Annotated in this window: 117 protein-coding genes (2 of these 117 only partly in view); 67 read left to right on the plus strand and 50 right to left on the minus strand. The window is 65.9% G+C overall.

Annotated elements, in window-relative coordinates; genetic code table 11:
* Positions 1-472, plus strand: partial view of a dimethyl sulfoxide reductase anchor subunit family protein gene (locus F3H87_RS12470; protein WP_149788399.1) — the 3' portion only. 398 nt of this gene lie to the left of the window's left edge; the window shows 472 of its 870 coding nt (coding positions 399-870); its start codon lies off the left edge, out of view; it ends in the stop codon at positions 470-472.
* A gap of 142 nt (positions 473-614) precedes the next feature.
* On the opposite strand, the gene F3H87_RS12475 is transcribed toward F3H87_RS12470, so the two are convergent.
* A complete protein-coding gene (locus F3H87_RS12475; protein ID WP_149788398.1) occupies positions 615-2,096 on the minus strand; it encodes an NAD-dependent succinate-semialdehyde dehydrogenase in 1,482 nt (493 codons plus the stop codon).
* Positions 2,097-2,198: 102 nt separating this feature from the next.
* On the opposite strand from F3H87_RS12475, the gene F3H87_RS12480 reads away from it, so the two are divergent.
* Positions 2,199-2,993 carry an alpha/beta hydrolase gene (locus F3H87_RS12480; protein ID WP_149788397.1) on the plus strand — a complete coding sequence of 265 codons (795 nt, stop codon included), beginning with the start codon at positions 2,199-2,201 and terminating at the stop codon, positions 2,991-2,993.
* Positions 2,994-3,041: 48 nt separating this feature from the next.
* On the opposite strand, the gene F3H87_RS12485 is transcribed toward F3H87_RS12480, so the two are convergent.
* Positions 3,042-4,037: a P1 family peptidase gene (locus F3H87_RS12485; protein WP_149788396.1), complete on the minus strand. Its 996-nt coding sequence runs from the start codon at positions 4,035-4,037 to the stop codon at positions 3,042-3,044.
* A gap of 155 nt (positions 4,038-4,192) precedes the next feature.
* Between F3H87_RS12485 and F3H87_RS12490 the strand changes: the two genes are divergently transcribed.
* The 7 genes from F3H87_RS12490 to F3H87_RS12520 all read left to right on the plus strand — a co-directional run bounded on the left by F3H87_RS12490 (position 4,193) and on the right by F3H87_RS12520 (position 12,199).
* Positions 4,193-5,401, plus strand: a complete 1,209-nt coding sequence (locus F3H87_RS12490; RefSeq protein WP_149788395.1) for an aminopeptidase P family protein — start codon at positions 4,193-4,195, stop codon at positions 5,399-5,401.
* Between the two features lie 205 nt (positions 5,402-5,606).
* Positions 5,607-6,683, plus strand: coding sequence for a hypothetical protein (locus tag F3H87_RS12495; RefSeq protein ID WP_149788394.1), 1,077 nt, complete (start codon positions 5,607-5,609; stop codon positions 6,681-6,683).
* A gap of 21 nt (positions 6,684-6,704) precedes the next feature.
* The gene (locus F3H87_RS12500) at positions 6,705-7,856 is read left to right on the plus strand and encodes a hypothetical protein (RefSeq protein ID WP_149788393.1); all 1,152 of its coding nucleotides are present in this window, start codon (positions 6,705-6,707) and stop codon (positions 7,854-7,856) included.
* A gap of 85 nt (positions 7,857-7,941) precedes the next feature.
* A complete protein-coding gene (locus tag F3H87_RS12505) occupies positions 7,942-9,882 on the plus strand; it encodes an AAA family ATPase (protein ID WP_149788392.1) in 1,941 nt (646 codons plus the stop codon).
* A 57-nt stretch (positions 9,883-9,939) separates the two neighbouring features.
* The gene (locus F3H87_RS12510; protein WP_149788391.1) at positions 9,940-11,283 is read left to right on the plus strand and encodes a DUF6638 family protein; all 1,344 of its coding nucleotides are present in this window, start codon (positions 9,940-9,942) and stop codon (positions 11,281-11,283) included.
* A 2-nt stretch (positions 11,284-11,285) separates the two neighbouring features.
* Entirely contained in the window at positions 11,286-11,552 is a 267-nt protein-coding gene (locus F3H87_RS12515) for a hypothetical protein (protein WP_149788390.1), read from the plus strand.
* Between the two features lie 11 nt (positions 11,553-11,563).
* Positions 11,564-12,199: a DUF1523 family protein gene (locus tag F3H87_RS12520; RefSeq protein WP_149788389.1), complete on the plus strand. Its 636-nt coding sequence runs from the start codon at positions 11,564-11,566 to the stop codon at positions 12,197-12,199.
* A 75-nt stretch (positions 12,200-12,274) separates the two neighbouring features.
* Here the strand turns inward: F3H87_RS12520 and F3H87_RS12525 are convergent, their stop codons facing one another.
* The 6 genes from F3H87_RS12525 to F3H87_RS12550 form a co-directional block, all read right to left on the minus strand.
* The gene (locus tag F3H87_RS12525; RefSeq protein ID WP_149788388.1) at positions 12,275-12,748 is read right to left on the minus strand and encodes an Hsp20 family protein; all 474 of its coding nucleotides are present in this window, start codon (positions 12,746-12,748) and stop codon (positions 12,275-12,277) included.
* A gap of 151 nt (positions 12,749-12,899) precedes the next feature.
* A complete protein-coding gene (locus tag F3H87_RS12530; protein ID WP_149788387.1) occupies positions 12,900-13,754 on the minus strand; it encodes a trypsin-like serine peptidase in 855 nt (284 codons plus the stop codon).
* Entirely contained in the window at positions 13,751-14,566 is an 816-nt protein-coding gene (locus F3H87_RS12535; protein ID WP_394852163.1) for a trypsin-like serine peptidase, read from the minus strand. The genes F3H87_RS12530 and F3H87_RS12535 overlap by 4 nt, the downstream gene beginning before the upstream one ends.
* 63 nt (positions 14,567-14,629) lie before the next feature.
* Positions 14,630-15,952 carry a glycolate oxidase subunit GlcF gene (gene glcF, locus F3H87_RS12540; protein ID WP_149788386.1) on the minus strand — a complete coding sequence of 441 codons (1,323 nt, stop codon included), beginning with the start codon at positions 15,950-15,952 and terminating at the stop codon, positions 14,630-14,632.
* Positions 15,952-17,109 carry an FAD-binding protein gene (locus F3H87_RS12545; RefSeq protein ID WP_149788598.1) on the minus strand — a complete coding sequence of 386 codons (1,158 nt, stop codon included), beginning with the start codon at positions 17,107-17,109 and terminating at the stop codon, positions 15,952-15,954. The genes glcF and F3H87_RS12545 overlap by 1 nt, the downstream gene beginning before the upstream one ends.
* Positions 17,110-17,169: 60 nt before the next feature.
* Complete coding sequence (locus tag F3H87_RS12550; RefSeq protein WP_149788385.1) at positions 17,170-18,603, minus strand: FAD-linked oxidase C-terminal domain-containing protein; 1,434 nt, start codon at positions 18,601-18,603, stop codon at positions 17,170-17,172.
* A gap of 140 nt (positions 18,604-18,743) precedes the next feature.
* On the opposite strand from F3H87_RS12550, the gene F3H87_RS12555 reads away from it, so the two are divergent.
* Positions 18,744-19,118: a hypothetical protein gene (locus F3H87_RS12555; RefSeq protein WP_149788384.1), complete on the plus strand. Its 375-nt coding sequence runs from the start codon at positions 18,744-18,746 to the stop codon at positions 19,116-19,118.
* Here F3H87_RS12555 and F3H87_RS12560 read toward each other — a convergent pair whose 3' ends face one another.
* The 6 genes from F3H87_RS12560 to def (F3H87_RS12585) form a co-directional block, all read right to left on the minus strand.
* Positions 19,119-19,358 (minus strand): GlsB/YeaQ/YmgE family stress response membrane protein, encoded by a 240-nt coding sequence (locus F3H87_RS12560; protein WP_149788383.1) that lies wholly within the window; start codon positions 19,356-19,358, stop codon positions 19,119-19,121.
* Positions 19,359-19,367: 9 nt separating this feature from the next.
* Positions 19,368-19,604 carry a hypothetical protein gene (locus tag F3H87_RS12565; RefSeq protein WP_149788382.1) on the minus strand — a complete coding sequence of 79 codons (237 nt, stop codon included), beginning with the start codon at positions 19,602-19,604 and terminating at the stop codon, positions 19,368-19,370.
* A gap of 4 nt (positions 19,605-19,608) precedes the next feature.
* Positions 19,609-20,520: a methionyl-tRNA formyltransferase gene (gene fmt / locus F3H87_RS12570; protein ID WP_149788381.1), complete on the minus strand. Its 912-nt coding sequence runs from the start codon at positions 20,518-20,520 to the stop codon at positions 19,609-19,611.
* Positions 20,521-20,614: 94 nt separating this feature from the next.
* Positions 20,615-21,112, minus strand: a complete 498-nt coding sequence (gene def, locus F3H87_RS12575; RefSeq protein WP_149788380.1) for a peptide deformylase — start codon at positions 21,110-21,112, stop codon at positions 20,615-20,617.
* A complete protein-coding gene (gene def, locus F3H87_RS12580) occupies positions 21,109-21,606 on the minus strand; it encodes a peptide deformylase (protein ID WP_149788379.1) in 498 nt (165 codons plus the stop codon). Before def (F3H87_RS12580) ends, def (F3H87_RS12575) begins: the two co-directional genes overlap by 4 nt.
* Positions 21,603-22,121, minus strand: coding sequence for a peptide deformylase (def, locus tag F3H87_RS12585; protein ID WP_149788378.1), 519 nt, complete (start codon positions 22,119-22,121; stop codon positions 21,603-21,605). Before def (F3H87_RS12585) ends, def (F3H87_RS12580) begins: the two co-directional genes overlap by 4 nt.
* 259 nt (positions 22,122-22,380) lie before the next feature.
* On the opposite strand from def (F3H87_RS12585), the gene F3H87_RS12590 reads away from it, so the two are divergent.
* Positions 22,381-23,550, plus strand: a complete 1,170-nt coding sequence (locus tag F3H87_RS12590; RefSeq protein WP_149788377.1) for a MalY/PatB family protein — start codon at positions 22,381-22,383, stop codon at positions 23,548-23,550.
* 51 nt (positions 23,551-23,601) lie between these two features.
* Here the strand turns inward: F3H87_RS12590 and F3H87_RS12595 are convergent, their stop codons facing one another.
* Positions 23,602-23,961, minus strand: coding sequence for a hypothetical protein (locus F3H87_RS12595; RefSeq protein WP_149788376.1), 360 nt, complete (start codon positions 23,959-23,961; stop codon positions 23,602-23,604).
* A gap of 213 nt (positions 23,962-24,174) precedes the next feature.
* Between F3H87_RS12595 and F3H87_RS12600 the strand changes: the two genes are divergently transcribed.
* The 5 genes from F3H87_RS12600 (at position 24,175) to F3H87_RS12620 (ending at position 28,866) form a co-directional block, all read left to right on the plus strand.
* Complete coding sequence (locus F3H87_RS12600) at positions 24,175-25,149, plus strand: glutathione S-transferase family protein (protein WP_149788375.1); 975 nt, start codon at positions 24,175-24,177, stop codon at positions 25,147-25,149.
* 68 nt (positions 25,150-25,217) lie between these two features.
* Positions 25,218-26,183, plus strand: a complete 966-nt coding sequence (gene cobD, locus F3H87_RS12605) for a threonine-phosphate decarboxylase CobD (RefSeq protein ID WP_223228055.1) — start codon at positions 25,218-25,220, stop codon at positions 26,181-26,183.
* On the plus strand, positions 26,180-27,076 hold the full coding sequence (cbiB, locus tag F3H87_RS12610) for an adenosylcobinamide-phosphate synthase CbiB (RefSeq protein WP_149788373.1): 897 nt from the start codon (positions 26,180-26,182) through the stop codon (positions 27,074-27,076). The genes cobD and cbiB overlap by 4 nt, the downstream gene beginning before the upstream one ends.
* Before the next feature lie 63 nt (positions 27,077-27,139).
* A complete protein-coding gene (locus F3H87_RS12615; RefSeq protein ID WP_149788372.1) occupies positions 27,140-28,318 on the plus strand; it encodes a lytic murein transglycosylase in 1,179 nt (392 codons plus the stop codon).
* Positions 28,315-28,866 (plus strand): MOSC domain-containing protein, encoded by a 552-nt coding sequence (locus F3H87_RS12620; RefSeq protein ID WP_149788371.1) that lies wholly within the window; start codon positions 28,315-28,317, stop codon positions 28,864-28,866. The genes F3H87_RS12615 and F3H87_RS12620 overlap by 4 nt, the downstream gene beginning before the upstream one ends.
* A gap of 319 nt (positions 28,867-29,185) precedes the next feature.
* Here the strand turns inward: F3H87_RS12620 and smc are convergent, their stop codons facing one another.
* Positions 29,186-32,686 carry a chromosome segregation protein SMC gene (gene smc, locus F3H87_RS12625; protein ID WP_149788370.1) on the minus strand — a complete coding sequence of 1,167 codons (3,501 nt, stop codon included), beginning with the start codon at positions 32,684-32,686 and terminating at the stop codon, positions 29,186-29,188.
* Between the two features lie 157 nt (positions 32,687-32,843).
* Between smc and F3H87_RS12630 the strand changes: the two genes are divergently transcribed.
* On the plus strand, positions 32,844-33,299 hold the full coding sequence (locus F3H87_RS12630) for a GNAT family N-acetyltransferase (protein WP_149788369.1): 456 nt from the start codon (positions 32,844-32,846) through the stop codon (positions 33,297-33,299).
* Here the strand turns inward: F3H87_RS12630 and F3H87_RS12635 are convergent.
* Positions 33,296-33,691 (minus strand): hypothetical protein, encoded by a 396-nt coding sequence (locus F3H87_RS12635; protein ID WP_188129209.1) that lies wholly within the window; start codon positions 33,689-33,691, stop codon positions 33,296-33,298. The two genes, F3H87_RS12630 and F3H87_RS12635, sit on opposite strands and share 4 nt — an antisense overlap.
* A 132-nt stretch (positions 33,692-33,823) precedes the next feature.
* On the opposite strand from F3H87_RS12635, the gene F3H87_RS12640 reads away from it, so the two are divergent.
* The 4 genes from F3H87_RS12640 to F3H87_RS12655 all read left to right on the plus strand — a co-directional run bounded on the left by F3H87_RS12640 (position 33,824) and on the right by F3H87_RS12655 (position 37,061).
* Positions 33,824-35,038, plus strand: a complete 1,215-nt coding sequence (locus tag F3H87_RS12640; RefSeq protein WP_149788368.1) for a TsoY family (seleno)protein — start codon at positions 33,824-33,826, stop codon at positions 35,036-35,038.
* A 120-nt stretch (positions 35,039-35,158) separates the two neighbouring features.
* On the plus strand, positions 35,159-35,518 hold the full coding sequence (locus F3H87_RS12645) for a CidA/LrgA family protein (RefSeq protein ID WP_149788367.1): 360 nt from the start codon (positions 35,159-35,161) through the stop codon (positions 35,516-35,518).
* Entirely contained in the window at positions 35,511-36,233 is a 723-nt protein-coding gene (locus F3H87_RS12650; RefSeq protein ID WP_149788366.1) for an LrgB family protein, read from the plus strand. The genes F3H87_RS12645 and F3H87_RS12650 overlap by 8 nt, the downstream gene beginning before the upstream one ends.
* A 60-nt stretch (positions 36,234-36,293) precedes the next feature.
* Positions 36,294-37,061: a FadR/GntR family transcriptional regulator gene (locus F3H87_RS12655; protein ID WP_149788365.1), complete on the plus strand. Its 768-nt coding sequence runs from the start codon at positions 36,294-36,296 to the stop codon at positions 37,059-37,061.
* A gap of 73 nt (positions 37,062-37,134) precedes the next feature.
* Here F3H87_RS12655 and F3H87_RS12660 read toward each other — a convergent pair whose 3' ends face one another.
* The 5 genes from F3H87_RS12660 to F3H87_RS12680 all read right to left on the minus strand — a co-directional run bounded on the left by F3H87_RS12660 (position 37,135) and on the right by F3H87_RS12680 (position 39,715).
* Positions 37,135-37,692 carry a F0F1 ATP synthase subunit B gene (locus F3H87_RS12660; RefSeq protein WP_188129208.1) on the minus strand — a complete coding sequence of 186 codons (558 nt, stop codon included), beginning with the start codon at positions 37,690-37,692 and terminating at the stop codon, positions 37,135-37,137.
* A gap of 5 nt (positions 37,693-37,697) precedes the next feature.
* Positions 37,698-38,234, minus strand: a complete 537-nt coding sequence (locus tag F3H87_RS12665) for a F0F1 ATP synthase subunit B' (protein WP_149788363.1) — start codon at positions 38,232-38,234, stop codon at positions 37,698-37,700.
* A 92-nt stretch (positions 38,235-38,326) separates the two neighbouring features.
* On the minus strand, positions 38,327-38,551 hold the full coding sequence (locus F3H87_RS12670) for a F0F1 ATP synthase subunit C (protein WP_090027589.1): 225 nt from the start codon (positions 38,549-38,551) through the stop codon (positions 38,327-38,329).
* Between the two features lie 70 nt (positions 38,552-38,621).
* Positions 38,622-39,380 (minus strand): F0F1 ATP synthase subunit A, encoded by a 759-nt coding sequence (locus tag F3H87_RS12675; RefSeq protein ID WP_149788362.1) that lies wholly within the window; start codon positions 39,378-39,380, stop codon positions 38,622-38,624.
* A 2-nt stretch (positions 39,381-39,382) separates the two neighbouring features.
* A complete protein-coding gene (locus tag F3H87_RS12680) occupies positions 39,383-39,715 on the minus strand; it encodes an AtpZ/AtpI family protein (protein ID WP_149788361.1) in 333 nt (110 codons plus the stop codon).
* Positions 39,716-39,948: 233 nt separating this feature from the next.
* Between F3H87_RS12680 and F3H87_RS12685 the strand changes: the two genes are divergently transcribed.
* The gene (locus tag F3H87_RS12685) at positions 39,949-40,281 is read left to right on the plus strand and encodes an ArsR/SmtB family transcription factor (protein ID WP_149788360.1); all 333 of its coding nucleotides are present in this window, start codon (positions 39,949-39,951) and stop codon (positions 40,279-40,281) included.
* Here F3H87_RS12685 and F3H87_RS12690 read toward each other — a convergent pair.
* The 3 genes from F3H87_RS12690 to F3H87_RS12700 form a co-directional block, all read right to left on the minus strand.
* Positions 40,278-41,159: a DMT family transporter gene (locus F3H87_RS12690; RefSeq protein ID WP_149788359.1), complete on the minus strand. Its 882-nt coding sequence runs from the start codon at positions 41,157-41,159 to the stop codon at positions 40,278-40,280. The two genes, F3H87_RS12685 and F3H87_RS12690, sit on opposite strands and share 4 nt — an antisense overlap.
* Positions 41,156-42,049 (minus strand): LysR family transcriptional regulator, encoded by an 894-nt coding sequence (locus F3H87_RS12695; RefSeq protein WP_149788358.1) that lies wholly within the window; start codon positions 42,047-42,049, stop codon positions 41,156-41,158. Before F3H87_RS12695 ends, F3H87_RS12690 begins: the two co-directional genes overlap by 4 nt.
* Before the next feature lie 69 nt (positions 42,050-42,118).
* Complete coding sequence (locus F3H87_RS12700; protein WP_188129207.1) at positions 42,119-42,463, minus strand: Hpt domain-containing protein; 345 nt, start codon at positions 42,461-42,463, stop codon at positions 42,119-42,121.
* Positions 42,464-42,830: 367 nt separating this feature from the next.
* Here F3H87_RS12700 and ffh point away from each other — a divergent pair, with 367 nt between their 5' ends.
* The 12 genes from ffh to F3H87_RS12760 all read left to right on the plus strand — a co-directional run bounded on the left by ffh (position 42,831) and on the right by F3H87_RS12760 (position 50,989).
* On the plus strand, positions 42,831-44,330 hold the full coding sequence (ffh, locus tag F3H87_RS12705) for a signal recognition particle protein (protein ID WP_149788356.1): 1,500 nt from the start codon (positions 42,831-42,833) through the stop codon (positions 44,328-44,330).
* Positions 44,331-44,334: 4 nt separating this feature from the next.
* Positions 44,335-44,889: a GNAT family N-acetyltransferase gene (locus F3H87_RS12710; RefSeq protein WP_149788355.1), complete on the plus strand. Its 555-nt coding sequence runs from the start codon at positions 44,335-44,337 to the stop codon at positions 44,887-44,889.
* Entirely contained in the window at positions 44,886-45,413 is a 528-nt protein-coding gene (locus F3H87_RS12715) for a GNAT family N-acetyltransferase (RefSeq protein ID WP_149788354.1), read from the plus strand. Before F3H87_RS12710 ends, F3H87_RS12715 begins: the two co-directional genes overlap by 4 nt.
* Before the next feature lie 3 nt (positions 45,414-45,416).
* Entirely contained in the window at positions 45,417-46,022 is a 606-nt protein-coding gene (locus tag F3H87_RS12720) for a GNAT family N-acetyltransferase (protein WP_149788353.1), read from the plus strand.
* Positions 46,015-46,314 carry a chorismate mutase gene (locus F3H87_RS12725; protein ID WP_149788352.1) on the plus strand — a complete coding sequence of 100 codons (300 nt, stop codon included), beginning with the start codon at positions 46,015-46,017 and terminating at the stop codon, positions 46,312-46,314. The genes F3H87_RS12720 and F3H87_RS12725 overlap by 8 nt, the downstream gene beginning before the upstream one ends.
* Positions 46,315-46,360: 46 nt before the next feature.
* Positions 46,361-46,753: a 30S ribosomal protein S16 gene (gene rpsP / locus F3H87_RS12730; RefSeq protein ID WP_149788351.1), complete on the plus strand. Its 393-nt coding sequence runs from the start codon at positions 46,361-46,363 to the stop codon at positions 46,751-46,753.
* Positions 46,754-46,875: 122 nt separating this feature from the next.
* On the plus strand, positions 46,876-47,379 hold the full coding sequence (gene rimM / locus F3H87_RS12735) for a ribosome maturation factor RimM (RefSeq protein WP_149788350.1): 504 nt from the start codon (positions 46,876-46,878) through the stop codon (positions 47,377-47,379).
* 4 nt (positions 47,380-47,383) lie between these two features.
* Complete coding sequence (locus tag F3H87_RS12740) at positions 47,384-48,175, plus strand: hypothetical protein (RefSeq protein WP_149788349.1); 792 nt, start codon at positions 47,384-47,386, stop codon at positions 48,173-48,175.
* A 45-nt stretch (positions 48,176-48,220) separates the two neighbouring features.
* A complete protein-coding gene (trmD, locus tag F3H87_RS12745) occupies positions 48,221-49,015 on the plus strand; it encodes a tRNA (guanosine(37)-N1)-methyltransferase TrmD (protein ID WP_149788348.1) in 795 nt (264 codons plus the stop codon).
* A gap of 336 nt (positions 49,016-49,351) precedes the next feature.
* Entirely contained in the window at positions 49,352-49,735 is a 384-nt protein-coding gene (gene rplS, locus F3H87_RS12750) for a 50S ribosomal protein L19 (RefSeq protein ID WP_149788347.1), read from the plus strand.
* Positions 49,736-49,746: 11 nt separating this feature from the next.
* Positions 49,747-49,968, plus strand: coding sequence for a 50S ribosomal protein L31 (gene rpmE / locus F3H87_RS12755; protein WP_149788346.1), 222 nt, complete (start codon positions 49,747-49,749; stop codon positions 49,966-49,968).
* Positions 49,969-50,179: 211 nt separating this feature from the next.
* Positions 50,180-50,989 carry a division plane positioning ATPase MipZ gene (locus F3H87_RS12760; RefSeq protein ID WP_149788345.1) on the plus strand — a complete coding sequence of 270 codons (810 nt, stop codon included), beginning with the start codon at positions 50,180-50,182 and terminating at the stop codon, positions 50,987-50,989.
* Positions 50,990-51,112: 123 nt separating this feature from the next.
* Here the strand turns inward: F3H87_RS12760 and F3H87_RS12765 are convergent, their stop codons facing one another.
* A complete protein-coding gene (locus tag F3H87_RS12765; protein ID WP_149788344.1) occupies positions 51,113-51,973 on the minus strand; it encodes a DMT family transporter in 861 nt (286 codons plus the stop codon).
* Between the two features lie 43 nt (positions 51,974-52,016).
* Positions 52,017-52,451, minus strand: coding sequence for a MarR family winged helix-turn-helix transcriptional regulator (locus F3H87_RS12770; protein ID WP_149788343.1), 435 nt, complete (start codon positions 52,449-52,451; stop codon positions 52,017-52,019).
* A 198-nt stretch (positions 52,452-52,649) separates the two neighbouring features.
* On the opposite strand from F3H87_RS12770, the gene hmgA reads away from it, so the two are divergent.
* The 9 genes from hmgA (at position 52,650) to F3H87_RS12815 (ending at position 62,216) form a co-directional block, all read left to right on the plus strand.
* A complete protein-coding gene (gene hmgA, locus F3H87_RS12775) occupies positions 52,650-54,005 on the plus strand; it encodes a homogentisate 1,2-dioxygenase (RefSeq protein WP_149788342.1) in 1,356 nt (451 codons plus the stop codon).
* Positions 54,006-54,204: 199 nt separating this feature from the next.
* The gene (maiA, locus tag F3H87_RS12780; protein ID WP_149788341.1) at positions 54,205-54,843 is read left to right on the plus strand and encodes a maleylacetoacetate isomerase; all 639 of its coding nucleotides are present in this window, start codon (positions 54,205-54,207) and stop codon (positions 54,841-54,843) included.
* 33 nt (positions 54,844-54,876) lie between these two features.
* Complete coding sequence (fahA, locus tag F3H87_RS12785) at positions 54,877-56,133, plus strand: fumarylacetoacetase (protein ID WP_149788340.1); 1,257 nt, start codon at positions 54,877-54,879, stop codon at positions 56,131-56,133.
* A 92-nt stretch (positions 56,134-56,225) separates the two neighbouring features.
* Positions 56,226-57,176: an MBL fold metallo-hydrolase gene (locus F3H87_RS12790; protein ID WP_149788339.1), complete on the plus strand. Its 951-nt coding sequence runs from the start codon at positions 56,226-56,228 to the stop codon at positions 57,174-57,176.
* A gap of 47 nt (positions 57,177-57,223) precedes the next feature.
* Positions 57,224-58,837, plus strand: a complete 1,614-nt coding sequence (locus tag F3H87_RS12795) for an FAD-dependent oxidoreductase (protein WP_149788338.1) — start codon at positions 57,224-57,226, stop codon at positions 58,835-58,837.
* A 6-nt stretch (positions 58,838-58,843) separates the two neighbouring features.
* Positions 58,844-59,047, plus strand: a complete 204-nt coding sequence (locus tag F3H87_RS12800; RefSeq protein WP_149788337.1) for a DUF2783 domain-containing protein — start codon at positions 58,844-58,846, stop codon at positions 59,045-59,047.
* 208 nt (positions 59,048-59,255) lie between these two features.
* Complete coding sequence (locus F3H87_RS12805) at positions 59,256-60,674, plus strand: pyridoxal phosphate-dependent decarboxylase family protein (protein WP_149788336.1); 1,419 nt, start codon at positions 59,256-59,258, stop codon at positions 60,672-60,674.
* A gap of 3 nt (positions 60,675-60,677) precedes the next feature.
* Positions 60,678-61,451 carry an aldolase/citrate lyase family protein gene (locus F3H87_RS12810; RefSeq protein WP_149788335.1) on the plus strand — a complete coding sequence of 258 codons (774 nt, stop codon included), beginning with the start codon at positions 60,678-60,680 and terminating at the stop codon, positions 61,449-61,451.
* 114 nt (positions 61,452-61,565) lie between these two features.
* Positions 61,566-62,216, plus strand: a complete 651-nt coding sequence (locus tag F3H87_RS12815) for a GntR family transcriptional regulator (protein WP_149788334.1) — start codon at positions 61,566-61,568, stop codon at positions 62,214-62,216.
* Here the strand turns inward: F3H87_RS12815 and F3H87_RS12820 are convergent.
* Positions 62,213-62,923, minus strand: a complete 711-nt coding sequence (locus F3H87_RS12820) for a type 1 glutamine amidotransferase (protein ID WP_149788333.1) — start codon at positions 62,921-62,923, stop codon at positions 62,213-62,215. The genes F3H87_RS12815 and F3H87_RS12820 overlap by 4 nt on opposite strands.
* A 69-nt stretch (positions 62,924-62,992) precedes the next feature.
* Here F3H87_RS12820 and F3H87_RS12825 point away from each other — a divergent pair, with 69 nt between their 5' ends.
* The 7 genes from F3H87_RS12825 (at position 62,993) to F3H87_RS12855 (ending at position 69,728) form a co-directional block, all read left to right on the plus strand.
* A complete protein-coding gene (locus tag F3H87_RS12825) occupies positions 62,993-64,249 on the plus strand; it encodes a cytochrome P450 (RefSeq protein ID WP_149788332.1) in 1,257 nt (418 codons plus the stop codon).
* A 53-nt stretch (positions 64,250-64,302) separates the two neighbouring features.
* Positions 64,303-65,592 (plus strand): type I glutamate--ammonia ligase, encoded by a 1,290-nt coding sequence (locus F3H87_RS12830; RefSeq protein WP_149788331.1) that lies wholly within the window; start codon positions 64,303-64,305, stop codon positions 65,590-65,592.
* A gap of 24 nt (positions 65,593-65,616) precedes the next feature.
* Positions 65,617-65,928, plus strand: coding sequence for a 2Fe-2S iron-sulfur cluster-binding protein (locus tag F3H87_RS12835; RefSeq protein WP_149788330.1), 312 nt, complete (start codon positions 65,617-65,619; stop codon positions 65,926-65,928).
* A 326-nt stretch (positions 65,929-66,254) separates the two neighbouring features.
* On the plus strand, positions 66,255-67,271 hold the full coding sequence (locus F3H87_RS12840; protein WP_149788329.1) for a TRAP transporter substrate-binding protein: 1,017 nt from the start codon (positions 66,255-66,257) through the stop codon (positions 67,269-67,271).
* A 109-nt stretch (positions 67,272-67,380) separates the two neighbouring features.
* A complete protein-coding gene (locus tag F3H87_RS12845) occupies positions 67,381-67,983 on the plus strand; it encodes a TRAP transporter small permease (RefSeq protein ID WP_394852166.1) in 603 nt (200 codons plus the stop codon).
* Between the two features lie 3 nt (positions 67,984-67,986).
* On the plus strand, positions 67,987-69,273 hold the full coding sequence (locus F3H87_RS12850; RefSeq protein ID WP_149788328.1) for a TRAP transporter large permease: 1,287 nt from the start codon (positions 67,987-67,989) through the stop codon (positions 69,271-69,273).
* A gap of 17 nt (positions 69,274-69,290) precedes the next feature.
* Positions 69,291-69,728 (plus strand): universal stress protein, encoded by a 438-nt coding sequence (locus F3H87_RS12855; RefSeq protein WP_149788327.1) that lies wholly within the window; start codon positions 69,291-69,293, stop codon positions 69,726-69,728.
* A gap of 27 nt (positions 69,729-69,755) precedes the next feature.
* Here the strand turns inward: F3H87_RS12855 and F3H87_RS12860 are convergent, their stop codons facing one another.
* Positions 69,756-71,108, minus strand: coding sequence for an aspartate aminotransferase family protein (locus tag F3H87_RS12860; protein WP_149788326.1), 1,353 nt, complete (start codon positions 71,106-71,108; stop codon positions 69,756-69,758).
* A 10-nt stretch (positions 71,109-71,118) separates the two neighbouring features.
* A complete protein-coding gene (locus F3H87_RS12865) occupies positions 71,119-71,949 on the minus strand; it encodes an IclR family transcriptional regulator (protein ID WP_149788325.1) in 831 nt (276 codons plus the stop codon).
* A 155-nt stretch (positions 71,950-72,104) separates the two neighbouring features.
* On the opposite strand from F3H87_RS12865, the gene F3H87_RS12870 reads away from it, so the two are divergent.
* The 7 genes from F3H87_RS12870 (at position 72,105) to F3H87_RS12900 (ending at position 80,087) form a co-directional block, all read left to right on the plus strand.
* Positions 72,105-73,046, plus strand: a complete 942-nt coding sequence (locus F3H87_RS12870) for a tripartite tricarboxylate transporter substrate-binding protein (protein WP_149788324.1) — start codon at positions 72,105-72,107, stop codon at positions 73,044-73,046.
* Between the two features lie 63 nt (positions 73,047-73,109).
* The gene (locus F3H87_RS12875) at positions 73,110-73,640 is read left to right on the plus strand and encodes a tripartite tricarboxylate transporter TctB family protein (RefSeq protein WP_149788323.1); all 531 of its coding nucleotides are present in this window, start codon (positions 73,110-73,112) and stop codon (positions 73,638-73,640) included.
* Between the two features lie 10 nt (positions 73,641-73,650).
* Entirely contained in the window at positions 73,651-75,270 is a 1,620-nt protein-coding gene (locus tag F3H87_RS12880) for a tripartite tricarboxylate transporter permease (RefSeq protein ID WP_149788322.1), read from the plus strand.
* Complete coding sequence (locus F3H87_RS12885; protein WP_262974984.1) at positions 75,252-76,619, plus strand: aldehyde dehydrogenase family protein; 1,368 nt, start codon at positions 75,252-75,254, stop codon at positions 76,617-76,619. Before F3H87_RS12880 ends, F3H87_RS12885 begins: the two co-directional genes overlap by 19 nt.
* Positions 76,616-77,902 carry an aspartate aminotransferase family protein gene (locus F3H87_RS12890; RefSeq protein WP_394852162.1) on the plus strand — a complete coding sequence of 429 codons (1,287 nt, stop codon included), beginning with the start codon at positions 76,616-76,618 and terminating at the stop codon, positions 77,900-77,902. Before F3H87_RS12885 ends, F3H87_RS12890 begins: the two co-directional genes overlap by 4 nt.
* A complete protein-coding gene (locus F3H87_RS12895) occupies positions 77,899-78,846 on the plus strand; it encodes a phosphotransferase enzyme family protein (RefSeq protein WP_149788320.1) in 948 nt (315 codons plus the stop codon). The genes F3H87_RS12890 and F3H87_RS12895 overlap by 4 nt, the downstream gene beginning before the upstream one ends.
* Complete coding sequence (locus tag F3H87_RS12900) at positions 78,843-80,087, plus strand: Tm-1-like ATP-binding domain-containing protein (protein WP_149788319.1); 1,245 nt, start codon at positions 78,843-78,845, stop codon at positions 80,085-80,087. Before F3H87_RS12895 ends, F3H87_RS12900 begins: the two co-directional genes overlap by 4 nt.
* 31 nt (positions 80,088-80,118) lie before the next feature.
* Here F3H87_RS12900 and hpaR read toward each other — a convergent pair whose 3' ends face one another.
* Complete coding sequence (hpaR, locus tag F3H87_RS12905; RefSeq protein ID WP_149788318.1) at positions 80,119-80,568, minus strand: homoprotocatechuate degradation operon regulator HpaR; 450 nt, start codon at positions 80,566-80,568, stop codon at positions 80,119-80,121.
* 102 nt (positions 80,569-80,670) lie between these two features.
* Between hpaR and F3H87_RS12910 the strand changes: the two genes are divergently transcribed.
* From F3H87_RS12910 to hpaH, 5 genes are read left to right on the plus strand one after another with little or no spacing between them, the layout of a single operon-like run.
* Entirely contained in the window at positions 80,671-81,066 is a 396-nt protein-coding gene (locus F3H87_RS12910; RefSeq protein WP_149788317.1) for a 5-carboxymethyl-2-hydroxymuconate Delta-isomerase, read from the plus strand.
* 3 nt (positions 81,067-81,069) lie between these two features.
* Positions 81,070-82,581 carry a 5-carboxymethyl-2-hydroxymuconate semialdehyde dehydrogenase gene (hpaE, locus tag F3H87_RS12915; protein ID WP_149788316.1) on the plus strand — a complete coding sequence of 504 codons (1,512 nt, stop codon included), beginning with the start codon at positions 81,070-81,072 and terminating at the stop codon, positions 82,579-82,581.
* 44 nt (positions 82,582-82,625) lie between these two features.
* Positions 82,626-83,606 carry a 3,4-dihydroxyphenylacetate 2,3-dioxygenase gene (gene hpaD / locus F3H87_RS12920; protein WP_149788315.1) on the plus strand — a complete coding sequence of 327 codons (981 nt, stop codon included), beginning with the start codon at positions 82,626-82,628 and terminating at the stop codon, positions 83,604-83,606.
* Positions 83,607-83,628: 22 nt separating this feature from the next.
* On the plus strand, positions 83,629-84,489 hold the full coding sequence (locus F3H87_RS12925) for a fumarylacetoacetate hydrolase family protein (protein WP_149788314.1): 861 nt from the start codon (positions 83,629-83,631) through the stop codon (positions 84,487-84,489).
* The gene (gene hpaH / locus F3H87_RS12930; RefSeq protein ID WP_149788313.1) at positions 84,486-85,286 is read left to right on the plus strand and encodes a 2-oxo-hept-4-ene-1,7-dioate hydratase; all 801 of its coding nucleotides are present in this window, start codon (positions 84,486-84,488) and stop codon (positions 85,284-85,286) included. The genes F3H87_RS12925 and hpaH overlap by 4 nt, the downstream gene beginning before the upstream one ends.
* A 341-nt stretch (positions 85,287-85,627) precedes the next feature.
* On the opposite strand, the gene F3H87_RS12935 is transcribed toward hpaH, so the two are convergent.
* The 10 genes from F3H87_RS12935 to F3H87_RS12980 all read right to left on the minus strand — a co-directional run bounded on the left by F3H87_RS12935 (position 85,628) and on the right by F3H87_RS12980 (position 95,667).
* Positions 85,628-86,491: an alpha/beta hydrolase gene (locus F3H87_RS12935; RefSeq protein ID WP_149788312.1), complete on the minus strand. Its 864-nt coding sequence runs from the start codon at positions 86,489-86,491 to the stop codon at positions 85,628-85,630.
* Entirely contained in the window at positions 86,488-87,291 is an 804-nt protein-coding gene (locus tag F3H87_RS12940) for an aspartate dehydrogenase (protein WP_149788311.1), read from the minus strand. The genes F3H87_RS12935 and F3H87_RS12940 overlap by 4 nt, the downstream gene beginning before the upstream one ends.
* Positions 87,278-87,979, minus strand: a complete 702-nt coding sequence (locus tag F3H87_RS12945; RefSeq protein WP_149788310.1) for an ABC transporter ATP-binding protein — start codon at positions 87,977-87,979, stop codon at positions 87,278-87,280. Before F3H87_RS12945 ends, F3H87_RS12940 begins: the two co-directional genes overlap by 14 nt.
* Complete coding sequence (locus F3H87_RS12950) at positions 87,979-88,728, minus strand: ABC transporter ATP-binding protein (protein ID WP_149788309.1); 750 nt, start codon at positions 88,726-88,728, stop codon at positions 87,979-87,981. The genes F3H87_RS12945 and F3H87_RS12950 overlap by 1 nt, the downstream gene beginning before the upstream one ends.
* Positions 88,725-89,696 (minus strand): branched-chain amino acid ABC transporter permease, encoded by a 972-nt coding sequence (locus tag F3H87_RS12955; RefSeq protein ID WP_149788308.1) that lies wholly within the window; start codon positions 89,694-89,696, stop codon positions 88,725-88,727. The genes F3H87_RS12950 and F3H87_RS12955 overlap by 4 nt, the downstream gene beginning before the upstream one ends.
* Positions 89,697-89,700: 4 nt before the next feature.
* Positions 89,701-90,615, minus strand: a complete 915-nt coding sequence (locus tag F3H87_RS12960) for a branched-chain amino acid ABC transporter permease (RefSeq protein WP_149788307.1) — start codon at positions 90,613-90,615, stop codon at positions 89,701-89,703.
* Positions 90,616-90,682: 67 nt separating this feature from the next.
* Complete coding sequence (locus F3H87_RS12965) at positions 90,683-91,852, minus strand: ABC transporter substrate-binding protein (RefSeq protein WP_149788306.1); 1,170 nt, start codon at positions 91,850-91,852, stop codon at positions 90,683-90,685.
* 113 nt (positions 91,853-91,965) lie between these two features.
* Positions 91,966-92,514 carry a 3-hydroxyanthranilate 3,4-dioxygenase gene (locus F3H87_RS12970; RefSeq protein ID WP_149788305.1) on the minus strand — a complete coding sequence of 183 codons (549 nt, stop codon included), beginning with the start codon at positions 92,512-92,514 and terminating at the stop codon, positions 91,966-91,968.
* Positions 92,515-92,569: 55 nt separating this feature from the next.
* On the minus strand, positions 92,570-93,523 hold the full coding sequence (locus F3H87_RS12975; RefSeq protein ID WP_149788304.1) for a dihydrodipicolinate synthase family protein: 954 nt from the start codon (positions 93,521-93,523) through the stop codon (positions 92,570-92,572).
* A complete protein-coding gene (locus F3H87_RS12980) occupies positions 93,520-95,667 on the minus strand; it encodes a xanthine dehydrogenase family protein molybdopterin-binding subunit (protein ID WP_223228057.1) in 2,148 nt (715 codons plus the stop codon). The genes F3H87_RS12975 and F3H87_RS12980 overlap by 4 nt, the downstream gene beginning before the upstream one ends.
* Positions 95,668-95,800: 133 nt before the next feature.
* Between F3H87_RS12980 and F3H87_RS12985 the strand changes: the two genes are divergently transcribed.
* On the plus strand, positions 95,801-96,691 hold the full coding sequence (locus F3H87_RS12985; RefSeq protein ID WP_149788302.1) for a LysR family transcriptional regulator: 891 nt from the start codon (positions 95,801-95,803) through the stop codon (positions 96,689-96,691).
* Here the strand turns inward: F3H87_RS12985 and F3H87_RS12990 are convergent.
* The 8 genes from F3H87_RS12990 to F3H87_RS13025 are packed head-to-tail and all read right to left on the minus strand — an operon-like array spanning position 96,688 to position 104,969.
* Positions 96,688-97,410: an SDR family NAD(P)-dependent oxidoreductase gene (locus F3H87_RS12990; RefSeq protein WP_149788301.1), complete on the minus strand. Its 723-nt coding sequence runs from the start codon at positions 97,408-97,410 to the stop codon at positions 96,688-96,690. The two genes, F3H87_RS12985 and F3H87_RS12990, sit on opposite strands and share 4 nt — an antisense overlap.
* Positions 97,407-98,186, minus strand: coding sequence for a cyclase family protein (locus F3H87_RS12995; protein WP_149788300.1), 780 nt, complete (start codon positions 98,184-98,186; stop codon positions 97,407-97,409). The genes F3H87_RS12990 and F3H87_RS12995 overlap by 4 nt, the downstream gene beginning before the upstream one ends.
* A complete protein-coding gene (locus tag F3H87_RS13000; protein ID WP_149788299.1) occupies positions 98,183-99,421 on the minus strand; it encodes an SDR family NAD(P)-dependent oxidoreductase in 1,239 nt (412 codons plus the stop codon). The genes F3H87_RS12995 and F3H87_RS13000 overlap by 4 nt, the downstream gene beginning before the upstream one ends.
* On the minus strand, positions 99,418-100,584 hold the full coding sequence (locus tag F3H87_RS13005; protein WP_149788298.1) for a thiolase family protein: 1,167 nt from the start codon (positions 100,582-100,584) through the stop codon (positions 99,418-99,420). Before F3H87_RS13005 ends, F3H87_RS13000 begins: the two co-directional genes overlap by 4 nt.
* Positions 100,581-102,197, minus strand: a complete 1,617-nt coding sequence (locus F3H87_RS13010; RefSeq protein ID WP_149788297.1) for an AMP-binding protein — start codon at positions 102,195-102,197, stop codon at positions 100,581-100,583. The genes F3H87_RS13005 and F3H87_RS13010 overlap by 4 nt, the downstream gene beginning before the upstream one ends.
* Positions 102,194-102,673 (minus strand): aromatic-ring-hydroxylating dioxygenase subunit beta, encoded by a 480-nt coding sequence (locus F3H87_RS13015; protein WP_149788296.1) that lies wholly within the window; start codon positions 102,671-102,673, stop codon positions 102,194-102,196. Before F3H87_RS13015 ends, F3H87_RS13010 begins: the two co-directional genes overlap by 4 nt.
* Complete coding sequence (locus F3H87_RS13020; RefSeq protein ID WP_149788295.1) at positions 102,670-104,010, minus strand: aromatic ring-hydroxylating dioxygenase subunit alpha; 1,341 nt, start codon at positions 104,008-104,010, stop codon at positions 102,670-102,672. The genes F3H87_RS13015 and F3H87_RS13020 overlap by 4 nt, the downstream gene beginning before the upstream one ends.
* Positions 104,011-104,021: 11 nt before the next feature.
* Positions 104,022-104,969, minus strand: coding sequence for a PDR/VanB family oxidoreductase (locus F3H87_RS13025; RefSeq protein WP_149788294.1), 948 nt, complete (start codon positions 104,967-104,969; stop codon positions 104,022-104,024).
* Between the two features lie 140 nt (positions 104,970-105,109).
* On the opposite strand from F3H87_RS13025, the gene F3H87_RS13030 reads away from it, so the two are divergent.
* Positions 105,110-105,592: a MarR family winged helix-turn-helix transcriptional regulator gene (locus tag F3H87_RS13030; RefSeq protein ID WP_149788293.1), complete on the plus strand. Its 483-nt coding sequence runs from the start codon at positions 105,110-105,112 to the stop codon at positions 105,590-105,592.
* A 7-nt stretch (positions 105,593-105,599) separates the two neighbouring features.
* Here the strand turns inward: F3H87_RS13030 and F3H87_RS13035 are convergent, their stop codons facing one another.
* Entirely contained in the window at positions 105,600-106,829 is a 1,230-nt protein-coding gene (locus F3H87_RS13035) for a cytochrome P450 (RefSeq protein WP_149788292.1), read from the minus strand.
* A 167-nt stretch (positions 106,830-106,996) separates the two neighbouring features.
* On the opposite strand from F3H87_RS13035, the gene F3H87_RS13040 reads away from it, so the two are divergent.
* The 3 genes in view from F3H87_RS13040 to F3H87_RS13050 are tightly spaced (at most 56 nt apart) and all read left to right on the plus strand, a layout consistent with a single transcriptional unit that may run on beyond the window.
* Positions 106,997-108,013: a TRAP transporter substrate-binding protein gene (locus F3H87_RS13040; protein ID WP_149788291.1), complete on the plus strand. Its 1,017-nt coding sequence runs from the start codon at positions 106,997-106,999 to the stop codon at positions 108,011-108,013.
* 56 nt (positions 108,014-108,069) lie between these two features.
* Positions 108,070-108,579: a TRAP transporter small permease gene (locus tag F3H87_RS13045; RefSeq protein ID WP_149788290.1), complete on the plus strand. Its 510-nt coding sequence runs from the start codon at positions 108,070-108,072 to the stop codon at positions 108,577-108,579.
* Positions 108,572-109,809, plus strand: partial view of a TRAP transporter large permease gene (locus F3H87_RS13050; RefSeq protein WP_149788289.1) — the 5' portion only. Its footprint extends 76 nt past the window's final position; the window shows 1,238 of its 1,314 coding nt (coding positions 1-1,238); it begins with the start codon at positions 108,572-108,574; its stop codon lies off the right edge, out of view. The genes F3H87_RS13045 and F3H87_RS13050 overlap by 8 nt, the downstream gene beginning before the upstream one ends.

Consider the following 109,809-nt stretch of genomic DNA (forward strand, 5'->3'; position numbering starts at 1 on the left):
GCGCTGGCACATGTGGCTCACGCCGGTGCATTTCCTGACGCTGTCGGCGGCGGGCGGCGCGTTGCTGGCCGGTCAGGTCGGCCTCGCCACGCCGCTGCTGGCGCTGGCGGCGGCGGTGCAGCTTGGCCTGTGGATGCAGGGCGACAGGGCGTTCAAACGCTCGGGCACGTCGCTGGCCAGCGCCACGGGGCTGCGCGGCGGCATGGTACGCGCGTTCGAGCCGCCCCATACCGGCACCAATTACCTGCTGCGCGAAATGGTGCATGTGGTGGGGCGCAAACACGCCACCCGGCTGCGGGCCATCGCGCTGATCCTGGGCTACGGCCTGCCGATCCTGCTGCTTTTGCTGCCGTTCAACCACTGGCTCGGGCTGCTGGCCGTGCTGACGCATGTGCTGGGAATATTCGCTTCACGCTGGCTGTTCTTCGCGCAGGCCGAACACGTGGTGGGGCTATACTACGGCAAACGGTAAGGCGCGCGCGCCCTGTTTCATCGTTCCCCAAATACTCCCGCCGGAGGCGTCCGGCATCCCCGCACGCGCCGCCCCAACGGCAAGGGCGCCATACGAAAAAGGCGGCCGCAAGGGCCGCCTTTCCCGCATATGGCAGGCCGGGTCAGACCGCCATGCAGAGATATTTCATCTCGAGGAACTCCTCGATCCCGTGATGGCTGCCCTCGCGGCCAAGGCCCGATTGCTTGACCCCGCCGAAGGGCGCGACCTCGGTCGAGATGATGCCGGTGTTGATGCCCACGATCCCGTATTCCAGCGCCTCGGCCACCTTGTAGACGCGGCTCAGGTCCTTGGCGTAGAAATACGAGGCAAGGCCGAAGATCGTGTCGTTGGCCATGGCGATCACGTCGTCCTCGTCCTCGAAACGGAACAGCGGCGCCAGCGGGCCGAATGTTTCGTCGGTGGCGAACAGCATCTCCTGCGTGGCGCCGGTGACGATGGTGGGGGGCAGGAAGTTGCCCGGCCCCTGCATCGGCTCTCCGCCGCCAAGGATCACGGTCGCGCCTTTGGCCGTCGCATCGGCCACGTGTTCCTGCACCTTGGTGATCGCGTCGGTATTGATCAGCGGGCCCAGATCGGTGCCCTGTTCCAGGCCGTCGCCCACCGTCATCTTCGACACGCGGTCGGCCAGTTTCCTGGCAAAGGCGTCATAGACACCGGCCTGCACGTAGATGCGGTTGGCGCAGACGCAGGTCTGGCCGTTGTTGCGGAACTTGCACATGATCGCGCCGTCCACCGCCGCGTCCAGATCGGCATCGTCGAACACGATGAAGGGCGCGTTGCCGCCCAGCTCCATCGAGCATTTCATGACCTGGTCGGCGGCCTGTTTCAGCAGGATGCGCCCCACCTCGGTCGAGCCGGTGAAGGTCAGCTTGCGCACCTTGTGGTTCTCGCAGAACTCCTTGCCGATCTCGCTGCTGCGCGACGAGGTGACGATGTTGAACACCCCCGCCGGGATGCCCGCGCGTTCGGCCAGCACGCCCATCACGGTGGCCGACAGCGGCGTTTCCGCCGCCGGACGCCCGACGAAGGAACAGCCCGCCGCCAGCGCCGGGGCGGCCTTGCGGGTGATCATCGCGTTGGGAAAGTTCCACGGCGTGATGCTGGCCGCGACGCCGATCGGCTGCCTGATCACGGTGATCCGCTTGTCGCGCTGGTGACCGGGAATGGTTTCGCCGTAGATACGCTTGGCCTCTTCGCCGAAGAATTCGATGAAGGACGCGCCATAGGCGATCTCGCCCTTGGCCTCGGCCAGCGGTTTGCCCTGTTCGGCGGTCAGGATGGTCGCCAGGTCATCGGCATTTTCCATCATCAGGTCGAACCATTTGCGCAGCACGGCGGCGCGTTCCTTGCCGGTCCATGCGGCCCAGTCCTTTTGCGCCGCGTGGGCCTTGTCGATCACGGCGGCGACCTGTGCGCGGCTGAGGTCGGCCACACCGGCGATCACGTCGCCGCGGGCGGGGTTCGTCACGTCGAATGTCGCGCCGCCTTCGCCCTCCAGCCATTCGCCGCCGCCAAAGGCGCGCGGCTCCAGCAGGGTCGGGTCTTTCAAAAGCGATTTCAGGTCGGTGTCGGTGCCGGGCATCTCGTCCCCTCCTCGAAAATGGGTATGGGACAGGCAAAGCACTCTGCGCTAGGCTTGTCCAGTCACAGCCGGAAAAATTATTCACATGTTAAGGAAATAACGATGGAACTCGACGACGCCTATGCCAATGCCGCCCATATCCCGGACGCCGACAGCTATCCCGAGGACTGGACGCGCCGGGCCGCCGCGTTCCGCGAGGGGATGATCGAGCAGGGACTGGCCGATCTGGACGTGCCTTATGGCGACAGCGCGCGGCAGTGTTTCGACCTGTTCCTGCCGCGCGACACGCCGAAGGGGCTGTTCTGCTTCGTGCATGGCGGATACTGGCTGCGCTTCGACAAAAGCTACTGGTCGCACCTGGCCGGCGGGATGCTGCGGCATGGCTGGGCGGTGGCGGTGCCGTCCTATGACCTTGCGCCGCAGGTGCAGATCGCGCGGATTACGTGGCAAATCGCGCGGTTCCTGGAAACCGTGGCACCGATGGTGGCCGGGCCGGTCCGGCTGGCGGGGCATTCGGCGGGCGGGCATCTTGTGGCGCGGATGGCGGTGCCGGGCGTGCTGCCCGAAAAGCTGGCGGCGCGGCTGGCGCATGTGATGCCGATCTCGCCCGTGGCGGATTTGCGGCCGCTGCTGAAGACCTCGATGAACGCGCAGTTCGGACTGGACGAGGCCGCGGCGGCGGCGGAAAGCCCGGTGTTGCAGCGCCCCCTCGCCGGGCTGCCGGTAACCGTCTGGGCGGGTGGGGACGAGCGGCCCGCCTTCCTGGACCAGGCGCGCTGGCTGGCCGAGGCGTGGGAATGCGGGCATGTGGTCGATCCCGGCAGGCACCATTTCAACGTCATCGACGGGCTGGCCGATGGCGACAGCGCGATGGTGCGGGCGCTGCTGGGGCCATAGGCGCCGACGCCTCCGGCGGGAGTATTTGCGGAACAGTGAAAGGACGGGTCAGGCGCCGAAACGGCTGGCCCATGTCGGCTGCATGTCGTTCGGCGCCGCGCTGGCCGCGTGGACCGCGCGCGCGATGGCCCGCGCCATGCAGGTGGCCGCGGCGTGGCCGAGCGTGAGGATGTCGGCCACCGGGCTTTCAACCGGCTTTGCCCCCGTCGACAGCGCAAAGATCAGGTCGCCATCCATCGGCGTGTGGGCGGGCACCAGCGCGCGGGCATAGCCATCCTGCGCGGCGGTGGCAAGCCGCGTGCATTGCGCCTTGTCCAGCACCGCGTCGGTGGCGACGATCCCGATGGTGGTGTTGGCGTGGGCGGCCAGCTTGGTCTGCGGCACATGGGTATCGGGATAGGCATCCGCGACGCCCCGGCCACCGAATTCATCGCCCCGCTCGAACGGGGCGGCCCAGAAATGCGGGCCCTCGCCCACCGTGGCCGAGCCCAGCGCGTTGACCACAACCAGCGCGCCCACCGTATGCCCCGAGGGCAGCAGGGCCGAGGCCGAGCCCAGCCCGCCCTTGAGCGTCGCGGTGGTGGCCCCCGTGCCTGCGCCCGCGCTGCCCAGCGCGAAATCGCCGCCCGCCGCGGCCAGCGCCTTGGCGCCCAGCAGCGGATAGGGGTTTTCCGGCCAGTCCTTTTCGCCGCCATTGATCAGGTCGAAGACGATCGCCCCCGGCACGATCGGCACGTTCTGGTTGCCCACGGCATAGCCCCGCCCCTGCGCGCGCAGCGCGTTGGCCACGCCGGAACAGGCATCCAGCCCCAGCGCCGAGCCGCCCGAGAGCACCAGCGCATCCACCTGCGCCACGGTCTTGTCCGGGGCCAGCAGCTCGGTCTCGCGGCTGCCGGGGGCGCCGCCCATCACGTTGACGCCGCAGACAAAGGGCGTATCGGCCGTCAGCACGGTCACGCCGGTCTTGATCGTGTCGTCCTGCGCATTGCCCACGCGCAGCCCGGCCACGTCGGTAATCAGGTTGCGCTTGCCCGGTGTCGTCATGCCTGCCCCCATCTGCTGTCGATTGCACCTTGCCAGATCGCGCGGGATAGGCAAGCTGTGGAACAGGCACGGGCGATGGCGTCGCCCCGCCCCCTGCGGGTGCGCCCTTTCCAACAGTCCTGAACGCCGGGGCCTTCTGCACAAGGAGGGTCGTGATGACTGCACGTCCAGAATTCTACCGTTTCCACAATGGCGAAAAGGCCCCGCTGCCCTTTGCCGAGATCGAATACGAGGCCCGGCTGCGCGGGTTGCGCCGGATCATGGCGGATACCGGGGCCGGTGCCGCCGTTCTGACCTCGATGCACAATATCGCCTATTACAGCGGGTTTCTTTATTGCAGCTTCGGGCGGCCCTATGCGCTGGTGGTGACGGAGGCCGATTGCGTGACGATCAGCGCGGGGATCGACGCGGGCCAGCCCTGGCGGCGGTGCCACGGCGACAACATCACCTATACCGACTGGCAGCGCGACAATTTCTGGCGCGCGGTGGCGCATGTGGCCGGTGAAAACAAGATCATCGGATACGAGGGCGACCACCTGACCTTGCAGCAACGCGACAAGCTGGAGGATGTCCTGTCGCCGCTGACGATGGTCGATATCGCACCGGCCACGATGCGCCAGCGGTTGCAGAAAAGCCCGGCCGAGATCGCCCTGATCCGGCAGGGCGCGGCGGTGGCCGATGTGGGGGGTTATGCGATCCGCGATGCCGTGAAGGCGGGCCTGCGCGAGATCGACGTGGCGATGGCCGGGCGCGACGCGATGGAGTTGGAAATCGCGCGGCGTTTCCCCGACGCCGAATACCGCGATACATGGGTCTGGTTCCAGTCGGGGCAGAACACCGACGGGGCGCATAACCCGGTGACGGGCCGGGTGCTCAAGCGGGGCGATATCCTGTCGCTCAATACATTCCCGATGATCTCGGGCTATTACACGGCGCTGGAACGCACGATGTTCCTGGGCGAGGTGGACGATGCCAGCCTGGCGATCTGGCAGGCCAACGTGGCCGCGCATGAGCTGGGGATCGGGCTGCTGAAACCCGGCGTCAGTTGCGCCGAGGTGACCGGGCAGATCAACGCGTTCTTCGAGGAACGCGACCTGCTGCAATACCGCAGCTTCGGCTATGGCCATTCCTTCGGCGTGCTGTCGCATTACTATGGCCGCGAGGCCGGGCTGGAACTGCGCGAGGATATCGACACGGTGCTGCGCCCCGGCATGGTGATCAGCATGGAGCCGATGCTGACCATCCCGCAGGGTCAACCCGGCGCGGGTGGGTATCGGGAGCATGACATCCTGGTCATCACCGGAGATGGTAACGAGAACATCACCGGCTATCCCTATGGGCCGGCGTTCAACGTGGTGGGGTAAAGCCCGCGCGGGGGCGCAACGATTGCGCCCCTGCCGTCCCCAATTGCCATCGCGGCACGGCGCTCTCCTGCGCGTTCTTGCCTTTCTTTTGTCATGCGGTTTTGCAACACTTTACCGAAACGGACCGGATGCCCGATGTAAATCGGCATAACATTGCCCATATGTTCCCCTGACGGGGCATTTTTGACGAGGAAGGAGTTGCCGGATGGCCGATTTTGACGCCCAGGTGCAGGAATCCCAGAAACAGGTCGCCGAGGCGCAGGCCAAGATCGCCGAGCTGTCCAGCCGGATCGAAACGGCGCGCAGCAAGATGAAATCGGGCGACGATATCGCCATCGACATCGAGAACGCCACGCTGGACGATGTGCACGCCCATACCGAGGTGATGAACGCCAATATCGCCGAACTCATCATGGGGCTGGACGATGTGACGGCGGCCTTTTCCAAGGATTTCGACGAGATGCGTTCGAAAACCGGGTGGGAAAGTTTTGTCGGCATATTCTCGCGGTCGCGGGCCGAGGCGATGCGGCAGGACCGGATGCGCACCGCCTCGATCGACGACAAGCTGCAGGACCTGATCGCCAAGTCGGACGTTATCACCAGGCTGTTGCAGGGCCAGCTTGACGTGCTGAACACCCAGAAGGACCGGGTGGAAACCAACCTGACCGAAACCCTGGACGAGCGCGAATTCACCGTGCAGGAGCTGGAGAACACCCGCGCCGAGATTCTGGGCATGGACCCGAAGATCATCGAATTGGAAAACAGGATCAGCGTCGAACAGGACGCCGCCGCGCGCACGCGGCTGGAAACCGAACTGGCCGACCTGAACAAGACCTATAACGAACTGGTGCAGCAGGAACAGGTCAAGCTGGCGAAATCGCAGACGCTGGAACGCTATATCGAAAAGGGCAAATCCTGGGTGGACAGCCTGCAGAACCAGGCCGCCACGCAGATGGTGCTGATCAACAAGCTGCAGACGGATACGAAACAGCGGGTGGTGCTTTACGACGCGCTGACCAAATCGCTGAAAACCGCGCAGCAGCAGGACGTGGCCCACCGCATCAACGAGATCGGCGTCGAGACGGACAAGGAGGCGCAAAGCGCGATGGCCGCCATCGGCACCGCCACCAACCAGAAGATGGCCGACATGCTGGAGGCGCACGAGGGCCACATGGTCTTTGCCCGCGAGGTTTTGGAGGCCAAGGCCAAGGCCGACGAGCGGTTTGCCCGCCGGTTCCAGCAGATCGTCGAGAAACACGACAAGAACCTCTATGGGGCCTGACCGGGCCGGACAGGGCACGACATGACCGAGGAGACAGGCGCAGGGCACGCGACGGGCACCGACCCGTCCCGCGATCACGCGGCGCTGAGCGACACATTCGCCAGCCGGCGATACTTTGCCAAGTTCGGCGCGATCACACAGCACCTGACACGGGTCGCCGGCGTGATGGACGCCGAGGGCAGGCTGAGCGCGCGCGAGGTCGGGATACTGACGCGCCATGTCAGCGCCATAAGCTATACGTTTCGCGCACTCAGCATGAAATACCTGCTGGCCGGGCGCGATACCGGGCAGTTCTTCGGCTCGCTCCAGATCGATACTGTGGAATCGGGCTTTCCGGTGTTCAACGAATTGCTGGTCATGGCCAATGACGCGCAGCAGGCGCAGCGGCATCTGGCCGGCATGAAGGACGCGCAGGCCCTGAAAGAACGGATGGTGCGCCAGATCGTGGGCGAGCGCGAACTGCCGACAAGGCTGCAATTCGCGCTGTCGCAGCGGCTCTATTACGAGGAACTGGTCAAGGGCGATCTGTTCTGGGCGCGCAACGATCCGCAGGCGCTGTGGCTGTCGGGCGAGGGCGAGCGGCGGCGCTATCTGCTGCACTGGGCGGTCTATGACAGCCAGATCAACCTGCCCACGATCTACCTGATGGAGGTCGAGGATACCGGCCGCACCGCCCTGCCGAAAGACGAACGCCGGTGGCCCGAGGTGCAGGCGCAGCTTATGGGGCAGTCGATGGGCGCGCTGAAGCTGGTGACGATCGCCACCGCCTTCGACCGCTATTTCAACGACCTGCACCCCAAGCGCCTGCGCCGGTTCCACATCGGCCCGATGTATTCGCACGCCTATACCCGCCAGACCGGCCCGCTGCGCGAGGTGCTGGCCGAAGCGGGCGGCCCCGTCGGCCAGGACTGGGCGCTGGCCTGGACAATCGAAGAGCTGGAAAGCGAACGGGTCGAGGCGGAAAAGGTCGGCTGGTTCACCACCGCCGAGCGCGAGGTCTTTGCGCTCGACCCGTTTTCGGGGCGCGGTGTGGATACCGGGGCCACGCGCACCGAGCGCGCGATCATCCTGCCCGAACGCCCCTATCAGGTATTGGCCGAAAAGAACCCGGCGGGGTTTTCGAACGTGCGCAAATTCGTGGTCAGCCCCGCCGGGCGGGTGCTGAGCTATTGACCGGCCCGGCGCATCCGGCGGCGCGCGTGTCCGAGTATTTGGGGAACGATGAAACCGGCGGGATGCGAGAGGAGATGAGGGTGAGATGAGCCTGACGAGTGACCAGATGGAACTGCGCGAGGAAGAGATTCGCGCCCATTACGACGCCGCCACCGCGATGCTGGAGGGGTTCGACCACACGCCGCGCATCGGCCGGCCGCGGGATGTGGCGGCGGTGCCCGAACGCTCGCCCGGTATCGCGCACACGCGACGGTTCCGCGCGACCACGCCGGGGCTGGTGACGCGGTCGACCGCGCGGCCCGAGGGTGTGCAACTGATCGCGCGGATCGAGGCGGCGGATGGCAACGACCCGCTGATTTCGCCCTTGCAGGCGACGGTGATCCACGCGCTGCGCCGGGCGCTGGCGATCGCGCTTGCGGTGGGCGAGGCGTTTTCCGGCATGACCGGGCTGGGCGCGCTGAAACGGGCGAACCTCGAAGGATCGCTCGGGGCCGACAAGCGCGCGGAGTTCGGCGAATTGCTGGAGGCCGAGGCGCTGGTCACACTGCATGTCTTTGCCAATGCCACGGCCTTTCTGCTGGCCCCGCACCAGACCGAGGTGACGGTCGAGGTGGGCACGCCCGAGGAATTGCTGACCGACAACGCGCAACTGGCGCTGCATGGCTGCCTGTGGGAGCTGGACCAGGACATCGCCGCGCTGGGCACGGACGAGGCGCGGATGGTCGCCACCATCGCCGGTTTCGCCGAACAACTGATGGAAAAGGTGGCGCTGCGGGCGCAGACCGCGCCGCGCGTCGGGCCGTTCACGGCGGCCAGCTGGCGGGTCGAGGCGGACGATCTGCCAATCGACGGCTTCACCCCCGCCCGCAAGGCACGCGGCACACGGCTCACGATGCAGTTCAGGAAACCGCACGAGGTGGTGGGCAACCACATCGCCAAATACCAGGCGCTGCGGCTGGCCAAGATGCTGATGGCCTATGATTTCGACCGGCGGCTCAACCCCTTCGCGGAACTGGGCGGGTTCATCTTCACCTTCATGGGCGACGGCAAGCCGGGCACCGGCAAGACCACGCTGATCCAGATGATGGCGGGGCTTTTGCACGAGTATTGCCAGAACGCGGGCTACCCGTTCCGGTATCAGAATTTCGGCATCGACAATATCGACAGCTACCAGGGCAAATCGGGCCAGAATGCCAAGGCCTTCGTACAGAACGTGCTGGACCCGTCGGTGATCGGATTCGGCACCATCGACGATATCGACCAGATCGCCGGCAAGCGCGGCGACCGCCAGTCGAGCGCGGGCCAGCAGGAGGTGACGGCGGTGTTCATGGAGGCCTTTGCCGGCGCCAATACCGTGGTGCGCGGCAATTGCACCTTCGGCATGTTCTCGAACTACCCCGAGAATGTGGACGACGCCCTGCGCCAGCGGGCGGGCGCGCGGTTTCTTGTGGACGGGCCGCAAACGCGCGCGGATTACATCGACATCCTGGCGCTGCTGATGGGCAAGCGGCACGACATCCCGCTGGGCGATCACGAGCTTTACGCCGCGCAGGAAATCAAGCGCGCGGTGGCGGCCAGTTTCGAGTCGCACAACCGCCCGCACGAGGAGGGGCTGCTGCACGTCTGGGAGCGGGTCGAGGGGCAGATCGGTGAACTGGACACCATCGCCAAGCTGGGCACCTACCTGAAGGCGATACAGGAGGCGGATGAGCGGTTCACCGGCCGGGCGATCAAGAACATCACCGACGCGGTCAAGGTGCGGGCGATGGATTTCGAACTGCCCGACGAATGGATGGAAAACCCCGAGCTGTTCCTGTTCAGATCCTATGACGAGAAATCCGCGATGATTTCCGAGCTGCGCCGCCCGATCACGGTGGACATGGTGGTGCAGGAGATCAACCGCTACGCCGACAGCGAATTCCGCTATGCCGACAAGTCGGACGAGGTAGCGATAGACGGCATGGTGCGGGACATGCGGCGGACGGAAGAGGCGAAGAAGAGGTATCTGGAGGGGCGGGATGGATAGGGCGCGCATGGTCCCTGCCGGGCCGGGGGTGTTGCCGCGATGCGTGAGAGGTCTGTCATGAAACGCCTCATCCAACGCGGCCTGATGTTCGGCAACCTGATCCATGTGGACAGCCCCGCGCTGGTGGATCGCTATAACCGCGCGCTCAAACACCTGACGGGCCGGCAGACGCAGCTTGCCGATTTCCACGTCGATATCAGCGGCTATTCCCCCGAGGTGGGGGATGAGCTGGGCGATCCTCTCTACCTTAACCAGGGGGGCTGCAACCGGCAGTTCATCCTGTTGACGACGCAGCAGAAAACCGCGCCGCTGCTGGATGCCGCGTTCTCGATGTCGCGCGGTATCCTGCGGCAGTTCATCGAGGAAAACGAGGCGCAGCTTTTCGCGCTGACGGCCAAGGACGCGGTGGCGGGCGAGTTGCTCAACACCGTCTATGCCATCGACCGGCCCGCCAGGCTGTTCGATATCCGCCGTATCAGGATCGAGGCCGACACCACGACCGGCACCGTGCGCGATGCCGAAAAGCTGGGCCGGATGGTCGACCGGTTCATGGCCGAAGAGGACGCGTGGTTCGACGATGTGCTGATTGCCGACATGATCACCGTGGCCAAGCGCACCGGCGACGTGACCCGAAACCCCGTGCGGCTGAAGCAGATGGAATTCGTGCAGGACAATTACTGGACGGCGCATTTCGGCGGGCTCTACCTGTTTCGCGGAGTGGCGCATCCGGCGGCGATTGCCAGCGCGGACAAGACCGGGCTGGGCGAGATGCCGATTGCCCATGTGTTCGACATGGGTGACCGCAACCAGATCGCGCGATTCCTGGAGCTGAACGACCTGGTGGAACCCATCGTCAGGGCGCGCGGGATCGACGCCGGTGCGATCCTGCGGCAAAAGATGGATTTCATCGTGGTCGATGCGGCGCAGGATGCCGGGATCGACCTGTCGGGCGCCACCCGGCGCGAGATACGGGCGCTGGCCCGCGACTATGCCAGCCGCCTGCCGGATGAATTCCACGCGCTGCAGGATCTGGTGATCTGGGCCGAAGATGGCGGACGCTGGCCGCGCATCGCGTCCGATCACCCGGCCTATTTCTACACGCTGCGCGCCAGCGACCACCCCGACCGCGACCTGGTGAACCAGTTGCTGGCCGAGCTTGGCCCAAAGGATATCCGCCAGTTGTTCATCTGCCACAAGCCGCTGTTCTACCGGCTCTATGCGGGCTGGTCGGAGACCAAGAAATCCTATGTCGCCGATTTCCTCGACCGGGAATATCAGGTAGACAAGGCCGGCGCGCGCGCGGCCCTGTTCGGGCATGAGGCCCCGATGGATCGCGCGTCGTCCGCGCGGGACGAGATGGTTGCGCGCGTGGGCCCGTGGGGCGCGGTAAGGGGGCGCTGACGATGCTGGCACTGGCACGGTTGCTGATCATGGGTTTCGTCGTTCTGACGGTGATCTATGTCGCGCTTTCGTTTTACTCGCGCCGGGTGCGGCGCGGCAAGCTGGCCCGCGAATGGGACGAGGACATACGCACCGGCGACCGCGACGCGTTCATCGAGGACGGGTTGCAGGATTACGACCAATCGCTGCGCCGCAAGCTGATCCTGGGTGTCTATATCGTGCCCGTCACGCTGGTGGCGATCATCATCTACCTGACCAATTTCTACTGAAGGGGCCGATCATGGTTTATGTAAAATGGGCGTTCTGGATCGCCTTTTGGGGGCTGGTCGCGGCGTTCTTTCACTATACGCTGCCGCAGCACGACGTGGCGCGTATCGCCGATACCTATGAAAAGCGTATCGATTTCGGCGAGAACTCGATCTTCTGGTCGAACCAGGGCACGGGCGACGCCGAGAACACCGCCAACCGCGACGTGTTCTTCATCCAGGCGTTCCGCACCAACAACCGGCCGATGATCTATCGCAACGAGGATACCGGCTGGGGCTGGCCACCCTATTTCAAGTTCGACACCGCCAACCTGCAGGCCGAGGCGAACAACCTGCGGTCAACCCCGAACGATCCGCAATGGGTAGTGATCAAGCATTACGGCTGGCGCAACGAATTCCTGTCGATCTATCCCAACGCGATCAGCGTGCGCGCGGTCGAGGGGCCGGAGGTGACGATCATCCCGTGGCTGAATATCATCATCCTGCTGTTCGTGGCGGCGGTGTTCTGGGCGATCTGGGTGCGCTGGCGGCGGTTCCGCGCGGCGCGGATCGACCCGGTTCTCGAAGATATCGAGGACGGGTTCGACGCCGCTGGCGACAGCCTTGCCGACACGCGCGGGCGCATCCGGCGCTGGTTTTCGCGCAAATAGGCCATGTAACGCAAACGCCCCGATGCACATGGCACCGGGGCGTTTCGGATCATCCGTGTTTGGGACGCTGGACGATCAGTTCACGGTTTCGGCGTCCACCACATCCTTGGCGCGCGCGGTGCTTTCGGCGCTTGCGATGGCGATCCGGCGGGGTTTGAGCGCCTCGGGAATTTCCCGCTCCAGCTCGATATGCAGCATACCGTCGGCATGGCTGGCGCCGGTCACGCGCACGTGGTCGGCCAGGTGGAACCGGCGTTCAAAGGCGCGGGTGGCGATGCCACGATGCAGGTAGGTGCGGCTGGCGTCGTCCTCGGCCTTGCGGGCGGTGACGATCAGCGCGTTTTCCTTGACCTCGACGCCGAGATCGTCGGCGGTGAAACCGGCCACGGCGATCGAGATGCGATAGGCGTTCTCGTCGGTCTTTTCGATGTTATAGGGCGGATAGCTGGGCTGGCTCACGTCATTGGCGAAAACGCGGTCCATCATGTCGGCGATCTGGTCGAACCCGACCGTCGCGCGGTAAAGCGGTGCAAGATCAAAGCTTCGCATAGGGTTATCCTCCGTCTGAGCGATACCTTGGTGTCATGGCCTTCCCACGGGGACAGGCCGGTCGATACCGGACCCCGTTTCGGCGATCCGGCAGCATGGATGTGGGAAGCGGTTGGCCGGGTTTCAAGCCCCGCACCGGCCCGGGCACGGGTCAGCCGCCGGGGCGCACGAACTTGGCGCCACCGCCCGAGCCGTTGCCCAGCCGCCTGACACCGACGCCGACACGCCGCGCCCCTTCGCTGGCGCTGCCGGTCAGGCTGCGGCTGGGCAGGCTGCGCAACTGCCGCTTGAGGTCGGCAACGACCGGGCCAAGCTCCATCCCGTAGGACAGCTTTTCGGCCTCGTCCATGACAGCGGCGGATACCAGCGACAGGATGCGGGCGCGGTTGCCCTCTTTCATGAACACCGGCGCCCCGGAGGAGCCATAGGTGACATCGCAGTTGAACGCCATCAGCCCCTCGCCCCGGCCCAGCAGCGCGCAGGCGCGCTGCCACGATGGCGCCTCGGACCGGCCCTGCCCGTAGGACACGACGCTGACCTGCCCCTGTTGCGCGCCGCCGGAATAGATCGCGAACGGCGCGGCGGTCATCGCGGGAATGGTGCGCGACAACTGCAAAAGCGCGGCGTCGTGGCGGATATTCTCGGCCGAGGTGCCGGTGGCCGGGTCATACCCTTCATGCGCCACGGCCCGCAGCACACCGGATTCCGCGACCGAGCGGCCATCGCGATACCCCGCGCGAAAGGTGATGCTCTTCGCATCGCGCAAGCGGCCCGTTGCACGGTCGTAAACGCAATGCGCCGCGGTCAGCACCAGGTCGGGCGCGATCAGGACGCCGGTGCACATGCCGTTGCCCAGATCGACCCGGCCCACCGCCTCCCATCCCAGCAGGTCGCCGCGCCGCGTCAGCCGGTCAAGCCCGGTCGCATCGTCCTGCGACTGGGCCTGCGCCCATCCCGGCACCAGCGCCATGGCCAGCGCCAGAAGGATGCGCAGCCCACCCGTCATGGGCGCAGGAACTTGGCCCCGGTGGCCCGGCGGCCCTGGTCCCGCGTATCCGCCGCATCCCCCGAAGGCGCGCGCAGGAAGGTGCCGTCGTCATGGGCCAGCGCCGCGCGCAGATCGGCCAGCGGGCGCACCAGGTCGGTGCCCAGCGCCACCGGCTTGCCATCCATCCGCGCCTTGGCCGACACGACCGAAACGATGCGGGGCATATCGCCCTCGAAGCTGAAGATCGGCGAACCGGACGAACCGAAATCGACATCACAGGAGGTCACCAGCACCCCCTTCTGAGAGCCGATCACGCTGCACAGTTCTTGCAGCGAGGGCGCATCGGCGCGGTCATGTGCGTAAGAGACGATGCCGACCGGCTGGCCCGAGCCGCGCCCCGGCACGGTTTCGAACGGCGTGACCGCGGTGGTGCGGATCGGCCGGTCAAGCTGCAGCAGCGCGATATCGTTGCGCACGCGGTCTGACACGACGCTGCCGCCATAGACGTAATCGGGATGCACCACGGCACGCCGGACCTGGCGATAGGCCTCGGCCCGGCCGTTGCGCCAGCCGGCGCGAAACTCGATATCTCCCGGCGCCACCCGCGCGCCCGACCCCTTGTGAAACAGGCAATGCGCGGCGGTCAGAACCAGATCGTCCCCGATCAGGGAGCCTGTGCAAAACCCCTCTTGCCCGATTTCAAGCCGCCCGACAGCCTCCCAGCCGCGTCCGTCGTCCCCGGTATCCAGCCGCAAAAGCGGTGTGTCGCCCGCCCCTGCCTGCGTGGCCAGCCCGAAGATCATCAGGCAAAAAAGGTATTGTTTCAGCATGTTCCGCCTATCCGATGGGATAGACGGAGCGATACGAAAGAATTGGGGCGAAAATTGGGCACCCTAGCGCAGAACGGGAATTTCCGGGCTGCGCCTGTCCGGGGCCTGCATCGCCGGCGGAACCGGCCCGCCGGTGGCCCAGTCGAGCAATTCGACCGTATGCACGATGGGTAAATCGGTACCGCTGCCGATCTGCATCATGCAGCCGATATTGCCCGCCGCGATGACATCCGGGTTGCGCGCCTCGATCGTGCGGATCTTGCGGTCCTTCAGCGTGGCCGATATCTCGGGCTGCATCAGGTTGTAGGTGCCCGCGCTGCCACAGCACAGGTGGCTGTCGGCGGGCTCCACCACCGTGAACCCGGCCCGTTTCAGCAGGTCCTTGGGACAGGTCCTGATCTGCTGGCCATGCTGCAGCGAACAGGCAGCGTGATAGGCCACGGTCAGGCCACGGTCGGCGCCTTCGGGCAGGTCCAGCCCCATCAGCACTTCGCTGACATCCATCGCGATGGCGCTGACGCGCGCGGCATCGGCGGCCAGCGGTTCGTTGCGGAACATGTGGCCGTAATCCTTGACGGTCGTGCCGCAGCCCGAAGTGTTGATGACGATGGCATCCAGCCCCTGCCCGTCCATCTCGCGCGCCCAGGCGCGGATGTTCTTCGCCGCCGTCGCATGGCTTTCGCGCGTCTTGCCCATGTGATGCGTCAGCGCCCCGCAGCAGCCCGCGCCTTTGGCCACCACCACCTCGCATCCCAGCCGGGTCAGCAGGCGGATCGTGGCGTCGTTGATATCGGTGTTCAGCGCCTTTTGCGCGCATCCCGTCATCAGCGCGACGCGCATCCTGCGCGCGGCGGCGGGCGCAAAGCTTTGCGGGTCGTCGTTGCGGCTGACCGGCGGGATGTGTTTCGGTGCCATCGCCAGCATCGCCCGCAGCCGCGCGTCGGGGATGAGCGGCGCAAGGGGCCGCCCGACCTTGGCCAGCAGCAGCGCCACCCGGAACCGCATCGGATAGGGCAGGATACGCGCCAGCATCCAGCGCAGCGCCCGGTCGTGCCAGGGCCGGTCATAATGTTTCTCGATGTAATCACGCGCGTGATCGACAAGGTGCATGTAATGCACGCCGCTGGGGCAGGTCGTCATGCAGGCCAGGCAAGACAGGCAGCGGTCGATATGCCGGACGGTCTTTTCGTCGGGCACGCGGTTGTTTTCCAGCATGTCCTTGATCAGGTAGATGCGCCCGCGCGGGCTGTCCAGCTCGTCGCCCAGCACCTGGTAGGTCGGGCAGGTCGCGGTGCAGAACCCGCAATGCACGCAGGCGCGCAGGATCTCGTTGGCGCGGGCGGTTCCGGGATCTTTCAGTTGCTCTTCGGTGAAATTCGTCTGCATCAGCCCATCAGCCCCGGATTGAGAATGCCCCTTGGATCGAACCTGTCGCGCAGCCCCTCCGACAGCGCGGCAATCGGCGCGGGCTGGGGCTGGAACACCGGCACCGATGCGCGCAGCGCCTCGTCTCCCTTGATCAGCGTGGCGTGGCCCCCGCCGCCAGCGTTGACATCGCGGTCGGCCACCAGCGCCTGAAGCCGCCCATGCAGCTCCGCCGCGCCGGTATCGGCGCCCAGCCAGCACAGCCCCCCCGCCCAGTCGAGCTGGACATGCCGCGCATCATCGCCCAGCGCGGGCAGCAGTCCGGTCATCATCGCCCCCGGCGTCATCGAGATACGCCAGACGGCGGCACGGTCCTTCAGCGCCTCGACATCGCGTATCGCGCGCCACAGCGCGGCGTTTTCTTCAGGCGTGTCGATCACGGAAATCTCGCCAAGATCGGCCAGCAGCGCCTTCAGCCGGTCGACACGATAGGCGACCGAACCGGCGAACCCCTCGATCCGCAGCAGCACACGCGGATCGTCCCCCGGCAGATGCGCCGCGCCCGATACCTCGAACGGGCTGGTGATCGCCCGCGTCATCGCATCCAGCGCGTCCCGTCCGGTCACCCCGTGCAGCACCAGCGTGCGCACCGCTTCGGGCGTGGGCAGCACCTTGAAACTGACCTCGCTCAGCACGCCCAGCGTGCCATGGCTGCCCGCCAGCAGCTTGACCAGATCATAGCCGGTGACGTTCTTCATCACCCGGCCGCCATTCTTCAACACCCGGCCCCGGCCATCGACGAACCGCACCCCCAGCAGGAAATCGCGCGCCGCGCCCACGGCGACCCGACGCGGACCGCTGACATTCGCGGCCACCACGCCACCGATCGTCGGCGTGCCCGAAGTGCCCAGCAGCACCCGGTGGTCCATCGGTTCAAAGGCCAGCCTCTGTCCTTCGCCGGCCAGCGCCGCCTCGATCCCGGCCACCGGCGTTCCTGCCTTCGCCACAAGGGTCAGCGCGCCGGGCTCGTAGTCGACGATACCTGACATATCCGAAAGGCCCAGCGCCGCACCGGTCACGGGATGCCCGATGGGCCGCGTGCCACCGCCGAAAACGTGCAGGGGCCCGCTTGCCGCCCCCACCATATCCGCCAGTTCGGCCTCTGTTTTCGGTTTCATCATGATTTCATCTTGCCAAAAATACTCCGGGGGTCCGGGGGCAGCGCCCCCGGCGCGATGTCACGCGGCACGCCGCGTCTGGGATGCCTGCAACGGAAACACCTTGGCCGGGTTCAGCAGCCATTTGGGATCGAACACGTCCTTCACCGCCATCTGGATATCCAGGTCGTCGGGGCCGAACTGATCCACCATCAGGTCGCGCTTTTCGATGCCGACACCGTGTTCGCCGGTCAGGCAACCACCCACCTCGACACACAGCCGCAGGATATCGGCGCCGAACGCCTCGCACAGTTCCAGGTCGCCGGGCTTGTTGGCGTCGAACAGGATCAGCGGGTGCATGTTGCCGTCGCCGGCGTGAAACACGTTGCCCACGTCCAGCCCGTATTCCTTCGACATCTCGCCGATCCGGCGCAGCACATAGGGCAACTGGCTGACCGGGATCGTCCCGTCGAGGCACATGTAATCGTTGATCTGCCCCATCGCGCCGAAGGCCGATTTCCGACCCAGCCAGATCCGCGCGCTTTCCTCGGGGCCGGTGCTTTCGCGCAGCTCGACCGGGTTGTGCCTGCGCGCGATCTGCGTGATCAGGCCCAGTTGCTCGTCGATCTCCGCGTCCGAGCCTTCGACCTCGACGATCAGAAGCGCCTCGCAATCGGGGTATCCGGCCTTGGCGAAAGCCTCGGTCGCGCGGATGCAGGGGCGGTCCATGAACTCGATCGCCACCGGCAGGACGCCCGCCTTGATGATGTCGCTGACGACCTGGCCCGCCACCTCGTTGCTGTCGTATCCCATCAGCACCGGGCGCGCGCCTTCGGGTTTCGGCAGGATGCGCAGCGTGGCCTCGGTCACCACGCCAAGCTGCCCTTCGGACCCGCAGACAAGGCCCAGCAGGTCATAGCCGCCCGCATCCATACAGGCGCCGCCGATCTCCGCCACGGTGCCGTCCATCATCACCATCGTGACGCCCAGCAGGTTGTTCGTGGTCACCCCGTATTTCAGGCAATGCGCCCCGCCCGAGTTCATGGCGATATTGCCCGCGATGGCGCAGGCCAGCTGGCTGGACGGATCGGGCGCGTAAAAGAACCCGTCCGCCTCGACCGCGCCGGTCACCGACAGGTTGGTGCGCCCGGTCTGCACCCGGATAAAGCGATTGTCGTAATCGGTTTCCAGCACCGCGTTCATCCGCGCCACGCCAAGGATCACGCTGTCCGCCGTCGGCAGCGCGCCCCCCGCCAATGACGTGCCCGCACCGCGCGGCACCACCGGCACGCCCATCTCGTGACAGATGCGCAGCACGTCCGACACCTCTTGCGTCGTGGCAGGCAAAACGGCACAAAGCGGCGGGCAGGCATAGGCGGTCAGCGCGTCGCATTCATAGGCGCGTGTCTCGGCCTCGTCATGGATCACGGCACCGGCGGGCAGCACCGCCTGCAACCGCTCCACCAGCCGTGGTTTCAGGCTCAGAACCCGGGGATTCGGGGCAGGCATTTCCACGATACTGTCCTCCAGACGAATAATTGGTAAAGTTTTTATACCAATTTTAGATTTCGTACAAGTCAAGAGACCGCCTCGCGCCGCTGCCGACACGGCAAAGTGATGGCCCCACGGGCCTGCGGGTTGCTATGTAGAGGGCCATGAGACGACTCGCCCTGCCCCTCGCCCTGCTGGCCACCAGCCCCGGCATCGCCCCCGCCCGCGCCGACAGCCCGAGGATCGTTTCGGCCGAGGCCAGCCGCAACGGCATGGGCTGGCGCTTCGACGTGACGATCAGCCACCCCGATACCGGTTGGGACCACTACGCCGACGGGTGGGAGGTGACGACGCCCGAAGGCGAAAGGCTGGGGATGCGCAAGCTGCACCACCCGCATGTGGGCGAACAGCCCTTTACCCGGTCACTGTCGAACGTGATGGTCCCCGACGGCCTGCGCGAGGTGCGGATACGCGCCCGCTGTTCGGTCGATGGCTGGTCGGATACGGCGGTGACGGTCACGCTCAGCCCCGGCGGCTGATCACTTTTTCTGCACGTAGGTCTGCCACAACCAGATCAGCAGCATCGCGCCCAGGATCGCGCCGATCAACCCGGCAAAGGCGCCCATCACCGTCAGCAAGACCTGCAACACCAGCCCGCCGACCAGTGCGCCGGCGATGCCGATGGCGACGGTGGTGACGATATCCGCCTCGATCCTCATCATCCGCGTGGCGAGGAACCCCGCCGCAGCCCCGATGATGATCAGCATGACAACACTCATGGTCCCCTCCTACCTGCGCCAATGGGTCGGCACGATGATCAGCGCACCGATGGAGGACAGGATCGCATCGAAACCGGGGCTGCCGAATTTCAGCCCGAACATGATGCGCACGAAATAGAACAGGAACGCCCCACCCACGCAGATGATGATGGATTGCAGGTACCCGTTGCGGGTAAAGCCGGTCTTTTCCGCGGCGTAACCCACGATCCCCCCGATCACCACCGTGCCGATCATCGTCGGAAGCATGGCCCTATTCCCCCAGTTGCATGCCCTTGGCCACCGCCATCCCGCGCAGCGCGGTCGCGGTATCCTGCGCGGCGCGGCCCGCGCGTTGCAGCCGCGCGATCCGCAACGCACCGTCACCGCAGGCGACGGTCAGCGCATCGTCCAGCGTCACGCCGGGTTTACCCTGCCCCCCGGCCAGTGTGCTGGCAAGGCATTTCACCCGCTCGCCCCCGATCAGCGTCCAGGCCCCCGGAAAGGGCGACAGCCCGCGGATCTGCCTGTCGATTTCAGCCGCCGGGCGGGTCCAGTCGATCGCCGCCTCGGCCTTGTCGATCTTGGCGGCATAGGTCACACCCTCGTCGGACTGCGGCTCGGGGGTCAGCGTGCCCAGCCGCGCCAGCGCCTCGACGATCAGCCGCGCGCCCATCGCGCTCAGCCGGTCGTGCAGATCGCCGGTGGTCTCGTCCGCCCCGATCGCCGTCGCCTCGCGCAGCAGCACCGGGCCGGTATCCAGCCCCGCCTCCATCTGCATGATGCATATCCCGGTCTCGGTATCGCCCGCCATGATCGCGCGGTGAATCGGCGCCGCCCCCCGCCAGCGCGGCAACAGCGACGCATGGATGTTCAGGCAGCCGTGGCGCGGCGCATCCAGCACGGCCTGCGGCAGGATCAGCCCATAGGCCACCACCACCGCCACATCCGCATTAAGCGCGGCGAACTCCGCCTGCGCCCCGGCACCTTTCAGGCTGGCGGGGTGGCGCACCTCCAGCCCCAGCGCCTCGGCGCGGGCATGAACCGGCGTCGGCCGGTCCTTCTTGCCCCGCCCCGCGGGCCGGGGCGGCTGGCAATAGACGGCGGCCAGCTCGTGCCCGGCCGCGACCAGCGCATCGAGCACCGGAACCGAGAAATCCGGCGTTCCCATGAAGATCACGCGCATGACCGGCCCCCTTTCATCGTTCGGCAAATACTCCGGGGAGCGCGAGGGGCCGGCCCCTCGCTTCCGCCGCCCTCCGAATGCACGGCGGCACGGCTCATTGCGCCCCCTTTTTCGCCTTGCGCAGCAGCATGTCGCGTTTCGTCCGGCTCAGCCGGTCGAAATACATCTTCCCGTTCAGGTGGTCGATCTGGTGTTGCACCGACGTGGCCCACAGCCCGACGAAATCCTGCTGCTCCCACTCCCCCCGGTCGTTCAGGAACCGGACGGTCACCGCGCGCGGGCGGCTGATCTTCGCGGATACGCCCGGCAGGTTGGGGCTGGCCTCGTCATGCTCGCGCAGTTGCACGCTTTCGTGCAGGATCCCGGGGTTGGCCATGCGCACGGCCTTGCCGCGTTCGGTGCTGGCATCGACGACCGCAAGGCGCAGCATCACACCGATCTGCGGCGCGGCAAGGCCGACGCCCGGCATCGCCTCCATCGTGTCGATCATGTCGTCCCAGGTGGCGCGAATATCATCGGTGACCTGCTCCACCGGCCCGGCAGGCGTGCGCAGCCTCTTGTCGGGCCAGGGGATGCAGCGGCGCACCGTCACGGCCGCGCCTCATAGGCGGCTTCCAGCGCGGTGCGGGTTTCGGGGTCGAGCCGGTCGAAGGTCACCAGCCCGTCAAGGTGGTCAAACTCGTGCTGGGCGCAACGCGCCTCGAACCCGTCCAGCCGTTGCTCCTGCACCGTGCCGCCAAGATCGGTCCAGCGCAGCACGATCCAGTCGGGCCGCGTCACCGGGGCCAGGATGCCGGGGATCGACAGGCACCCCTCCTCGCCCGTGGCCTGCGCCCCGGATGCCTCGACGATCTCGGGGTTGATGCAGACGACCGGCGTCATGTCGCCCTCTTTCCAGCCGCAATCCATCACGAACAGCCGCTTCATCACGCCCACCTGCGGCGCGGCAAGGCCCCGGCCCGGTGCCTCGTACATGGTTTCGAACATGTCGGTGACAAGCCGCTCAAGGTCCTCGCCCGGGCCGACCGGATCGCAGACCCGCGAAAGCCGGGGATCGGGCCAGCGCAGGATCGGCAGGACGCTCACGCCCGTGCCTTTTCGCGTTTCAGCTTTTGCATCTTGCGGGTGATCATCTGGCGCCGCAGCGGTTTGAGGTAGTCGATGAACAGCCTGCCGTTCAGGTGGTCGATCTCGTGCTGGACGCAGGTCGCCCAAAGCCCGCCGAAATCCTCTTGCTGCTCGTTGCCGTTGCGGTCGATCCAGCGCACCGTCACCTCGGCGGGGCGGGTGACCTCGGCATATTGTTCCGGGATCGACAGGCAACCCTCTTCATAGGTGCTCTCATCATCCGAGGCGGCAATGACCTCGGGGTTGAACATGATCAGCGGTCGCGGCGCCTCGGCCTCGTCCTTGACGCAATCCAGCACGATCAGCCGGTCCAGCACGCCCACCTGCGGCGCCGCCAGCCCGATGCCCGGCGCGTCATACATGGTTTCCAGCATGTCGTCGGCCAGCACGCGCAATTCGTCCGAAAGGTCGGGCACGGGCGCGCAGACCTTTTTCAGGCGCGGATCGGGGTGGATGAGGATGGGCCGTTTCATGGCAGCGGATTTAGGTTATGACCGGCAAAGGCGCAATGGGCCATTGGTTCGCGCCGGGTCACGCCCTGATCCGGTCGAGAAGTAATTTGTCCTGATATAAACAATCTTTATGGATAATTTTTCCATTATTAAAAAAGAACTCGGAACATACTTCCATTTACTTGCATAATATTGGAATACTGACCCATCAAGGCAGGCGGGCTACACGTTCCCCCCGGCTGCCGCTAGTCTGCCCCCAACCGCGAGCAAGGAGACAGGGATGAGCTTTGACGACATCATCGACCGCCACGGCACCCATTCGGTGAAATGGGACATGATGGAACAGATCTATGGCGTGCCGGCCGATGACGGTATCCCGATGTGGGTGGCCGACATGGATTTCCGCGCCGCCGACTGCGTGCAGAACGCGGTGCAGAAGATGCGCGATCACGGGGTTTACGGCTATTACGGCGACGACACGGCCTATCGGGATGCGATCTGCTGGTGGATGAAGGAACGCCACGGCTGGACGGTCGATCCGGCGGCGATCTTCACCACGCACGGGCTGGTGAACGGCACCGCGATGTGCGTCGACACCTTCACGCAGCCGGGCGACGGGGTGGTGCTGACGACGCCGGTCTACCACGCCTTCGCCAAGGTCATCAAAGCCAACAACCGCCGCGTGATCGAATGCGACCTGGTGAACGACGATGGCCGCTACGAGATGGATTTCGATGCCTGGGATGCGCAGATGGACGGCTCGGCCAGAATGTTCGTCCTGTGCTCGCCGCACAATCCCGGCGGCCGGGTCTGGACCCGCGCCGAACTGGAGGGCGTGGCCGATTTCTGCCGCCGGCACGACCTGATCCTGGTGTCGGACGAAATCCACCACGATCTTGTCTATCCCGGCCACACCCATATCCCGATGGCGCTGATCGACGGGATCGCGGACCGGCTGGTGATGATGTCGGCCACCACCAAGACCTTCAACATCGCGGGCTGCCATTCCGGCAACGTCATCATCCCCGACACCGCCCTGCGCGAAAAATTCGCCGCCCGCATGATGGGGCTGGGCCTGTCGCCCAATTCCTTCGGCCTGTTCATGGCCGAGGCCGCCTATTCCCCCGAGGGCGCGGCCTGGGTGGACGACCTGATGGCCTATCTCGACGGCAACCGGCGGCTGTTCGATGCCGGCGTGAACGCCATTCCGGGGCTGAAGTCGACGGATCTGGAGGCGACCTATCTCGCCTGGGTCGATTTCGGCGGCACCGGCATGAGCCGCGAGGAATTTACCCGCCGTGTCGAAAAGGATGCGCGCATCGCCGTCAACCACGGGCCCACCTTCGGGTCGGGCGGCGACGATTTCCTGCGCTTCAACCTCGCCACCCCGCGCCCGCTGGTCGAACAGGCGGTGGAGCGGCTGCAAAAGGCGTTCGCCGACCTCCAGTAACCAACCGGGAACGGCCCGGAAACGGGCCGTTCCCTGCCTGCCGTCACAAGGTCAGATCCCGAGGTCGCGCGCCAGCAGGGCCACCGGCGCATCCTCGCGCCGCTCGAAATCGAGCGGCTGTTCGGCGCTCGCCTCGGTCATCTGCTTGAATTCATACTGCATCTCGAACGCCTCCTGCGAGGCGGCGACGATCAGGCAGCGTTTCAGATGATGCGCCCCGTCATAAAGATCCACCAGCCCGCGCAGCATGGGAACCGTGGCAATATCCACGGCAAAGCCTTTCTCCCACATGCGCAGGACCGGATAACGCTGGCCATCGACCTCAACCGCCAGGCGGTTGCGCCTGCGGCCCGTCGCACGGCGCGCGGCATCAAGGCCGGCCTGAACGTCCTTTGGCAAAAATGTCGTCATGAGAATCTCCACACTCTGCGCTCAAGGATGACCTGCCAAAGATTTGCGTCAAGGTAGTGACAGCGAAACATTGCGTTTTCGCTACAATCGGCCTGTCCGCCCGCGGCATCCCGCCCATTGTGCGTTCACGCAGCACCGGTGCGCGCCCGTCCCGGTTTCCGCGCGACCCTGCAGCAACTAGGTTTGTCGCCAACCCGGGTTAAGGAGGCCGCAATGGGACAACTGGTTCACGGCGAATGGCAGGACACATGGTACGACACCGCGAAAACCGGGGGTAAGTTCGTGCGCTCCACCGCCGGCTTCCGCAACTGGATCACCGCAGACGGCAGCGCCGGCCCGTCGGGCGAGGGCGGCTTCAGGGCCGAACCGGGGCGCTATCACCTCTATGTCTCCTACGCCTGTCCATGGGCGCACCGCGCGTTGATCTTTCGCAAGCTCAAGGGGCTTGAGGATCTGATCGGTGTCTCGGCGGTGCACCCCGACATGCTGTCGGATGGCTGGACCTTCGGCAGTGATTTCGACGGGGCCACCGGCGATACGCTCTATCACCTGCCGTTCCTGCGCGACATCTACCTGCGCGCCGATCCGGGCATCTCGGGCCGCGTCACCGTGCCGGTGCTGTGGGACAGGGAACGCGAAACCATCGTGTCGAACGAATCCTCGGAAATCATCCGCATGTTCAACACCGCCTTCGACGGGCTGACCGGCAATACCGACGACTACTGGCCCGGCGATCTGCGCAACGCGATCGCGCCGGTCAACGACCGCATCTACGACACCGTGAACAACGGCGTCTACAAATCCGGTTTCGCCACCACGCAGCGCGCCTATGACGAGGCGGTGACCGCGCTGTTCGACAGCCTCGACTGGCTTGAGGATCGTCTGGCGCAGAACCGCTACCTGATGGGCGACCGGCTGACCGAGGCCGACTGGCGGCTCTTTACCACGCTGATCCGGTTCGATCCGGTGTATCACGGGCATTTCAAATGCAACCGCCGCCGGATCGTCGATTACCCGAACCTCTGGGGCTATACCCGTGAGCTGTATCAATGGCCGGGCGTGCGCGACACGGTGCATTTCGACCACATCACGCGGCACTATTACTACAGCCACGACACGATCAATCCGCACCGGATCGTGCCCATCGGTCCCGACATCGACCATGACGCGCCGCATGGCCGGGGTTAGGCGCGGCGGGGCTTGAGTTTCCCGCGCCGCTGCGTTTGATGGGGCGGAATCAGCCAAGGCGGTGCCCCATGCCCGGACCGGACCAGACACAGCGCGACCACGGCGGCGGCCTCGATGCCGCCATCGCGACCTATGGCGGCACGCGCGCGGGCTGGCTGGACCTGTCCACCGGCATCAACCCGGTGCCCTATCCGCTGCCCGACCTGCCCGCCGACGCGTGGACGGCGCTGCCGGATGCCGCCGCTCAGGCCCGTCTGCTGGAGGCCGCAAGGCAGTTCTGGCATGTCCCAGAGGGTGCCGGGATCCTTGCCGCGCCCGGTGCCTCGGCGCTGATCGCGCAGATGCCCCGGCTGGCCGCGCCGGGGCGGGTGCATATCCCGCAACCGACCTATAACGAACATGCCGCCGCCTTTGCCGCACACGGCTGGACCGTCACGGACAGCCCCGATCAGGCCCGCGCGCAGGTGGTGGTGCACCCCAACAACCCAACCGGCGTGTGGCACGATGCCGAAACCCTGACCGCGCCGCTTGTCGTCATCGACGAAAGCTTTGCCGATGTCGCGCCGGACCGCTCCCTGATCTCGCTTGCGGACCAGCCGGGGCGGGTGGTGCTGAAAAGCTTTGGCAAATTCTGGGGGCTGGCCGGCCTGCGGCTGGGCTTTGCCATCGCGCATCCCGACACCATCGCGCGGCTGGCCGGCTGGCTGGGGCCGTGGCCGGTATCCGGCCCCGCCCTGTCCATCGCTGAGGCCGCGCTGTCGGATACGCAATGGGCCCGCGACACGCGCACGCGGCTGAACGAGGATGCCGCAAGGCTCGACGCGCTGATGCTGCGCGCGGGGGCGCGGCTGACCGGGGGCACATCGCTGTTCCGGCTATACGAGGTGAACGATGCCGCCGCGTGGCAGGATCATCTGGCCCGCGCCCATGTCTGGAGCCGCATCTTCCCCTATTCGCAAACCCTGCTGCGGCTCGGCCTGCCGCATCCCGGCCGGTGGGCGCAGCTCGACTCCGCCCTGCGCACGATCCCATGACGCTGCTGCTGGCCCTTGTCCTCGATGCGCTGATGGGCGAGCCGCGCTGGCTCTGGTCGCGGCTGCCGCACCCCGCCGTGCTGATGGGCCGCGCGGTTGCGTGGGCCGATGCGCGGTTCAATACCGGACCTGCCGGCCGGCTGAAAGGGGCGGGCGTGATGCTGGGGCTTGCGCTGGCGGCGGGGCTGCTGGGGGGTGTCCTGTCCGCCCTTGGCCCGGTGGTCGAGGTGATCGTCGCCGCGATCCTGCTGGCGCAGAAATCGCTGGTCGATCACGTGGCCGCCGTGGCCCGCGGCCTGCGCACCGGCCTGCCCGAGGGGCGGCAGGCGGTGGCGATGATCGTCAGCCGCGACACCGCCGCGATGGACGAAAGCGCAATCGCCCGCGCCGCCATCGAAAGCGCCGCGGAAAACCTGTCGGACGGGGTGATCGCGCCTGCCTTCTGGTTCGCGGTGGCGGGGCTGCCGGGGTTGCTGATCTACAAGATCGCCAACACCGCCGACAGCATGATCGGCTACCGCACGCCGCGCCATGAACGGTTCGGCTGGGCCGCCGCGCGGCTGGACGACCTGCTGAACCTGATCCCCGCCCGGCTGACCGCGCTGCTGATCGCGGCCCCTTACGGGCTGCTGCACGATCTGCGCGCGATCCGTGCCGATGCGCGGCGGCATCGCTCGCCCAACGCGGGCTGGCCCGAGGCCGCGATGGCCCGCGCCCTTGGCATCGCGCTGGCCGGACCGCGCGCTTATGATGGAAAACCGCGCGATTTTCCCTGGGTCAACGCCCCCGGCCGCCGCCCCCTGATGGCCCGCGATATCGACGCCGCGATCCGCATGCTGTGGCGGACATGGGCCGTCGCGCTGGGGCTGGCGGCGCTTCTTGCGGTGACGTGATTTGCCTGTGTGCGATCACCTGATACGGTCCGTTGCGAAAGATACCCGAAGGATTTGCACCAGATGAGATACCCCCTGATCGCCGCCGCGCTCTGCCTTGCCACCGCCCTGCCCGCCACGGCGCAACAGGCCGGTTGCGGCGGCAACTGGTCGGCTTTCGTCGACGGCGTCGCGCAAGAGGCGATCGCCCAGGGCCGGGATGCGCAGGCGGTGAAACGCTTTACCCGCAACCTGCGACAGGACCAGAAGGTGCTGGCCGCCGACCGCAGGCAGGGCGTGTTCCAGCTGGATTTCACCACGTTCGCGCGCCGGCTGATCTCGGCCAACCGGATGCAGCGGGGGCAAAGCCTGTCGCGGGAATGGGATGCCGTGTTCGACCGGGTCGAGGCGCAATACGGCGTGCCGCGCGGCGTTCTGCTGGCATTCTGGGCGTTCGAAACCGACTATGGCGCGGTGCAGGGCGATTTCAACACCGCCAACGCACTGGCGACGCTGGCCCATGATTGCAGGCGGCCCGAGCTGTTCCGCCCGCAATTGCTGGCCGCGATCCAGCTGCACGAGATGGGCGATTTCGACCCGGCCACCACCACCGGCGCCTGGGCGGGCGAGATCGGCATGGTCCAGATGCTGCCGCGCGACATCATCGACAACGGCGTGGACGGCGATGGCGACGGGCATGTGACACTCAAGACCTCGGTGCCCGACGCGCTGATGTCGGGCGGCAAGATGCTGCAGCACCTTGGCTGGCGCGCGGGCGAGCCGTGGCTGCAGGAGGTTCAGGTGCCCGCCGAAATGGACTGGTCGGCATCCGGCCTGCACACGCAACTGCGCCCGGACGAGTGGCAGGCGATGGGCGTGCGCCCGCGGTCGGGCGACTGGCAGGCCGACCTGCCCGCCAGCCTGATCCTGCCGCAGGGGCACAAGGGACCGGCCTTTGTCGCCTATCCGAATTTCAACACCTATTTCGAATGGAACCAGTCCTTCACCTATGTGCTGACCGCGGCCTATTTCGCCACGCGCCTGTCCGGCGCACCGGTGTTCGATGCGGGCAATCCCGATCCGGGGCTTTCCGGGGCGCAGATGAAAGAGCTGCAGCGCAAGCTGGCCGCGCGCGGGCATGACGTGGGCGCGGTCGACGGTATCCTTGGCGCAGGCACCCGCGCGGCGGTGCGCGCCGAACAAAAGCGGCTGGGCCTGCCCGCCGATGCCTGGCCCACCGCCGCCCTGTTGGGGCGGCTATGAGCCACGCCACGGCAGAGCAACTGAACGCGGCCCTGCCCCATATTCGGGCCGCCCCGCGTGACGACGCGCCGATTGAAATGCTGTGCTTTCGCCCGGCCCGGAATCAACGCCGGATGGTGCCGGACCTGACCCTGACCGCCGATCGGGGCATCCCCGGCGAACGCTGGCTGAAAGCGCCCTGGCTGACATTGCCGGACGGGCGCCCCGATCCGCGCATCCAGGTGTCGATCCTGCCGAAACGCGTGATGGACGCGGTGTGGCTGGATCGCGCGGGCACGGTGCATCCGGGCGATCCGATCGTGGCGGATATCGAAACCTCGTATGACAGCCTGCCGGTGGGCACGCGTCTGCGCGCGGGCAGCGCGGTGCTGGAGGTTTCGGACGCCTTCAACGACGGCTGCGTGAAATGGAAGGTGCGCTATGGCGCGGCGGCAAAGGACTGGCTGGTGACGCCGGAAAACCGCCCGCTCCGCCTGCGCGGATTGCTGTGCCGGATCGTGCAGGACGGCGTGGTGCGGCTGGGCGACCGGCTGCAACGTGTGGATTGACGTTTACAAATCGGTAAGACGTTCGGTATAATCAGAAGATCGATAGGAGTTCTGTCAGTGCTTCACTGTCAGAGTGGCCCGGCAGAGTTACAGCTCTGCCGGGCTTTTTTCTTTCCCGGTTTATCCGCCGGTCAAGAACCGGATGATCGTGACAATCAGCATTGCTGCCGCGATCAGGACCATCCATTTGCGATAGGTGGGTTCTGTCAGTTGCCTCACCTCCTTTCACCGCAAGGGATTGCGGTGTCAGTAGAAGTCACCTTCTGCATGAAGGAAAGGTAAACTTTTCCGAAAACGATAGAGGGAGCGTTGCGTCGACTCACGCCACCATCTGTTCGGCCTTCTTCAGGTCGACCGAGACCAGTTGGCTGACGCCCTGTTCCTGCATGGTGACGCCGAACAGGCGGTCCATGCGCGCCATCGTCACCGCATGGTGGGTGATGATCAGGAACCGGGTTTCGGTGCGGCGGCACATCTCGTCCAGCAGGTCGCAGAACCGGGTGACGTTGGCATCGTCCAGCGGTGCATCGACCTCGTCCAGCACGCAGATCGGCGCGGGGTTGGCCAGGAACACCGCGAAAATCAGCGCCAGCGCGGTCAGCGTCTGTTCGCCCCCCGACAGCAGGCTGAGCGTCGACAGCTTCTTGCCCGGCGGCTGGCACATGATTTCCAGCCCGGCCTCGAGCGGGTCGTCGGATTCGACCAGAACCAGGTTCGCCTCGCCACCGCCAAACAGGTGCCGGAACAGCAGCGAGAAGTTGCTGTTCACCTGTTCGAAGGCGGTCAGCAGCCGTTCGCGCCCTTCGCGGTTCAGGCTGGCGATGCCGGAGCGCAGGGTCTTGATCGCCTCTTCCAGGTCGCTTTTCTCGGACACGAGGGTGCCGTGTTCTTCCTCGACCTCGCGCTTGTCTTCCTCGGCGCGCAGGTTGACCGCGCCCAGCGCGTCGCGCTGACGTTTCAGGCGGTTCACATCGGCCTCGATCGCCTCGGCGGCGGGCATCCGGTCGGGATCGGTGTCGAGTTTTTCCAGCAGCCGGGCGGGGGTGGTTTCCATGTCTTCTTCGATGCGGCCGACGGCATAGTCCACCGTTTCGCGCGCGGCATCGACGCGGGCCTCGGCGCGGGCGCGGGCCTCGCGCGCCTCGCCGGCGGCGCGTTCGGCCTCGCGCTCGGCCTCGGTGGCGGCGCGCAACGCGCCCTCGGCCTGCGACAGCGCATCGGCGGCGGCGGCGCGGCGGGCCTCGGCCTGGGCGATGGCCTGCCCCAGCTCGTCGCGCTTGGCGGCGATTTCCTCGGGGGCGGCGCTGGCCTCTTTCAGCTCGGCCTCGGATTGCGCCTTGCGCTGCGCCAGTTCGGCGCTGCGGGTTTCGGCGGTCTGCAGGCGGTGTTTCCAGCCGCTGATTTCCTTGGTCACCTCCTGCGCGCGGCGGGTGCGGGCCTCCCCCTCGCGGCGCAGTTCGTCATGGGCGGACCGCTTGGTCAGCATGGTCATGCGCGCGGCCTCGACCGTCATCTTGATGTCCTCGACAGCGGCACGGGCGGCGTCGAGATCCTCAAGTTCGGCCACCGCCTTTTCGGCCTCGGCAAGCTGGCGCCTCGCCTCAACCGAATCCTCTTCGTGGCGGGTCACGGCAAGGCCCAGCGATTCCAGCCGCGATTGCGCAAGGTTGCGGTCGGCCTCGGCCCGGCTGAGGGCGCGGTTCGCCTCGTTCACCAGCCGGTCGGCATCGCGGCGGGCCTGGCGCGCGGCCTGATCGGCGGCGGTCAGGTCGGACAGCCGCTTTGCCAGCGCGTCATGCGCCTGCCGCGCGGCATCGGCGCGCGCGGTCGCGCGCTCCATCTGCTGCTTCAACTCTTCCAGCCGGTTGAGCTGTTGCAGGCGCAGCGCGGCGGCGCTGGGGGCATCCTCGGCCCAGGCGCGGTAGCCGTCCCAGCGCCACAGGTCCCCTTCGAGCGAGACAAGCCGCTGACCGGGCTTGAGGTATTTCTGCAACCGTGGCCCGTCGTCCGACCCGACCAGCCCGATCTGCGACATGCGCCTTTGCAGCACGTCGGGCACCGAGACATGGCGCGACAGGGCGGTAACGCCTTCGGGCAGCGCCTGATCGGCGTCATAGCCCGGCAGCACGGTCCAGCCCGAGGGGCCGTCGGCATCGACCTCGGGCGCGCGCAGGTCGTCGGCCAGCGCGGCGCCAAGCGCCTTTTCGAAGCCCTGTTCGACCTGCAGGCGGTCCATGATCTGCCCGCCCTCGGCGGTGTCGCGCTCCAGCAGCCTGGCCAGCGCCGTCACCTCGGCGCGCAGGGCGTTCAGCTCGCCCTCGGCCTCGGACAGTTCGGCGCGCACATCGGCCTCGCGCTCCTGCGCCTCGGCGCGGGCGGTTTCGGCCAGTTTCAGCGCCTCGTCGGCATTGGCGGCGGTTTGCGTCGCCTCGGCCTCGGCGCCCCGGGCGGCGGCGAAATCGGCCTCGGCCCCCTCCAGCGCGGCCTTTGACTGGCGCACCGCGTCGCGCGCCTTTTCGGCCTCGGCCTCGGAGCGGGCCAGCATCTTGCGGGTGTCGTCGAGATAGCGGTTGGCCGACTGGTGCCGCGCGGCAAGGCGGGCCACATCCTCGGTGCGTTCGGACAGGTCGGTTTCGCGGTCCTGCAACACGCTCGCGGCCTCGCGCGCGGCCTCGGCGGCGGCCTCCAGCCTGTCGGAATGGCCCTCGCCCGCCTTGGCCAGTTCCGCCTGTTCCCATTCCAGCCGTTCGATGGTTTCGCCGGCATCGCGGTTCAGCCCGGTTTCACGCTCGATATCGCGGGTAAGCTGGGCGATGCGGTTCTGCAGCGTCTCGATGGTTTGCAGCGCGCGCTCTTCCTGGTCGGCCAGCGTGTCGCGCTGCACCTGCAGGCGTTGCAGGATGGCGGCGGCAACGGCCTCTTCCTCGCGCCGGGGCGGCAGGGCGTCCTCGGCGGCCTCGCGCGCCTTGGCGGATTGCCGGGCGGCGGCCTCGGCCTGCGCGGCGGCGGTGACACGTTCGCGCAGTTGCGCCTCGGCGGCAAGGCGGGCCTCGTCGGCCTCTTTCCAGCGGCGATAGAGCAGCAACCCCTCGGCATGGCGCAGCTCGTCCCCGATGCTGCGATACCGCGCCGCCTGCCGCGCCTGCCGTTCCAGCTGCGCCAGCTGGTTGGCCAGTTGTTCGATCACGTCATCGACACGGGCGAGGTTCTGTTCGGCGCCCTTCAGCTTCAGCTCGGCCTCGTGCCGGCGCTGGTAAAGGCCCGAGATGCCGGCGGCCTCTTCCAGGATGCGGCGGCGGGCCTTGGGCTTGGCGTTGATCAGCTCGCTGATCTGGCCCTGCCGCACCAGCGCGGGCGAATGCGCCCCGGTCGATGCGTCGGCGAACAGCATCTGCACATCGCGTGCGCGCACGTCCCTGGAATTGACCTTGTAGGCGCTGCCCACGTCGCGGGTGATGCGGCGGACGATTTCAAGCTGGTCCTCGTCGTTGAAACCCGGCGGCGCCAGCCGGTCGGAATTGTCGAGGATCAGGCTGACCTCGGCGAAGTTGCGGGCGGGGCGGGTGGCGGCCCCGGCAAAGATCACGTCTTCCATCCCGCCGCCGCGCATCGCGGTGGGGCGGTTTTCACCCATCACCCAGCGCAACGCCTCCAGCAGGTTGGACTTGCCGCAACCGTTGGGGCCGACCACGCCGGTCAACCCGTCCCGGATCAGCAGATCGGTCGGATCGACAAAGCTTTTGAAGCCGGTCAGTCGTAGCTTGGTAAATCGCAAAGCCTGCGCCCCTGATTCCATAGGTTCAGGGATTTTGCGGCCCATCCCGGGCGCGAGTCAACGAAAACGCCCACGATCTTGGGTGAATGAGCGAGTTTTCCACAAGATATTGCGGATATCCGCCGGCATATCGCGCCTTCACCGGCTTGACCCCGGCAGCCGGTCGCGGCACCGTCTGCGCGACATTGCAGCAAGAGGCCCCATGCCCAGAATCGAACCCGCCGATCCCACCGCCCCCGCACCGCGCGCGCTGCTGGCCGCCAGCGCGGCGCTGATGGAGCAATTGTTCGACGCCGAGGACAACCACTACCTGTCGCCCGAGGAACTGGCGCGGGACGGCATCCATTTCTTCGTCGTGCGGAACGCGGCGGGCGATGCCACCGGCACGATCGCACTGGCCGAAAAGGATGGGTATGGCGAGGTCAAGGCGCTGTTCGTCGACCCGGAGGCGCGCGGGCTGGGGCTGGCGCGGGCACTGCTGGCACATGTCGAGGGCGTGGCGCGCGACCTCGGGCTTGCATGGCTGCGGCTGGAAACCGGCGACAGGCTGTATTCGGCCATCAACCTTTACCGCGCGGCGGGGTTCACCACCTGCGGGCCGTTCGGCGATTACGAGGCGAATGGCAGCAGCGTCTTCCTCGAAAAGCACCTGATCTAGACCGGGTCGCAGATGATATCCCGTATCCGCGCACCCGGCCCGCCCGACGCAGGGCGGGTGAGCACCGCGCAGCTATAGGACGGCGGAGCAGGTGGCGGCGCGCCATGGCCCCCGCAATCCAGCGCGGCGCGGATCATCGCCTGATCGCCACCCAGCCGCCGCACCTTGCACCCGCTGACCTGTTCGATGGCAATCACGGCGCGCGGGCCGACCGGCCCCATGCGCGGCGCGTATTCGGAATTGATCCGTATCGCCTCGGCCTGCGCGCCCTTGATACGCACGTCGAAAACCGAGGGCGCAACCGTCACCCGCACCGGCACCACACCCCGAAATCCGGGGCTGGGCGTGTTGCAGGCAGCCAGAAGCAGGGTGAGGCACAGGACGATACGCATGGGCCATGGAAACCCGGGCAAGGTTAACCGCGGGTTAATTCCCCCGTGCCGGGCTGCGACAATTGACTCCTTTGTATTCCGCAATCGGAATGTTATTTATATTCCAATCCTGGAATTCAAAGGAGTCGCGCAATGCCCGATACCTTGAAACGCCCGGCGGATGCCTATTCTCCGCTCTATTTCCTTGCCTCGCTCGGGGCGGGCGGGCTGTCGGTCAGCTTTTTCATGTACCTGATGTTCTGGGTGCCGCATCCCGGCCGCCCCGTCCCGGTGTTCGAGGATATCTCGGCCGCGTTCGCCACCGGCAGGATGCCGATGCAGGCGGCCATTATCGTGGCGGTGCTGGGCATCGCGGCCTTTGCCTTTCTGAACGTGAAATCGCTGATCTGGAATTTCTCGGCCCTGTCGGCGTTCCGAAAAACCGAAGGCTACACCGCGCTGCGCAATTCGAACGCGGAAACCACCCTGCTGGCCGCGCCGCTGGCCACCGCGATGACGGTGAACGCGATGTTCATCCTCGGCCTCGTCTTCGTGCCGGGATTGTGGAGCGTCATCGAATATCTGTTCCCCATGGCGCTGGTCGCGTTCCTGGGGCTGGGCGTCTGGGCGTTCCGCACCATCGGCGATTTCCTGGGGCGCGTGCTGACCACCGGCGGTGTGTTCGACGTGACCGCGCATAACAGCTTTGCCCAGCTTCTGCCGGCCTTCGCCATTTCAATGATCGCAGTGGGCCTTGCCGCCCCCGCCGCGATGAGCGGCAATGCCCTGACCGTGGGTATCGCGCTGGTGCTGTCGACCTTTTTCGGGTTCGCCGCGATCACCTATACGGTGGTGGCCGCCATCACGGCGTTCAATTCGATGCTGCAACACGGCACCGCGAAAGACTCCGGGCCGACCCTGATGGTGATCGTGCCGATCATGACCGTTCTGGGCATCATGTTCCTGCGCCAGGGCCACGGGCTGCATACCGGGTTCGACGCGCACACGACCCCCGGTGAAACCATGGTGTTCCTTGCCCGCCTGCTGACCGTGCAGATTCTGTTTCTGCTGCTGGGGATGCTGGTGCTGCGCCGGCAGGGCTATTTCACCGATTACGTGCTCGGCACAAAAACCTCGCCCGGGTCCTATGCGCTGGTCTGCCCCGGCGTCGCGCTGAGCGTGATGCTGCAGTTCTTCATCAACAAGGGCCTGGTCGAGGCCGGCGTGATCGACAAGTTCGGCGTGGCCTTCTGGGTGCTGACCGCGATCGCCCTGGCCGCGCAGGCGGCGATGATCGCGCTGGTCCTGCGCCTGAACCGCCAGCATTTCGGCAAGGCGCGGCAAGCCGCCGCCCTGCCCGCGGAATAAGCCAACCTCCCATTGGCTGACCCTGGGGCGTTCGGAGCGATCCGGGCGCCCTTTTTCTGCACCGTGGACAGGCCGCCCAGACCGTCTAGAGTGGGGAGAAACACCAAAGGGGGCAGGCCGGTGATCGCGCATCTGGCAATATTCTTGTCGTTCCAGCTTGCGGGCGAGGTGATCGCCCGTGGCGCGGGCCTGCCGGTGCCGGGGCCGGTTCTGGGGCTGGCGCTGCTCTTGCTGGCCTGTATCGCGGCGCCCGCCCTCGGCCAACGCCTGCTGGCCACCGCTCAGGGGTTGCTGTCGCACCTGTCGCTTCTGTTCGTGCCTGCCGGGGTGGGCGTGGTGGCGCATATTGGCACGCTCGGCCCGGCCGCGCCCGCGCTGCTGGTGGCGCTGGTGGGTTCGACCCTGCTGGCACTGGTCACGGGGGCAGCGGTGTTCGTGGCGCTGGCCCGCCTCACCCGATCCGGGGCGGGCCATGACTGACCTGCCCGCCATCTGGTCCTATCTCAGCCGTGAACCGCTGCTCTGGCTGACCGCCACGCTGATTGCCTATGTCGCGGGCGATGCGGCCTCGCGGCGGTCGGGGCGCAACCCGGTGGTGAACCCGGTGCTGGTCGCCATGATCCTGCTGTCGCTTGTCCTCTGGGCCACCGGCACCCCCTACCCGACCTATTTCGAAGGCGCGCAATTCGTGCATTTCATGCTGGGCCCGGCCACGGTGGCGCTGGCGCTGCCGCTGTGGTCGAACCTCGCGCATGTGCGCGCCACGCTGGTCCCGATGCTGGGTGCGCTCGTGGCCGGGTCCGTGGTGGCCATCCTGTCGGCGCTGTGGATCGCGCAGGCCCTTGGGGTAGAGGGCCCGGCGCTGCTGTCGCTGGCACCGAAATCGACGACCGCGCCGGTGGCCATCGGCATTTCGGAGCAACTGGGCGGCCTGCCCACGCTGACCGCCGCGCTGGTGATCCTGACCGGCATCATCGGCGCGGTAATCGTGACGCCGCTGATGAACCTGCTGCGCATCAGCGACTGGCGGGCCCGCGGTTTTGCCGTGGGCGTGGCCGCGCATGGGATCGGCACCGCGCGGGCGTTCCAGGTGAACGAAACCGCCGGCGCCTTCGCGGGCATCGGCATGGGGCTGAACGCCCTGCTGACCGCGATCCTGGCGCCGTGGATCGTGGCCATCCTGTTTTCCGGCTGAGGCTTGCCCACGCCCGGCGGCGATCATATCCTCTGACCGACCCGAAGATACGAGGACGCAATGCCCTTTCAACCCGTGCAGCCCGAAAAGCTGTCCACCGCGGTGACGCGGCAGATCGAGAAACTGATCCTGCGCGGCATCCTGCGCCCCGGAGAGCGGCTGCCGTCCGAGCGTGAGCTGTCCGAACGGCTGGGCGTATCGCGCCCCTCGCTGCGCGAAGCCATCGCCGAGCTGCAGGACAAGGGCCTTCTGAGCGCACGCGCCGGGGCGGGCATCTACGTGGCCGACGTGCTGGGCAGCGCCTTTTCCGACGCGCTGATCCGGCTGTTCGCCGATCACGAACAGGCGGTGTTCGACTACGTGTCGTTCCGGCGCGACATGGAGGGGCTGGCCGCCGAACGCGCGGCGCGCTTTGCCTCGGACACCGACCTGCAGGTGATCCAGACCATACTGGACAAGATGGAGGCCGCGCATCTCAAACGCGACCCCACCGACGAGGCCCGGCTGGATGCCGATTTCCACCTGGCAATCATCGAGGCCAGCAACAACGTGATCATGCTGCACATGATGCGCTCGATGTACCAGCTTTTGCAGCAGGGCGTGTTCTACAACCGGCAAACCATGTTCAAGCAACGCACCACGCGCGACATGCTGCTGGATCAGCACCGGGCGATCAACGACGCGCTGCAGGCCCGCGACCCCGAGGGCGCGCGCGCCGCGGTCGAGGCGCACCTGTCCTATGTCGAACGCGCGTTGCAGGATCAGCACAAGGCCGACCGGAACGAGGAAATCGCCCGCCTGCGGCTGGAGCATCAAAAGGCGCGCTGACCGGAACGGAAAAATGCCCGCGCATCGTGATGCACGGGCGTTCCTTAAGTCCGGTGTGCGATGCCGGCCGGCGTCAGTGCAGCTTGTCGCCCACTTCGGCAATCGCGGCGTCGATCAGCTTGTTGCCCTCGGTCGCGGTCATCTGCTTGGCGATCACGCCGCGGGCGGCGCTGACGGCCACCTTGACAGCCGTGTTGCGCACTTCCTTGACGGCATTCGCCTCAGCCGAGGCGATCTGGTCCCCGGCGGCCTGCAGGCGACGCTCGATCGACTTCTGCAGATCGGCCTTGGCCTGCTCGGCGGCCAGTTCGGCCTCTTGCCTGGCGTGGACGATGATGCGGTCGGCCTGCTCCTGCACTTCCTTCTGCTTGCGCTCGTAGGAGGCCAGGATCGTCTGGGCCTCTTCCCGCAGCGCGCGCGCCTCGTCCAGCTCCGAGCGGATACCGTCGGCGCGCTTGTCCAGCATACCGCCCAGCATCGAGGGAACCTTGAAGTAGAACAGGACCGCAACAAACAGCAGGAAACCCAGCGTCACGATGAAGTCGGTGTTGCCGAGCGAAAAGAACGGCCCGCTGGCGGCAAAGGCCGGGCTGGCGGCGGTCAGGGCGGCGAGGATGGCAATCTTGCGCATGATGCTTACCCTTTCATCCGGTCGGCCACGGCGGCGGCCACGGTCTTGGCGTCGGCCTTGCCACCCATCGCGGCGACGATCTCGGCGGCGGTATCGCGGGCCACCTCTTCGACGCTTTGCATGGCACCGGCGCGGATCTCGGCGATCTTCTTTTCGCCCTCGGCGGTCCGGGCCGCGATCTCGGCATCGGCCTTTGCGGTGGCGGCGTCCAGGTCGGCCTGAATCTCTGCCTTGGCCTCGGCGATGATGCGCTGTGCCTCGGCACGGGCATCGGCGAGGGCCTTGTTATAGGCTTCTTCGGCCTCGACCGCCTTGGCCTTGAGGTCTTCGGCAGCGGCGATGTCGTTGGTGATGGTCCCCTGACGCTCGGCCAGCACGGCCGCGATGCGCGGCAGCGCGATGCGCGACAGGACGAAATAGATCACGACCAGCGTGACCAGAAGCCAGAAAATCTGGTTGCCCCAGTTCGAGAAATCGAGCTGCGGCATTCCGGGTGCGGAAGCCCCGTTTGCTGCGTCAGCGGCGTGCGTTTCGGTCGCCATGTCGTCCTCCTTGGGGAACTTTCCGTTTGCACCGGGCAGTCACGCGATGAAAGCGGTGACTGCCCGACCGTAAGGATCGGGTTCCGTAAGGCTCAGACGGCGAACATCAGCAGCAGAGCGACCAGGAACGAGAAGATGCCCAGGGCTTCTGCGAAGGCGATGCCGATGAAGAGGGTCGCGGTCTGCGACGCGGCAGCCGAGGGGTTGCGCAGTGCGCCGGCAAGAAAGTTGCCCGCCACGTTGCCCACACCGATTGCGGCTGCGCCCGAACCGATTGCTGCCAGGCCTGCGCCGATATGTGCCAGTTGACCTTCCATGGGTATGTCTCCTTACGATTGGAAGTTGGAATTTTGGGGTTTGCGTAGGGTGGGCAGCCTGCCCACCGCGTTAGTGCGACGGATGCAGCGCATCCTTCAGATACACGCAGGTCAGGATGGTAAAGACGTAGGCCTGGATGAAGGCCACCAGAACCTCGAGCCCGTACATCGCCGTGATCGCCACGACCGAGACCGGGCTGATGACCGCGATGGCGGCAAAGCCCGCGAACACCTTGATCACCGCGTGGCCCGCCATGACGTTGCCGGCAAGACGAATGGAGTGGCTGACCGGGCGCACGAAATACGAGATCAGCTCGATGATCGCCAGGATCGGGCGCAGCGCCAGCGGCGCCGACTTGACCCAGAACAGCTCAAGGAACCTGGCGCCGTTCTTGACGAAACCGACGATGGTGACGGTGACGAACACCATCAGCGCCAGCACCACGGTGACCGCGAAATGCGACGTGGTGGTAAAGCTCATCGGGATCAGGCCCAGGAAGTTGGCGAAGACGATGAACATGAACAGCGTCATGATATAGGGGAAAAAGGCCACGGCATCCTTGCCGGCCACGTCCTCGACCATCTTGTAGACGAAGCCATAGGCCAGCTCGGCAATCGACTGCGTGCGCGACGGGATGACCGCGCGGCGCGAGGTGCCCAGAACCATCAGCACGATCACCGCCAGCACGGCGATGGCCATCCACAGCGTCACGTTGGTGACGGTGAAGAATCCGACCGCCCCCTCACCGAACAGCGGCTCGACGATGAACTGATCCATCGGGTGAAAAACCAGGCCGCCCTCTTCGGCACCATGCGTTTCGGTCGCCATGCTCAATCCTCTTTCTCGTCCCCGGCCTTTTGGGCCGCGATTTCCCCGTCCTGGATTTCGCGCGCCGAGCGGATCATCGTCTTGACCCCGGCGGCAAGCCCCAGAAATGTAAACAGCACCATGAATATCGGCAGGGTGCCGATCAGGCTGTCCAGCCCGTATCCGATGCCAAAACCGATCCCCAGACCGGCCACGAGTTCGATCACCATCCGCCAGGCAAGCTGCGCCTGTGAATAATGCTCTTCCATGTGGGGCCTGGGCGCATTCGCGGCTTTCGCCGCCTCGATCTTCGCCTCAAGCTCGGCCAGTTGGCGCTGCTTTTCGGGATCGGTCACCGCGTAAACCCCCATGGGATAGCTTGGCGCTTTGCTACGGTGCGGCAAGCCCCGAGTCAAGCGCCCGTGATGCACCGGAGATAACGATGCATCATATTGATATGCCTGAGTTTTTTCAAACCCTCGACTCCAGCAGGCAGCGCGCCGCACCCGCTGTTTGCGCCAACGGCCCGCAAAACCCATATTCAACCAAATGGTTGACGATTGCCCGGCCCCACGCGATAGCAAACCCCATGACACAGGATCTCGACACCGTATTCGCCGCCCTTGCCGACCCGACGCGGCGCGCGATCCTGTCGATGCTGCTCGAGGACGACATGGCGGTGACGGATGTCGCCGACCCGTTCGAGATGAGCCTTGCCGCGATTTCCAAGCACCTGACCATCCTGGCCAATGCCGGGCTGATCACGCAGGAAAAACGCGGGCGGGTGAAATGGTGCAAGCTGGAACCCGACGCCCTGCGCGCGGCGTCGATCTGGATGCAGAGCTTCGGCCAGTTCGAGGCGGTCAACCTCGACGCGTTCGAGGCGTTTCTCGAGCGTGAATTCGGCCCCGACGCGGGTTAACCTTCGTCCCGCAGCAGCAACAGCAACGCCAGCACGCTCAGCCCCACACCGCCCAGCAGGATAACCGGCGGCGTGCCGTGGCCCAGCATGAACTCCCACACCACCACCCAGGTCGGCGTCAGGTAGGTATAGGCCATCACCTTGGCCGAAGGCAGGCGCAGCGTGGCGTATTGCAGCAGCACGAAGGTGGCAGACGAGGCGAACACCGCCAGGTATCCCAGCGTCACCCAGACCAGCGGCGACAGCGCGGCCCAGTCCGTGGCCACGATATCGGACCAGCCCCAGATGCCCACCAGCAGCCCGCCCGCCAGCAGCATCCCGAAGGTAAAGACAACCGCCGGTTCGCCCCGGTTCAGCAGGCGCACCAGCGGGGTATAGACCGCATGCGCCACGCAGCCCGCGAAATAGATCGCCTCGCCCCGGCCCACGTGGAACTGCATCAGCAGCCCCAGATCGGCCCGGAAGATCACCCAAAGCGCCCCCGCCGCGCCGATCAGCAACGCCAGCGCCATCCGGGGCGTCGTCACCTGCCGCAGCAGGAACCAGCCGGCAATCGCCGCGATGATCGGCGTCAGCGTGAACACGGCCGAGGCCGAGACCGCCGGCGCGGTTTTCAGCCCCTCGAACATCAGCACGAAATAGGCCCCGAAAATCCCGCCCAGCACCAGGTAGCGCCACGGCGCGCGGAACGCGCTGCGCGGGATGCCGTGGGTGGCCACCGCCACCGTGCCCACGATCACCGCCGCCAGCGCGAAACGCAGCGCGTTCAGCGCGGTCGGCGCGATATCGTTGGCAACCAGCACCCCCAGCGAGAACGAGCCCGCCACCAGCGCCGAGAACAGGAGCATGGCCAGGTGGCCGCGTGCGGCCTCGCTCATGCGTGCAGGCCCTCGCTGCCCCAGCCGCGCGCCTGTTGCTTGAGCCAGGACAGAAGCGTCTGCACCTTGGCCGTGCGGTGCAGGTCGACATGGGTCACCAGCCACATCGGAACCTGCCATGACTCCTGCGGCGGCATGATCTCAAGAAGGTCGTCATGCCGGGCGGCCTCCCACAGAGGAAGAAAACCGATACCCGCCCCTTCGACCACCGCCAGTTCCAGAGCGCTGGATTCGCTGCTGCGAAAGCGGATCGCCTCCTCGTCGACCATCTGGCGCAGCCATATGTTGAAAGGCGCACGCATCAACGCATCGTCCGGCCCCACGAAGGCATGACCGGCGAATCCGTCGGAACCGTCGGGCAGGCCCATCCGGTCGGCATAGGATTTCGCGGCATAAAGCCCGTATGCCTGCCGAAAGAATGGCTGCACCACGTTGTCGGGCTCCTCCGGGGCGGCACCGGCACGGATGGCCACATGCGCCTCGCCGTATTCCAGACGGAACAGGCGTTCGCCGGTCAGGTAGCGCAGGACCAGATCGGAATGTTCCAGTTGAAAAGCCGTCAGGGCCGGCGCCAGAAGCGGCGACAGTCCCGCAAGCGAGGTGATCACCAGCTCGCCCGTCATGTCGTTGCCGCGGCCCTTGATCCGGCCGGCAAGCTGCTGGAACTGCTCGTCGGTGGCCTGCGCCACGCGCAACAGGTCCTGCCCCGCCTCGGTCGCCGTGTAGCCACGGGCATGGCGCTGGAACAGCTTGATGCCCAGCCGCCCCTCCAGCGCGTCGATATGGCGGATCACCGTGGCGTGGTGCACGCCCAGAACCTCGGCCGCGCCGCTGACCGTGCCCAGCCGCGCCACCTGAAACGCGGTGCGGATTTCGTCCCAGTTGTCCATTCCGGCCCTCCAATGCCCGGTGCAGGGCCGACTATGCGTGGCGCGGCCGGGAATTTCCAGAGCGCGCGATCAGTATCCTGTGGCGAATGCGGCGAATGCCTGCTGCATGGGGTGCAACGCCTCGGTCGCGGCGCGGGCGCGGGCGGTGTCGCCCTCGTCCGCGGCCTGCTGGCAGCGCCGCAACTGCCCGCCGATGGCGCGCAGCCCCAGCACCTCGGCCGCCCCCGCCAGGTTATGCGCCTCCTGCGCCAGATCGCCGGGCGGCAGATCGGGCGCCTGCGCCAGGAACGCCTGCAATTGCCCCAGCAGCTTGTCGAACTGTTCGCGCAGCATGTCGCGGCCCAGCAACCCTTCCAGTTCCGACAGGTCGTCAGGGGCCGGGCGGCCTGCGGCGTGCGGTTGGCCATCGGTCATCTGCGTATCGTTCCCATCGTTTCGCATCGGGACGGGCGGGCCAGGCCCCGGAAGCCCCGTGAAATGATGCACCGATCAACCGGCCGAAATGATACCCCCGCATGATGTCCCAGCCCCGCCCCCGCCGCAAGACCAGCCGCGCGCAACGGACGGCACGGGTTGACTCGCGCCGCTGCCGGGCCTAAAGCCAAGCGAAATCCCGGAAGGCCCTCGTTCTTCCGGTCCTTGGCCCAAGGCAAGGATCGCCCCCCGTCAGCGCGTTGCGCCCACGGGGGCGCTTCCGGTTTGTCGGGGCAAGGGTTTCGAAACGTCACGCGCGCCCCCATCTGGGCAGGGAACGGAACAAGGTCGCAAAGGAGCCGACAGCATGTTTGAAAATCTGTCCGAACGCCTGTCCGGTGTCTTCGACCGCCTGACCAAGCAGGGCGCGCTGTCCGAGGATGACGTCAAGACCGCCCTGCGCGAGGTGCGTGTCGCCCTGCTGGAGGCGGACGTATCGCTGCCGGTGGCGCGCGACTTCGTCAAGACGGTGCAGGAACGCGCGACCGGCCAGGCGGTGACGAAATCGGTTACCCCCGGCCAGCAGGTCGTCAAGATCGTGCATGACGCGCTGGTCGACACCCTGACCGGCGAGGAAGATCCCGGCAAGCTCAAGATCGACAGCCCGCCCGCGCCGGTGCTGATGGTCGGCCTTCAGGGCGGCGGCAAGACCACCACCACCGCCAAGCTGGCCAAGCGCCTGAAAGAGAAAGAGGGCAAGCGCGTCCTCATGGCCTCGCTCGACGTCTATCGCCCGGCGGCGATGGACCAGCTTGCGGTGCTGGGCGCGCAGATCGGCGTCGACACGCTGCCGATCGTCGCGGGCCAGAAACCCGTGGACATCGCTAGGCGCGCCAAGCAGCAGGCGACGATGGGCGGCTATGACGTCTACATGCTGGACACCGCGGGCCGCCTGCAGATCGACGAAGTGCTGATGCAGGAGGTCGAGGATGTCCGCGACGTGGTCAAACCGCGCGAGACATTGCTGGTCGTCGACGGGCTGACGGGGCAGGTCGCCGTCGAGGTGGCCGAGGAATTCGACCGCAAGATCGGCATTTCCGGCGTCGTGCTGACGCGGATGGACGGCGACGGGCGCGGCGGCGCGGCGCTGTCGATGCGCGCGGTGACGGGCAAGCCGATCCGCTTTGTGGGCCTCGGCGAAAAGATGGACGCGCTCGAAACATTCGAGCCCGAGCGCATCGCCGGCCGCATCCTCGGCATGGGCGATATCGTCAGCCTTGTCGAACGCGCGCAGGAAACCATCGAGGCCGAACAGGCCGAGCGCATGATGCGCCGCTTCAAGAAGGGTCAGTTCAACATGAACGACCTGAAGATGCAGCTCGAACAGATGATGAAGATGGGCGGGATGGAATCCATCATGTCCATGATGCCCGGCATGGGCAAGATGTCCAAGCAGGTGCAGGAGGCCGGTTTCGACGACAAGGTGATCCGCCAGCAGATCGCGCTGATCAACTCGATGACGAAAAAGGAACGCGCCAACCCGCAGATTCTGCAGGCCAGCCGCAAGAAACGCATCGCCGCCGGCGCGGGGATGGAGGTTTCCGACCTCAACAAGCTGCTCAAGATGCAGCGCCAGATGTCCGACATGATGAAGAAGATGGGCAAGATGGGCAAAGGCGGCATGTTGAAACAGGCCATGAAGGGCATGTTCGGCAAGGGCGGGATGCCCGACATGAACGACCCCAAGGCGATGGAAGAGGCGGCAAAGGCGATGGGCGGCAAGCTGCCCGGCGGCATGAGCGGCCTCGGCGGCCCCGGCGGAATGCAACTGCCCGGCGGGCTGAGCGGCCTCGGAAAGAAGAAATAAGCCGATGGCCCTGACCGCTGCCCCCACTCTCGAAACCAAGAACCTGATCCTGCGCAGCCACGAGGCACGCGACATCGAACCGATGATCGCCTTCCTGACCGATCCGGTGCGCTCGGCGGGTTTCGGCGGCTATGACAACCGGCACGACGCATGGCGCTGGTGCATGTTGTCGGTGGGGCACTGGCACCTGCACGGCTATGGCTATTTCACGATTGAGGACAAGTCATCGGGCCAGCCCGCCGGCATCACCGGCATCTGGAACCCCGATGGCTGGCCCGAGCCGGAAATCGGCTGGGTCGTCTTCGACGGGTTCGAAGGGCGCGGCATCGCGTTCGAGGCCGCGGCGCGCGCCCGGCAATGGGCCTATGACGATCTGGGGATGACGACGCTCAGCTCCAACATCGTGCCGGGTAATACGCGGTCCATCGCGCTGGCCGAACGGCTGGGCGCGTGGTTCGAACGCGAATACACCAATGTCTCGATGGGCACCGAGCTGCTCTATCGGCACCCCGGCCCGGACGCGCTGGACAGCGACGGCAGCGTCGAGGCCTATGCATGACGCGCTTTGCCTTCGATATCCCCACGCTCGATGCCGGGCCGGTGACCCTGCGCGCCCCGCGCGAGGGTGACCTCGACGCGCTGGCCGGCTTCATGGCAAGCGAGCGCAGCCAGTATGTCGGCGGTCCCGCCAGCCGGGCAGACAGCTGGGCCATCATCGCCCGCATCCTCGGCCACTGGGCGCTGCGCGGCTACGGCTTCTGGTATATCGCCGAGAAAGAGACAGACCGCGCCATCGGCGCCTGCGGCTTCATCAACCGCGAAGGCTGGGACGAACCGGAACTGGGCTGGCAGGTCTGGGACGGGTTCGAAGGTCGCGGCATCGCCCATGCGGCGGCCCGCACCGCCCGCGCCCATGGCGCGCGCCATTTCGGCCTGAACGGCGTGATTTCCTACATCGTGCCGCAGAACACCCGCTCGATCGCGCTGGCGCAACGCCTCGGCGCGACGTTCGAACGCGAGGGCGAGGTGCTGGGCCACAAATGCCACGTCTACCGCCATCCCAGACAGGACGAGGCGGCGTAAACGATGGCGACGCAGAACATCCCCACCCTCACCACCAAGCGCCTTGTCCTGCGCGGCCCCGAGCCGCAGGATTACCCCGATTTCAAGGCCACGTTCAGCTCTTACCGCTCGCGTTTCATGGGCGGGCCGCTGAATGCCTACGAGGCGTGGATGCTCTATGCCGCCGAAATCGGGCACTGGCATATCCGCGGCTACGGCATGTGGATGATCCACGACCGCGCAACCGACAAGACGCTGGGCATGGCCGGCGGCTGGTTCCCCGCCAAATGGCCCGAACGCGAGATCGCCTGGATCATCTGGCCCGACGTGGCCGGCCACGGCTATGCGCTCGAGGCGACGCATCGCGTGCGGCGGTATTTCTACGAGGAACAGGGCTGGGAAACGGCGGTCAGCTATATCGACCCGAAAAACCTGGACTCGATCCGCCTGGCCGAACGGCTTGGCGCCCAAAAGGATCACGAGGCGCCCACGATCGACGGCAACGACGCGGTCTATCGCCATCCCGCGCCCGACCGGCTGCGCGGCACGCAACTGGCCCACGGCATCGAGATGGAGATCGCCAACTACGCCGATCCGCTTTTCAAACCGAAAGGGTTCGCCATTGACTGACGACACCACACAGCGCGCCGCCGCCCTGCTCAGGGAACACCGCGCCAGCATCGACCGGCTGGACGCAATCCTTGTCTACACGCTGGGCGAACGGTTCAAGCACACGCAGGCCGTGGGCAGGCTCAAGGCGCAGCACGACCTTCCCCCGTCCGATCCCGCGCGCGAGGCGCAGCAGATCGAACGGCTCGAAGACCTGGCGAAACAGGCCGACCTCGACCCGGAATTCGCCAAGAAGTTCCTGAACTTCATCATCGCCGAGGTGATCCAACACCACCGGCAACACCAATCGTAAGGCGGGGGTCACCCCGCCGAACCCCGCCATTCAAAGGAGAAACACAATGGCAATGAAAATCCGTCTGGCCCGTGGTGGCTCGAAGAAACGCCCCTTCTACCGCATCGTGGCCGCCGACAGCCGCATGCCGCGCGATGGCCGCTTCATCGAGAAACTGGGCACCTACAACCCGCTGCTGCCCAAGGACAGCGAAGAGCGCGTCAAGATGGACATGGAGCGCGTTCAATACTGGCTGGGCCAGGGCGCCACGCCCACCGACCGCGTAAGCCGCATGCTCGAAGCCACCGGCGTTCTGGGCAAGAAAGAGCGTAACAACCCCAACAAGGCGAAGCCGGGCAAGAAGGCCCAGGAACGCGCCGAGGAAAAGGCAGCCAAGGCCGCCGAGGCCAGCGAAGCCCCGGCAGAAGCACCCGCAGAGGAAGCCGCAGCCGAGGAGTGATCCCCGCCTGCGCGCGTGGCGGCCCCCGTTTGCGGGGCCGCCACCCACCCGATCCGCTTGCAAATCGACGCGCGATCGGTGTTTTCTGACCGAAACCAACCCCTCAGCGTCAGGGAGGCAGAATGTCCGAACGGATCTGCGTCGGTGCCATCGCGGGCGCCTTTGGCGTGAAGGGCGAGGTGCGGCTGAAAAGCTTTACCTCGGTGCCCGAGGATATCGCGCAATACGCGCCGCTCGAAACCGAGGATGGCGCGATGGAGTTCGACATCATCGTCGAACGCGTCATCAAGAACGGCCTTGCCGTGCGCCTGACCGGCATCGCCACCAGGGAACAGGCCGACGCCCTGCGCGGCGTGCGCCTTTTCGTGCCGCGCGACAGGCTGCCCGCGCTGCCCGACGACGAATTCTACCATGCCGACCTGATCGGCCTGCCGGTCTTTGACACCGGCGGCACCGAACTGGGCCGCGTCAAGGCGGTGCACGATCACGGCGCGGGCGATTTGCTGGAAATCCACGGTCCGGGGCTCAAATCCACCGTGCTGCTGCCCTTCACGCATGAGGTGGTGCCGACGGTCGACCTGGCCGCGGGCCGCATCGTCGCCGACCCGCCCGAGGGGCTGTTCTGAACGGATGCGCATCGTCGTGCACGCCGGGTTCCATAAGACCGGAACCACCAGCATCCAGCACATGATGCGCCGCAACGGCAGGAAACTCGCCCGCCATTTCCGCTGCTGCACACGCCGCGACCTCCCCGCCCTGTGCGAGGCCGCGCGCGCCTATTCGCTGAAACACGACCCCGCCGAACTGGGCCTTTTCACTTATGAACTGGCGCAGTTCCTCGAAACGCTCGACCCCGGCGATCCCCGCCCGCTCGTCATCAGCTCCGAGGATCTGTCGGGCCACATGCCGGGGCGGTTCGGGCTTACCGGCTATGACGCCGCCCCGCGCCTGATGGCCACGCTGGAACAGGTCGCGGGCGACTGCCTGCCCGACCCGCGGATCACCTTCTTCTTCACCACCCGCACGCCCGGCCCCTGGCTGCGCAGCACCTATGCCCAGCACCTGCGCGCCATCCGCTTTACCGAGGACCGCGACAGCTACCTTTCGCGGATGCAGCCCCATGCCGACCTGGACCGCGCGACCGCCCGCATCGCCGCCGCCGTCGCGTCCCCGGTCAAAACCGCCAGGCTCGAGGAGTGCGCCGCCGATCCGCTTGGCCCCTTCGGCGCACTTCTCGACGTGCTGCGCGCGCCCGAAAAGCTGCGCGGCAGGCTGACCGCCCTGCCGCCCGCGAACCCGTCCTTTCCCGATCACGTGCTCGACCGCTTTCTCGCCCTCAACCGCTCCGACCTGTCGCGCGCCGACCTGACCGCCGCGAAAAAGCGCCTGATGCAGGAACACCGGGCACAGGCGGGCGATTGACGCACCCTCTGGCCCGGCGCGGCCTTTCATACTATAGCCCCATCCATGAGTCAGACACCCCGATCCCACGGCCGGAAATCCATCGCCGCCTCGCTCAAACCCCGCGACCTGATGGAGGAAACCCGCCTCGCCCGCGCCTGGACGGCGCAGGTCATCACGCTGGTCCCGCAGGCCTTCCCCGGCGTGCTGGGCGAAAGCCTGACCGGCAAGGCGCTCAAGGAAGGGCTCTGGCAGCTCGAAACCGTCGACCTGCGCGATTTCGGCGAAGGCAAACACCGCAATGTCGACGACACGCCGGCGGGCGGCGGCGCGGGCATGGTGCTGCGCGCCGACGTGATGGGCCGCGCCATCGATCATGCGCTCGGGCGCAATCCCGGCCCGCTGGTCTATCTCTCGCCGCGCGGGCGGCGCTTCGATCAGCAGATGGCACGCGACTGGGCCGCGCTGCCGGGCGTCACCCTGATCTGCGGCCGGTTCGAAGGGCTCGACCAGCGCGTGATAGACCATTACCGCATCGCCGAGGTCAGCCTGGGCGATTTCGTCCTGACCGGGGGCGAGATCGCGGCCCAGGCCATGCTGGACGCCACCGTGCGCCTGTTGCCCGGCGTGCTGGGCAATGCCGACAGCACCGCCGAGGAAAGCCATTCCGACGGGTTGCTGGAACACCCGCAATACACCCGCCCCGCCGAATGGCAGGGCCTGCCGATCCCCGAGGTTCTGATGTCGGGCCATCACGGCGAGATCGCGAAATGGCGCCGGCGAATGGCCGAGGATCTGACCCGCCAGCGGCGCCCCGATCTCTGGGCCGCCTATAAGGACCGGACCGGGGACAAGGGCTGAGCCCCCGCCTTCATCGTTCCCCAAATACTCCCGCCGGAGGCATCCGCCGCTTCGGCACGGCACCCGCCCCCACGGATGGCGCACGGGCCTTGCCACATGCCGGAATACCCCCTATACACCGCCCGTCCGCGGCCCGATCCGAGTCGCCGGGCCTTTTCGTGTTTTGCGCCTGCCGCTTTCTTCGGCGCCGGGCCACCGCGCGGAACGACGCAACAAAGCAATGACGGCCTGATCTCTGGCGGGCGGCACATGGCCGGACCCGGAAGAAGACCAAGAGCTCTGAGGGCGCGAGACACCTTTGCGGACCAAACCGCAAGCAGATCAGGAGAAGGTCAGATGGATCTGATCAGACAGCTCGAGGCGGAACAGATCGCCTCGCTGGGGAAAACCATCCCCGATTTCAAGGCCGGCGACACCATTCGCGTCGGCTACAAGGTGACCGAGGGCACCCGCACCCGCGTGCAGAACTACGAAGGCGTGTGCATCAGCCGCAAGGGCGGCGAAGGCATCGGCGCATCCTTCACCGTGCGCAAGATCTCCTTCGGCGAAGGCGTGGAACGCGTGTTCCCGCTCTATTCGACCAACATCGAACATATCGAGGTGGTGCGCCGTGGCCGCGTCCGCCGTGCCAAGCTCTACTACCTGCGCTCGCGCCGCGGCAAATCGGCCCGTATCGCGGAAGTGTCCAACTACAAGCCGAAGTCCGGCGCCGAAGCATAAGGACCGACGAGATGAAAAAAGATACCCATCCCGATTACCACTTCATCGACGTCAAGATGACCGACGGCACCATCGTCCAGATGCGTTCGACCTGGGGCGCCGAGGGCGACACCCTGTCGCTCGACATCGACCCGACGGTGCACCCGGCCTGGACCGGCGGCTCCTCGCGCCTGATGGATGCCGGCGGCCGCGTGTCGAAGTTCAAGAACAAATATGCCGGCCTGGGCTTCTGATCCCACGCCACATGCAGACATGGAAACGCCGCCCTTCGGGGGCGGCGTTTTCGTTTCCGACGCCCCGTGCACGCTTCCCCCTTCCATATTTCTGCAACAGATGCGAAAGCAGCGCGCGATAACCGGCGATCCGTGCTTTGCAAAATGCCCCTGACACCATATCCTGTGGGGCAATTGCGACGCGCGGCAAGATAAAGGGGCAAGGGCAGGCATGGCGCATATCATCGTGGTCGGCAACGAAAAGGGCGGCGCGGGCAAATCCACCGTGTCGATGCATGTGGCGACGGCACTGGCGCGGATGGGCCACAAGGTCGGCGCGCTCGACCTGGATCTGCGGCAGAAAACCTTTGGACGCTATGCCAACAACCGCAAGACCTTTTGCGAAACGCAGGGGATCGCGCTGCCCTCGGCCGAGTATCGTGACCTGCCCGAGGTCGACCAGGCGGCGCTGCGGCCCGGCGAAAACCCCTATGACCAGCGCCTTGCGGCGGCCGTGGCCGGGCTGGAGCGGGACAAGGAGTTCATCCTGATCGACTGCCCCGGCTCGCACACACGGCTCAGCCAGGTGGCGCATTCGCTGGCCGACACGCTGATCACGCCGCTGAACGACAGCTTCATCGACTTCGACCTGCTGGCCCATGTCGACAGCGACGGGCTGAAGATCATCGGCCCCTCGGTCTATTCCGAGATGGTGTGGAACGCGCGGCAGTTGCGCGCGCAGGCCGGGCTGAAACCGATCGACTGGGTGGTGCTGCGCAACCGCGTGGGCGCGCAGCAGATGGTCAACAAGGAAAAGATGGGCAAGGCGCTGGACAACCTGGCCAGGCGCATCGGCTTCCGCGTCGCGCCGGGCTTCAACGAGCGGGTGATTTTCCGCGAGCTGTTTCCGCGCGGGCTGACCCTGCTGGACCTGCGCGATATCGGGGTCAAGCAGCTCAATATCTCGAACGTCGCGGCCCGGCAGGAATTGCGCGACCTGATGAAGGCGCTGAACCTGCCCGGCGTCACGGTGGATTTCTGACACCGCAGCGGTGACGATTGGGCGCGCTGCCCGTTCGGTCCTTGAAACGTCCACTGGACGTTTCATCGCGCTATCGCGCGAACCGCGCCCTCACCCCCCGGAGTATTTCAGGCAAGATGAAGATCAGGCGCGGCGGCGCGTCAGGGCGACCGCGTTCGAGATCGCCAGCGCGCCGATCACCACCGCCCCGCCCAGCAGCGCATATGGGCCGGGGTCTTCTCCGATGACCGCCCAGGCCAGCAGCGGCGCAAGGACCGATTCCAGCAGGATCAACAGCCCCACCTCGGCCGAGGGGATGTAGCGCGGGCCAAGCGCCAGCCCAATCGAGCTGCCCGCGATGAAGGCGCCGTGGAACAACACCAGCGGCCATTGTCCACCGGGGATGCTGAAGGGCGCGATGAAGGGCAGCAGCAACAGGCTGGCGCCCAGGTATCCGACGGGCACGGCGGCCACCATCGACACGCTGCGCACCTTGCGCGCCGCCGTCAGCCCCGCCGCGAACAGCGCCGCAACGCCCAGCGCCGTCAGGTCACCCGTCCAGTGCGCACCCCGCGTTTCGCCCGATCCATAGGCCAGGATGCCCAGCCCCGCGGCCACGGCCAGCATGGTCAGCACCATGCGGCGCGATATGCCCTCGCCCAGGAACACCCATGAATAGATCGCGGCGAATACCGGCAAGGCGGCGATGATGAACACGACATTGGCCACCGATGTCAGGCTGACCGCCAGCGGAAACAGCACCCCCGCACCGCCCACCGCGATCACGTAGATCAGGCCGTAGACCCCCGTGCCCGGCAGCGCGCGATAGGGCCGTGTGCCCTGCCAGACCAGCACGCCCAGCAGGATCAGCACACCCGACAGCGCGTTGCGCCAGAACGCGATGACCAGCGCGTCGGCCTCGATCAGCCGCACGAACAGCGAATCCGGCACGACGCACAGAACGCCGAGCGCAGTGATGGTCAGGCCCTTGACTTGATCCGACATGGCCGCATCTGGCGTTCCGGCGGGCCAAATGTAAAGCGGGTTTTCACCCCCCTTGCGCCAGCTTGCGCAGCGCCTGCCGCAGCACCGCGTTTTCCCGGTCGGTCAGTTTTTCCGACAGCCCGGCATCGTAACGCATGGCGATGGCGCGCAGATCACGATACGCCTTCTGGCCCTGTGCCGTCAGGTCCAGCCATTCCATCCGCCGGTTGTTGTCGTCCGTGGTGCGGGTCAGGAACCGCCGTTCGGCCAGCTTCTGCACCGCGCGGCTGATCTTGGTCTTGTGCATCTTCGATCGCCGGCCGATCTCCCTTGCGCTCATCCGGCCATAGATGCCCAGATGGAACAGCACCCGCCATTCGGTCCGCAACATGCCATAGCGGTCCTTGTAAACCTTCTGGAACTCCAGGCTGCTGGCCTCGGCCGCCTGGTTCAGCAGGTAGGGCAGGAAATCCTGCAGGTCGAAATCGTCTTGCGCCATGCCGGGCACCTCCGGCCACAGGTTACATATACAACCGTTTTGGGCGCAACGGCTTTCCGGGCCCGCGCGCAAGCCCCGGCGATTCGTGGTAGGATTGCCCCAACGGCCGGATACGACCCCCGCCATCACAATCTGCGGAGAGGCGTTGTTAGTTACAAAATCAACCGTTAACTCCGCAACAAAACTGGAGGAAATGCAATGAATCAGCAAACCAAATCGCACGGGCTGGTCCAGGCCCCGACACCCGTCGGCACCACGCCGGGCTACATGCCCGGTTTCGCCAACGATTTCGAAACCGAGGCGCTGCCGGGCGCGCTGCCGCAGGGCATGAACAGCCCGCAGAAATGCAACTATGGCCTCTATGGCGAACAGTTGTCGGGCACCGCCTTTACCGCCAACCCGCCGGAACGCACCTGGACCTATCGCATCAGGCCCAGCGTCAAGCATTCGCACCGCTATACCAAGATCGACCTGCCGCACTGGAAATCCGCGCCCAATGTCGACCCGGACGTGATCAGCCTGGGCCAGTACCGCTGGGACCCGGTCCCGCATACCGACGAGGGCCTGACATGGCTGACGGGGATGCGCACCATGACCACGGCGGGCGACGTGAACACGCAGGTGGGCATGGCCAGCCATATCTACCTGATCACCGAATCGATGAAGGACGAATATTTCTTTTCCGCCGACAGCGAATTGCTGGTCGTCCCGCAAGAGGGCCGGCTGCGCTTTGCCACCGAGCTGGGGATCATCGACCTCGAGCCCAAGGAAATCGCCATCATCCCGCGCGGCCTCGTCTACCGCGTCGAGGTGCTGGAAGGGCCCTGCCGCGGTTTCGTCTGCGAAAACTACGGCCAGAAGTTCGAGCTGCCGGGCCGCGGCCCGATCGGCGCCAACTGCCTGGCCAACCCGCGCGACTTCAAGGCGCCGGTGGCCGCCTACGAGGATCGCGAGGTGCCCTCGACCCTGACCGTCAAATGGTGCGGGCAGTTCCACCGCACCGAGATCGGGCAATCGCCGCTCGACGTGGTGGCGTGGCACGGCAATTACGCGCCCTACAAATACGACCTGCGCACCTATTGCCCGGTCGGCGCGATCCTGTTCGATCACCCCGATCCTTCGATCTTTACCGTGCTGACCGCCCCCTCGGGCGTACCGGGCACCGCGAATATCGATTTCGTGCTGTTCCGCGAACGCTGGATGGTGGCCGAGGACACGTTCCGCCCGCCCTGGTATCACAAGAACATCATGTCCGAGCTGATGGGCAACATCTATGGCCAGTATGACGCCAAGCCGCAGGGCTTCGTCCCCGGCGGCATGTCGCTGCACAACATGATGCTGCCGCACGGTCCCGACAAGAACGCGTTCGAGGGCGCGTCGAATGCCGATCTCAAGGCCGAAAAGCTCGACAACACCATGTCGTTCATGTTCGAAACCCGCTTCCCGCAGCACCTGACGTCCTTTGCCGCGAACGAGGCGCCGCTGCAGGACGATTACATCGACTGCTGGACCGATCTCGAAAAGAAATTCGACGGCACGCCCGGCCGGAAATGAACGACGGCGCCATCGTCCTTCTGGTCCTTGCGGTGGCCGTCGCGGCCATCGCGATGCGCAACCGCAAGGGCCGTCCGCCCCGCCACCGACACGGTGACGGGTGGACGGGCGGCCACTATGGGCATAGCGATGGGGATGGCGGCGGCCCCGGCGGCTCGGATGCCGGCGGCGATGACTGACCGCAATCCGGGGAGGATACATGAAACTCTACAGCTACTGGCGCTCGACCACATCGGTGCGCGTGCGCATCGCCCTGAACCTCAAGGGCGTGGCCTATGACATCGAAACCATCGACCTGCCCAAGGGCGAGCAAAAGGCCGACAGCTATGCCGCGCTGAACCCGATGAAGGGCGTGCCGACGCTGGTGCTGGATGACGGCACCGCGCTGACGCAGTCGATGGCGATCCTCGATTACATCGACACGGTCTGGCCCGAACCCCCGCTTTACCCCGCCGATCCCAGGGAACGCGCGCTGGTGGATGCCGCGGCCCACGCCATCGCGCTGGACATCCACCCGGTCAACAACCTCAAGGTTCTGGGCTATCTCAAGGGCACGCTGGGCCACAGCCAGGACGAAACCGTCGACTGGATGCGCCACTGGATGCACGAAGGGTTCACCGCCTTCCAGCAGCTTATCCGGCCCGGCACGCCCTTCTGCTTCGGCGATACGATCGGCATGGCCGACCTCTGCCTCGTGGGCCAGATGGTCAACGCCCGCCGCTGGGGGCTGGACCTTGCGCCCTTTGCCCGGCTGGTCGAAATCGACGCCCGCGCCCGCGAACGCGACGCGGTGCAGCGCGGGATGCCGGAAAACCAGCCCGACGCACAGCCCACCTGAAACGCGAACGAACACAGACGAACAGGACACCAAATGCCATTGATGAAAAGCTGGGTCGAAACGGCCAACGCACCCGACCATCCCTTTCCGCTGAACAACCTGCCTTACGGCGTGTTTTCCGTGGGCGATGCCGATCCGCGCTGCGGCGTGGCCATCGGCGACATGATCCTCGATTGCCGCGAGGCGGAAGAGGCCGGCCTGATCGACATGGGCACCGGCCCGCTGTTCGACGTGCCGTTCTGGAACGAGGTGATGGAGGAAGGCCCGGATCTCTGGGCGAAACTCCGCGCCCGCCTGACCCAGCTGCTGGCCGAAGGGGCCGCCGATCAGGCGCAGGCCGAAAAGCTGCTGGTGCCCGCCGCCGACGCGGTGATGCACCTGCCCTTCCTCGTCGCCGAATACACCGATTTCTACGCCGGCAAGCACCACGCCTTCAACGTGGGCACGATGTTCCGCGGCCCGGAAAACGCGCTGCCGCCGAACTGGCTGCATATCCCCATCGGCTATAACGGCCGCGCCTCCTCGGTCGTGGTGTCCGGCACGCCGGTGCGCCGCCCCTGGGGGCAGCTGAAATCGCCCGACCACGACAAGCCCGCCTTCATGCCCTGCCGCCGGTTCGACCTGGAACTGGAAATGGGCGCGATCGTCGGCACCGGCAGCGACGGCCCGGTCACGGTGGACGAGGCCGACGAGATGATCTTTGGCTACGTGCTGCTGAACGACTGGTCGGCGCGCGACATCCAGGCATGGGAATACCAGCCGCTCGGCCCGTTCCAGGCCAAGGCGACCGCCACCACCATCAGCCCGTGGATCGTGACGAAGGCGGCGCTGGACCCCTTCCGCACAAACTGCCCCGAACGCGAGGTCGAACTGCTGCCGCACCTGAAAGACACCGGCCCGATGCTCTATGACATCGACCTCAGCGTCAGCCTCGCGCCCGAGGGCAAGCCCGCCACCGTGATCTCGAACACCAATTACAACGAGATGTATTACAGCGCGGCGCAGCAACTGGCCCATCACACCACCAGCGGCTGCCCGATGAACCCCGGCGACCTGCTGGGCTCGGGCACCGTGTCGGGGCCGGAAAAGGGCAATCGCGGCTCGCTGCTGGAACTCAGCTGGGGCGGGAAGGAACCGCTGACGCTGGACAGCGGCGAACAACGCGCGTTCCTCGAAGACGGCGACACGCTCACCCTGCACGGCGCGGCGCATGGCGACGGCTACACCATCGGCTTCGGCGCCTGCGTGGGCCAGGTGCTGCCGGCCCTGGAAGACCCCTACGAACGATAAGGGCGCCCTCCCGCCCTTCCTCTCTCTTCAAATATCCCCGCCGGAGGCTCCGACAGCAGCCAGAGGCGGCACCGACGAAAAGGAACAGACACATGGCCAAGGCATTCGCGTCGCAAGGCGACATGACCGAAAAGAACATCTCCTTCACCGAAGTGGGCGAGGGCCTGTGGGCCTTCACCGCCGAGGGCGACCCGAACTCGGGCGTCATCATCGGGGACGACAGCGTGATGATCGTCGAGGCGCAGGCCACCCCGCGCCTTGCCAACAAGGTGATCGAAAAGGTGCGCGAGGTGACGGACAAGCCGATCACCCACCTCGTGCTGACCCATTACCACGCCGTGCGCGTGCTGGGCGCCGCCGCCTATGGTGCCGATCAGGTCATCATGTCCGACACCGCCCGCGCGATGGTCGTCGAACGCGGGCAAGAGGACTGGGACAGCGAATTCCAACGCTTCCCGCGCCTCTTCGAAGGGCATGAAAGCATCCCCGGCCTGACATGGCCCACCACCACCTTCAGCGACTCGATGACCGTCTACCTCGGCAACCGCCGCGTCGACATCATGCACCTGGGCCGCGCCCACACCGCCGGCGACGCGGTGATCCATGTGCCCGACCAGAACGTGATGTTCACCGGCGATATCGTAGAATACCACTCGGCCTGCTATTGCGGCGACGGCCATTTCTCCGACTGGGGCGATACGCTGGACGCGATCAGATGGTTCGACGTGGACGCCATCGCACCGGGCCGCGGCGATGCGCTGATGGGCCGCGAGATGGTCAATGCCGCCATCGAGAACACCCGCGATTTCGTCGAAAGCACCTACAAACCCGCCGCCCGCGTCGCCGCCCGTGGCGGATCGCTCAAGGATGCATGGGACGCCGTGCGCGAGGCCTGCGACCCCAAATTCGCCGATTACGCGATCTACGAACACTGCCTGCCCTTCAACGTCGCCCGCGCCTATGACGAGGCCCGCGGCCTCGACACGCCCCGCATCTGGACCGCCCGGCGCGACCTGGACATGTGGGAGCAGCTTCAGGGCTGAGCCACGCCCAGCCCCGGCGCAAGGACAGCCATTTGCGAGGAACCGCAATGAACAAGATCTTCGAAATCCCCCTCTACCCCTACACCCGCAGCCCCGACCAGGACGCGCAAACCCCGGTGCGCCGCAAAGTGGTGGTCGTGGGCGCCGGCCCCATCGGCCTTGCCGCCGCCATCGACCTGGCGCAGCAGGGGATCGAAGCCATCGTTCTCGACGACAACGACAAGGTGTCCTTCGGCAGCCGCGCGATCTGCTTTGCCAAGCGCCCGCTGGAAATCCTCGACCGGCTGGGCTGCGGGCAGGAAATGGTGGACAAGGGCGTGGTCTGGAACCTCGGCAAGGTGTTCTTCGGCGACCGCAAGGTTTACGAGTTCAACCTCCTGCCCGAAGAAGGCCACCGCCGCCCCGCCTTCATCAACCTCCAGCAATATTATTTCGAGGAATACCTGGTGAAACGCGCCCGCGCGCTGGAGGCCGAGGGCGCCCCGATCGAACTGCGCGGCCAGAACAAGGTGCTGGACGTGACCGACAAGGGCGACCACACCGTTCTGCGGATCAGCACGCCCGACGGCGACTACACGCTGGAAGCCGACTGGCTGATCGCCTGCGACGGCGCCGGCAGCCCGATCCGCGCGATGATGGGGCTCGATTTCGTCGGCCGCGTGTTCGAAGACAACTTCCTCATCGCCGACGTGGTGATGGATGCCGATTTCCCCACCGAACGCTGGTTCTGGTTCGACCCGCCCTTCAACAAGGGCCAGTCGGCGCTGCTGCACAAGCAACCCGACGGCGTCTGGCGGATCGACCTGCAACTGGGCTGGGACATCGACAAGGAAAAGGAAAAGAAACCCGAAAACGTCATCCCCCGGCTCAGGGCGATGCTGGGCGAGGACGTGACATTCGATCTCGAATGGGTGTCGATCTACACCTTCCAGTGCCGGAGGATGGAGAAATTCCGCCACAACCGCGTGATCTTTGCCGGCGACAGCGCGCACCAGGTCTCGCCCTTCGGTGCGCGCGGCGCCAATTCCGGGCTGCAGGACACCGACAACCTGATGTGGAAACTGGGGCTGGTGATCGGCGGCACCGCGCCCGAAACCCTGCTTGACAGCTACGATACCGAACGTATCCACGGCGCGGACGAAAACATCCTGAACTCCTCGCGCTCGACCGATTTCATCACACCGAAATCCGAAACCAGCCGTATCTTCCGCGATGCGGTGCTGGACCTGTCGGAGCAGTACGAATTCGCCCGCCCGCTGGTGAATTCCGGCCGCCTGTCGGTGCCCTGCACCTATGACGGATCGCCGCTCAACACACCCGACGCGCTGCCCGGCGGCCCCGCCCGCACGCGCCCCGGCGCGCCCTGCCCCGACGCCCCGCTGGACAATGGCTACCTGCTGGGCGATCTCGGCTGCCGCTTCACCCTGCTGACGGTGGATGCCGACGCCCCCGATACCATCGACGAGGCCGGGATCACCGTCCCCCGCCTTGCCCTGTCCGCCGCCGACGACGCCACCGGCGCACTGGCCGCGCGCTACCTGGGCGATGCGAAATCGGCGATCTACCTGGTCCGCCCCGACCAGCATGTCGCGGCCCGCTGGGATACCTATGACGAAACCGCCACCCGCGCCGCGATCCGCCGCGCCACCGGGCAGGAGTGAGCAACAATGGCCGACCTGAACCTCAAACCGAACCTTGCGCAGGCCGATGATGTCTATGCCGACCTGCTGGCCGCGCATGAGGGGCTGAGCAAGGAGGACAGCGACGCGCTCAACGCAAGGCTGATCCTGATCCTCGCCAACCATATCGGCGACCGCGCGGTCCTGCGCGCGGCGCTCGACGCCGCGAAATCCGCACGGCCCGCCGGCTGATACGTGGCAGGGGGGCCTGCCCCCCGCCCTCCTGCGGAGGACTCCCCCCGGAGTATTTCCCGAACAGTGAAGGCACAGCCACGGGCTTCACTGTTCTGCAAATACTCAACTAGCCCCCGCTTGCCACCATGCGCGCCATCGGCGAATGCTGTTGCCCGGCATCGCAACATGATTTACTTATCATGTTAATGATCAAGGGAGGGCAGGAATGCGCTGGGCCGAGTTTCCGAAATGGGGTCACTGGCTGGCTGACTGGGCCGCACGCTATCACGAAACCCTGCGCGACCGCCCGGTGCGCGCGCAGGTCAGACCGGGCGCGACGCTGGCCGCCCTGCCCGACACGCCGCCCGATGCGGCCCAGCCGATTGCCGATGTAATCGCCGATTTCGAACGCATCGTCATGCCCGGCATCACCCATTGGCAGCATCCCCGGTTCTTCGCCTATTTCCCGTCGAACGCCTCGCCCGCCGCCGTGCTGGCCGACCAGCTTGTCACCGTGATGGCGCCGCAATGCATGTTGTGGCAGACCTCGCCCGCCGCGACCGAGATGGAGACGAAAATGATGGACTGGCTGCGCCAGGCCATCGGCCTGCCCGGCGATTTCGCCGGGGTGATACAGGACAGCGCCTCTTCGGCCACGCTGGCCGCCGTGCTGACCATGCGCGAGCGCGCGCTGGACTGGGACGGCAACGCGCATGGCCTGCCGGGGCAGAAACCCCTGCGCATCTATTGCTCGGGCGAGGCGCATACATCCATCGACCGGGCGATCTGGGTCGCGGGGATCGGCCAGGCCAACCTTGTGCGCATCCCGCTTGCGCCGGGGCCGATGCGGGGCATGGACCCCGCCGCGCTGGATGCCGCGATCCGCGCCGACCTGGCCGCCGGCTGCCTGCCCGCCGGTGTGATCGCCTGCACCGGCGCCACCGGGATGGGCGCCTGCGACGACATCGCCGCGGTTTGCACCGTCGCGCGGGACCACGGGCTTTACACCCATGTCGATGCCGCCTGGGCCGGCAGCGCCATGATCTGCCCCGAGTTCCGCGATTTGTGGCGCGGGGTCGAGATGGCCGACAGCGTGGTGTTCAACCCGCATAAATGGCTGGGCACGCAGTTCGACCTGTCGGCGCATTTCATCCGCTCGCCCGAGGCGTTGACCCGCACGCTGGCGATCCAGCCGGAATACCTGAAAACCCACGGCGCGGACGGCATCATCAACTATTCGGAATGGTCGGTGCCGCTGGGCCGCCGGTTCCGCGCGCTGAAACTGTGGTTCCTGATCCGCGCCTATGGGTTGGACGGGCTGCGGCAGATGATCCGCAATCACGTCGGCTGGTCGCAGGCGCTGTGCGCGCGGTTGCGCGACACCCCGGATTTCGAAATCGTGACCGACCCGATCCTGTCGCTCTTTACCTTCCGCTTCGCACCGCCGGGGCACGACCCGGAACAGGCCACGCTGGACCTGATCACCCGGATCAACGACGATGGCCGCATCTACGTGACGCAAACCCGCGTCGACGGCGCTTTCGTCATCCGGTTCCAGGTCGGGCAGTTCGACTGCACCGCCGCGGATATCGACACCGCCTATGACGTGATCACCGAAATCGCCGACCAGATCAGGAAAGGATAAACCATGCCCGCGCCCACCAACACATTCAAGCAACGCCTTGCCGCAGGCGAGCGCGTGATCGGCTGCTGGGCCGGTTTCGCCGACCCTTACGCAACCGAGGTTCTGGGCACCGCCGGGTTCGACTGGCTGGTGATCGACGGCGAACACGCGCCCAACGACCTGCGCTCGATCATGGCGCAGCTTGTGGCGCTGAAAGGCGCGCACAGCCACCCGGTGGTGCGCCTGCCGATGGGTGAGGCCTGGGCGATCAAGCAGGTGCTGGATGCCGGGGCGCAGACCCTGCTGATCCCGCTGGTGGAAAGCGCCGAGCAGGCGCGCGACCTTGTGCGCGCCATGCGCTATCCGCCCGCCGGTATCCGTGGCGCGGGCGCGGCGCTGGCGCGCGCGTCGGCGTTTTCCGGCATCCCCGACTACGTGGCTACGGCAAATGATCAGATGTGCCTGTTGGTGCAGGTCGAAACCCGCGCCGGGATCGCGGCGCTGGACGACATCCTTGCGGTCGAGGGTGTCGATGGCGTGTTCATCGGCCCCGCCGACCTGGCCGCCGACATGGGGTATCCCGGCAACTCCGGCACGCCCGAGGTGGCCGACACGATCCGCGACGCGCTGGGGCGCATCGCCGCCTCGGACAAGGCGGCGGGCATTCTTGCGGTCGACGACAAGGTGGCGCAGCAATATGCCGAATGGGGCGCGCAGTTCCTGGCGGTGGGGATCGACGTGGTGATGCTGGCCCGGACCGCGCGCGAGACGGTCAGGCTCTGGTCCGGGCGCGAATAGGGTTGCCGGAACCGCGCGGTTTGCGGCCCGAACCGCGCGGAGTTTACATATTTTACAGATACATAAGTATACATAAACCTTTACAAACCACCGAATCGGGCCGAAATTCCCCCCATGGCAAACCAGACCGACACCATCATCACCGCCGTTCTCGACCGGATCGAATCCGGCCACCTGAACCCCGGCGACCTGATCGACGAGGCCCCGCTGATCCGCGATCACAACGTGTCGCGCACGCCGGTGCGCGAGGCGCTGATCCAGCTGGAAACCGCCGGCCTGATCAAGCGGCTGCCCCGCAAGGGCGCGGTGGTATTCAAACCCACGCTTGAGGAATTCCTGGCCATTCTCGAAGTGCACGCCAAGCTGGAAGGGCAGGCCGCGGGGCTGGCGGCGCGGCGGTTGTCGCAGTCATACGCCGCGAAGCTGGAGCAGGTGACAAAGGCTTGCGAGGATCACGCCGCCGTTCTGGGCGATGCCGAACCCGACCGGTATTACCAGCTCAACATGGCCTATCACGCCCGCGTGGCCGAGGCGGCTGGCAACCCGTTCCTGCTGGACATGATAAAGACCAACGCGCGCAAGCTGATGGCCTATTACCGCGCGCGCTATCATTACAAGGGCGCGATCGCCGACAGCGCCCGCGATCACCGCGCGATCACCGCCCTGATCCTGAACCGCGACGCCGAAGCGGCCGAAGCCGCGATGGCGCGGCACGTGCAATTCGACCAGGTGACGGCAATGGACCTGCTGGCGGCGCTGGGTTAGCCCCGCGCCTGTTCGAAAAACCGGGCGATGGTTTCGGCAAAAGCCTTTTGATCCGGTGGCTTGGCCAATGATGCCTTGCCCTGCGCCACCACCTCGGCCGGCAATTCATCGGACAGTTCGTCCAGCAGATCGGCCATGAAATCCGGCGCGATCTCGGGGTGATACTGCGTGGTATAGACATGCCCGCCGATGGCGAAACCGCCGACCGGGCACCCCGGCGTCTGCGTCAGGATGCGCACCCCGGCGGGCGGCTCAAGCACCTGTTCCTTATGCGCGGCGTAAAGGCCCATCGTCGCGGGGGCGTCCTGCATCCACGGCGCCCGGTCGGTCACCTCGGTCTCGATCCGGCCCATGACCCAGCCACCGGGGTTGTAGCCCACCGTGCCGCCCAGCGCCTTGGCAATCGCCTGATGCCCGAAACAGGCGCCGAAAACCGGGATGCCCTGCCCGATCATCCGGCGGATCAACTCCTCCAACCGTGCCACCCAGGGGGCATCGTCATGAACCGAGGCCGGGCTGCCGGTGATCATCACACCGTCGAACCGGCCCGGATCGTCCGGAAATTCACCGTCTTTCACGCTGAACGCATCAACCACCCAATCGGGGCGCACCAGCGCAATCAACCTGGCGAATTTCACATCGTCCATATCCCGCACGCGGGCAAAATCGCTTTCGTCGGTATTGGTGACAAGCGTGGCGAGCCGCATCAGGAATCCTCTTTACATATTTATAGCCCCGTATAATATACCTAACAAGTTAAGGAAAGAGGTTTCGCCATGACCGTCTGGACCCCGACCGACACCGGCCACGCCGATCTGACGAGTCATGACACGTTCCTGAACGGCCCGCCGCACAACACGTTCGCGCGGCTGCGCGCAGAAGACCCGGTGCACTGGACCGACTATGCCGATGGGCAGGGGTTCTGGTCGATCACGCGGATGGCCGACATCGTAGAAATGAATCGTAACCCAAAGGTTTTCTCATCGGCCCGCGGTATCCGGATGGAGGACCAGACATACGAGGAATACCTGGCCCGCCGCACCTTTCAGGAAACCGACCCGCCCGAACATATGCAAACCCGGATCAAGGTGGCCAAGGCGTTTTCGAAACCCGTGATCGCGGAATTCGAAAGCGATATCAAAACCCTGTGCGATGAAATCCTTGATGCGGCGATTGCAAAGGGCACCTTCGACGCGACCAGGGAAATCGCCCGCCAGTTGCCGATGCGGATGCTGGGCCGGATTCTCGGCACGCCTGACGAAGACCTGCCCTGGCTGGTCGAAAAGGGCGACGCGCTGATTGCCAATACCGACCCGGATTTCACCGATCATGTCCTCGACAGGATGACGACCGATGAATTCCGCATGATGCCCTTCAACTCGCCCGCGGGGGCGGAGCTTTATCAATACGCCAAGGAGCTGATGGCGAAAAAGGACGCCGCCGGCGACACCTCGGGGGTGCTGCACCTGATCCTGCAACCGGGCAAGGATGGCAGCCGCATCAGCGAAGAGGAGTTTCGCAATTTCTTTTGCCTGCTGGTCGCGGCGGGCAACGATACCACGCGCTATTCCATCGCTGCGGGCCTGCAGGCGCTGACGCACGATCCGAAATTCCTGCACCAGATGCAGACCGGCAATATATGGGACACCGCCGCCGACGAGATCATCCGATGGGCCAGCCCGACGATGTATTTCCGCCGCACCGCGACCGAGGATTACGAGGCGCATGGCAAGACGATCAAGGCAGGCGACAAGGTGATTTACTGGTTCGTCTCGGCCAACCGGGACGACACCGCCTTTGACGATCCGTTCACCTTCGACCTGAACCGCAATCCCAACCGCCATGTCGCCTTTGGGCAGGGCGGGCCGCATGTCTGCCTGGGCATGTGGCTGGCCCGGCTCGAGGTGCGGGTGCTGTTCCAGGAACTGGCAAAGCGCATCAAGGCCATCGAACCGGCCGGCGAGCCGAAATTCCTGCGCTCGAATTTCGTCGGAGGTTACAAGGAACTGCCGGTGCGCGTCGTGCCGGCCTGACATCGCGGACCGGGGCGGCAAAGACCCCGGCCGATCCAACAGGAGAGACCCGAATGAACACCCGCCTGCGCGCGCTTTTCTGCGATCACCTGTCGATCATGCGGGGCAAGTACCTGCCCGGCTCCAAGATCGGCGATGGCTCGACCCGGTTCTGCCGGTCGAATTTCGGCGTGCATTACGACAAGGATCTGCTGGATGCGCCCGGCGCGATGATGATGCAGGGCCTGCCCGACATGGAACTCCACTGGGAGGGCGAGCTGATCCGCGACAGCTGGGATCGCGCCACCAAGATCGTCATCGGCGATCTTTACGACACCGAAGGCGCACCGCTGGAAATGTGCGGGCGCGGCGCGCTGAAACGTGCGGTGGCGGATTGGCAGGCGCGCGGGCAGACGCCGAAGATCGGGATCGAGCTTGAGGCATTCGCCCTTGTCCCGGATGAGAACAACCGCCTCGTGCCCTATGACACGCCCGGCGCGCATGTCTATGGCACGGGGCCGTTTTCCGATCCGCTGCGCTTCAACGATGCGATCTGGGAAAAGGCGGATGAGCTGGGCTTCCGGCTGGACCTGATCACCAGCGAATATGACAGCCCGCAATTCGAATACACCCTGACCTTCGACGAGGCGGTAAGGGCGGTGGACGATATCGTGCTGTTCCGCCTGATGGCGCGCGAGATCGCGCTGGAACACGGGATCGTCCTGTCCTTCCTGCCCAAACCGATTGCCGAGGCCGGCGGATCGGGGATGCATATCAACTTTTCCTTCCTCGACGGCGACGGCGGCAATGCGCTGTCCGCGGGGCCACGGGGCGGGCCGGATCACATGAACGATCTGGCCAAGGGGTGCATCGCCGGGCTGACCCATCACCATCGCGGGCTGGCCGGGCTGATCGCGCCCACCGCCAATTCCTATCAGCGGCTGCAACCCGGATCGCTGTCGGGGTTCCTGTGCAACTGGGGCGGCGATCATCGCAACGTGACCACCCGCATCTCGACCGAGGGCGGCGCCAAGGCGCGGCTGGAACACCGGATGGCCGATGCCTCGTCCAACCCCTATGTCGCGGTCGCCGCCGTGTTGCAGGCGGCGCGGCTGGGGGTCGAGAACGGCTATGCCCTGCCGCCGATCGAAACCGGCGACGGGTTCGAGAAATGGGATGCCAAGGACAGCACGGCGATCGACCTGAAAGGCGCGGTTGCCGACCTGAAGGCGGACAGCGCGCTGCAGGCCGCCGTGGGGCAGCTTTTGTGCGACAACCACATCTTCATGAAGGAAAAAGAGGTCAAAAAGACTCGTGACCTCGAAGGCGACCAGCTGCGCGATTTCTACGTCTGGTTCATCTGAGGCAGCGCCGGGAAAGGATTGGAAATGAAAGTCACCTGGAAACTCCCCGATGGCGAGATCACCGCAGACGTGGCCAATGGCGTCAACATGATGGAGGCTGCCGTCGCCAACAACGTGCCCAACGTGATCGGGGAATGCGGCGGCTGCCTGTCCTGCGCGACCTGCCATGTCTATGTCGCCGACGACTGGGTGGAAAAGACCGGGATCGCAGACGATTTCGAGGATGCGATGCTGGACGTGGCCGAGGCCGAACGCCGCGAGACATCGCGCCTGTCCTGCCAGATCGCGGCCAGCGACGATCTGGACGGGCTGGTGCTGATCGTGCCCCAGCCATAGGGCGGCAGCGCGGCAAAAGCCCGAAGGCACCGGAATGAGCGGGGCTTTTCTGTTTTGAATCAATGAATTAAATTGTCGCTTTTCGCTTAGAATTGACATCTGCGTTCAACCTGTCATCGTGGATGCGTAGCGACCGGCAGGCACCGCACCGGCGTAAAGACCGATTTTGCCTGCCGCACCTCGTGTATGCGTGTGGCTTGCAGGCCCGTGTGCACATCCGGGACGGACGCCTGAGCCACCCGGCTGAAAATCGAAGAACCCTCACGTTTTCCGGTGCGTTCTGTGCCGGCCAATTCGTGTTTTTTGCAACCGAAAGGGAGTACCCGATGACATTTATGAAACGCATCCTTGCCGGAACCGCCGCGACGGTGGCGCTGGCCGCCAGCATGACCGCGGCGCAGGCCGATACGTGGCGCTATGCCTTCGAAGAGGCGATCACAGATGTGCAGGGTGTGTTCGCCACCAAGTTCAAGGAAGAGGTCGAGGCGAACTCGGACCACGAGATTCAGCTCTTTCCCTACGGCACGCTGGGTGAATCCGCCGACATCATGGAACAGACCCAGGCCGGTATCCTGCAGTTCGTGAACCAGTCGCCGGGCTTTACCGGGTCGCTGATCCCCGAGGCGCAGGTGTTCTTCGTGCCTTACCTGCTGCCGCAGGAAAGCGAGGAGCTGAACGAGTTTTTCCGCACCTCCAAGGCCATCAACGAGATGTTCCCCGAACTCTACGCCGCGCAGGGGCTGGAGCTGCTGACCATGTATCCCGAAGGCGAAGTGGTGATGACCACCAAGGAGCCCGTGACCGGGCCGGCCGACCTGAACGAGGTCAAGTTCCGCGTCATGACCAACCCGCTGCTGGTCGAAAGCTACAAGGCGTTCGGCGCGACGCCGACGCCGCTGCCCTGGGGCGAGGTCTATGGCGGTTTGCAGACGAACATCATCCAGGGCCAGGAAAACCCGATGTTCTTCGTCGAATCGACCAAGATGTACGAGGTGACGGATCACATCACCTTTGCCGGGCACAACAACTTTACCACCGCGCTCATGGCCAACCAGGATTTCTATGCCGGGCTCAGCGAAGAGGACCAGCAGGTGATCCAGAACGCGGTCGAAACGGCGTTCGAATACATCCTCGACTATCAGCAGGGCCTGACCGAGGAATCGCTGGCCAAGATCGAAGAGGACAAGCCCTCGATCACCGTGACGCGCCTGACCGAGGAACAGCGCGCGCCCTTCAGGGAGGCCGCCAAGGATGTCGAGGCGACCTTTATCGAGATGACCGGCGACTCGGGCAAGGAGATCCTTGAACAGATGAAGGCCGACCTGGCCAACGTAAGCGGCTGATATTGCAGCGCCTTTTCGGGATGCACCCGAACGGTGTGCATCCCGCATCTACCCATTTTCATCCCAGAACGGGGACCGTTCGGTGACAGCAGAAAAACAAAGCAGCCAGCTGCAATCCCAGACCGACACGACAGGAACAGACGACGCACCACTGGAGGATTACCAATCCTCATTGCCCGGATTTCTGGGCACCATCGACAACACGATAAGCCGCATCGAAAGCGTGCTTCTGGCGGCGGGCGTCCTGCTGATGGCGCTGAACACCATCGCCAACGTGGTCGGCCGGTTCATATTTCAGAATTCGATCTTCTTTTCCGAGGAACTCAACCGCATCCTCATCATCCTGATCACCTTTGCCGGTATCTCCTACGCGGCCCGGCACGGGCGTCACATCCGCATGTCGGCGATCTTCGATGCGCTGCCGCCGAAACCGCGCAAGGCGCTGATGGTCGTGATCTCGGTCGTGACCGCCATCTTCATGCTCGGGCTGGCCTGGTATTCGCTGCAATACATCCTGACGCAGGCGGGCCGGGGGCGCGTGCTGCCCTCGTTGCAGATTCCGGTCTGGGTCATCCTTGTCTGGGTGCCTGTCGGGTTCTTCATGACCGGGCTGCAATACGCGCTGACCGCGATCAAGAACCTGATCGAAAAGGATATCTACCTCTCGACCAGCGTGCTCGAAGGGTATGACGACGGCGAGATGGAGGTCTGAACGATGGCACTGACAATCTTTTCGATCATGATCGTGCTGCTGCTTCTGGGCTTTCCGATGATGATTCCGCTGATCGTGGGCGCCTTCGTGGGGTTCTATTCGCTGTTCGGCGGGATGGGCCAGATGGAAACCATGGTGCAGCAGATGATGGCGGGCATCCGCCCCGCATCGCTGATCGCGGTGCCGATGTTCATCTTTGCCGCCGACATCATGACCCGCGGGCAATCCGCCGGGCGGCTGATCGACCTGGTGATGTCCTTCGTCGGCCACCTGCGCGGCGGGCTGGCGGTATCGACGGCGGCCGCCTGCACCATGTTCGGCGCGGTGTCGGGATCGACCCAGGCGACGGTCGTCGCCATCGGCGGCCCGCTGCGTCCGCGTATGCAGAAGGCGGGCTATAACGACAGCTTCATCCTGGCGCTGATCGTGAACTCGTCCGACATCGCCTTCCTGATCCCGCCCTCGATCGGGATGATCATTTATGGCGTTGTCTCGAACACCTCGATCGCGGAACTGTTCATCGCGGGCGTCGGCCCCGGCCTGCTGATCCTGGTGCTGTTCTCGATCTATTCGTGGATCTACGCGGTGCGCAACAACGTGCCCACCGAGGAAAAGGCCAGCTGGGGCGAACGCGCCCGCGCGCTGCAAAGGGCGCTCTGGCCGCTGGGCTTTCCGCTGATCATCATCGGCGGCATCTATGGGGGCATCTTTTCCCCGACCGAGGCGGCGGCGGCCTGCGTCCTTTACGCCATCGTGCTGGAAATGTTCGTGTTCAGGGAACTGGATTTCAAAGGGCTTTACGACACCGCGAAATCCACCGGCCTGATCACGGCGGTGGTGTTCATCCTTGTGGGCGCGGGGGCCGCGTTTTCCTGGGTGATCTCGTTTGCGCAGATCCCGCAGGCGATCCTGTCGGGCATCGGCATCGACGAGATGGGGCAGATCGGCGTGCTGGTGGTGATCTCGATCGCGTTCTTCATCGGCTGCATGTTCGTGGACCCGATCGTGGTGATCCTGGTGCTGGTGCCGATCTTCGCCCCGGTGGTGAACTCGGTCGGGCTGGACCCGGTGCTGGTGGGCACGATCATCACGCTGCAGGTGGCCATCGGCTCGGCCACGCCACCCTTCGGCTGTGACATCTTCACCGCCATCGCGGTGTTCAAGCGCCCCTATATCGAGGTGATCCGCGGCACGCCGCCTTTCATCTTCATCCTGCTTTGCGTGTCGGCGATGCTGATCTTCTTCCCGCAGATCGCGCTGTTCCTGCGTGATCTCGCCTTTGCCAAGTGACCGAAAGGAGGACGCGGATGTTCAACAGGATTCTGGTGCCCTTCGACGGATCGAAAGGCGGCGAGCAGGCGCTGGTGAAGGCGGCCGAACTGGCGCAGCTTTGCGATGCCGAGATCAATATCCTGACGGTCTATCGCCATCACTCGATGCTTGAGGCGTCGTTTTCCATGGTGCGCGCCGCGCCTCCCGGCAACATGGACGACGCGATGCGCGACCATGCCCGCGAGGTGGCGGAACACGCCAAGAAACTGGCGCTCGAAGGCGGGGCCGAAAAGGTGCGCGCCTTCGTCAAGGCCGGCCAGCCCGCCCGCACCATCGTGCGCTTCGCCACCGAACACGATTGCGACCTGATCGTTCTGGGCGCGCGCGGCATGGGCTCGGTCGAGGGGTATCTGCTGGGCTCGGTCTCGCACAAGGTGACGGGGCTGGCGCATGTGCCGGTGCTGGTGGTCTAGCCCCGGCCACAGGCGCCTGGCCCGGCCTCACACAGCGGCAAACCCCTTGTCCAGCGACGACAGGATCACCTGCACATCCTCGCCCGTCAGCACCAGCGGCGGCGACAGGATGATGTTCGGCCCCGACACGCGCACCATCGCGCCCGCCTGATAGGTGACCTCCTGAATTTTGCCGATCGTGCCCTTGTCGATGGGTGCCTTGGTGGCGCGGTCGCTGACCAGCTCCAGCGCGCACATCAGGCCATGCCCGCCGCGCACGTCGCCGATCAGGTCATAGGTTGCCGCCAGCTTATGCAGCCCGTCGAACAGCTCGGCCCCGCGCGCCGCCGCGTTTTCCGGCACGTTCAGCCGCTTTGTCTCGGCCAGGCAGGCCAGCGCCGCCGCCGCACCGACCGGGTGGCCGGAATAGGTATAACCGTGCCCGATGGCCGCGCGGCCGGTTTCGTCCTTTTCGAACACCTGCGCCACCGCGTCCGCGATCATCACAGCGCCGAAGGGGAAATAGCCGTTGGTGATCGCCTTGGCGGTGCACATCAGGTCGGGCTGCACGCCCCAGTGCCGGCTGCCGGTCCAGCTTCCGGTGCGGCCGAAGGCGGTGATCACCTCGTCGGCGATCAGCAGGATACCGTGTTTCGAACAGATCTCGCGCACGCCGGGCATGAAGCTTTCATGCGGCGGGATCACACCGCCCGCGCCCAGGACCGGCTCCATGATGAAGGCGGCGATGGTGCCCGCCCCCTGGAACGCGATCTCGTCCTCCAGCGCGGCAAGGCAAAGCTGCGCCAGCCGTTCGGGATCGGGCTCGTCGAACGGGTTACGATAGGTATAGGGTGCCGGGATATGGCTGCAACCGGGCAAAAGCGGCTCGTACTGCGTGCGGAAATTGGCATTGCCGTTCACGCTGGCCGCGCCGAAATGGGTGCCGTGATAGCCCTTTTTCAGGCTCAGGTATTTCACCCGCCCCGCCTCGCCCCGGATCTTGTGATACTGCCGCGCAAGGCGCAGCGCGGTTTCCACGCTGTCCGACCCGCCGCTGGTGTAGAACGCGCGCGTCAGCCCGTCGGGGGCGAAGAAATCGCGCAACTCCTCGGACAGCTCGATCACGCAATCGTTCGTCGTGCCCCGGAAGGTCGAGTAATAGGGCAGCCGGTCAAGCTGCGCGGCGATGGCGTCCTTTACCGGCTGGCAGGAAAACCCCAGGTTGACGTTCCACAGCCCGCCCACGGCGTCGACCACCTCGTGCCCGTCCACGTCCGAGATCCGCACGCCCTGCGCGCCGGTGACGATGGTGGGCGGGTTGGCAAGGCTGTCGGCGGGATGCGCCATCGGGTGCCACATCGAGCGCGCGTTATGCTCTTTCAGGAAATTGCCGTCTTTCATCGGGGGGTCCTCATCCTTTGGCGGGCAACGAAACGGCCCGGCTGTCATCCTGCGCCGCATCGCGCGGCCTCTCGTCCTTTGGGTAATCCGGCGGGGTCAGCCCGCCCAGCATGGCCGTCAGGCGCAAGGCCTGCGTCCTGACGGCGGCGCGGATGCGCGCGGCCAGTTGCGCATCCATCCGCGCGGTCGGGGCAGCCACGGCGATGGCCCCCATGGCCACGCCTTCGGCGTTGAACACCGGGGCCGCGTGCGAATGCACGTCCTCTTCGAAACCGCTGACGGATTCGGCCACGCCAACCGCGCGGATTTCGTCCAGGATCGCGCGGATTCGCGCGGCGTCGGTGATCGTCTGGTCGGTGCGCGCGGCCAGCGGCCCGGCCAGCACGCGGTCGGCCATGCCGGGCGGGCTGTAGGCCAGAACCGCCAGCCCCGAGCCGGTGGCGTGCAGCATCAGCACCTCGGCATCCTCCATCGTGACGCGCGTGCCGTGCAGCGGGCTGTAGGCATAGGCCACCGTCGACAGGGTCTGCCCCTGCATGAGCGAGAAATGCGCGGTTTCCCCGGTGGCATCCGACAGGTCGCGCAACACGGCGGCCGCCACATCCCGCATCGGTACCGCATGTTCGCGCAGCGCGGCCAGCCGCATCACCGCCGGCCCAAGGCGGTATTCCCGGCCCGAACCGGCCTGTTCGACGAATCCCGCCTGCGCCAGTTCCCCCATAAGCCGGTGCACCGTCGCCTTGTTCAGCCCCGACAGCCGCGCCATGTCGCTCAGCCCGATCAGGGGCTGCGCGCGGCTGAAATAACTCAGCAGTGACAGGGCTTTGCTTGTTGTTCCCATGGTCCGGGCCGGTCCTTTGCTGCGCCGCATTTTCAGGCATCGCGCCGGTTCGGCGCACAGTCCTTGCCAAATTTGTTGACAGAAAGTCGCAGCGTCTGTCAATGTAAATCAGAACCATCGGTTCAAATAATGAACCAACCACAGGGAGATTGAGAATGAAACCGAACACCCTTCTTGGCGGTGCCCTGACCCTGGCCATGGCCACGCTGGGCGGCATGGCCGCAGCCGAATATCCCGAAAAGCCGGTCAGCTTCGTGGTGCCGTGGCCTCCGGGCGATCTGGAGGACGTGCTGACCCGCATGATCGCCGAGGATTTCCAAACCGAATACGGCATCTCGGCCGCGGTGGTGAACAAGCCCGGCGGCGGCGGCGGCCCCTTCCCCGGCGCGATCGAGGTGGCGAACGCGCCCGCCGACGGCTACACCATCGGCTCTTTCGTCATCGGCGTGCCCGTGGTCGGCCACCAGATCGGCATCGACGACCTGACGCCCGAGAAGTTCGACCCGGTGGGCATCTTCCTGACCTACCCGTTCGTGATCGCCACCAGCGCCGACGCGCCCTATTCCACCATGGACGAACTGGCCGCCTATGCGCAGGAAAACGACGTGGCGCTTGGCCATTTCGGCGACCCGCTGACGCCCACGCAGGTGACCAAGGCGCTGGCCGTGAACAAGGGGTTCGGCTGGGGCAGCGACGCAGCCTTCGACGCGCTGGATTGCAACACGCTGGCTTCGGGCGATGCGGATGTGATCAACACCACGCTGCAACTGATCCTGCCCTGCCTTGACGACGTCAAGGTGCTGGTGTCGATCACCGACCAGCGCATCAGCCTGGTGCCCGACGCCCCCACCGCCGGCGAGGTCGACCCGAGCCTCGATATCGCGCTGTGGAACGGGTTGTTCGTGCACAAGGACACGCCGCAGGACGTGCGCGACAAGATCGCCGCCGTCGCCGAGAAAACGGTGATGAGCGACCGCGCGCAGGCGGTGGCACAGGAAACCGGCGCGCTGGTCTATTGGCAGGATGCCGACGACAGCGCCGCCCGCATCGCGCGCAACATCGAAACGGTGGCGCGCATCCAGGGCCTTCTGGAATAACCCGCAACGCCGGGGCCGGGCCACGCGCCCGGCCCTTTTCCTTTGACAGGGAACACCCCAACGATGAGCACCCCCGAAGAACGCCGCTGGATCGGTCGCCTGCAGGGCCAGGTGATCTTTGCCATCGCATTCGTGGTCTTTTCCGCCCTGCTGCTCAGCCAGATCGGCACGCAGACGAAATGGGCCAGGGGCACGGCCTTTTTCGCACAACCCCGGTTCTGGCCCGCCGTGGGCCTTGGCGGCATGGTGCTGTTCGGCGCGTTGCATTTCTGGCGCCTGCCTCGCCACCGCATCCGCCGCACCGACGTGATCGAGGCAAGGATCTGGGCACAACCGATGGAATACGCGCTGTGGTTCATGGGCTACGTGCTGCTGGTGCCGGTGATCGGCTACCTGCCGGTGACCATCGCGTTTGTTCCGGCGATGATCTGGCGCATGGGGTATCGGTCGAAAACCCTGCTCTGGGCCGGGGTCGCCTTTGGCGCGGCGGTGGTGGTGGTCTTCAAATCCTTCCTGCAGGTCAAGATCCCCGGCGCCATGCTCTACGACTACCTGCCGGGCGCGCTGCGCTCGTTCTTCATCCTGCATTTCTGACGGGCGCGACATGGATATTCTGTTCTCCAGCCTCGATATCCTTGCCCGCTGGGACGTGGTTCTGGCGCTGCTGGCCGGATCGGTCGGCGGCGTCCTGATCGGCGCAATACCCGGCGTGGGCCCGGCCGTGGCCATTGCCATCCTGCTGCCAGCGACCTTCAGCATGGACCCGATAGTGGGGCTGACCGTGCTTTTGGGCATCTATGGCAGTTCGATGTATGGCGGGGCGATCCCGGCGATCCTGATCAACACGCCCGGCACGGCGGTAAACGCGCTGACCACCTATGACGGGTTTCCGATGACCGCCCGGGGCGAGGCGCGGCGCGCGCTGAGCCTGGCCTATTCTTCCTCGTTCTTCGGCGGGGTGTTTTCCGTCATCTGCCTGATCCTGTTCGCGCCCGTGCTGGCAAAAGTCGCCCCGCTGTTCGGCAGCCGCGAGATCTTTCTTGCCGCGCTTCTGGGTATCATCCTCGTGGTCGTCGCCCATCGCGGCCAGTCGCTGATCGCGGCGGCGCTGGCCTGCTTCGGCATCTTCCTGAACACCGTGGGGCTTGAGGCGGTCAAATATTCCAAACGCTACACCTTCGACCAGTCGTTCCTGTCCTCGGGGATCGACCTGATCGTGGTGGTGCTGGGCCTGTTCGCACTGTCACAGGCGTTTTTCCTGCTGCAGGGCGAGGACGAGAAAACCCGCATCACCAGGCTCAAGGGCGGGCTGTTCCAGGGCCTGCGCGAACTGGGCCGCCACCCGCGCGTGGCCGGTGTGTCGGCCGGTTTCGGCGTGGTCATGGGCATGATCCCCGGCGTGGGCGAGTTTACCGCGCAATTCCTGTCCTATACCTATGCGCAGAAATCCTCGAAACGGCCCGATGATTTCGGCCACGGGTCGAGCGAGGGGCTGATCGCGGCAGAGACATCCAACAACGCCGTGCCCGCCGCCGCGATGGTGCCGCTGCTGGCGCTCGGCATCCCGGGCGAGGCGCTGACCGCGATGATGCTCAGCGTCTTTTACGTGCACAACGTCGTGCCGGGCCCGCAGCTTTTCCAGAACGACATGCCCTTCGTCGTGGCGCTGTATCTGGCGCTGCTGATCCTGAACGTGATCGTGCTGGTGTTCCTGCTGTTCGCCACCAACCAGCTGATAAAGGTGGTGAAAATCCCCAACCGGTTCCTGGGGGTCTGCATCCTCACGCTGTCTTTCGTCGGGGTCTATTCGCTGCGCAACTCGGCCACCGATTGCATCATCGCCGCCGTGTTCGGGCTGATCGGCTTTGTCCTGAAACGCCTGTCCCTGCCTGCCGTGCCGATCATCCTCGGGATGGTTCTGGGCGGTATCATGGAGGTCAAGCTGCGCGCCGGCATGGCGCGGGTCAAAACCCCCTTCGACTTTATCGAACGCCCGATCGCCATGATCCTTTTCGTGATGATCCTGGGCGTGTTGTTCATCCATTTCCGCCGTGTCTGGCTGGATCGCAAGGAGCTTAAGCAGGAAAAATGGTCGACCAAGCACTCATCGACGACCTTCGGCACACACCTGTCGCGCCGCAGAGATTACTTGTTGACGGAGCGTGGGAAAAAGCTTCGGGCGAAACGCTCGATGTTCTCTCGCCGATCGACGGACAGAAACTGACCACGATCGAACGCGCCGGTGCCAATGACGTGGCCCGCGCCTGCGCCGCCGCGCGGCGTGCCTTCGACGACGGGCGCTGGTCGCGCCTGGCGCCGGCGGGCCGCAAGAAGGTGCTGCACAGGATCGCCGACCGGCTGGAGGCCGAGGCGCTGGAACTGGCCGTGCTGGGCGTGCGCGACAACGGAACCGAGTTGAACATGGCGCTCAAGGCCGAGCCGGGATCGGCCGCCGGCACCTTCCGCTATTACGCCGAGGCGCTGGACAAGGTCTATGGCGAGATCGCCCCGACCGCGCCCGACGTGCTGGGCCTTGTCCACCGCGAGCCGGTGGGCGTGGTGGGCGCCATCGTGCCGTGGAACTTCCCGCTGATGATCGGCGCGTGGAAACTGGCCCCGGCACTGGCGGCGGGCAATTCCGTGGTGTTGAAACCGGCGGAAACCGCCTCGCTTTCGCTGCTCAGGCTGGCGGAAATCTGCATGGAATGCGGGTTGCCCGATGGCGTGCTGAACGTGGTCACCGGGCAGGGCGCGATCGCGGGCGAGGCGCTGGCGCTGTCACATGACGTCGACGTTCTGGTCTTCACCGGCTCGGGCGCGACGGGCCGGCGGCTGCTGGAATATTCCGCCCGCTCCAACCTGAAGCGCGTCTACCTGGAACTGGGCGGGAAATCCCCCAACGTGGTCTTTGCCGACGCGCCCGACCTGGCCATTGCGGCCAGGGTCAGCGCGATGGGCATCTTCCGCAATTCCGGGCAGGTCTGCGTGGCCGGATCGCGCCTGCTGGTGGAACGGTCGATCCACGACGATTTCGTGGCCCTGCTGGCGGACGAGGCGAAGAAACTGCGCGTCGGCGACCCGCTGGACCTATCCAGCCAGATCGGCGCGATCAACTCCGAAACGCAGCTATTGGGCAATCTCGGCTTCGTGGCGGATGCGCGGAAACAGGGCAATACCATCGCCCTTGGCGGCAGCCGCATCCTCGAATCCACCGGCGGCTATTACATGGAACCCACGATCATCACCGACGTGGCCCCCGACCACCGCATAGCGCAGGAAGAGGTGTTCGGCCCCGTGCTGGCGGTCACCGCCTTCGACAGCGACAAGGACGCCCTGCGCATCGCCAATTCCACCGATTACGGGCTGGCGGCCGGTGTCTGGACGGCGAACCTGTCGCGCGCGCACGCGATGGTGCGCGGCATCCGCGCGGGCGTCGTGCATGTGAACACCTATGGCGGCGCCGACAACACGGTGCCCCTTGGCGGCGTCGGCCAGTCGGGCAATGGTCACGACAAGTCGCTGCACGCCTTCGACAAGTATTTCAACCTCAAGACCGCATGGATGCAACTGTGACCGAAACCTTACTGGACCGCCGCGCCCGCCTGCTGGGCCCCAACATGTCTACCTTTTACGACGACCCCGTGCATCTTGTGCGCGGCCAGGGCGTGCACCTGTGGGATGCCGACGGGCGGCAATATCTCGATTGCTACAACAACGTGCCGCATGTGGGCCATTGCCACCCGAAGGTGGTGCAGGCAATCTGCGAACAGGCGGGCACGCTGAACACCCACACGCGGTATCTGCACGAGGGCATCCTCGATTACGTCGAGGCGCTGACCGCCACCTTCGGCCCCACCTTCGACACCGCGCTGATGTGCTGCACCGGGTCCGAGGCGAACGACGTGGCGCTGCGCATGGCGCAGGCGCTGACCGGCAAGACCGGCGTGATCGCCACCGACCACACCTATCACGGCAACACCACCGCCGTTCACCAGCTGTCCCGCTCGAACCCGCCGCCGGGGGGCTATTGGGACAATGTGGGCTTCGTGCCCGCGCCCGACAGCTATCGCCCTCTGGGGGGCGAGGGCGGCATGGCCCATGCCCGCGCCTTCGCGGTCGAGGTGGAAAAACAGATCGCCCTGCTGGAACAGAAAGGGCATGGGTTTTCCACCCTGATCCTCTGCCCCTTCTTCGCCAACGAAGGCTTCCCCGACCTGCCCGCCGGCTGGCTCGACCCCACGGTCGAGGTTGTGCGCAAGGCCGGTGGCGTCATCATCGCGGACGAGGTGCAGCCCGGTTTCGGCCGCCTGGGCAGCCATTTCTGGGGGCATGAAAAGATCGGCTTTACCCCCGATATCGTCACCATCGGCAAGCCGATGGCCAATGGCCACCCGGTCGCCGCCGTCATCGCGCCGCGCGATACGATGTATGCATTCCGCAACAATTTCCGTTACTTCAACACCTTCGGCGGCAACCCGGTATCCTGCGCGGCGGCGATGGCGACCCTGCGCGTGGTGCAGGAGGACGGGTTGCAGGCCAATGCCGCCGATGTCGGCGCCTATGCCAGGCAGGGTTTGCGGCAACTGGCCGACCGGCACGACTGCATCGGCGACGTGCGGGGATCGGGCCTGTTCTTCGGCGCGGAAATGGTGCTGGACCGGGCGACGAAGGAACCGGCCACCGCCTTTACCAAGCGCGTGGCGAACGGGATGCGCCAGCGCGGGGTGCTGCTGAATTTCCTCGGGCGGCATTACAACGTGTTGAAGATGCGCCCGCCGATGGTGTTTTCGCGCGAAAATGTCGACCAGGTGATCGAAACGCTCGACACCGTCCTTGCGGAAACCCCGCTGGCATGAGCGACGCGCGCGCAAGATCCGCCGCCCTGTTATGGGGCTTCGACCCGGACGGGGTGACACTGGCCGCCCGGCGCGAAAACGCCGTTTACAGGGTGACCGACCCACGCGGGCAGTTCGCCCTGCGCCTGCACCGCCCCGGATACCGCAGCGAGGCCGAGCTGCGCTCGGAACTGCAATGGATGGCCGCGCTGGCGGCGGGCGGCATGGCCGTGCCGCGCCCGATCCCCCTGCCCGATGGCGGCCTGACGGCTGAGGTGGACGGCAAGCTGGTGGATGTGCTGACATGGCTGCCGGGGCAGATGCTGGGCGCGGGCGGCGCGATCGAGGGCGTGGCCGACCGCCCCGCCCTTGCGCACCGGCTGGGCAGGGTTCTGGCGCAGTTGCACGACCTGTCGGATGCGTGGACCCCGCCGCCCGGCTTTACCCGCCCCGCCTGGGACCGGGCCGGGCTTTTGGGCGACGACCCGCTCTGGGGCCGGTTCTGGGAACATCCCGATCTCGGCGACGCAGAGCGCGCGCTGTTCGAAACCGCCCGCAACCGGGCGGCATCGGACCTTGCCGCGCAAGAGCGTGACCTGGATTACGGCCTGATCCATGCCGACGCGATCACCGAGAACATCATGCGCGATGGCGAGGCGCTGTATCTGATCGACTTCGACGATGGCGGCTGGGGCTTTCGGGATTTCGAACTGGCCACCTTCCTGATGCGGCAGCTCGATGCGCCGGACTATGCCGATATCCGCGCCGCGCTGGTCGAGGGGTATTCCATACGCAGGCGTGTGGATGACAGGACGCTGGACCTGTTCCTGCTGCTGCGCGCGCTGACCTATCCGGGCTGGATCATCCCGCGTCTGGCCGAACCGGGCGGGGCCGAACGCTCGGCCCGCGCAATCGCCACCGCCCTGCCGCTGGCCGAACGCTACCTGAACGGAGGAACCCCATGAGTGCCGACAAGACCATCCTGATCGTGGGCACCTACGACACCAAGGATGACGAGCTGAACTACCTCGGCCAGTGCATCCGCGCGCAGGGCGGGGGCGTGATGACGATGGATGTCAGCGTGCTGGGCGACCCAAGCCAGCCCTGCGATATCTCCAAGCACCGGGTGGCCGAGGCCGGCGGAAGCTCCATCAAGGCCGCAATCGACAGCGGGGATGAAAACGTCGCCATGCAGATCATGGCCAGCGGCGCCGCGTCCGAGGCTTTGCGTCTGTACCGCGAGGGCGCCATTCATGGTGTGATCGCCCTTGGCGGCACGATGGGCACCGACCTGGCGCTGGATGTCTGCGCGGCGCTGCCGCTGGGCGTGCCGAAATACGTGGTCTCGACCGTCAGCTTCTCGGCCATGCTGCCGCCGGAACGGCTGGCCGCCGATATCCAGATGATCCTGTGGGCGGGCGGGCTGTACGGTCTCAACTCGGTCTGCAAATCCTCGCTGTCACAGGCGGCGGGCGCGGTGCTGGGGGCGGCGCGCGCGGTCGAACCGCCCAGGCGCGACCGCCCGCTGATCGGCATGACCAGCTTCGGCAAGACGATCCTGCATTACATGGTCACGCTGAAACCCGAACTGGAAAGGCGCGGCTACGAGGTGGCGGTGTTCCACGCCACCGGCATGGGCGGGCGGGCGTTCGAAAGCCTTGCCGCCGAGGGTGCCTTTGCCTGCGTGATGGATTTCGCAACGCAGGAGGTGGTCAATCACCACATGGGATCGGGCATATCGGCGGGTGCCGACCGGGCAACCAATGCGGGCCGCAAGGGCATCCCGCAAATCGTGTCCTCGGCCTGCTACGATCTTGTCGACCTGATCGGCTGGCAACCGATCCCCGAACGCCTGCAGGGACGCCCGACGCATGCGCATAACCGGCTGCTGACCTCGGTGGTGCTGACCACGCAGGAACGGCACGAGATCGCGGGCGTTCTGGGCGACAGGCTGGCGCAGGCCACCGGGCCGTCGGTCTTTGTCCTGCCCACGGGCGGCGGCAACGAATGGGACCGCCCCGGCGCACCGCTGCACGATGCCGAGGGGCTAACGGCCTTCAACGAAGCGATGCAGGAAGCGGTGCCCGACACGACCGAGCTGCGGGTGCTGGATTGCCATATCAACGACGATGCCTTCAGCGCGGCGGTGCTGGAGATTTTCGACGCATGGGTGGCGCAGGGGGTGGTGCCGAAGGGCGCGGCCTGACCGCGCGCTTTCGGGCGGAAACCGCGCGGTTTCAGCGCCCGTCGGGACGGTCGAGCCGGTCAAGCTCGTTCAGCAGGTCCAGCAGCGCGTTCAGCTTGTCCGACCCGAAACTGTCGCGCAGCCAGGCATTCAGCCGCTGGCTTTCCTGCAGGTTCTCGGCGATCAGGGTCTGCCCCGCCCCGGTGATGGTCACCACCTGCTTGCGCCGGTCGGTCGGGTGCGGCGCGCGGCTGACCAGCGCCTTGCCCTCAAGCGTCTGCAGGATTCGCGTCAGGCTGGGCAGCAGCAGGCAGGAGCGATCCGCGATCTCGGTCGGGTCGAGCGGCCCGCGCTCGTCCAGCACGCGCAGAACGCGCCACTGCTGTTCGGTGACACCGACATCGGCCAGCATGGCCCGGATCGGGCCCATGACCTTTTCCCGCGCGCGCAACAGCGCGATGGGCAGCGATCGGTTGGTTTCTGGCGCCTGGGTTCTCGTCATGGCGACCTCTTTGCCCCGAAAAGCGCCATCGCGCAACATGCAGGCTTGACGCAACCTGCCGCATTTATTTAACATGTTAATCGAAAGAGGAGGAATCGCCCGATGCCCCACATCACCGTGGATTACTCGGCCAACCTGGAAGAGGCGGTCGACATGGCCGCGTTTTGTGACCTTCTGCGCCGCGCGGCGACAGATACCGGCGTCCTGCCCCTTGCCGGGGTGCGGGTGCGCGCCTTTGCGGCCAGCCATGTCTCGATCGCCGATGGCGATCCGAAACACGGCTATATCGACATCTCTCTCCGCCTGCGCGGCGGCCGGGACCTTGAAACCCGCAAGCGCGCGACCGCGCAGATTTTCGAAGCGGCGCGCGATTTCCTTGCGCCGGTGATGGCAGGGCGCCCGGTCGCCCTGTCGTTCGAGATGCGCGATATCGACCCGGACCTGTCGCCCAAGACGGGCACCATCCGCGACCACCTGCCCGACGACCTGAAAGGCTGATCCATGTCCGAACTGGAAACCAACCTGTCCAAGCTGCAACCGATCCTTGCCCGCATCCGCGACACCGGCGTGATGAACCGGATCGGCGGGCAGGACATGCCCGCGCAATCGGGGGCGACCTTCGCCAACCATTCGCCGGTCGACGAAAGCTTTATCTGCGACGTGGCGAAATCGGGGGCGGCGGATATCGACGCGGCGGCGCAGGCGGCAAGGGCCGCGTTCCCGGCGTGGCGCGACATGCCCGCGACCGAGCGCAGGAAGGTGCTGCACGCCATCGCCGACGGCATCGTCGCCCGCGCCGGGGAAATCGCACTGGCCGAATGCTGGGACACCGGCCAGGCGCTGCGCTTCATGTCCAAGGCCGCGCTGCGCGGGGCCGAGAATTTCCGCTTTTTCGCCGACCGCGCGCCGTCTGCGCGGGACGGGCAGCACCTGCCCTCGGCCACGCTGATGAACGTCACCACCCGTGTGCCCATCGGCCCGGTGGGCGTTATCACGCCCTGGAACACGCCCTTCATGCTGTCCACGTGGAAGATCGCCCCGGCGCTGGCCGCAGGCTGCACGGTGGTGCACAAACCGGCCGAGTTCAGCCCCGTGACCGCGCGCATCCTGATGGAAATCGCCGAACAGGCCGGGCTGCCGCCGGGCGTGTGGAACCTTGTCAACGGCTTTGGCGAGGATGCGGGCCGCGCGCTGACCGAACACCCCGATATCCGCGCCATCGCCTTTGTCGGTGAATCGAAAACCGGCAGCATGATCATGAAACAGGGCGCCGACACGCTGAAGCGCGTGCATTTTGAACTGGGCGGCAAGAACCCGGTCATCGTGTTCGACGACGCCGACCTTGACCGTGCGCTGGATGCCGCGATCTTCATGATCTATTCGCTGAACGGCGAACGCTGCACCTCGTCCTCGCGGCTGCTGGTGCAGGACAGCGTGGCGCCCGAATTCATCGCAAAGCTGACCGAGCGGGTGAATAACATCCGCGTCGGTCATCCACTGGACCCGGCGACCGAGGTCGGGCCGCTGATCCACAAGGTGCATTTCGACAAGGTGTGCAGCTATTTCGACGTGGCGAAACAGGATGGCGCGACCGTCGCCGCCGGCGGTGCGCCGCTGGACCGGCCAGGCCATTACGTGCGGCCCACCCTGTTCACCCACGCCACCAACCGGATGCGCATCGCGCAGGAGGAAATATTCGGCCCGGTCCTGACCGCGATCCCGTTCGGCACCGAGGACGAGGCGCTGAGCATCGCCAATGACGTGCCCTATGGCCTGACCGCCTATGTCTGGACCAGTGACCTGTCCCGCGCGATCCGGTTTACCAACGCGCTCGAGGCGGGCATGATCTGGGTGAACAGCGAAAACGTCCGCCACCTGCCCACGCCCTTTGGCGGGGTCAAGGCCAGCGGCATCGGCCGCGACGGCGGCGACTGGTCGTTCGAATTCTACATGGAGCAAAAGCATATCGGCTTTGCCATCGGCCAGCACAATATCCCACGGCTGGGGGCCTGACGGTTCCCAAGGAAACGCGCGCCAAGCCCGAGGAGGACAAACAGATGCCCGTACCCGCCCCTAACCTTTACCCCGCCTTCAACATCGTCCGGCTCAGCCATGTCGAGCTGACGGTCACCGACCTTGCGAAATCGCGCGCCTTTTATGTCGATACGCTGGGCCTGCAGGTCACCGACGAGGACAGCGAGGCGATCTATCTCCGCGCGATGGAGGAACGCGGCCACCACTGTATCGTGCTGCGCAAGGGCGATACGGCCAGCGCACGCGACCTGGGGTTCAAGCTGTATGACGAGGCGTCGCTGGACGCGGCCGAGGCGTTCTTCAGGGACAAGGGCCTGCCGGTGGAATGGGTGGACCGCCCCTATCAGTCACGCACCTTCCGCACGCGCGATCCGCATGGCATCCCGCTGGAATTCTACGTGCGCATGGACCGGCTGCCGCCGATCCACCAGCAATACAAGCTTTATCGCGGGGTCAAGCCGCTGCGCATCGACCATTTCAACGTGTTCTCGCCCGACGTGGACGAAAGCGTGGCCTTCTATAACGAGCTTGGCTTTCGCGTGACCGAATATACCGAGGACGAGGAAACCGGCCGGCTCTGGGCGGCATGGACGCATCGCAAGGGCGGCGTGCACGATATCGCCTTTACCAACGGCACCGGCCCGCGCCTGCATCACACCGCGTTCTGGGTGCCGACGCCGCTGAACATCATCGACCTGCTGGATCTGATGAGCACGACAGGCTGGGTCGACAACATCGAACGCGGTCCGGGGCGGCACGGAATTTCCAACGCCTTTTTCCTTTACATCCGCGATCCCGATGGCCACCGGATCGAGATCTATTGCTCGGATTACCAGACGGTCGATCCCGATCTCGAACCGATCAAGTGGGATCTGAAAGACCCGCAGCGCCAGACGCTCTGGGGGGCGGCAGCGCCGCGTTCCTGGTTCGAGGAGGGATCGCTGTTCGATGGTGTCACCCCGCACGAGGCCGCGCTGAAGGCGCAGCCGATCATTGCCCCCTGACACCGGAACGGAGAGCCGCATCATGACCCGCATCGCAACGGTCGAAACGGACGAGGGCCAGCTATACGGGGCGATCACCGACGACGGTTTCGTCGCGCTGTCGCCCGATCTCCCGCAATGGCCCACCCTGCGCGAGGTGATCGCCGCCGGCGCACTGGGGCAGTTGGCGGATGCCGCGCAGGGCCGCGCGCCCACGCATATGGCCGGCGAATACCGCTATCTGCCGCCGATCCCGGCCCCGGAAAAGATCATCTGCGTCGGCGTCAACTTTCCCGACCGCAACGCGGAATACAGGGATGGCAGCGACCAGCCGAAACACATGTCGCTGTTTCCCCGTTTCCCGCGCAGTTTCACCGGCCATGACCAGCCCCTGATCCGCCCGCCGGAGAACCACACGCTCGATTACGAGGGCGAGGTTGCCATCGTGATCGGCAAGGGCGGGCGGCGCATCGCGGCCGAAAAGGCCTATGACCACATCGCCGCCCTGACGCTGGCGAACGAGGGCACCATCCGCGACTGGGTGCGGCACGCGAAATTCAACGTCACCCAAGGCAAGAACTGGGACAATTCCGGCGCGCTGGGGCCGTGGCTGGTGCCCTTCACCGATGCTGCGCAACTGGACGATGCGCGCATCGTGACGCGGGTGAACGGCGAGGTCCGGCAGGACGATACGCTGGATCGCATGATGTTCCCGATCCGCGAGGAAATCGCCTATATCTCTACCTTCACCACACTGGTGCCCGGCGATATCATCGTCACCGGCACGCCCACCGGGGCGGGCGCGCGCTTCGATCCGCCGCGCTACCTGCAACCCGGCGACGTGGTCGAGGTGACGGTCGACGGCATCGGCACCCTGCGCAACACGGTCGAGGACGAGGCATGACACCGCTTGAGCATCAGGACGCCGCCGAAATCCTGTGGCAGGCGGAACAGACGGGCGTGCAATGCCCGCTTTTGTCGGCCACCTGGCCGGGCATGACGATGGACGATGCCTATGCCGTGCAGGCCGCGCTGATCGACCGGCGCCAGAGGGCCGGTCACAAGGTGATCGGCTGGAAGATCGGGCTGACCTCGAAGGCGATGCAATACGCGTTGAACATCGACATCCCCGACAGCGGAATGCTGATGGACGACATGGCGTTTCCCGATGGCGGCACCGTGCCCGCGGGCCGGTTCATCCAGCCGCGGATCGAGGCCGAGATCGCTTTTGTCATGAAGGCCCCGCTGGCGGGCGGCACGATCACCCGCGACGACGTGATCGCCGCCACCGATCACGTCGCCCCCGCGATCGAGATCCTGGATACCCGCGTGCAGCGCAGCGACCCGGCCACCGGCAAGGCCCGCGTGGTCGTCGACACGATCAGCGACAACGCCGCCAATGCCGGGATCGTGCTGGGCGACCGGCGCCACGCGGTCGGCGCCCACGACCTGCGCCGGGTCGGCGCCATCGTCAGCCGCAACGGCGAGGTCGAGGAAACCGGCCTTGGCGCCGGCGTCCTGAACGACCCGGTGGAAAGCGTGGTCTGGCTGGCCCGCCGGATGGAACGATACGGCCAGAAGATCGAGGCCGGGCAGGTGATCCTGTCGGGCTCGTTCATCCGCCCCGTGGAATGCCCGCCCGGCGCACGGATCGACGCCGATTTCGGGGATTTCGGACAGGTAAGGATCGCGTTCGGCTGATTGTCACGGCGGAAACGGTGGTTTTGCAGGAAACTCCTGCCGCCCGATCAGCTTGCAACAGACGGGCATCGCATGGCCGTGGTCGGGCGATCCGATGCTTGTTGCATGGCACTTTATCGTGCCGCCACATCCTCCTTCGAAGCGGAGTGCTTGCGGCTGCCAATCGCCCGGCCGGGGGCGGCCGTTCCGGGCGGAGTGCATCGTTCGAATGTCGTGGAAGGACTCACACGTGCCATTGGCGACAGGTCGCATGAAAGTGCGCTTATGTTCCGATGCAGAAGACGTGCGGTCCACCCTCAACAAAGGAGAAACCATTGCCGGACTCCACGCACCGCCCTCCCTCACCCCACGCCGGCCAGCCCGAGAAGCGCGCGCGACAATACGCTCTGATCGCCGCACAGGTCCAGCACCACGTCGAAATGGTTGCGGCCCCCGACCACCATGTGCCGCGTCGGATGGCCCGCCGCCGACCATGCGTCGGCGTATGCCTGTGACTGCCTCTTGAACCCTGCCGCCTCGGTCTCGGCCAGGGCGACCACCATCGGGCAGCCCTGTTGCGGGATATGACGCAGCGGGCTGGTGGCCTGAATGTCGTCACCGGACAGGTTCAGCCAGTCCTGCGGCAAACTCCGCGCGATGGGCGCCAGATCGAACAGGCCGCTGACCGGCATACAGCCCGCAAGCGCCTGTTCCGGCAGGTCGTATTCCCGCTGCCAGCCGCCCGCAGCCAGACAGGCCGCAAGGTGCCCGCCGGCGGAACTGCCCACCGCGTAAATGCGGCTTTGGTCGATGCCCAGCCCCTTGGCGCCGTGCCACGCATGGGCCAGCGCCGCGCGCATCTGGCGGATGATCTCGGGCAACGTCGCATCGGGCGCCAGCCTGTAGTCGGGTACCAGCGTCGCAATCCCGTGCGCGGCCAGCATCGGCGCCAGGAACCGCGAATGCTGCCGCGACAGCGCGCGCCAGTATCCGCCGTGGATGAAGATCACCGCGGGCCGGTTCGTGCCGCCCGCACCCAGCAGGTCCATCCGTTCGCCGCAGGGGTCATAGACGATGCCCTCGCGTTCCATGAACAAGTCCGCCGCCTGGTCGGAATAGCGCAGGTAATCGGCAATGATCGCGGCAAATTCGGCCTCGCTGACCGTTGCACGGGCGTCGTAATCCATGTCGATCTGCGCGCGGCCCAGGTCGGAATCGAACGTCATATCACCAGCCTTTGCACCCGGTTCTCGATCAGCCGCACAAGGTTCAGCGCGGTCATGGCGCTGGATTTCGGGTTGTCCGGCAGCGGGTAGTTCTCGATCTCGACCGTCATGCGGCCGAAATCGCCGCTGGCCTCGATCCGGTGGGTGTTGTGCCGCGCCTGCGGGTCGGCCACCAGCGCGATGCGGGTATCGTCCAGCCCCATCGCCGCAAGCGAGGAAATCACCGCCACATTGGCGTTCCTGGGAAAGCGGTCGGCCGCCGCGCGGGCGGTGCCTTCGAAAAAGGTGACGGGCGCGGCCAGCCGGTGAAGGTCACACAGGGTTTCCGCCTCGGTCCCCGCCCAGGCGGCGGCGGGTTTCGTCACGATATGGGTGACGCCGTGCATCCCCATCCGCGCCGCCGCCGCCAGCGCGTCGATGCCCCCCAGCGCACCGGGCGGGATCAGGATGCGCGCCCCGTGCCTGTCGGCCAGTGCCAGAAGCCGGGTCAACAGCCCATCGTCCACGAAGGCCGAGGTCGAGGATACCGCGAAATCCGCCCCCGCCTGCAACGCCGCCACGCCCCAGGATTCGACGCTGGCGCGGCCCGCCGCCTCGACCACCAGCGTGGCGCCGGTGGCGGCCAGCGCGGCGGGGTCGTCGATCACCATGGCGCCGGCGGGAACCGCCCGCGCGCGGCTGGCGTCGGATACGCCCACCGCCACGATCCGAACCGGCGTATCCCGTTCCGCCAATAACCGCGCGACCTGTCCACCTATGGCGCCCGCACCGATCAGCGCGATACGCTCAGACCCCGACATAGGCGTGCACCCGTTCGGCATCGCGATCCAGATCGGCACCGGTGCCCGACCAGACGACATTGCCCTTTTCAAGGATGTAGTGCCGGTCCGCCAGCCGCTTGAGCACGGCGATGTTCTTGTCGATCAGCAGGATCGACTGGCCCTGCGCCTTGAGCTGTTCGATGACATGCCAGATCTCGGCCCGGATCACCGGGGCCAGCCCCTCGGTCGCCTCGTCGAGGATCAGCAGCTTGGGGTTGGTCATCAGCGCCCGGCCCACGGCCAGCATCTGCTGTTCGCCGCCCGACAGGGTGCCGGCCATCTGGCCCGCGCGTTCCTTCATCCGGGGGAACAGCGCATAGACCTTGTCCAGCGTCCACGGGTCTGGGCGGTTCAGGCGGTTGGCGGCGGTGGCGATCAGGTTCTCGCGCACGGTCAGCGTCGGGAATACCTGCCGCCCCTCGGGCACCAGCCCCGCGCCCAGCCGCGCCACACGCTCGGGCGCGGCGCCGTGAATGTCCTTGCCGTCGAACACGATACGCCCGCCGCGCGGCCCCAGCAGACCCATGACAGAGCGCACGGTCGTCGTCTTGCCCATGCCGTTGCGGCCCATCAGTGTGATCAGCTCGCCCTCGTTCACCTGCAGGGACACGTCGAACAGCACCTGCGCGTGGCCGTATCCCGCCTGCAATCCATCGACCGTCAGCATCAGGCGTCCTCCGTTCCCAGGTAAGCCTCGCGCACGCGGGGGTCGTTGCGCACCTCGTCGGCGGTGCCGGTCATGATGACCTGCCCATAGACCAGGACCGAGATACGGTCGGCCAGCGCGAACACCGCCTCCATGTCGTGTTCGACCAGCAGCATCGACATCTCCCCGCGCAGCCCGTTCAGCGTGTCGATCATCTGCTGCGATTCGAGATGCCCCAGCCCCGCCATCGGCTCGTCCAGCAGCAGCAGGCGCGGCTGGGTGGCCAGCGCCATCACCAGTTCCAGCTGTTTCTTCTCGCCGTGGCTCAGGTCGGCCACGCGGGCGTCGCGGCGGTCGTTCAGCAGGCTGCCCGACAGCAGGTGGCCGGTTTCTTCCCATACAGAGGTGCGGCCTGTCACCCTGTCGAAAATGCGGAAATTGCCGCCGTCACGCGCCTGCACCGCAAGGCCCACGTTTTCGGCGACGGTGAAATCCTCCAGCAGGCTGGTCACCTGGAATGTGCGGCCCAGCCCAAGGTCGACCCGTTCGGGCGCGGGCATGTGGCTGATGTCGCGCCCGGCCAGGTGGATCACGCCGGCATCCTGGCGCAGCTCGCCGCAAAGCTGGTTGATCAGCGTCGATTTCCCCGCCCCGTTCGGTCCGATCAGCGCGTGGATTTCGCCGGTATGCACGTCCAGCGAGACATTGTCGGTCGCCACAAGACCGCCGAACCGTTTCTGCAGGTTCTCGATGCGCAGAATCTCGGTCATTCGCGGCCCCCTTTCAGGCGCGCGATCGCCCCGATGATCCCGCCCTTGGTGAACAGCACCACCACCAGCAGGATCAGGCCGAGGCCAAGCTGCCAGTGCTCGGTCCAGGAGGCGAGGTAGAATTCGAGGATCAGAAAGGCCGCCGCGCCCAGGATCGGGCCAAAGAACGTGCCCAGCCCGCCGAGGATCACCATGATGATCATCTCGCCCGACTTGGTCCAGTGCATCATGTCGGGGCTGGTGAAGCGCAGGAAATTCGCCATCAGCGCCCCGGCCAGACCGGCCCCCATCCCCGCCAGCACGAAGGCGTACAGCTTGTAGCGGTAGGTGGCGATGCCCATCGCCTCCATCCGGCGCTCGTTCTGGCGGATACCTTTCAGAACCTGCCCGAAAGACGAATGCACCACCCGCCACATCCAGGCGAAATACAGCACCGCGACGACAAGGATCACATAGTAGACGGTGGTCTTGTCGCGCATGTTCAGGCCCGGCACCTCGTTCGCGCGGCGGATGATGATCCCGTCCTCGCCGCCATAGGCAGTCAGCGACACGAAGAGGAAGAATATCATCTGCGCAAATGCCAGCGTGATCATGATGAACTGCACCCCCCCGGTGCGCAGCGACAGCGCCCCGATCACCAGCGCCGCAAGGCCCGACATCACCATCGCGATGGGCAGCGTCACGAAAAGCTGGTTGGAACCGGGGAACAGCCCGAATATCGGCACCTCGGACATCCAGTGGGAATAGAGGATGCCCACCACATAGGCCCCCACCCCGAAATAGGCCGCGTGCCCGAACGACACCATGCCGCCATAACCCAGGATCAGGTTCAGGCTGGCCGCCGCCATCGCATACATCAGGATACGCGCCGACAGGGTCATCAGGGCGTTCTTGCCCACCATGTCGGCAATCAGCGGCATCAGCGCGAAGATCGCGATCAGCAGGATCGGAAGGATCAGTTTGCGCATCGCCTCAGCCCCCCGCCGCGAACAGGCCCTTGGGCCGGATCAGAAGAACGATCGCCATCAGCAGGAAAATCCCCATAGACGAAACAGAGGCGCCGATCGCATCGGCATCGGAGGGCGCCATGAACCCGCGCAGGATGGTGGGCAGAAAGGCCCGCAGCATCGTATCCACCACGCCCAGCCCGATCCCCGCGACGAACGCTCCCTTGATCGAGCCGACGCCGCCGATTACCACCACGACGAAGGTGGCCAGCAGGATATCCTCGCCCATGCCGACCTGCACCGCCAGGATCGGGCCGGTCATGTAACCCGCCAGCCCCGCCAGCAACGCCCCGAGGCCGAAAACCACGGTGTAAAGCAGCCGCACGTCCACGCCCAGCGCGCGCACCATGTCGCGGTTGGTCGATCCGGCGCGCACCAGCATCCCCACCCGCGTGCGGTTGATCAGCACATAAAGCCCCACCGCCACCAGCAGCCCCACCGCGATGATCAGCAGCCGGTAGGGCGGGTAGAACAGGCCGGGAATGATCTCGACCGAGCCGTAGAAGACCTCGGGCAGCGGGGTGAATATCGGCTGGCGGCCGAAGATCAGGATGATGAGCTGATTGAAGATCAGGATCAGCGCGAATGTCGCCAGCACCTGGTCAAGATGGTCGCGGGCATAGAGTTTGCGGATCACCGTGGCCTCGACCAGGAAGCCGACAAGCGCCGCCGCAATCAGCCCGCCGGGAATGCCCAGCCAGAAACTGCCTGTCGTCGTCGCCACCCAGGTGCCCGCAAAGGCGCCGATCATGTAAAGCGATCCGTGGGCAAGGTTGATCACCCCCATGATCCCGAAGATCAGCGTCAATCCGGCGGCCAGCAAGAACAGCATGACACCGTATTGCAGCCCGTTCAGAAGCTGCTCGAGGATCAGGATCATGCCTGTCTCCTGCCTGTAACTGGGTGCGAGGGGTCAGGCCCCGGCCACGCGGGCCGGGGCTGCGTGCTTACATTTCGCACTGATCGGCGTAGGAATCGCCGTAGTTTTCCAGAAGCACTTCCTTGGTCACGGCCATCGGCTTGCCGTCTTCGCCCGCAACGATATCCAGCTGATACCAGTTATGCACCGGATGCTGGTTCTTGCCAAAGCTGAACGCGCCGCGGACCGAGTCGAAATCGGCCTTGCGCACGGCTTCGCGCAGGGCGTCGATATCGTCGACGCCACCGGTTTCGCGCAGCGCCGAGGCGATCAGCAGGCCGGTGTCATAGCCCTGCGAAGCGTAGTAGGTGATCGGGCGGTCGTATTTCTCGTCCCACGCGGCGACGAAGGCCTTGTTCGCCTCGTTGTCGAAATCGCGGTTCCAGTGCGCGGTGGCGGTGATGCCAACGGCCGCTTCGCCCACCGCGTTCAGAACCACCGCGTCAGTCGAGGGCTCGGACAGAACCATCGGGATCGTCCCCAGAAGGCCCGCCTGCTGGTACTGCCGCAGGAACGCGATGCCCATGCCGCCGGGATGGAACTGGAACACCACCTCGGGATCGGCGGCGCGGATCTGCGCCATTTCGGCGGAATAGTCGGTCTGCCCAAGCTGGGTATAGACCTCGCCCACGACCTCGCCGCCGAAGGTGCGCTTGAAGCCCGCGATGGCGTCCTTGCCCGCCTGATAGTTGGGCGCCAGCGCGAACGCCTTGGTGTAACCCAGCTTTTTCGCGGCCGCGCCGGCGGCCTCGTGCAGGGCGTCGTTCTGCCAGCTCACCACGAAATAGTTTTCGTGGCAGCCCTTGCCGGCCAGGTTCGACGGGCCTGCATTGGGGCTGATATAGAGCGCGCCATTGTCGACGATATCGGGCACCGTGGCGCCGGCGACATTCGAAAAGATGATGCCGGTCAGCAGCTTGATGCCTTCGTCGCTCATGTATTTCTCGGCGATCTGGCGGCCGTTGCCGGGCTTGAGCCCGTCATCCTCGACCACCAGTTCCACGGGCACGCCGCCCAGCGTGCCGCCTTCCATGTCGATGGCCAGTTGCAGGCCGTCGCGCACATCCTGCCCCAGGTAACCCGCGGGCCCCGAAAGCGTGGTGATGACGCCGATCCTGACCGCATCCTCGGCCAGCGCCGGGGTAACGGCGGCGAAGGCGGCAATGACACTTGCCTTGATGACAGAGCTTGGTTTCATGACTTTCTCCCAGTTGGACGGGCCTTTTTGACCCTGATTGAAGCGGGGTTCGAATCCCCGAATTTATTTCAAGCCTAAAGTATCTCTGATGAACTTCAAGCCTGAAATATCTCTTACAGCCTGACCCAGCCCTCGGGCGGCTCCTTGCCGGGGTGCACGGTGCCGCAATTCGGGCAGGTCCGCGCCTCTTCGTCGGCATAGAACGCCTGGTAGATCGGCGGCAGGTCGTCGACGATCGACACAAGGTCCACCTCGGCGCGGTGCACGCGGGTTCCACAGTCGAAGCAATACCATTCGATCGCGTCCAGCGCACCCTCGGGCCGCTTGGGTTCGATCACCAGCCCGACCGAGCCCTCCTGCGGGCGCTGGGGCGAATGGCGCACATGCGGCGGCAACAGGAACACATCGCCTTCGCGGATCGGCACGTCGTAGAATTCGCCGCTTTCGGTATCGTGCAGCTTGAGCAGCATGTCGCCCTTGAGCTGGTAAAAGAACTCTTCCACCGGGTCGTCGTGGTAATCGGTGCGCTTGTTCGGCCCGCCGACGACGGTGACCATCAGGTCGCTGTCCTCGAACACCATCTTGTTGCCGACGGGCGGCTTCAGCAGGTGCTGATGCTCGTCGATCCAGCTTTTGAAATTGAACGCAGCCAAACGGGCCATCTTGCGTCTCCCCTTTATCGTTTTGGTTTCACTCTTTCATAACTCGCGGGCCCTGTCACATTCCGAGCCCGCAAGCCTCGAACGCCGCGCGTGTCGCGGCCCTTTCTTCATCGGTCAGTTCCAGCATCGGCGCGCGCACATGGCCGCCGGTCTGGCCCAGCAGGTCCTGCCAGTATTTCTGATGCGCGTGCGGTTTCTCGGCCGGGCGGGTGGATTTCAGCGCCTGGCGCACCGGCTGCAGGCTGTCCCAGACCTTGCGCGCCGCATCGGCCTTTCCGGCAAGGGCAAGCTCGGTATAGTCTTTCATCCGCCGGTCCTGCGCGGTCTGGATCAGGTAGGGCGGGGACGAGCAGAGATAAAGCTGCCAGCCCAGTTCCAGTATGTTGTCCAGCCATTCCTCTTCGCTGGCGGTGGAAACCAGAATCTTGTCGCCCGCCAGTTCGGTCAGGCGCTTATACATCTCGCGCGGGACGGAATACTTGATCGCCACCACCGTTTCGATCTCGGCCAGCCGCGCGCACAGTTCCGGCGACATCAGGTAGCCGCTGTCGGGATGCGACCAGAGCGCGATACCGATATCCACCTTTTCCGCGATGGTTTCGTAATAGCGGATCAGGGTTTCGTCCTGTTCTTTCAGAAAATGCAGGACGGGCGCGTGCACCACGATGTAATCGGCGCCGCACTCCTGCGCGTGGCGCGCAAGGTCGATCACCACGTCCATGTTCTGGTCCGAGCACGACATGATCGTCTGCGCCTTGTCGCCCGCACACTCCACCGCCAGGTCGAAACAGCGTTTGCGCTCGTCCAGCGACATCGAAAAGAACTCGCCCTGTTTGCCGGCGATGAAGAACCCGTCGATGCCCAGATCGTCGATCCAGTGTGCCATGTTGGCGCGAAATCCGTCCTCGTCCATCGCGCCGTCGGCACGGAACGGCATCAGCGCCGCGGCCCAGATGCCGCGCATGGTTTCGCGCGAGTGGGATTTGGCGTCCTTGCGGGAATATTTCATGTCATCTCCTCGGGGGTGTTGATCGCGCGCCACAGCGTTTCCGACGTTGCGGGCAGCGGCAGATCCTTGTCGGTGAAGGGCAGGATCGCGTCCTGCAATGCGTTCAGAACGGCGGGCGGAATGGCGATGCACCCGGCCTCGCCCACGCCCTTGGCGCCCAGCGGGTTGGCCGCGCTGGGGGTGGGCAACTTGTCCAGCGTCACAGCGCGCGGCATGTCCGCGGCGCGGGGCACGGCGTAATCCATCAGGCTGCCGGTCAGCAATTGCCCGTCGCCGTCATAGGCCACGCGCTCGGACAGCACGCAGCCCAGCCCCTGCGCCAGCCCGCCCCATAGCTGGCCCTCGACCAGCAGCGGGTTCACGACATGGCCGGCATCGTCGATCCAGGTGATATCCTCGACCGTGGCGCGGCCGGTGTCGGGGTCGATGGCAACCTGCGCCAGCGCCGCGCCGCTGGCCCATGCCTCGTGCGGGGCGGTGAATGTCTCTTCGGCCAGGCGCGCGGCTTCGGGCAGGCGGGCGGCGATGTCGGCCCAGCCCAGATGGGTGCCGTGCACCCACACACCATCGGGATCGCTTTCCATCCGGTCGATCCCCAGCGCCGCGGCGATCTGCGCGCGCAGCTTTTCCGACGCCCGCATCATCGCGCTGCCGCCGATCGCGGTCGAGCGGCTGGCCAGAGCACCGATGCCATCGGGCAGGTCAGCCGTATCGCCCTCGCCCACCGCGACCCGGTCGGGTGTCACGCCCAGTGCCTCGGCCACGATCTGCGCCCAGGCGGTCTGCCGCCCCTGCCCCTGCGCCGAACTGCCGGTGTGGGCCGCGAACGCCCCGTCCGGCAACAATGCGACGCGCGCGGTTTCCCAGCCCTGCCCGCAGGGTTCGATATAAAGCGCGGTGCCGATGCCCACGACTTCGCCCGCGGCGCGGCGGGTGGCCTGAACCGCGCGCTTTTGCGCGTAAACCGCGCGATTTTCCAGCGCATCCAGCAGCGCGGCGTAATCGCCCGTGTCGATCCATTCGCCCGTCACACCCGGCCCCGGGTTGCGCCCGTCGCGCAGGTTGCGGCGGCGGATCTCCAGCGGATCGCACCCCGCCGCATGGGCCGCCTTGTCGACCAGCCGTTCGATCAGCATCGCCGCCTCGGGCCGCCCGGCGCCCCGGTAGATGTTCATCGGCGCGGTGGCGCTGAAGCCCGCGTCCAGATCCACCGAAACCGCCGGAATGGCATAAGGCCCCGGCAGGATACGCCCGGCGTTGCGCGCGGGCGCGTAGGCGCTGTAGGGCGTCCAGCTTCCCAGATCGAAATGCAGCTGCGCCTCCAGCGCGGTGAAACGCCCGTCACCATCGCAATCCAGCGTGCCCGACGAGGCCGCGCCGCGCCCCTGCGTGGCGGCCATGAAATCGTCGGACCGCGTGGCGGCCCATTTGACCGGGCGGCCCAGATCGCGCGCGGCAAGGGCCACCATGACGTCCTCGGGGTAGATCGAGGCCTTACCGCCAAAGGCGCCGCCCACATCGGGCGCGATCACCTGCACCAGGTCCGGCGCGATGTTCAAAATGCGCGCCAGATCGTCCCGCCCGCGAAAGGGGGTTTGCGTCGACATCCACACGCGCAGGCCATCGCCCACCGGCTCGGCCAGGCAGGCGCGGGGTTCCAGCGCAAAAGGGGCGACGCGGGCGTGATCGACCCGGGCAGCGATCCGGTGGGCCGCGTTCGCCGTGGCTTTGCCACCCTGCCAACGGGCGACAGTTTGCGGCCGGTCCGGGGTTTCACCGTCCTCGATATCCAGCCAGATGGCTTCGGCCGCATCGCGGGCGGCCTCGCGCGTTTCGGCAACGATCGCGGCGACGGGCTGGCCCACGGAAGTAACGCGATCCCGTGCCAGAATATCGAAGGGGCGCACAGGCGCGTCCGGGATCAGGCGGTTGACCGCAGAGGCGCCGGTATCGCCCAGATCGGCAGCGGTATAGACGGCAAGAACCCCCGGCATGTCACGCGCATCCGCCACTTCGAGCGTGGTAATCGCTCCCGCGGCGACCGTGCTGCGCAGGAACTCGGCGAAAACACAGCCCTCGGGCGCGATATCGTCGACGAACCGGCCCTGCCCGCGCAAGAGCGCAGGGTCTTCACGCCGGGGCATGGCCCGCCCGATCCAGCGACGCGCGCCGGTTCTGTTGTCGCTTCCATCCATACGACCATTAGGCCGCAGGCAATTTCATAGGGCAATCACGACATGATCTATAAATTCATAAGCCATATGATATAAAAGCTCCATGAAGATCACCCTGCGCCAGATCGAAGCCTTCCGCGCCGTGACCGAGCTTGGCAGCTTTTCACGCGCGGCCGAGCGGCTGGATACCTCGCAGCCCGCGCTGTCGCAGGTGATCCGCGACCTGGAAAGCGCGCTTGGCACCCGGCTGTTCGACCGCACGACGCGGCGGGTGGACCTGACCGAGGCGGGCACGGCCTTTGCCGCCTCGGCGCTGGCGGGCCTGGACGAGATCGGCCGCGCGGTCGAGCAGGTGCAGGATCTGCGCCTGTTGCGGCGCGGCACGGTGCGGGTGGCCGCCCCGCCGTTGCTGGCATGGACGGCGCTGCCACGGGCGCTGGCCGGGATCGCGGAGAACCATCCGGGGCTGGAGGTCAGGATCGCCGACCTGGGCACCGACGCGATCATGGAGCAGGTGCGCGGCGGGCAGGCCGACCTGGGGCTGGGCACCTTCCCGCCAGCTGCGGACGGGTTCGACCGGCTGCCCGTTCTGCGCGACGAGCTGATGGCCTTTGTTCCGTCCGGGGACGGGCCGGACCGCATGGGCTGGACGGCGCTGGCCGGGCTGGACCTGATCACGCTGACCCGCGAAAGCGGCATCCGCCTGCTGACCGAGGTTGGATTCGAAACCGCGCAACTGCCGCTGCGGCCACGTTACGAGGTGCACCAGATCGGCACGGCGCTGGCGCTGGTGGCCGGGGGGCTGGGCTGCGCGGTGCTGCCCGCCTATGCCCGCGCGGCGGTGGGCACCCGGCCGATCCGCGCCGTGCCGCTGACCGACCCGGTGATCGCGCGCGAGATCACGCTGATCACCGCGCGCGACCGGTCGCTGTCGCCCGCCACGGTGGCGGTGCGCGGCGTGATCCGGCAGGTGCTGCGCGCGATGGCCGGTTAAAGGCTGATCGTGCCCACGCTGGCCCCGCCGCAGACATAAAGAACCTGCCCGGTGACAAACCCGGTTTCCGGCGCGCAGAAGAACAGGAAGGCGTTCGAGACATCCGCCGTCGTGCCAAGGCGGCCGACGGGGATGCGGCCCGCCAGTTCCACCTCGCGGTCCGATCCCTTGGGGATGATACCCCAGAAATTGTCGGTCTGGATCGGCCCCGGCGCCACCACGTTCACGGTGATCCCGTGCGGCGCCAGCTCCAGCGCCCAGGTGCGCGCCATGCCGATCATGCCCGCCTTGGTCGCGGCATAGGCGGTGCGCGTCGGCACGCCCAGCGCGGCGCGCGAGCCGTTGAACAGCACCCGGCCAAAGCGGCGTTCCTTCATCCCCGGCAGCACCGCCTTGAGCAGCGTCAGCGCCGCGCCGAGATGTAGCTGCGCAAGGCCGGTGATGTCGCCGGGCTCGGCCGCTTCCACGAGGTTTGGCCAGATCAGCCCGGCATTGTGGATCAGGTGGGTCACGCCCCGGCCGGCCAGTTGCGCCGCGGTGGCCGAAACTGCATCGGCATCCAGCAGGTCGACAGGCAGGGTTTCGAAGCGGTCATGGGTGAAACCGGGTGCATTGCGCGACAGGTTGATCACACGGTAGCCGCGATCCAGCAGGCGTTGCGCAAGGTCCAGCCCGATGCCTTTCGACGCCCCGGTGATGACGGCGGTATACTCGGTCATTGCGATCCTCCGGGCACGAGGGCCAGCACCCTGAGCGGGCTGCCGGTGCCGCCCCTGATCTTGAGCGGCGGCGCGATCAGCACCGCGCCCGTGGGCGGCAAAAGGTCGAGGTTGCACAGGCATTGCAGCCCGTATTTGCCCGCCCCGTGCAACAGGAAATGCGCGGGATAAGGCGGGTCGTAATGCGCGCCCTGCCCGGCATCGGTGCCCACGCATTCGGTGCCGAAACCGCGAATGTCGCGCTCCAGCAGCAGGCGGATCGCATCGGGGGTGGGGCCGGGGGAATGCGGCCCGTCTTCGGCCATGTTCAGGTATTCGGCCCCGGTCCGTTGCGACCAGTCGGTGCGCATCAGCACCCAGGCCCCGGCGGGGATGGGGCCGTGTTCGGCCTCCCACGCGGCGATGATTTCGGGGGTCAGTTCGAAATCGTCGTCCTGCGCCGTGCCTGCGGAACAGTCGATCACGCAGACCGGGCCGATCAGGTGTTCGGCGGGGATTTCATCGACCGCGCCGCCGGGCCAGTCGCGCCCCGAAACCCAGTGGATCGGCGCGTCGAAATGCGTGCCGGTATGTTCGTTCAGCGTGAGGTTGTGCCATTTCCATGCCGGGCCGCGATGGTCATAGGCGCTGACCTCTTCCATCCGAAACCGGGCGCATTGCGCGAATTCGGGCGGCAGCACGATCACCGGGAAATCGGGATCGAGCCGGTGGGTCAGGTCCACCACCCGCACGTCGCCACCGGCCAGCGCGCCGGTCAGTCGGTCAAGCACGCTCATGCTCCGCCCCCCGTGATTTCGCGTTCCAACAGGCCCGGATCGCTGCGCCAGCGGTCGGCCAGGTCGCGGGCCACGTCGCCGCAAAAGATATCCTCAAGCCCCTGTTGCAGCCCGTCCACGACGGCGCGGGCCAGCGCCTTTGGCGCGACCTTCGGCGGCGGCAAAGGCTGGTGCCACTCATCCTCGGTCGGGCCGGTATAGACGCAGGCCATGCGCAGGCCCGAGGGCGCGAATTCCGCGCGCAGCGTCTGCGCGACCGAACGCGCGGCGGCCTGGCTGGCGTTGAACGCGCCATAGGCCGGATCGGGCGACAGGGCGTGCGCCGACAGGATCGTGACGAAGGCCGCCGCCGAGTTGACGCCATCCGCCGTGCGCCCGGCCATACCGGGGCCGAATGCCTGCGCCAGACGCATCAGGCCCAGCGCGTTCACCTCCATCTCGTCGCGGGCAGCGGTGGTGTCGTGGCCCAGCACACCGCCGGGGCGGATATGGCGGGCGGTGTTGATCAGGATATCGACCTTGCCGCCGATCTCGGACGCGGCCTCTTTCAGGCTTTGCGGGTCGGTCACGTCGAGCGGCAGGAGGCTGACATTCTCCAGCCCGTCCAGCGCCGACAACCCGTGCGGGCGGCGCCACATCTCGGGCACGCCGGCAAAGACATGCGCCGCCCCCGCCGCGAAAAGCGCGTCGATCAGCGGGCGGGTCACCGGGTGGGTGGCGTCCGAGATCAGGACGCGGCGGTGTTTCGGGTGCGTGCCCATCGCGCGCAGTACCGGGTCGTCTTCCATATCGTCGCTCCTGTGTTCCGGGAGGGCCACCATCACGCCCTGCCCCGCGCGGTCCAGCCTGAGATCGACCCGCACCCTGTCGCCGCGCCCGACGCCCACCAGATGCGCCAGCACCACCGGCCCGGCCTTGAGCTGCACGCTGCCCATGCGCCAGGGCAGGCGTTCGCGGAAATACGGATCGGGCGAGGCGTGGATGCGGGTTTCGGCCAGCAACTTTCCATACGGCTTCGTATCTTTCCAGGACAGGTCGTGCGACAGGCAGGCATGGCAGGCGTCGCGCGGGGGATACTGCACCGCGCCGCATTCGCCGCAATGCTGCAGGGCAAACCGCCCTTCGGCCGCAGCGACCGAGAGGCCCAGCGCGGCGCGCGAACGCATCGCCGGCGGCAGGGTGGGCACAACCGTGCGTTTCTGCGGGTCTTTCTTTTTCGGGTATGGCAGGGTCATGCGGCGCCCTCCAGTATCGCCACGCCGGAACAGACGCCGCGATCGTAATTCACCATGCCAAAGCCCGATACCATCGCCAGCCGCGCATCGGCCACCTGTGTCGGCCCGGCCTGCCCGGTGACCTGGCGGATCGCTTCGACCATGCCAAGGTATCCGCCCGCAGCCCCGGCCTGACCCGTCGACAATTGCCCGCCGCTGGTGTTGTGGGGGAAATCGCCGCCGATCGTCAGGTCATGGGTGCGCACGAATTCCGCGCCGCCGCCCTTTTCGCAGAAACCCAGATCCTCGATCTGCATCATCGAGATCACGGGGTAATCGTCATAGGTTTGCAGCAGGTCCATATCCTGCGGCCCGCACCCGGCCTGCGCATAAAGCGTGTCGATATCCACCGCCCAGCCGCCGCGCAGTTGCACCGGGTCACCAGCATAGGCGTTGTGGCGTTCGATACTGCCGCGAATGCGGGCGAAGGGCAGGTTGCGGCGCAGCGCCTCGTCCTCGCGCATGACAAGGAACGCCTCGACCCCGGCGCAGGGCATCACGCAGTCGAACAGCGCCACGGGGTCCGAGATCATGCGGGCGTTCAGGTAGTCATCGAGGCTGAGCGGCTTTTTCATCAGCGCGTGCGGGTTGCGCAGGGCGTTGGCACGCTGGGCCACGGCAATGCGGCCGAAATCTTCGCGCCGGGCGCCGTATTCTGCCATGTAGGCGTCCATGATCAGCGCGAATGTCGCGTTCGGCCCGCCGTAGCCGTACGGGTATGCGGCATCGAGCGAAAAGCGCGAAAAAGCCGAAAGCAATTGCCGAAAACTGTCGATGCGGTTGGCATCGCCGGCGACGCAGGCCACGATATCGGCATCGCCCGCCTGCACGGCACGGGCGGCGCGGCGGGCAGCGACGACGCCGCTGGCCCCGCCCATCGGGATGGTATCGAGGTAACGGAGGCTGAGGCCCAGATGCTGCGCCAGCCCCACGGGCGTGTCGGGAAAAAGCGTGAAGGAACTGACCGACAGCCCGTCGATCTGCCCCGGCTTCAGCCCCGCCGCATCCAGCGTACCGCGCAGGCCCCGCGCGATCCACCAATGGGCGGTTTCGTTGGAATAGCGCACATAGGGCACCGTGACCGGGCAGGTCAGAACGATACCGTCATAGGGGGCGCCGCTCATGCCGCGCTCCGTTTTTTCAGGGGACGCTGGTCGTGGGTTCCGGGCGCGGCCAGCAGGTCAGCGGCCATCGCCTTTAGCTGGCCACGCTGGATTTTCTGGGTTGCGGTCAGTGGCAGCGCATCGACGAACGCGATGTATCCCGGCGCCTTGTAATAGGCGAGCTGCGTCAGGCACCAGCGCGTGATATCCCCGGCCAGTTCGGCAGACGGATCATCGACGACAAGGCAGGCGAACACCTCGTCCCCGCGCACCGGGTCGGGCACGGCGGCCACCGCGGCCGAGCGGATGGCGGGGTGGCGCATCAGCAGCGATTCCACCTCGACCGCGGCGATATTTTCGCCCGAGCGGCGGATCACGTTCTTCTTGCGGTCGACAAAGAACATGGACCCGTCCGGGTCTTGCCGCACGATGTCGCCGGTGTGGAACCAGCCGCCTTCCCATGCCTCGGCCGTGGCGGCGGGGTTCTTGTAATACTCGGCGAAAAAACCCCGGCGCGGATCGTCGCCCGCGTGGCGCACCAGCAATTCGCCGGGCGCGCCGCCGGTGTCGTTGCCATGTTCGTCGGTGATGCGTATTTCCAGCTCCGGGCCCGGCTTGCCCAGGCAGCTTTCGCCGACGCGGCGCGGTAGGTCGTTGGCGCAGATCACCGCACCCGCGCCCGTTTCGGTCATCGCCCATGCCTCGACCAAGGGAAAGCCGAACCGTGCCTCGAAGGTTTCGTGCAGCTTGGGATCGACACCGGCGCCGAAACCGAACCTTACCGTATGGTTCCTGTCATCCGGGCTTTCGGGCATCCCCATCAGCATCGAGGGCATGACGCCAAGGTAATGCAGGCAGGTGGCGCGGCTGTCGCGCACCGATTGCCACCATGTGCGCGGGTGGAACCGGTCCAGCACCGTCAGGCAGCCGCCCACGGCAATCATCGCCATCAGCGAATAGGCCATCGCGTTCATGTGAAAGATCGGCAGCGGGGTGATCATCCGCTCGCCTTCGGTGGACAGCGCGCAAAGCCCGCCCGCCCCGGCATACCAGCGACCGGCCATCAGGAAATACTCGTTCGGCAGCACACAGCCCTTGGGTTGCCCCGTGGTGCCCGAGGTGTAAAGCATTGCGGCTTCGGCTTTTTCGCCCAAGCCCTGCGCCAGTTGCGCACCGGCGCGGGGGCCGGGCAACGGATCGTCCGGCGTGACGACAGGCATCACGATGCCGGCCTCTTTCGCGGCTTGCGAAAGCTCCGTTACCCGCGACGGGATCGCCACGGCAAGGGCAGGCTCGGCATGGCCGATCATATAGGTCAGCTCGGCCGCGCGCAGGTCGGGGTTCACCGGAACGATGGACGCGCCGATCCTGTTGAGCGCGAGGAACCACAGGAAGAACGCGGGCCGGTTTTCCAGCAGGACCATGACGCGGTGCCCCGCGCCATAGCCTGCCTGCGCCAGTGTATCGGCAATGGCATCCACCTGCGCCAGAACCATACTGTATGGTATACTCTCGGCTGCGATCCCGTAAACTTTGGCGGTTTCCGGCAAAACGGACAGCATATCGCGGTCCGGCCAGCGCGCGGCGCTGGCGGCAAAGGCCGCGTGAATACTGGGGCAACCGGCCGCAATCATGGCAGAAGCTGGATATTGCCGAAGGCCGCGTCGCAGTTCAGCAGGTCGACCCGCTTGTTCGCGATACGCAGCTTGCCATCGACCAGCGTCAGCTCATGCGTGGCGGTCAGCGCCAGCAGGAACTGGTCGTCCAGCCGCGTTTCCACGTAATGCATGCTGGTGTTGGTGACATAACGGTCCGCGCCTTCGTCCATCTCGTCTACAAACGGGCGCTGGATCACGTGGTGGCAGCGGCTTTTGGGTTTCTGACTGAAGGTGCGCGCACCGTTCAGACGCTCGACCCGCAGTTTCAGCATGAACATATCCTCGTAAAGCAGCGAGGTCACGTGAAGCGGATCTTCCTGCTTCCAGTCCAGCGGCATCCAGTAGTGCCCGTCGGGCAGCCACAGGTCCAGCCAGTCGTCATAGCGGCCTTCGTCCAGCATCCGGGCCTCGGCATAGATGAAATCGATCAGGTCATCGCGCGTGATGGTCATTCGGCTGCCTCCTTGCCGCCCATGTCGGCGGTCATGAACCTGACCCAGGCATGGAACTGGTTGCGCATCTGGCGTTCGGTGGTGCCGTTCTCGACCCGCTCTTCGTCGAAATCCTCGTCCTCTTCATAGAGGCGCTGAACATTGACCCATTCCAATCCGTCGACATGCAGCCCCTCTTGCGCGCGTTCGTACATTTCCAGGTCGTCATGCCCCACGATCGAGGTGGGGGCGTTGATCATCCGGTTATACATCGCCGTGCGCGCGGTCAGCTCGTCCGGCGCATCGACAAGGCGATAGATATAGCTTTCCACCAGCGTCTTGTCGGCGGCCAGCGGGATGAAGACGCGCAATTGCTGGATCGGCCCCTTGATCATGATGTTGGGGAAATAGACGGTGTTGTGCCGGTTCTCCGCCAGGATCGCCTTTGCCTTGTCCTCGCCATAGGCATCGACCAGCTTTTCGAAATAGCCCGGAATGGCCGAGTAATCCGAGTGGATCGAATGATGCACGCCGGTGTGCCCGTGCCCGTTGGGCCAGGTGCGGATGCCCATGTTTTCGAAGAATTCATAGGGCGACATGAAGGGGGCGATGATCTCCATCGCGGGCGGTTTCGGATCATCCTCGGAATAGCCGAGTTCCTTCCAGATCCGCACGGCGGTGCCTGCACTGCTTTCATGGGCCACCATCGGATGGCAGGTGTCGGTCTGGTTCTCGACCAGCATTTTCCAGTTGCACTGGTGCATGTAGCGCAGCGGCGGGCCCGCGACCTCCAACCGGCCGGCGGGCGAACGGTCGATCATGTTGTCGAGCGACGAGAGCGCGCCGCCAAAGAATTCTTCGAAGGAGATCCCCTCTTCGGCCAGACGCGCGAAAACGAAGCCGCGGTAATTGTGCACCGCGCCCACCGCCTTCATGCCGTTGCCGGTTTTCTGATCCTCCAGCCCGGTGCCCTCGTAGCCCTTTTTCAGCGGGATCGCCAAAAGGCAGCCATCGGTCTTGAACGACCAGGCGTGATAGGGGCAGCGAAAGAACTTGCCGGTATTCCCGGTGCGGTCGATGGCGATCTTGGTGCCCTTGTGCGGGCAGCGGTTGTAGAGAACCTTGATCTCGTTATCCGTATGCCGGACCATGATCACCGGCTGGTCGCCGACCTGCGTGGTGAAATAATCGCCCTTGTTCGGGGTCTGGCTGTCATGGCCGACGAACACCCAGGCGTTGGCGAAAAGATGTTTCATCTCCAGCCGGAAAACCTCGGGGTCGATATAGACATCGCGGTGCACTTCGCGCCCGCGCACAAGGGCTGCGACCGCTTGCGGATTGTCGGTGTAACGTCCCATTTCGTCCTCCCTTACAGGTCCAGGACCAGCCGCGCGGATTTCGCCCGGCTGACACAGATTTGCATGACCTTGCCTTCGGCCTTTTCGGCGTCCGACAGCACAACGTCGCGGTGGTCGGGCGTGCCCTCGCTCACCTCGGTCTGGCAGATGCCGCAATCGCCGCGCTGGCAATCGTAGATCAGGTCGATCCCACCTTCCTCGAGCACTTCGATGATCGACTTGCCCGGCGGGATGGTGAAGGTCTGCCCGGTCGAGGCGATCTGAACCTCGAAGGGCTGGTCCCCCGCCTGCCCCGCGCCGCCATTGTCGAACAACTCCACATGCACGCGGTCGGCGGGGATGCCCGCGGCCTCGGCCTTTGAGCGCGCCGCGTCGATCATCCCCTTGGGGCCGCAGATATAGAGGTGCCGGTCGCCCACACCCCCGATCAGCGTATCGAGGTCGAGCGCAGAGTCGTCGTCGTCGCAATGGATATGCAGATCACCGCCCAGCATCCCGGCCAGCTCCTCACCATACGCCATCGCATCGCGGCAGCGCCCGGCATAATGCAGCGCGACGGGCGTGCCCGCCGCCCTGAGCGCGGCAGCCATCGAGATCATCGGGGTGATCCCGATCCCGCCCGCCAGCAGCACCGCGGGCGCGTCGGGCGTGACGGGAAAATCGCATTTCGGTGCGGCGGCCTGCACCTCGTCGCCCTCGGCCAGCGCGTGCATGAATGCGGAGCCGCCCGCGCCATCCTCTTCCCGCTGAACGGCGATGGTATACTGGCCGGGCGCGTCGCACGCGTCATCCCACGCGATCAGCGAATAGGCCCGGTCGCCGCCATCCACATCGACACGTATATGCGCGCCGGCCGCCCATGCGGGCAGGGCGGCGCCCTGCGGGGCGGTCAGCGTGAATTCGGAAATCCGCCCGGTCAGCGGCCGTATCCGTGTCACGCGCAGCGTCTGTTTCGTCATGATCGCGTCTCCCTTGTCAATAAGTATGAAAATTCATATAAATTCGGTCAAGACTTTTCTTTCCGCCGTTTTGCCGGCCCTTTTCGTTGACTTTTCGGGTATTTCCCGCTTTTGGAGGGGCCCGCGACAAAGGACATGCAATGCAGGACAGCCCCGCGATCGAGCAGGATATCGAAGATCGGGACGAGGGATTCGTCTCGAACTACCTGCTGTATCTGCTGGCCGCGGCAAGCGAGGCGGCAAGCGCCCAGTTCCACGCCCGGGTGCGCAAGACCGGGCTGCGCGTGCCGGAATGGCGGGTGCTGGCCTGGCTGCACGACCGCGATGGCGAGATGATCACGCGGCTGGCCCGGATATCGCTGATCGAACAGTCGCGCCTGACCAAGATCATCATCCAGATGGAGGAGCGCGGGCTGGTCACCCGGCAGGGCGACGCGCAGGACCGCCGCCGCGTCCGCGTCTGGCTGACCGACACGGGGCGGAGCCTGTCGGCAACGCTGGTCGAAGAGGCCCGCCTGCATGAGGCGCGGCTGCTGTCGATCCTCGAAGGCGGCGATGGCGCGCGGCTGAAACCCGCGCTGGCCGCGCTACTGGAAACGCTGGACCCCGAAAGCCGGGAATAGGCGGCCGCTATCCCATCACCGCCGGCAGTTTCGCATAGCCCCGGAACCGCATCCGCCCGCCCAGTTCACGCCCTTCGGCGATCCGATAATTCGGAAAACGGTTCAGAAGGCGGCCGATGGCGATCCGCCCCTCAAGCCGCGCCAGCGTCAGACCGACACAGACATGCGGCCCCCCGGCGAATGCCAGGTGACGGTTGGGTTTGCGGGTGATGTCGAACCTTTGCGGATCGTCGAAAACCGCCGGATCGCGGTTCGCCGCGCCGATCACCAGGTGCAGGTTGGTGCCTTTCGGCACGCTCAGCCCGTCGATTTCGATGTCTTGCGTGGTTTCGCGATTGCCAAGCTGGTTGGGCGAGGCGTAGCGCAGGAACTCCTCGATCGCGGGGGCGATCAGGGCCGGGTCGTCCAGCAGGCGCGCCTTTTCCTGCGGATGGTCGCCCAGCAGCGCCAGCCCGTTGCCGATGAGGTTGGTCGTCGTCTCGTGGCCCGCGTTCAGGATGAAGATGCAGTTCTGCAAAAGCTCAATCTCGCTAAGCTGTGCATCGGCCCCTTCGCCGCGGATCAGCCGGGTCAGAACGTCGGTTTCGGGGTCGCCGGGGCTGGCCCGCCGGCGGGCGACCAGATCCTCCAGGTAGGTCTTGAACTCGGTCACGCTGTCATGCCCGCGCTTGAGTTGCGCGTCGCTCAGCGTGGGTTCCAGCGCGCCGAGGATCGCCAGCGACCAGTCGCGCAGCGGGCCGCGTTCGTCCATCGGCACGTCCAGAAGGTTGCCGATGATCTGGATCGGAATCGAACTGGCGAAATCCTCGATCAGGTCGACCCGATCCTTGCCCGCCATCCGGTCCAGCAGGTGATCCACCGTGGCGATCAGCCCCGGCTCCACCCGCTGGATCGCGCGGGGTGTCAGCGCCGAGGTCATGATCTTGCGCACCCGCGTATGCAGCGGCGGATCGCTGAACACCAGCGAGGTGGTGTGATGTTCGTAAAGCGGGCTGCCCGCCCCGAATTTCGGTGCAAAGGCCACCTTCTTGTCCGAGGAATACAGTCCCGTATCCTTGTAGATCCGCTCCAGGTCGGCATGGCGCGACAGCAGGACCGACCCGTCCGGCTGCGGCAGGACCGGGGCGTGCTCCAACAGGGCGGCATACCAGGGGAACGGGTCGTCCACGAACCCGGCCGGCGGCGCGGCCAGGTCGAATGCGCGGACCTTGTCGGCGGTTATCTGCGGCGCGGTCATGGCGTCCTCCCTTCGGGTTGTACGGTCAGCAATTTCTTGACAGAAAAACCGACCGTGTGGTCGATTTTACAAAATACAGGTTCACAAGCCAGTGATTCTGTGGATATATGAAATTGCATATAATAGCCGGACGCAACCGATCCGGCACACAAACGGGAGGTAAGAAGATGAAACTGACCAAGCTCATGGCCAGCGCCGCGCTTGCCGTGGCCGCCGCCACCGCCAGCTTTGCCGAGGAAAACCTGGTGATTTCCAGCTGGCTGCCGCCGGCACATCCGATCAACACCGAGATGCTGCAGGGCCTTGCCGACATGATGGCCGAGGCCACGGGCGGCGAGGTGACCGCCGAGATCAAGATGGGCCTTGCCCCGCCGCCAGCGCAGATGGACCTGGTGATGGACGGCGCGGCGGACGTGACGATCATCTTTCACGGCTACCAGCCGGGCCGTTTCGTGGCCACCAAGCTGATCGAACTGCCGGGCTACGAGGGCAATGCCGAGGCGGCCTCGGTCGCCTACTGGCGTGTGCACGAGGCGCATCTGGCGCAGATCGACGAACATCGCGGCGTCAAGCTGATCGGCCTGACCACCCATGGCCCCGGCCAAATCCATTCGAACAAGGAGGTCGCAACGCTCGACGATCTTAACGGGCTGAAAACCCGCCTGGGCGGCGGCGTGTCGGCCGATGTCGGCGCCGAGCTGGGCCTTGTCGGCATCCAGGTGCCCGCGCCCAAGGTCTATGAAACGCTCGACAGCGGCGCGGCCGATGCCGTGGCAATGAACATGGGCGAGCGCATCAGCTTCAAGCTGAACGAGGTTGCCAAGAACGTCTATGAAATGCCCGGCGGGTTCTATCGCGGCTCCTTCGCCGTGCTGATGAGCCAGGAGCGTTTCGACAGCCTGCCCGAGGCCGCGCAGAAGGCGCTTGAGGATAACGTGTTCGGCGAGCCCTTCAGCCGCATGATGGGCAAGGCATGGGATGTCAGCGACGACAGCGCCCGCGAGGCGACCCTGGCGGCGGGTGACAACAAGATCGTCACCGCCTCCGGGGAAGACCAGGCGAAATTCGCCGAGATGGCTGCCCGCGTGCGCGAAAAGATCCTGGCCGAGATCGCCGAAACCGGCATCGACGCCCAGGCCGCGTATGAGATGGTCAAGGCCGAAATGGCCAAGGCATCCATGTAAACCCACGCGGACGGGGCCGCCGCGCGCGGCCCCGCCCCCCAATCCGGGCCGCCCGCATGATCCTGCTGAAACGCCTTGCCCAGCTGGCCGCCGTTCTTCCCATCCTTGTCGCCTCGATCGCGCTTTTCGCGCTGATGGTTCTGACATTCTGCGATGTGATCCTGCGGTCGGCCTTCAACGCGCCCATCGAGGCGGCGACCGAACTGACCCGCATCGCCATCGCGGTGATCGTGTTCTCGGCCCTGCCGCTGCTGTCCGCACGCGGGCAGCATATCTCGGTCGATCTGCTGGACCCGATCTTTGCCCGGTTCCGCCTTGCGCGGTGGCGCGACGGGATCGTCAACCTGGCCTGTGGCGTGATGCTGTATTTCCCGGCCAGCCGTGTGGTCGACCTGGCCCAGCGCGCGCGCAGCTATGGCGACCAGACCGAATACCTGAACATCCCGACCTACCTTATCGGGTGGTTCATCGCGATCATGAGCTTTGCCACCGCGCTGGTGCTGATCCTGCGCGGCGCCGTGATCCTGTTTGCCCCCTCCAAGCTGAGACTGATCCGTAATGACTGAATCGCTTATCGGTTTCGCCGCCGTTCTTGTGCTGGTGCTGCTGCGTATGCCCATCGCCTTTGCCATGGGGCTGGTGGGGCTGGTCGGCTACATGATCGAAACCAGCTGGCGCGGCGCGATCTCGATGGCGGCGCGGCTGATCATCGACACCAGCCAGGATTACGGGCTGTCCGTCGTCCCGCTGTTCATCCTGATGGGGCTGTTCGTGAACAAGGGCGGTATCAGCCGCGAGCTTTATGCGGTTTCCAACGCCTTTCTGGGCCATATGCGCGGCGGTCTGGCGATGGCGACCATCGTGGCCTGCGGCGGTTTCGCTGCGATCTCGGGCTCGTCGCTGGCGACGGCGGCGACCATGTCCAAGGTCGCAATGCCGGAAATGCGCAAGTTCGGCTATTCCGACGGGTTGTCCACCGCCTCGATCGCGGCGGGCGGCACGCTGGGCATCCTGATCCCGCCCAGCGTGATCCTGGTGATCTATGGCATCCTGACCGAAACCTCGATCGGGCAATTGTTCATCGCCGGCATCATTCCCGGCGCGCTTGGCATCCTGTTCTACCTGGTCGCCGTGCGCATCACCGTCGCCCGCGACCCCGACTCCGGCCCCGCCGGCACCCGCACCGACTGGGCCGGGCGCTGGAAAGCGATCAAGGGCGTCTGGGCGGTCTTGCTGCTGTTCGGGCTGGTGATCGGCGGGCTTTACGGCATCCTGGATTTCTGGCCGATCCATCTGACATTCTCGCCGACCGAGGCGGCCGGCATGGGCGCGATGGGTGCATTCCTTATCGCGCTGCTGCGTGGCAGCCTGTCCCTGACGGATATCCGCGAGGTGCTGGCGGAAACCACGATGACCACCGCCTCGCTGTTCGCGGTGCTGATCGGGGCGTGGATCTTTTCCAACTTTGTCAACATCGCCGGTCTGCCCGAGGCGCTGAGCGCGATGGTCGGAAACCTCGGCCTGTCGCCATGGATGGTGATGGCGGTGATCCTGCTGATCTACATCATCCTGGGCTGCGTGTTCGAAAGCCTGTCGATGCTGCTGCTGACCGTGCCGATCTTTTTCCCGCTGGTGACGGGGCTGGGTTTCGATCCGGTGTGGTTCGGCATCATCGTGGTCGTGGTTACGGAAATCAGCCTGATCACCCCGCCCGTGGGGCTGAACGTCTTTGTCCTGAAAGGCGTGGTCGGCGACGTGTCGACCGGCACGATCTTCAAGGGGGTCACGCCGTTCTG

Source organism: Lutimaribacter pacificus (assembly GCF_900142185.1).
In the GTDB taxonomy this organism is placed as follows: Bacteria; Pseudomonadota; Alphaproteobacteria; order Rhodobacterales; family Rhodobacteraceae; genus Lutimaribacter; species Lutimaribacter pacificus.

Excerpts from the sequence above, each read along its gene's own strand:
- F3H87_RS12535 (WP_394852163.1), bottom strand. The coding sequence starts at position 14,566 with ATGCTGAAACAATACCTTTTTTGCCTGATGATCTTCGGGCTGGCCACG.
- F3H87_RS13000 (WP_149788299.1), bottom strand. The coding sequence starts at position 99,421 with ATGACCCTGCCATACCCGAAAAAGAAAGACCCGCAGAAACGCACGGTT.
- F3H87_RS12900 (WP_149788319.1), top strand. The coding sequence starts at position 78,843 with ATGAGTGCCGACAAGACCATCCTGATCGTGGGCACCTACGACACCAAG.
- F3H87_RS12810 (WP_149788335.1), top strand. The coding sequence starts at position 60,678 with ATGCCCGCGCCCACCAACACATTCAAGCAACGCCTTGCCGCAGGCGAG.
- F3H87_RS12895 (WP_149788320.1), top strand. The coding sequence starts at position 77,899 with ATGAGCGACGCGCGCGCAAGATCCGCCGCCCTGTTATGGGGCTTCGAC.
- F3H87_RS12595 (WP_149788376.1), bottom strand. The coding sequence starts at position 23,961 with ATGACGACATTTTTGCCAAAGGACGTTCAGGCCGGCCTTGATGCCGCG.
- F3H87_RS12870 (WP_149788324.1), top strand. The coding sequence starts at position 72,105 with ATGAAACCGAACACCCTTCTTGGCGGTGCCCTGACCCTGGCCATGGCC.
- hpaR (WP_149788318.1), bottom strand. The coding sequence starts at position 80,568 with ATGACGAGAACCCAGGCGCCAGAAACCAACCGATCGCTGCCCATCGCG.
- hpaH (WP_149788313.1), top strand. The coding sequence starts at position 84,486 with ATGACACCGCTTGAGCATCAGGACGCCGCCGAAATCCTGTGGCAGGCG.
- hpaE (WP_149788316.1), top strand. The coding sequence starts at position 81,070 with ATGTCCGAACTGGAAACCAACCTGTCCAAGCTGCAACCGATCCTTGCC.
- F3H87_RS13030 (WP_149788293.1), top strand. The coding sequence starts at position 105,110 with ATGCAGGACAGCCCCGCGATCGAGCAGGATATCGAAGATCGGGACGAG.
- F3H87_RS12940 (WP_149788311.1), bottom strand. The coding sequence starts at position 87,291 with ATGTCGGGGTCTGAGCGTATCGCGCTGATCGGTGCGGGCGCCATAGGT.
- F3H87_RS12815 (WP_149788334.1), top strand. The coding sequence starts at position 61,566 with ATGGCAAACCAGACCGACACCATCATCACCGCCGTTCTCGACCGGATC.
- F3H87_RS12970 (WP_149788305.1), bottom strand. The coding sequence starts at position 92,514 with ATGGCCCGTTTGGCTGCGTTCAATTTCAAAAGCTGGATCGACGAGCAT.
- hpaD (WP_149788315.1), top strand. The coding sequence starts at position 82,626 with ATGCCCGTACCCGCCCCTAACCTTTACCCCGCCTTCAACATCGTCCGG.
- F3H87_RS13035 (WP_149788292.1), bottom strand. The coding sequence starts at position 106,829 with ATGACCGCGCCGCAGATAACCGCCGACAAGGTCCGCGCATTCGACCTG.
- F3H87_RS12935 (WP_149788312.1), bottom strand. The coding sequence starts at position 86,491 with ATGACGTTCGATTCCGACCTGGGCCGCGCGCAGATCGACATGGATTAC.
- F3H87_RS12545 (WP_149788598.1), bottom strand. The coding sequence starts at position 17,109 with ATGAAACCGAAAACAGAGGCCGAACTGGCGGATATGGTGGGGGCGGCA.
- F3H87_RS12695 (WP_149788358.1), bottom strand. The coding sequence starts at position 42,049 with ATGGACAACTGGGACGAAATCCGCACCGCGTTTCAGGTGGCGCGGCTG.
- F3H87_RS12525 (WP_149788388.1), bottom strand. The coding sequence starts at position 12,748 with ATGCGAAGCTTTGATCTTGCACCGCTTTACCGCGCGACGGTCGGGTTC.
- F3H87_RS12990 (WP_149788301.1), bottom strand. The coding sequence starts at position 97,410 with ATGACCGAGTATACCGCCGTCATCACCGGGGCGTCGAAAGGCATCGGG.
- F3H87_RS12500 (WP_149788393.1), top strand. The coding sequence starts at position 6,705 with ATGACCGAGGAGACAGGCGCAGGGCACGCGACGGGCACCGACCCGTCC.
- F3H87_RS12495 (WP_149788394.1), top strand. The coding sequence starts at position 5,607 with ATGGCCGATTTTGACGCCCAGGTGCAGGAATCCCAGAAACAGGTCGCC.
- F3H87_RS12620 (WP_149788371.1), top strand. The coding sequence starts at position 28,315 with ATGAGCCACGCCACGGCAGAGCAACTGAACGCGGCCCTGCCCCATATT.
- F3H87_RS12700 (WP_188129207.1), bottom strand. The coding sequence starts at position 42,463 with ATGACCGATGGCCAACCGCACGCCGCAGGCCGCCCGGCCCCTGACGAC.
- F3H87_RS12590 (WP_149788377.1), top strand. The coding sequence starts at position 22,381 with ATGAGCTTTGACGACATCATCGACCGCCACGGCACCCATTCGGTGAAA.
- rpsP (WP_149788351.1), top strand. The coding sequence starts at position 46,361 with ATGGCAATGAAAATCCGTCTGGCCCGTGGTGGCTCGAAGAAACGCCCC.
- F3H87_RS13005 (WP_149788298.1), bottom strand. The coding sequence starts at position 100,584 with ATGAGCGGCGCCCCCTATGACGGTATCGTTCTGACCTGCCCGGTCACG.
- F3H87_RS13010 (WP_149788297.1), bottom strand. The coding sequence starts at position 102,197 with ATGATTGCGGCCGGTTGCCCCAGTATTCACGCGGCCTTTGCCGCCAGC.
- rimM (WP_149788350.1), top strand. The coding sequence starts at position 46,876 with ATGTCCGAACGGATCTGCGTCGGTGCCATCGCGGGCGCCTTTGGCGTG.
- F3H87_RS12950 (WP_149788309.1), bottom strand. The coding sequence starts at position 88,728 with ATGACCGAGATTCTGCGCATCGAGAACCTGCAGAAACGGTTCGGCGGT.
- F3H87_RS12635 (WP_188129209.1), bottom strand. The coding sequence starts at position 33,691 with ATGCGTATCGTCCTGTGCCTCACCCTGCTTCTGGCTGCCTGCAACACG.
- F3H87_RS12600 (WP_149788375.1), top strand. The coding sequence starts at position 24,175 with ATGGGACAACTGGTTCACGGCGAATGGCAGGACACATGGTACGACACC.
- F3H87_RS12630 (WP_149788369.1), top strand. The coding sequence starts at position 32,844 with ATGCCCAGAATCGAACCCGCCGATCCCACCGCCCCCGCACCGCGCGCG.
- F3H87_RS12505 (WP_149788392.1), top strand. The coding sequence starts at position 7,942 with ATGAGCCTGACGAGTGACCAGATGGAACTGCGCGAGGAAGAGATTCGC.
- F3H87_RS13025 (WP_149788294.1), bottom strand. The coding sequence starts at position 104,969 with ATGACGAAACAGACGCTGCGCGTGACACGGATACGGCCGCTGACCGGG.
- F3H87_RS12955 (WP_149788308.1), bottom strand. The coding sequence starts at position 89,696 with ATGCGCAAACTGATCCTTCCGATCCTGCTGATCGCGATCTTCGCGCTG.
- fmt (WP_149788381.1), bottom strand. The coding sequence starts at position 20,520 with ATGCGCGTGATCTTCATGGGAACGCCGGATTTCTCGGTTCCGGTGCTC.
- F3H87_RS13015 (WP_149788296.1), bottom strand. The coding sequence starts at position 102,673 with ATGACCATCACGCGCGATGACCTGATCGATTTCATCTATGCCGAGGCC.
- cobD (WP_223228055.1), top strand. The coding sequence starts at position 25,218 with ATGCCCGGACCGGACCAGACACAGCGCGACCACGGCGGCGGCCTCGAT.
- F3H87_RS12960 (WP_149788307.1), bottom strand. The coding sequence starts at position 90,615 with ATGATCCTGATCCTCGAGCAGCTTCTGAACGGGCTGCAATACGGTGTC.
- F3H87_RS12805 (WP_149788336.1), top strand. The coding sequence starts at position 59,256 with ATGCGCTGGGCCGAGTTTCCGAAATGGGGTCACTGGCTGGCTGACTGG.
- F3H87_RS12830 (WP_149788331.1), top strand. The coding sequence starts at position 64,303 with ATGAACACCCGCCTGCGCGCGCTTTTCTGCGATCACCTGTCGATCATG.
- F3H87_RS12765 (WP_149788344.1), bottom strand. The coding sequence starts at position 51,973 with ATGTCGGATCAAGTCAAGGGCCTGACCATCACTGCGCTCGGCGTTCTG.
- F3H87_RS12910 (WP_149788317.1), top strand. The coding sequence starts at position 80,671 with ATGCCCCACATCACCGTGGATTACTCGGCCAACCTGGAAGAGGCGGTC.
- glcF (WP_149788386.1), bottom strand. The coding sequence starts at position 15,952 with ATGCAGACGAATTTCACCGAAGAGCAACTGAAAGATCCCGGAACCGCC.
- F3H87_RS12720 (WP_149788353.1), top strand. The coding sequence starts at position 45,417 with ATGGCGACGCAGAACATCCCCACCCTCACCACCAAGCGCCTTGTCCTG.
- F3H87_RS12530 (WP_149788387.1), bottom strand. The coding sequence starts at position 13,754 with ATGACGGGTGGGCTGCGCATCCTTCTGGCGCTGGCCATGGCGCTGGTG.
- F3H87_RS12860 (WP_149788326.1), bottom strand. The coding sequence starts at position 71,108 with ATGAAAGACGGCAATTTCCTGAAAGAGCATAACGCGCGCTCGATGTGG.
- F3H87_RS13040 (WP_149788291.1), top strand. The coding sequence starts at position 106,997 with ATGAAACTGACCAAGCTCATGGCCAGCGCCGCGCTTGCCGTGGCCGCC.
- F3H87_RS12560 (WP_149788383.1), bottom strand. The coding sequence starts at position 19,358 with ATGAGTGTTGTCATGCTGATCATCATCGGGGCTGCGGCGGGGTTCCTC.
- F3H87_RS12660 (WP_188129208.1), bottom strand. The coding sequence starts at position 37,692 with ATGCGCAAGATTGCCATCCTCGCCGCCCTGACCGCCGCCAGCCCGGCC.
- F3H87_RS12800 (WP_149788337.1), top strand. The coding sequence starts at position 58,844 with ATGGCCGACCTGAACCTCAAACCGAACCTTGCGCAGGCCGATGATGTC.
- F3H87_RS12475 (WP_149788398.1), bottom strand. The coding sequence starts at position 2,096 with ATGCCCGGCACCGACACCGACCTGAAATCGCTTTTGAAAGACCCGACC.
- F3H87_RS13020 (WP_149788295.1), bottom strand. The coding sequence starts at position 104,010 with ATGGGACGTTACACCGACAATCCGCAAGCGGTCGCAGCCCTTGTGCGC.
- F3H87_RS12855 (WP_149788327.1), top strand. The coding sequence starts at position 69,291 with ATGTTCAACAGGATTCTGGTGCCCTTCGACGGATCGAAAGGCGGCGAG.
- F3H87_RS12980 (WP_223228057.1), bottom strand. The coding sequence starts at position 95,667 with ATGCCCCGGCGTGAAGACCCTGCGCTCTTGCGCGGGCAGGGCCGGTTC.
- trmD (WP_149788348.1), top strand. The coding sequence starts at position 48,221 with ATGAGTCAGACACCCCGATCCCACGGCCGGAAATCCATCGCCGCCTCG.
- F3H87_RS12835 (WP_149788330.1), top strand. The coding sequence starts at position 65,617 with ATGAAAGTCACCTGGAAACTCCCCGATGGCGAGATCACCGCAGACGTG.
- F3H87_RS12520 (WP_149788389.1), top strand. The coding sequence starts at position 11,564 with ATGGTTTATGTAAAATGGGCGTTCTGGATCGCCTTTTGGGGGCTGGTC.
- ffh (WP_149788356.1), top strand. The coding sequence starts at position 42,831 with ATGTTTGAAAATCTGTCCGAACGCCTGTCCGGTGTCTTCGACCGCCTG.
- F3H87_RS12670 (WP_090027589.1), bottom strand. The coding sequence starts at position 38,551 with ATGGAAGGTCAACTGGCACATATCGGCGCAGGCCTGGCAGCAATCGGT.
- maiA (WP_149788341.1), top strand. The coding sequence starts at position 54,205 with ATGAAACTCTACAGCTACTGGCGCTCGACCACATCGGTGCGCGTGCGC.
- F3H87_RS12975 (WP_149788304.1), bottom strand. The coding sequence starts at position 93,523 with ATGAAATATTCCCGCAAGGACGCCAAATCCCACTCGCGCGAAACCATG.
- F3H87_RS12480 (WP_149788397.1), top strand. The coding sequence starts at position 2,199 with ATGGAACTCGACGACGCCTATGCCAATGCCGCCCATATCCCGGACGCC.
- F3H87_RS12925 (WP_149788314.1), top strand. The coding sequence starts at position 83,629 with ATGACCCGCATCGCAACGGTCGAAACGGACGAGGGCCAGCTATACGGG.
- rplS (WP_149788347.1), top strand. The coding sequence starts at position 49,352 with ATGGATCTGATCAGACAGCTCGAGGCGGAACAGATCGCCTCGCTGGGG.
- F3H87_RS12770 (WP_149788343.1), bottom strand. The coding sequence starts at position 52,451 with ATGGCGCAAGACGATTTCGACCTGCAGGATTTCCTGCCCTACCTGCTG.
- F3H87_RS12825 (WP_149788332.1), top strand. The coding sequence starts at position 62,993 with ATGACCGTCTGGACCCCGACCGACACCGGCCACGCCGATCTGACGAGT.
- F3H87_RS13045 (WP_149788290.1), top strand. The coding sequence starts at position 108,070 with ATGATCCTGCTGAAACGCCTTGCCCAGCTGGCCGCCGTTCTTCCCATC.
- F3H87_RS12650 (WP_149788366.1), top strand. The coding sequence starts at position 35,511 with ATGACTGACCTGCCCGCCATCTGGTCCTATCTCAGCCGTGAACCGCTG.
- F3H87_RS12820 (WP_149788333.1), bottom strand. The coding sequence starts at position 62,923 with ATGCGGCTCGCCACGCTTGTCACCAATACCGACGAAAGCGATTTTGCC.
- cbiB (WP_149788373.1), top strand. The coding sequence starts at position 26,180 with ATGACGCTGCTGCTGGCCCTTGTCCTCGATGCGCTGATGGGCGAGCCG.
- F3H87_RS12790 (WP_149788339.1), top strand. The coding sequence starts at position 56,226 with ATGGCCAAGGCATTCGCGTCGCAAGGCGACATGACCGAAAAGAACATC.
- F3H87_RS12760 (WP_149788345.1), top strand. The coding sequence starts at position 50,180 with ATGGCGCATATCATCGTGGTCGGCAACGAAAAGGGCGGCGCGGGCAAA.
- rpmE (WP_149788346.1), top strand. The coding sequence starts at position 49,747 with ATGAAAAAAGATACCCATCCCGATTACCACTTCATCGACGTCAAGATG.
- F3H87_RS12555 (WP_149788384.1), top strand. The coding sequence starts at position 18,744 with ATGAGACGACTCGCCCTGCCCCTCGCCCTGCTGGCCACCAGCCCCGGC.
- F3H87_RS12840 (WP_149788329.1), top strand. The coding sequence starts at position 66,255 with ATGACATTTATGAAACGCATCCTTGCCGGAACCGCCGCGACGGTGGCG.
- F3H87_RS12795 (WP_149788338.1), top strand. The coding sequence starts at position 57,224 with ATGAACAAGATCTTCGAAATCCCCCTCTACCCCTACACCCGCAGCCCC.
- F3H87_RS12850 (WP_149788328.1), top strand. The coding sequence starts at position 67,987 with ATGGCACTGACAATCTTTTCGATCATGATCGTGCTGCTGCTTCTGGGC.
- smc (WP_149788370.1), bottom strand. The coding sequence starts at position 32,686 with ATGGGCCGCAAAATCCCTGAACCTATGGAATCAGGGGCGCAGGCTTTG.
- F3H87_RS12865 (WP_149788325.1), bottom strand. The coding sequence starts at position 71,949 with ATGGGAACAACAAGCAAAGCCCTGTCACTGCTGAGTTATTTCAGCCGC.
- F3H87_RS12945 (WP_149788310.1), bottom strand. The coding sequence starts at position 87,979 with ATGCTGACGGTCGATGGATTGCAGGCGGGATACGGCCACGCGCAGGTG.
- F3H87_RS12490 (WP_149788395.1), top strand. The coding sequence starts at position 4,193 with ATGACTGCACGTCCAGAATTCTACCGTTTCCACAATGGCGAAAAGGCC.
- F3H87_RS12740 (WP_149788349.1), top strand. The coding sequence starts at position 47,384 with ATGCGCATCGTCGTGCACGCCGGGTTCCATAAGACCGGAACCACCAGC.
- fahA (WP_149788340.1), top strand. The coding sequence starts at position 54,877 with ATGCCATTGATGAAAAGCTGGGTCGAAACGGCCAACGCACCCGACCAT.
- F3H87_RS12510 (WP_149788391.1), top strand. The coding sequence starts at position 9,940 with ATGAAACGCCTCATCCAACGCGGCCTGATGTTCGGCAACCTGATCCAT.
- F3H87_RS12640 (WP_149788368.1), top strand. The coding sequence starts at position 33,824 with ATGCCCGATACCTTGAAACGCCCGGCGGATGCCTATTCTCCGCTCTAT.
- F3H87_RS12715 (WP_149788354.1), top strand. The coding sequence starts at position 44,886 with ATGACGCGCTTTGCCTTCGATATCCCCACGCTCGATGCCGGGCCGGTG.
- F3H87_RS12995 (WP_149788300.1), bottom strand. The coding sequence starts at position 98,186 with ATGAGCGTGCTTGACCGACTGACCGGCGCGCTGGCCGGTGGCGACGTG.
- F3H87_RS12685 (WP_149788360.1), top strand. The coding sequence starts at position 39,949 with ATGACACAGGATCTCGACACCGTATTCGCCGCCCTTGCCGACCCGACG.
- F3H87_RS12665 (WP_149788363.1), bottom strand. The coding sequence starts at position 38,234 with ATGGCGACCGAAACGCACGCCGCTGACGCAGCAAACGGGGCTTCCGCA.
- F3H87_RS12565 (WP_149788382.1), bottom strand. The coding sequence starts at position 19,604 with ATGCTTCCGACGATGATCGGCACGGTGGTGATCGGGGGGATCGTGGGT.
- F3H87_RS12515 (WP_149788390.1), top strand. The coding sequence starts at position 11,286 with ATGCTGGCACTGGCACGGTTGCTGATCATGGGTTTCGTCGTTCTGACG.
- F3H87_RS12985 (WP_149788302.1), top strand. The coding sequence starts at position 95,801 with ATGAAGATCACCCTGCGCCAGATCGAAGCCTTCCGCGCCGTGACCGAG.
- F3H87_RS12485 (WP_149788396.1), bottom strand. The coding sequence starts at position 4,037 with ATGACGACACCGGGCAAGCGCAACCTGATTACCGACGTGGCCGGGCTG.
- F3H87_RS12690 (WP_149788359.1), bottom strand. The coding sequence starts at position 41,159 with ATGAGCGAGGCCGCACGCGGCCACCTGGCCATGCTCCTGTTCTCGGCG.
- F3H87_RS12615 (WP_149788372.1), top strand. The coding sequence starts at position 27,140 with ATGAGATACCCCCTGATCGCCGCCGCGCTCTGCCTTGCCACCGCCCTG.
- F3H87_RS12675 (WP_149788362.1), bottom strand. The coding sequence starts at position 39,380 with ATGGCGACCGAAACGCATGGTGCCGAAGAGGGCGGCCTGGTTTTTCAC.
- def (WP_149788378.1), bottom strand. The coding sequence starts at position 22,121 with ATGAAACGGCCCATCCTCATCCACCCCGATCCGCGCCTGAAAAAGGTC.
- F3H87_RS12655 (WP_149788365.1), top strand. The coding sequence starts at position 36,294 with ATGCCCTTTCAACCCGTGCAGCCCGAAAAGCTGTCCACCGCGGTGACG.
- hmgA (WP_149788342.1), top strand. The coding sequence starts at position 52,650 with ATGAATCAGCAAACCAAATCGCACGGGCTGGTCCAGGCCCCGACACCC.
- F3H87_RS12875 (WP_149788323.1), top strand. The coding sequence starts at position 73,110 with ATGAGCACCCCCGAAGAACGCCGCTGGATCGGTCGCCTGCAGGGCCAG.
- F3H87_RS12965 (WP_149788306.1), bottom strand. The coding sequence starts at position 91,852 with ATGAAACCAAGCTCTGTCATCAAGGCAAGTGTCATTGCCGCCTTCGCC.
- F3H87_RS12710 (WP_149788355.1), top strand. The coding sequence starts at position 44,335 with ATGGCCCTGACCGCTGCCCCCACTCTCGAAACCAAGAACCTGATCCTG.
- F3H87_RS12880 (WP_149788322.1), top strand. The coding sequence starts at position 73,651 with ATGGATATTCTGTTCTCCAGCCTCGATATCCTTGCCCGCTGGGACGTG.